This window comes from Stenotrophomonas ginsengisoli, from assembly GCF_001431485.1.
GTDB lineage: Bacteria > Pseudomonadota > Gammaproteobacteria > Xanthomonadales > Xanthomonadaceae > Stenotrophomonas > Stenotrophomonas ginsengisoli.
On record NZ_LDJM01000003.1, the window covers coordinates 1 to 81,661 of the forward strand.

At 64.9% G+C, this 81,661-nt stretch carries 70 protein-coding genes and 5 pseudogenes; 29 read left to right on the forward strand and 46 right to left on the reverse strand.

Going from position 1 to position 81,661, the window contains the following annotated elements; translation table 11 throughout:
• The 4 genes from ABB30_RS00500 to xerD all read right to left on the reverse strand — a co-directional run.
• Positions 1–1,498 (reverse strand): YadA family autotransporter adhesin (locus tag ABB30_RS00500; RefSeq protein WP_275452388.1); only part of this gene is annotated, 1,498 nt, incomplete at its 3' end.
• Positions 1,499–1,861: 363 nt separating this feature from the next.
• Entirely contained in the window at positions 1,862–5,740 is a 3,879-nt protein-coding gene (gene purL / locus ABB30_RS00505) for a phosphoribosylformylglycinamidine synthase (RefSeq protein WP_057636288.1), read from the reverse strand.
• 114 nt (positions 5,741–5,854) lie between these two features.
• Positions 5,855–6,637 carry a DsbC family protein gene (locus tag ABB30_RS00510; protein ID WP_057636289.1) on the reverse strand — a complete coding sequence of 261 codons (783 nt, stop codon included), beginning with the start codon at positions 6,635–6,637 and terminating at the stop codon, positions 5,855–5,857.
• A gap of 68 nt (positions 6,638–6,705) precedes the next feature.
• Positions 6,706–7,701: a site-specific tyrosine recombinase XerD gene (gene xerD / locus ABB30_RS00515; protein WP_057636290.1), complete on the reverse strand. Its 996-nt coding sequence runs from the start codon at positions 7,699–7,701 to the stop codon at positions 6,706–6,708.
• 55 nt (positions 7,702–7,756) lie between these two features.
• Here xerD and ABB30_RS00520 point away from each other — a divergent pair, with 55 nt between their 5' ends.
• On the forward strand, positions 7,757–8,215 hold the full coding sequence (locus ABB30_RS00520; protein WP_057636291.1) for an RDD family protein: 459 nt from the start codon (positions 7,757–7,759) through the stop codon (positions 8,213–8,215).
• A 2-nt stretch (positions 8,216–8,217) separates the two neighbouring features.
• Here the strand turns inward: ABB30_RS00520 and lptG are convergent, their stop codons facing one another.
• Both lptG and lptF read right to left on the reverse strand, forming a co-directional pair.
• The gene (lptG, locus tag ABB30_RS00525) at positions 8,218–9,324 is read right to left on the reverse strand and encodes an LPS export ABC transporter permease LptG (RefSeq protein ID WP_057636292.1); all 1,107 of its coding nucleotides are present in this window, start codon (positions 9,322–9,324) and stop codon (positions 8,218–8,220) included.
• A complete protein-coding gene (lptF, locus tag ABB30_RS00530) occupies positions 9,321–10,400 on the reverse strand; it encodes an LPS export ABC transporter permease LptF (protein WP_057636293.1) in 1,080 nt (359 codons plus the stop codon). The genes lptG and lptF overlap by 4 nt, the downstream gene beginning before the upstream one ends.
• A gap of 103 nt (positions 10,401–10,503) precedes the next feature.
• Here lptF and ABB30_RS00535 point away from each other — a divergent pair, with 103 nt between their 5' ends.
• The 5 genes from ABB30_RS00535 to ABB30_RS00555 all read left to right on the forward strand — a co-directional run bounded on the left by ABB30_RS00535 (position 10,504) and on the right by ABB30_RS00555 (position 16,506).
• Positions 10,504–11,982 (forward strand): leucyl aminopeptidase, encoded by a 1,479-nt coding sequence (locus tag ABB30_RS00535; RefSeq protein WP_057636294.1) that lies wholly within the window; start codon positions 10,504–10,506, stop codon positions 11,980–11,982.
• A gap of 80 nt (positions 11,983–12,062) precedes the next feature.
• Complete coding sequence (locus ABB30_RS00540) at positions 12,063–12,491, forward strand: DNA polymerase III subunit chi (RefSeq protein ID WP_057636348.1); 429 nt, start codon at positions 12,063–12,065, stop codon at positions 12,489–12,491.
• A 12-nt stretch (positions 12,492–12,503) separates the two neighbouring features.
• The gene (locus ABB30_RS00545; RefSeq protein ID WP_057636295.1) at positions 12,504–12,692 is read left to right on the forward strand and encodes a YqaE/Pmp3 family membrane protein; all 189 of its coding nucleotides are present in this window, start codon (positions 12,504–12,506) and stop codon (positions 12,690–12,692) included.
• Positions 12,693–12,725: 33 nt separating this feature from the next.
• Positions 12,726–15,566, forward strand: a complete 2,841-nt coding sequence (locus tag ABB30_RS00550; protein ID WP_057636296.1) for a valine--tRNA ligase — start codon at positions 12,726–12,728, stop codon at positions 15,564–15,566.
• Positions 15,567–15,681: 115 nt separating this feature from the next.
• Positions 15,682–16,506, forward strand: a complete 825-nt coding sequence (locus ABB30_RS00555; RefSeq protein ID WP_057636297.1) for a DMT family transporter — start codon at positions 15,682–15,684, stop codon at positions 16,504–16,506.
• A gap of 11 nt (positions 16,507–16,517) precedes the next feature.
• Here the strand turns inward: ABB30_RS00555 and rimI are convergent, their stop codons facing one another.
• From rimI to pssA, 3 genes are read right to left on the reverse strand one after another with little or no spacing between them, the layout of a single operon-like run.
• Entirely contained in the window at positions 16,518–17,012 is a 495-nt protein-coding gene (gene rimI / locus ABB30_RS00560) for a ribosomal protein S18-alanine N-acetyltransferase (RefSeq protein ID WP_057636298.1), read from the reverse strand.
• A gap of 4 nt (positions 17,013–17,016) precedes the next feature.
• Positions 17,017–17,499 (reverse strand): hypothetical protein, encoded by a 483-nt coding sequence (locus tag ABB30_RS00565; RefSeq protein ID WP_057636299.1) that lies wholly within the window; start codon positions 17,497–17,499, stop codon positions 17,017–17,019.
• A 1-nt stretch (position 17,500) separates the two neighbouring features.
• A complete protein-coding gene (pssA, locus tag ABB30_RS00570) occupies positions 17,501–18,268 on the reverse strand; it encodes a CDP-diacylglycerol--serine O-phosphatidyltransferase (protein ID WP_057636349.1) in 768 nt (255 codons plus the stop codon).
• Between the two features lie 72 nt (positions 18,269–18,340).
• On the opposite strand from pssA, the gene ABB30_RS00575 reads away from it, so the two are divergent.
• The 3 genes from ABB30_RS00575 (at position 18,341) to ABB30_RS00585 (ending at position 21,122) form a co-directional block, all read left to right on the forward strand.
• Entirely contained in the window at positions 18,341–18,721 is a 381-nt protein-coding gene (locus tag ABB30_RS00575; RefSeq protein WP_057636300.1) for a DUF4124 domain-containing protein, read from the forward strand.
• 130 nt (positions 18,722–18,851) lie between these two features.
• Entirely contained in the window at positions 18,852–20,546 is a 1,695-nt protein-coding gene (locus ABB30_RS00580; RefSeq protein WP_057636301.1) for a proline--tRNA ligase, read from the forward strand.
• Positions 20,547–20,711: 165 nt separating this feature from the next.
• Positions 20,712–21,122 carry an H-NS histone family protein gene (locus ABB30_RS00585; RefSeq protein WP_057636302.1) on the forward strand — a complete coding sequence of 137 codons (411 nt, stop codon included), beginning with the start codon at positions 20,712–20,714 and terminating at the stop codon, positions 21,120–21,122.
• Between the two features lie 66 nt (positions 21,123–21,188).
• On the opposite strand, the gene ABB30_RS00590 is transcribed toward ABB30_RS00585, so the two are convergent.
• Positions 21,189–22,448, reverse strand: a complete 1,260-nt coding sequence (locus ABB30_RS00590; RefSeq protein ID WP_057636303.1) for a threonine/serine exporter family protein — start codon at positions 22,446–22,448, stop codon at positions 21,189–21,191.
• 71 nt (positions 22,449–22,519) lie between these two features.
• Here ABB30_RS00590 and ABB30_RS00595 point away from each other — a divergent pair, with 71 nt between their 5' ends.
• Genes ABB30_RS00595 through ABB30_RS00610 form a run of 4 tightly spaced genes read left to right on the forward strand, consistent with a single transcriptional unit; the run spans position 22,520 to position 26,028 of the window.
• Positions 22,520–23,635 (forward strand): MlaE family ABC transporter permease, encoded by a 1,116-nt coding sequence (locus ABB30_RS00595; protein ID WP_245626380.1) that lies wholly within the window; start codon positions 22,520–22,522, stop codon positions 23,633–23,635.
• Between the two features lies 1 nt (position 23,636).
• Positions 23,637–24,464 (forward strand): ABC transporter ATP-binding protein, encoded by an 828-nt coding sequence (locus ABB30_RS00600; RefSeq protein ID WP_057636304.1) that lies wholly within the window; start codon positions 23,637–23,639, stop codon positions 24,462–24,464.
• Between the two features lie 2 nt (positions 24,465–24,466).
• A complete protein-coding gene (locus ABB30_RS00605; RefSeq protein ID WP_057636305.1) occupies positions 24,467–25,393 on the forward strand; it encodes an MlaD family protein in 927 nt (308 codons plus the stop codon).
• Positions 25,390–26,028, forward strand: coding sequence for an ABC-type transport auxiliary lipoprotein family protein (locus ABB30_RS00610; protein ID WP_057636306.1), 639 nt, complete (start codon positions 25,390–25,392; stop codon positions 26,026–26,028). The genes ABB30_RS00605 and ABB30_RS00610 overlap by 4 nt, the downstream gene beginning before the upstream one ends.
• Before the next feature lie 64 nt (positions 26,029–26,092).
• Here the strand turns inward: ABB30_RS00610 and ABB30_RS00615 are convergent, their stop codons facing one another.
• Entirely contained in the window at positions 26,093–26,725 is a 633-nt protein-coding gene (locus ABB30_RS00615) for a CoA transferase subunit B (protein WP_057636307.1), read from the reverse strand.
• A gap of 2 nt (positions 26,726–26,727) precedes the next feature.
• Positions 26,728–27,465: a CoA transferase subunit A gene (locus tag ABB30_RS00620; protein ID WP_057636308.1), complete on the reverse strand. Its 738-nt coding sequence runs from the start codon at positions 27,463–27,465 to the stop codon at positions 26,728–26,730.
• A 141-nt stretch (positions 27,466–27,606) separates the two neighbouring features.
• On the opposite strand from ABB30_RS00620, the gene ABB30_RS00625 reads away from it, so the two are divergent.
• The 3 genes from ABB30_RS00625 to ABB30_RS00635 are packed head-to-tail and all read left to right on the forward strand — an operon-like array spanning position 27,607 to position 31,593.
• Positions 27,607–28,953 (forward strand): phosphohexomutase domain-containing protein, encoded by a 1,347-nt coding sequence (locus ABB30_RS00625; RefSeq protein WP_057636309.1) that lies wholly within the window; start codon positions 27,607–27,609, stop codon positions 28,951–28,953.
• A gap of 15 nt (positions 28,954–28,968) precedes the next feature.
• Positions 28,969–30,372: a mannose-1-phosphate guanylyltransferase/mannose-6-phosphate isomerase gene (locus tag ABB30_RS00630; protein WP_057636310.1), complete on the forward strand. Its 1,404-nt coding sequence runs from the start codon at positions 28,969–28,971 to the stop codon at positions 30,370–30,372.
• A gap of 54 nt (positions 30,373–30,426) precedes the next feature.
• The gene (locus tag ABB30_RS00635) at positions 30,427–31,593 is read left to right on the forward strand and encodes a nucleotide sugar dehydrogenase (RefSeq protein WP_057636311.1); all 1,167 of its coding nucleotides are present in this window, start codon (positions 30,427–30,429) and stop codon (positions 31,591–31,593) included.
• 53 nt (positions 31,594–31,646) lie between these two features.
• Here ABB30_RS00635 and rfbD read toward each other — a convergent pair whose 3' ends face one another.
• Genes rfbD through rfbB form a run of 4 tightly spaced genes read right to left on the reverse strand, consistent with a single transcriptional unit; the run spans position 31,647 to position 35,055 of the window.
• Complete coding sequence (gene rfbD / locus ABB30_RS00640; protein WP_057636312.1) at positions 31,647–32,552, reverse strand: dTDP-4-dehydrorhamnose reductase; 906 nt, start codon at positions 32,550–32,552, stop codon at positions 31,647–31,649.
• Positions 32,549–33,106 carry a dTDP-4-dehydrorhamnose 3,5-epimerase gene (gene rfbC, locus ABB30_RS00645; protein ID WP_057636313.1) on the reverse strand — a complete coding sequence of 186 codons (558 nt, stop codon included), beginning with the start codon at positions 33,104–33,106 and terminating at the stop codon, positions 32,549–32,551. Before rfbC ends, rfbD begins: the two co-directional genes overlap by 4 nt.
• Positions 33,103–33,990, reverse strand: coding sequence for a glucose-1-phosphate thymidylyltransferase RfbA (gene rfbA / locus ABB30_RS00650; RefSeq protein ID WP_057636314.1), 888 nt, complete (start codon positions 33,988–33,990; stop codon positions 33,103–33,105). The genes rfbC and rfbA overlap by 4 nt, the downstream gene beginning before the upstream one ends.
• Before the next feature lie 9 nt (positions 33,991–33,999).
• A complete protein-coding gene (gene rfbB / locus ABB30_RS00655; RefSeq protein ID WP_057636315.1) occupies positions 34,000–35,055 on the reverse strand; it encodes a dTDP-glucose 4,6-dehydratase in 1,056 nt (351 codons plus the stop codon).
• A 251-nt stretch (positions 35,056–35,306) separates the two neighbouring features.
• Between rfbB and ABB30_RS00660 the strand changes: the two genes are divergently transcribed.
• From ABB30_RS00660 to ABB30_RS16015, 3 genes and pseudogenes are all read left to right on the forward strand, one after another.
• Complete coding sequence (locus ABB30_RS00660; protein ID WP_057636351.1) at positions 35,307–36,053, forward strand: electron transfer flavoprotein subunit beta/FixA family protein; 747 nt, start codon at positions 35,307–35,309, stop codon at positions 36,051–36,053.
• Complete coding sequence (locus ABB30_RS00665; RefSeq protein WP_057636316.1) at positions 36,053–36,991, forward strand: electron transfer flavoprotein subunit alpha/FixB family protein; 939 nt, start codon at positions 36,053–36,055, stop codon at positions 36,989–36,991. The genes ABB30_RS00660 and ABB30_RS00665 overlap by 1 nt, the downstream gene beginning before the upstream one ends.
• Before the next feature lie 165 nt (positions 36,992–37,156).
• A pseudogene (locus ABB30_RS16015) lies at positions 37,157–37,273 on the forward strand (transposase); the annotation flags it as partial.
• Between the two features lie 3 nt (positions 37,274–37,276).
• Here the strand turns inward: ABB30_RS16015 and ABB30_RS00670 are convergent.
• Positions 37,277–38,455: pseudogene (locus ABB30_RS00670) on the reverse strand (IS3 family transposase).
• 283 nt (positions 38,456–38,738) lie between these two features.
• Here ABB30_RS00670 and ABB30_RS15520 point away from each other — a divergent pair.
• Positions 38,739–39,254 (forward strand): annotated as a pseudogene (locus tag ABB30_RS15520) (IS3 family transposase); the annotation flags it as partial.
• A gap of 28 nt (positions 39,255–39,282) precedes the next feature.
• On the opposite strand, the gene ABB30_RS00680 reads toward ABB30_RS15520, so the two are convergent.
• The 16 genes and pseudogenes from ABB30_RS00680 to ABB30_RS00755 all read right to left on the reverse strand — a co-directional run bounded on the left by ABB30_RS00680 (position 39,283) and on the right by ABB30_RS00755 (position 57,733).
• The gene (locus ABB30_RS00680) at positions 39,283–41,541 is read right to left on the reverse strand and encodes an LTA synthase family protein (protein WP_161808801.1); all 2,259 of its coding nucleotides are present in this window, start codon (positions 41,539–41,541) and stop codon (positions 39,283–39,285) included.
• 646 nt (positions 41,542–42,187) lie between these two features.
• A pseudogene (locus ABB30_RS00685) lies at positions 42,188–42,559 on the reverse strand (transposase); the annotation flags it as partial.
• 200 nt (positions 42,560–42,759) lie between these two features.
• Positions 42,760–43,572, reverse strand: coding sequence for a class I SAM-dependent methyltransferase (locus ABB30_RS00690; protein ID WP_152980474.1), 813 nt, complete (start codon positions 43,570–43,572; stop codon positions 42,760–42,762).
• 87 nt (positions 43,573–43,659) lie between these two features.
• The gene (locus ABB30_RS00695; RefSeq protein WP_057636319.1) at positions 43,660–44,259 is read right to left on the reverse strand and encodes a D-glycero-alpha-D-manno-heptose-1,7-bisphosphate 7-phosphatase; all 600 of its coding nucleotides are present in this window, start codon (positions 44,257–44,259) and stop codon (positions 43,660–43,662) included.
• Complete coding sequence (locus tag ABB30_RS00700; RefSeq protein ID WP_057636320.1) at positions 44,256–44,954, reverse strand: sugar phosphate nucleotidyltransferase; 699 nt, start codon at positions 44,952–44,954, stop codon at positions 44,256–44,258. Before ABB30_RS00700 ends, ABB30_RS00695 begins: the two co-directional genes overlap by 4 nt.
• Position 44,955: 1 nt before the next feature.
• Complete coding sequence (locus ABB30_RS00705; protein ID WP_057636321.1) at positions 44,956–45,534, reverse strand: D-sedoheptulose-7-phosphate isomerase; 579 nt, start codon at positions 45,532–45,534, stop codon at positions 44,956–44,958.
• On the reverse strand, positions 45,531–46,559 hold the full coding sequence (locus ABB30_RS00710; RefSeq protein WP_057636322.1) for a GHMP family kinase ATP-binding protein: 1,029 nt from the start codon (positions 46,557–46,559) through the stop codon (positions 45,531–45,533). The genes ABB30_RS00705 and ABB30_RS00710 overlap by 4 nt, the downstream gene beginning before the upstream one ends.
• Positions 46,556–50,032 (reverse strand): glycosyltransferase, encoded by a 3,477-nt coding sequence (locus tag ABB30_RS00715; RefSeq protein ID WP_057636323.1) that lies wholly within the window; start codon positions 50,030–50,032, stop codon positions 46,556–46,558. The genes ABB30_RS00710 and ABB30_RS00715 overlap by 4 nt, the downstream gene beginning before the upstream one ends.
• Positions 50,029–51,387 carry an ABC transporter ATP-binding protein gene (locus ABB30_RS00720; protein WP_057636324.1) on the reverse strand — a complete coding sequence of 453 codons (1,359 nt, stop codon included), beginning with the start codon at positions 51,385–51,387 and terminating at the stop codon, positions 50,029–50,031. The genes ABB30_RS00715 and ABB30_RS00720 overlap by 4 nt, the downstream gene beginning before the upstream one ends.
• On the reverse strand, positions 51,377–52,171 hold the full coding sequence (locus ABB30_RS00725; RefSeq protein ID WP_057636325.1) for an ABC transporter permease: 795 nt from the start codon (positions 52,169–52,171) through the stop codon (positions 51,377–51,379). Before ABB30_RS00725 ends, ABB30_RS00720 begins: the two co-directional genes overlap by 11 nt.
• Position 52,172: 1 nt before the next feature.
• Complete coding sequence (locus ABB30_RS00730) at positions 52,173–53,345, reverse strand: cystathionine gamma-synthase (protein WP_425477363.1); 1,173 nt, start codon at positions 53,343–53,345, stop codon at positions 52,173–52,175.
• A gap of 43 nt (positions 53,346–53,388) precedes the next feature.
• Entirely contained in the window at positions 53,389–54,288 is a 900-nt protein-coding gene (gene galU, locus ABB30_RS00735) for a UTP--glucose-1-phosphate uridylyltransferase GalU (protein ID WP_057636353.1), read from the reverse strand.
• A gap of 89 nt (positions 54,289–54,377) precedes the next feature.
• Positions 54,378–55,754, reverse strand: coding sequence for a pyridoxal-phosphate dependent enzyme (locus ABB30_RS00740; RefSeq protein ID WP_057636326.1), 1,377 nt, complete (start codon positions 55,752–55,754; stop codon positions 54,378–54,380).
• Positions 55,755–55,924: 170 nt separating this feature from the next.
• A complete protein-coding gene (locus tag ABB30_RS00745) occupies positions 55,925–56,146 on the reverse strand; it encodes an HP1242/YdcH family protein (protein WP_057636354.1) in 222 nt (73 codons plus the stop codon).
• A 319-nt stretch (positions 56,147–56,465) separates the two neighbouring features.
• On the reverse strand, positions 56,466–57,353 hold the full coding sequence (locus tag ABB30_RS00750; RefSeq protein ID WP_057636327.1) for an OmpA family protein: 888 nt from the start codon (positions 57,351–57,353) through the stop codon (positions 56,466–56,468).
• Positions 57,350–57,733, reverse strand: coding sequence for a DUF4398 domain-containing protein (locus ABB30_RS00755; RefSeq protein ID WP_057636328.1), 384 nt, complete (start codon positions 57,731–57,733; stop codon positions 57,350–57,352). The genes ABB30_RS00750 and ABB30_RS00755 overlap by 4 nt, the downstream gene beginning before the upstream one ends.
• Positions 57,734–57,829: 96 nt before the next feature.
• Here ABB30_RS00755 and ABB30_RS00760 point away from each other — a divergent pair, with 96 nt between their 5' ends.
• Complete coding sequence (locus ABB30_RS00760; RefSeq protein WP_057636355.1) at positions 57,830–58,969, forward strand: PilT/PilU family type 4a pilus ATPase; 1,140 nt, start codon at positions 57,830–57,832, stop codon at positions 58,967–58,969.
• A 70-nt stretch (positions 58,970–59,039) separates the two neighbouring features.
• Here ABB30_RS00760 and maiA read toward each other — a convergent pair whose 3' ends face one another.
• A complete protein-coding gene (maiA, locus tag ABB30_RS00765) occupies positions 59,040–59,696 on the reverse strand; it encodes a maleylacetoacetate isomerase (RefSeq protein WP_057636329.1) in 657 nt (218 codons plus the stop codon).
• Positions 59,693–60,682 (reverse strand): fumarylacetoacetate hydrolase family protein, encoded by a 990-nt coding sequence (locus ABB30_RS00770; RefSeq protein ID WP_057636330.1) that lies wholly within the window; start codon positions 60,680–60,682, stop codon positions 59,693–59,695. Before ABB30_RS00770 ends, maiA begins: the two co-directional genes overlap by 4 nt.
• 353 nt (positions 60,683–61,035) lie before the next feature.
• Here ABB30_RS00770 and ABB30_RS00775 point away from each other — a divergent pair, with 353 nt between their 5' ends.
• Positions 61,036–62,493 (forward strand): DEAD/DEAH box helicase, encoded by a 1,458-nt coding sequence (locus ABB30_RS00775; protein WP_057636331.1) that lies wholly within the window; start codon positions 61,036–61,038, stop codon positions 62,491–62,493.
• Between the two features lie 91 nt (positions 62,494–62,584).
• Here ABB30_RS00775 and ABB30_RS16700 read toward each other — a convergent pair whose 3' ends face one another.
• From ABB30_RS16700 to ABB30_RS00805, 6 genes are all read right to left on the reverse strand, one after another.
• Positions 62,585–62,983 carry an XVIPCD domain-containing protein gene (locus ABB30_RS16700; protein ID WP_057636332.1) on the reverse strand — a complete coding sequence of 133 codons (399 nt, stop codon included), beginning with the start codon at positions 62,981–62,983 and terminating at the stop codon, positions 62,585–62,587.
• Entirely contained in the window at positions 62,875–63,909 is a 1,035-nt protein-coding gene (locus ABB30_RS00785) for a hypothetical protein (protein WP_245626384.1), read from the reverse strand. Before ABB30_RS00785 ends, ABB30_RS16700 begins: the two co-directional genes overlap by 109 nt.
• A gap of 12 nt (positions 63,910–63,921) precedes the next feature.
• The gene (locus tag ABB30_RS00790) at positions 63,922–64,761 is read right to left on the reverse strand and encodes a hypothetical protein (RefSeq protein ID WP_152980476.1); all 840 of its coding nucleotides are present in this window, start codon (positions 64,759–64,761) and stop codon (positions 63,922–63,924) included.
• Between the two features lie 205 nt (positions 64,762–64,966).
• Positions 64,967–65,836 carry a hypothetical protein gene (locus ABB30_RS00795; protein ID WP_057636334.1) on the reverse strand — a complete coding sequence of 290 codons (870 nt, stop codon included), beginning with the start codon at positions 65,834–65,836 and terminating at the stop codon, positions 64,967–64,969.
• Positions 65,837–65,986: 150 nt separating this feature from the next.
• Complete coding sequence (locus tag ABB30_RS00800) at positions 65,987–68,617, reverse strand: M14 family zinc carboxypeptidase (protein ID WP_057636335.1); 2,631 nt, start codon at positions 68,615–68,617, stop codon at positions 65,987–65,989.
• A gap of 56 nt (positions 68,618–68,673) precedes the next feature.
• Positions 68,674–71,331: a TonB-dependent receptor plug domain-containing protein gene (locus tag ABB30_RS00805; RefSeq protein ID WP_057636336.1), complete on the reverse strand. Its 2,658-nt coding sequence runs from the start codon at positions 71,329–71,331 to the stop codon at positions 68,674–68,676.
• 177 nt (positions 71,332–71,508) lie between these two features.
• Between ABB30_RS00805 and queD the strand changes: the two genes are divergently transcribed.
• The 3 genes from queD to ABB30_RS00820 all read left to right on the forward strand — a co-directional run bounded on the left by queD (position 71,509) and on the right by ABB30_RS00820 (position 72,818).
• Positions 71,509–71,871, forward strand: a complete 363-nt coding sequence (queD, locus tag ABB30_RS00810; RefSeq protein WP_057636357.1) for a 6-carboxytetrahydropterin synthase QueD — start codon at positions 71,509–71,511, stop codon at positions 71,869–71,871.
• A gap of 72 nt (positions 71,872–71,943) precedes the next feature.
• Positions 71,944–72,297, forward strand: coding sequence for a phasin family protein (locus tag ABB30_RS00815; RefSeq protein WP_057636337.1), 354 nt, complete (start codon positions 71,944–71,946; stop codon positions 72,295–72,297).
• 38 nt (positions 72,298–72,335) lie between these two features.
• Entirely contained in the window at positions 72,336–72,818 is a 483-nt protein-coding gene (locus tag ABB30_RS00820; RefSeq protein ID WP_057636338.1) for a GAF domain-containing protein, read from the forward strand.
• Positions 72,819–72,908: 90 nt separating this feature from the next.
• On the opposite strand, the gene ABB30_RS00825 is transcribed toward ABB30_RS00820, so the two are convergent.
• The 3 genes from ABB30_RS00825 to dinB all read right to left on the reverse strand — a co-directional run bounded on the left by ABB30_RS00825 (position 72,909) and on the right by dinB (position 75,439).
• On the reverse strand, positions 72,909–73,508 hold the full coding sequence (locus tag ABB30_RS00825) for a histidine phosphatase family protein (RefSeq protein ID WP_161808802.1): 600 nt from the start codon (positions 73,506–73,508) through the stop codon (positions 72,909–72,911).
• A 132-nt stretch (positions 73,509–73,640) separates the two neighbouring features.
• Positions 73,641–74,312: a phosphoglycolate phosphatase gene (gph, locus tag ABB30_RS00830; protein ID WP_057636340.1), complete on the reverse strand. Its 672-nt coding sequence runs from the start codon at positions 74,310–74,312 to the stop codon at positions 73,641–73,643.
• A 23-nt stretch (positions 74,313–74,335) separates the two neighbouring features.
• Positions 74,336–75,439 carry a DNA polymerase IV gene (dinB, locus tag ABB30_RS00835; RefSeq protein WP_275452389.1) on the reverse strand — a complete coding sequence of 368 codons (1,104 nt, stop codon included), beginning with the start codon at positions 75,437–75,439 and terminating at the stop codon, positions 74,336–74,338.
• A gap of 210 nt (positions 75,440–75,649) precedes the next feature.
• On the opposite strand from dinB, the gene fabA reads away from it, so the two are divergent.
• Both fabA and fabB read left to right on the forward strand, forming a co-directional pair.
• Positions 75,650–76,165, forward strand: coding sequence for a 3-hydroxyacyl-[acyl-carrier-protein] dehydratase FabA (fabA, locus tag ABB30_RS00840; protein WP_057636342.1), 516 nt, complete (start codon positions 75,650–75,652; stop codon positions 76,163–76,165).
• Positions 76,165–77,376, forward strand: a complete 1,212-nt coding sequence (gene fabB, locus ABB30_RS00845; RefSeq protein WP_057636343.1) for a beta-ketoacyl-ACP synthase I — start codon at positions 76,165–76,167, stop codon at positions 77,374–77,376. The genes fabA and fabB overlap by 1 nt, the downstream gene beginning before the upstream one ends.
• A gap of 60 nt (positions 77,377–77,436) precedes the next feature.
• Here the strand turns inward: fabB and ABB30_RS00850 are convergent, their stop codons facing one another.
• On the reverse strand, positions 77,437–77,784 hold the full coding sequence (locus ABB30_RS00850; protein ID WP_057636344.1) for an SH3 domain-containing protein: 348 nt from the start codon (positions 77,782–77,784) through the stop codon (positions 77,437–77,439).
• Between the two features lie 867 nt (positions 77,785–78,651).
• On the opposite strand from ABB30_RS00850, the gene ABB30_RS00855 reads away from it, so the two are divergent.
• Positions 78,652–79,554, forward strand: a complete 903-nt coding sequence (locus ABB30_RS00855; RefSeq protein WP_245626387.1) for a lysozyme inhibitor LprI family protein — start codon at positions 78,652–78,654, stop codon at positions 79,552–79,554.
• 44 nt (positions 79,555–79,598) lie between these two features.
• Positions 79,599–81,236 (forward strand): peptidoglycan-binding domain-containing protein, encoded by a 1,638-nt coding sequence (locus ABB30_RS00860; protein WP_057636346.1) that lies wholly within the window; start codon positions 79,599–79,601, stop codon positions 81,234–81,236.
• Between the two features lie 31 nt (positions 81,237–81,267).
• Here ABB30_RS00860 and ABB30_RS15525 read toward each other — a convergent pair.
• Positions 81,268–81,661, reverse strand: a pseudogene (locus ABB30_RS15525) (integrase core domain-containing protein); the annotation flags it as partial.

Below are 81,661 nucleotides of genomic sequence, written 5' to 3' on the forward strand. Positions count from 1 at the left end.
TTGGCTGGGATTGCTTGGCCGTGGGGTTGGCGGTGTCAGTGACATCAGCCACTGCATCAGCCACCACATCCAGCTGGTTCTTGTTGACCGCATCGGTACCGGCGCTACCGGCGGCGACGTTGGTGACCTGGCGTTCGGCACCGGCAGCACCAACGGACACGCTGTTGGCGCGATTGGCAACCGAGCCCTGGCCCAGGGCAACGCTGCCGGTGGCCGTGGCATAGGCATCCTGACCCAGCGCCGTGCTCTGCTGGCCGGTGGCCCAGGCATCGGCACCCAGCGCGGTGCCCTGGTCACCCAGCACCCAGGCGCCCGTACCAATGGCGGTGGCCGCTTCCGATTCGATACCGAACAGGCCAAAACCGGTTTCAGCACCGGCACCGATGGCCAGGCTGCCTTCACCTGCCGCCGATGCCATCGAACCGATGGCCACATTGCCGGTGTTGTAGGCCGCGGCGTTGTAACCCACTGCCACGGCTTCGTCGGCCAGCGCATTGGCCACCGCACCGGAAGCCACCGACAGATCACCGGCAGCCTGCGCACCGACACCGGTGGCGGTGGAGGCAAAGCCGCTGGCATTGGCACTGGCACCCAGGGCGGTACCGCCCACACCGGCGCTGGTGGCACCGGTGGTCACCGGCACGCCGCCCACATTGATCAACGGGTTGCCGCTTTCATCCACGGCATTGCCGCCCACGGCCACGGCCGCCGGGCCGGTGGCCTCGGCGTTCTGGCCCACGGCCACCGCGTTCTGGCCGGTGGCCAGGGCGTTGTTGCCCACCGCCATGGCCCCGTCAGCCACGGCATTGGCACCGCCGCCCACGGCGATGGCGCCATTGCCGATCGCATTGGCTGCCTCACCGGCGGCCAGTGCATCCTCGCCATCCACATAGGCGCCGGCATCGCTGTTGGCGCTGCCGCTGGCCTGGAAGTACTTGCTGGCCTGGGCTGCCGAACCGGCTGCAGCAGCAACCGCATCGAGCTGGGCCTTGTTTACCGCATCGGTTGCGGCGGTGCCGGCAGCCACGTTGGTGATCTGGCGCTCACTGCCGGCCGCGCCGATGGACACCGTGTTGGCACGGGTGGCAATGGAACCGGCGCCCAGCGCCACGCTGCCTACCGCCCCGGCCTGGACCACCGTGCCGTGTCCCAGGGCAATGCTGCCTACAGCGCCCGCCTCGACCTTGCTGATGCCACCAATGGCAATTGAATCGGTGGCCAGTGCTTCGGCGGCGCCGTCGACCACGCAGGCATCGCTACGACCACCGGGGGTGCTGCAGTTGGCATTGCTGCCCACTTCGATGCTCTGTGCAAACGCAGAACCGGATGACAACCCCAAGGCCAGCACCACTGCCATGGACAGCGGGCGCAGCACCATCGAGCCAGCCTTGCGGTCATCGACCACACCGCCGCCCCCGGCATGCCCGCAGGCAAGTTCCGATGCGACTACCAGCTGCCCCAGTGCCTTGTTCCAAACCTTGCGATAAATCCGATTCATCGTCACAGCTCCTCAGATGGTGTCCGGCCGGATACGGGCTTTCCCGCTTACCTGACCGACCTTGGTTTTGAGCGTTCGGCGGACCCGCGTCCTGCGAGGGGCGTTCACGAATTGGATGACTAGGTGAATGCAACCGAAACGGTTTGCCGAGTCTGTCCTCTCATTCCGGGCGAGTCAAATAATTGACGGTGATAAGTGGATCGAATGCCGATTCACAAAAAACCTTGATGCCAATCACAGCCAAACCAGTTTTGCAGGCAAAAAAACGCCAACTTCGTCGTTCTTCCACACCATCGCCGAGAAAAGGCAAGAAAAAAGCCCGCCTTGCGGCGGGCTTTTGACACGTCAATTACGGGTGAAGACTCAGCCGCACCAACGGCGTGCATTGGCGAACATCCGCAGCCATGGCGAAGTCGTCCAGTCAGCCGGGGCCCAGCTGAAGTTGACTGCCCGGCTCCAACGCTCCGGATGCGGCATCAGGATGGTGACCCGGCCATCACTGGTGGTCAGCCCCGAGATGCCGTCCGGCGAGCCGTTCGGGTTGAGCGGATAGGTCTGGGTGACCTGGCCATTGCCATCGATGTAGCGCAGGGCCACGGTTGCGGCAGCCTGCTCGGCCTGCGAAGCGAACACCGCGCGGCCTTCACCGTGGGCCACGGCCACCGGGATGCGCGAGCCGGCCATGCCGGCCAGCAGGATCGACGGCGAATCGGCCACTTCCAGCAGCGCGGTACGGGCCTCGAACTGCTCGGACAGGTTGCGGCGGAAAGCCGGCCAGTGCTCGGCACCGGGGATGATGTCCTTGAGCTGGCTCATCATCTGGCAGCCATTGCACACACCCAGGGCAAAGGTATCGGGGCGGGCAAAGAAGGCGGCAAACATGGCACGCAGGGCCGGGCGCTCCAGGATCGAGGTGGCCCAGCCGCTGCCGGCACCGAGCACGTCGCCATAGCTGAAGCCACCGCAAGCGGCCAGGCCACGGAAATCAGCCAGGTCGACGCGGCCCTCGATCAGGTCGGACATGTGCACGTCGAAGGCATCAAAGCCGGCGGCAGTGAACATCTGGCCCATTTCGATCTGGCCGTTGACGCCCTGCTCGCGCAGGATCGCCACCTTCGGCCGGATGCCGCTGTCCTGCTGCGCCTGGGCCACGTTCTGGGCCGGATCAAAGCCCAGCTTCGGCTTCAGGCCCGGGGCGTTGAAGTCCGCCGCCACAGCGGCTTCAGCATCGGCACAGGCCGGGTTGTCGCGCATCTTCTGCATGGCATGAGTGACCGACCACCAGGCGCCGAACAGCTCGTCCCAGCGCCACTGCACCAGCGGCTTGCCCGCTGCCACCACCCGCACCGAGGGCGAATTGGTCGGCTTGGCGATGCGCTGGGCGCATTCGGTCAGGGCATGACGCTCGACCAGGTCGGCAAAGGCGGCGCGGTCTTCGTTGGCCACCTGCACCACCGCGCCGAGCTCCTCGTTGAACAGGCTGCGGAACGGATCATCACCCCAGGCATCCAGGTTGATTTCCAGGCCCTGGCGCGAGGCGAAGGCCATTTCGCACAGCGCGGCAAACGCGCCACCATCGCTGCGGTCGTGATAGGCGCGCAGCAGGCCATCGCGGCGGGCATCACGGATCAGTTCGAAGAAGGCGCGCAGGCGCTGGGCGTCATCGACATCGGGCACCGCCCCGGCGAAGGCCGGCAGGGTCGCATCCTCGGCATACACCTGGGCCAGGATCGAGCCGCCCAGACGCTGCTTGCCAGCCCCCAGGCCGATCAGCCACAGCTCGCTGTCGACCTCGCGGTCCAGCAGCGGGGTCAGCTGCTGGCGCGCATCACTTACCGGAGCAAAGGCGGAGATCACCAGCGACACCGGGCTGACCGATTTTTCGGTCTGGCCATCGGCCTGCCACTGGGCCTGCATGGACAACGAGTCCTTGCCCACCGGAATGGAGATGTCCAGCGCCGGGCACAGCTCCATGCCCACGGCCTTGACCGCGTCATACAGCAGGGCGTCCTCGCCCGGATGGCCACAGGCGGCCATCCAGTTGGCCGACAGCTTGACCGTCTCCAGCGATTCCACCGGGGCGGCGCACAGGTTGGTGATCGCCTCCCCAACCGCCATGCGCGCAGCGGCGGCCGAGTCGAGCAGGGCCAGCGGTGTGCGTTCGCCGATGGACATGGCCTCGCCGGCGTAGGTGTCAAAACCGGCCAGGGTGATGGCCACGTCCGACACCGGCACCTGCCACGGGCCGATCATCTGCTCGCGGGCGGTCAGGCCGCCGACGCTGCGGTCACCGATGGTGACCAGGAAGTTCTTGGCTGCCACCGTCGGGTGGGCCAGCACGCGCAGGCCGGCCTGGTGCAGGTCGATCCCGGCGGTGTCCAGCTGCGGCCAGCGCGGCGCGGCCGGGGTGATGGCATCACGGTGCATCTTCGGCGCCTTGCCGAACAGCACGTCCATCGGCAGGTCGATTGGCGCATCGGCCGGAATGTTGCCCGGGCTCGCACCATAGGCCACGACCAGACGCTCTTCGCTGGTGGCCACGCCGACGGCGGCAAACGGGCAGCGCTCACGGGCGCAGATGGCACGGAAATCTTCCAGACGCCCGGCCGGAATGCCCAGCACATAGCGCTCCTGGGATTCGTTGCACCACAGCTCCAGCGGCGACAGCGATGCATCATCGGTGGGCACGCGGGCCAGGTCGATCACCCCGCCCACGTCCGAATCATGCAGCAGCTCGGGGATCGCGTTGGACAGGCCACCGGCGCCGACATCGTGGAAGAACTTGATCGGGTTGTCGCTGCCCATGGCCACGCAGCGGTCGATCACTTCCTGGCAGCGGCGCTCCATTTCCGGGTTGTCGCGCTGCACGCTGGCAAAGTCCAGGTCCTCGGCCGATTCGCCCGAAGCCACCGACGAGGCGGCACCGCCGCCCAGGCCGATCAGCATCGCCGGGCCACCCAGCACGATGACCAGGTCGCCTTCGCCGAGCTTGATCTTGTCCACCTGGATGCGGTCGATCGCGCCCAGGCCACCGGCCAGCATGATCGGCTTGTCATAGGCACGGGTGATGCCATCTTCGGGCAGCTCGAAGCTGCGGAAGTAACCCAGCAGGTTCGGGCGGCCGAATTCGTTGTTGAACGCGGCGCCGCCAAGCGGGCCGTCGAGCATGATTTCCAGGGCCGGAGCCATGCGCGGGTTCAGCGCACGCGGCGCTTCCCAGGGCCGCGGCAGGGTCGGAATGCGCAGGTGGGAGACCGAAAAGCCGGTCAGGCCGGCCTTCGGCTTGCCGCCACGGCCGGTGGCACCTTCATCGCGGATTTCGCCGCCGGCACCGGTGGCTGCCCCCGGGAACGGGGCAATCGCGGTCGGGTGGTTGTGGGTCTCGACCTTGATCTGGAACGCGCTGGGGAGCACGTCCTCGGCACGGTAACGGCCATCGGCCGGATCCGGGCGGAAGCGTGCGGCCGGCAGGCCGGCAATCACCGCGGCGTTGTCGCTGTACGCGCTCAAGGTGTGCTGCGGGGTCGCCTGGTGGGTGTTCTTGATCATCTTGAACAAGGAGCGCTCCTGCTCCTTGCCATCGATGCTCCAGCTGGCATTGAAGATCTTGTGCCGGCAGTGTTCGGAGTTGGCCTGGGCGAACATCATCAGCTCCACATCCGACGGGTCGCGCCCCAGTTCGGTGTAGCGCTGGCGCAGGTAGGCGATCTCGTCCTCGGCCAGGGCCAGGCCCAGGCGGGCGTTGGCCGCTTCCAGCCCGGCAATGGCAATGCGCTGCAGCTGGCCACGGGCCGGGCTGGCAAACAGCGCGCCGGCAGCGGCAGTGTCGGCCAGCAGGGTCTGGGTCATCGGGTCATGCAGGACCTTCTCCACTGCCGCAGCCACGGCCGGGTTGGCCGGCCAGCCACTCAGCTCGATGCGCAGGCCGCGTTCGACCCGCTCGATGGCCTGGCCGGCGCCACGCACCAGTTCGGTGGCCTTGGACGACCACGGCGAACGGGTACCCAGACGCGGCACCACGATACGGCTGACGGTGCCGGCAGCGGCAGCCGGCGCCGCACTGCCGGCATCCAGCACCCGGCCGAGCACAGCCATGTCCAGCGCGGCCGGATCGGCTGCCTGGACAAAGTAGAGATGACGGGTACCGGCGATACGCAGATCGGCGGCGATGGACTGCAGGCGGGATTCGAGCCGTTCGCTGCGGAACGGGGAAAGGGCAGCTGCGCCCTCGAGGACGATCATGTCCGGCAAACCGTGTTGGGAAACGGCCCACTATTGTAAGCCATCACCGGCACCGAACCATCGACCGGAAGTACTGTCCGGGGCAAGCAAGCCTGCTGCCCCGGACGGGGTCGCTCAGCGCGCGGCCTGGCCCAGCCCTTCCAGGGTGGCCTTGAGCTGCGCCGGCGGCAGGTAGCCACCGAGCTGGCTGCCATCGGCAGCAAAGATGGCCGGGGTGCCGTTCACACCGAGCTTCTGGCCCAGCTCGTAATGCATGGCCACCGGGCTGGTGCAGCTGTTGGCCGGCACCGGCTGGCCGGCCTTGGCGTTGTTCATCGCCGTCTTGCGGTCATCGGCGCACCACACCGACACCATGTCCTTGAAGTCCTGGCTGCCCGGGCCCATGCGCGGGAAGGCCAGATATTCCACCCCGATGCCATTGCGGTTGAGCTCGGCAATGTCCTGGTGCAGCTTGCGGCAGTAGCCGCACTCGGTGTCGGTGAACACGGTCACGGTGTACTTGGCGTTGGGCGGCACGAAACTGATGCGCTGGTCAGCCGGCACCTGGGCCAACAGACCACGGCGGTAGGCCAGCAGGCCCTCGCTGGTGGCCAGGGCGCGTTTGGAGATGTCATACGGCTGGGCCTGCATCAGGAAACGGCCGTCATCGGACACATACAGCACCTGCCCGGACACCACCACCTCACGGAAACCGGCAAACGGCGCAGCGCCGATGTAGTCGGGATTGAAGTTCGGGTCCAGTTCGCCCAGCGAGGCCCGCACCCGGGCTTCGATGGCAGTGGCATCGGCGCTGCTGGCAACAGCAGCGCCGGCAGCGGCGACCGTGGGTGCCGGCGACTGGGCACAGGCGGTCAGGCTGAGGGCGGTAAGCAGGGTGGCAAGCAAGTAACGGGACATTGGTCATCCAACGTTGAGTGAGCGCGCCGATTCTCGCACACCCACGCACAACCACTGCGACCGCCGTCTCATCCGCGCGGATGGTGCTGGCGGTGCAGGTGCTTGAGGTGTTCGCGGGCGACCAGGGTGTAGATCTGGGTGGTGGACAGCGAACTGTGGCCCAGCAGCATCTGCAGCGCGCGCAGGTCCGCGCCGTGGTTGAGCAGGTGGGTGGCGAAGCTGTGGCGCAGGCTGTGCGGGCTGATCCGCTCCGGGTTGATCCCGGCCAGCGCCGCATAGCGCTTGACCAGGCCCCAGTACGCCTGCCGGCTCAGCGGCTGACGTTGCGTGGTGATGAACAGCGGCACATTGCCATTGCCGGCGGCGACCGCCTGCCCGGCGGCCAGCTGCGGCCGGCCCTGCTGCAGGTAACGCTCCAGCCAGTACAGCGATTCAGCCCCCAGCGGCACCAGACGCTCGCGGCTGCCCTTGCCGGTCACCCGCAACACGCCCTGGCGCAGGTTGAGCCCGGTCGCCGGCAGGCCGACCAGCTCACTCACACGCAGGCCGGCGGCATACATCAGCTCGAGCATGGCGCGGTCACGCAGGCCCTCGGCCGTGGCCACCTGCGGCGCGGCCAGCAGGTCGGCAACCTGCCCCTCGCCCACCGCCCGCGGCAGGCTGCGCCCGCGGCGCGGACTTTCCAGCAAGGCGGTCGGGTCATCGCTGCGCAGGCCCTGCCGCACCAGCCGGGCAAAGAACTGGCGCAGGGCCGAAAGCAGGCGCGCGGTGCTGCGTGGCGACCAGCCGTGCTGGCTGCGCCAGCCCAGGTAGGCCAGCACGCCATCACGCTGGAGCCTGGTCAGGCCGCCATCGGCGCCATTGCGCCAGCGCGCCAGCCCTTCCAGGTCGCGCCGGTAGCTGTCCAGGCTGGCCCGGGCCAGGCCCTGCTCGGCCCACACCGCATCCAGGAAGGCGGCAATTGCCTGGCCATCGGCCGGTCCCAGCTCCGGCAAGGCCAACATCAACTGGCGACGCTGGGCCGGGGTGCGGGCCACGTCCTGATGGTCTGCAACGGTATTCATTGCCACACAGGATACGGCGCTACCCAGCATCACGGCAGCACCGTATGCTCGGCCGATGACCCCAGCCAACCCGCCTCCCGCAGCCCTGCTCGTGCGCCGTCTGGCCGCGCTGTTCTATGACTTCTGGGTCTGTGTGGCCCTGTGGCTGCTGCTATCGGCCCTGTTCACCGTGGCCTTCAACCTCAGCGGCCACGCCGCGCGCGAGAACATCGCCCCGTTCAGTGCCTGGCAGTGGGGCCTGTGGGCCTGCTGCTGGCTGGCCACCGGAACCTACGCGGTGATCAGCTGGCGCCGCGGCGGGCAGACCCTGGGCATGCGGCCGTGGAAAGTACGGGTGGTCGATGCCGATGGCCAGCCGGCCACGACCAAGGCACTGTGGCGGCGCTTCGCCTGGGGCGGGCTGTCCTTGCTGCTGGGCGGCGTGGGTTTCTGGTGGGCCCTGGTCGATCACCAGCGCCTGACCTGGCACGACCGCGCCAGCGGCACCCGCCTGCTGCGGGTGCCCAGCGCCTGAACTCAGCCGACCTTGCGCCGGAAGATGAAGCCGGAAATGGCCAGCATCACCAGCGGCGGCAACGCATAGGCAATGCGGTAGTCAAAACGCAGCGCGCCGGCCATGCGGCTGAAGAACATCTGCAGCAACCAGAAGCCCAGCGCAAACAGGATGCCCAGGAACAGGCGCTTGCCCATGCCGCCGCTGCGCAGCGAACCGAAGGCAAACGGCACCGCGGCCAGACACAGGGCGAGCACGTTCAACGGATAGAACCAGCGGCCCCAGTAGTTGTCCTCGTAATCACGCGCATCCAGCCCATTGCGCTTGCGGTATTCGATGCTCGAGCGCAGTTCGGCAGTGGACAGGTTGCGCGGACGGGCCAGACCGGCAGCCAGCGCGGACGGATCCAGCTGTGAATCCCATGCCTGTTGCTCGACCACCTCACTGCTGGCCGAACGTTCGTCCAACCGGTCCCTGCGCACCTGGTGCAGCGACCAGGACTTGCCGTCGTGGCGGGCACTCTCGGCGTGGGTGACTTCGTTGATACGTCCATCGCTGGCCAGACGGTACAGCCGCACCTGGTTGAGTACCAACTCGGTGCCGCCGCCGGCAGACACCCGCTCTTCGCCACTCTGCGCGTTGAGGAAGGTGTCGCCCTCGCGTGCCCACAAGCCGGAATAACGGGCCATGGCCAGGTCGGTATTGGCGCGGGCACTGTTGCGCAGCAGGTCGGCCTTGGCCTGACCCCAGGGGCCGACCGTCTCGCCACTGATCACCATCAAGGCAGTGAGCAACGACAAGGCAATGGCCACCGACAGGGCCAGACGCCGGCGCGACAGGCCCAGCGCCCGCAAGGCGGTCAACTCGGAAGTGGCCGCCAGCTGGCCCAGGCCCATCAGCGAGCCGATCACCGCCGCCATCGGAAACAGGGTGTAGGCCCGGCGTGGAATGGTGTAAGCCACCCAGGCCACCGCGTGGCTCATGGTGTAGCTGCCCTTGCCGATCTGCTCGAACTCACCGGACAGGGACAACACCACGTCCAGCCCCAGCAGCACCGCCCAGGTGGCCAAGACCGTCAGCAGGACAGTCTTGCCGATATACACATCATGCAGTCGCGGCCGCAGGTTCATGCCTTGCCCTTGTTGCGGCCCAGCCGGCCATCACGGAAATACATCCACAGCGCCAGGGCCAGCAGTGGCAAGGTCAACCACCACAGGCCAGCAAAGGCCGGCAAGCTGCCCTTGGCCAGCCACTGGCTGCCGACGATCATCAGGTTCACCCCGAACAGGTAGGCCAGCACGGACAGCATCACCTTGCCGTAGCGCTGCTGACGCGGCGCGCTGCGCGAGAGCGGCACTGCCATCAGGGCAAAGGCCAGGGCCAGCAACGGCGGTGCCAGGCGTGCATGCAGCTGGGCCACCGCCGGCAGGCTGCCATCACCCAGCAGCGCCCAGGTGGAACGCAGCTCCGGGTCATTGGCCTCGCGCCCCTTTTCACGATCAGGCAAGGCCACTTCGTTGGCGGCAAAACGCATCAGCCGGTAATCCAGCTTGCCAGCCAGCGGCCCTTCGATCTGGTGGCCATCTTCCAGACGCAGGAAACGGCGACGCTCGCCTTCCAGATACATATGCCCCCCCTGGGCACTGACCACCTCGAAGCGATCATCCTTCTGACGCTGTACAAATACCTGCCCCAGGCCCTTGCCGTCCTCGCTCAGCGAAGACACATAGACAATGCCACCACCGGACAACGGGGTGAAACGGCCCGGTTCCAGGCCGGCCATCAGCACACTGCGGTTGGCTTCTTCCAGCTGGGTCTGGGCCGTGCGCTGGGCCCAGGGGCCCAACCACAGCGAGCAGGCACCGACCAGCGCCACCACCGGCAGCACCAGCATCAGCACCGGGCGCAGCAAGCGCCGGGGGCCGATACCGACAGCGGTCAGCACCGCCATTTCCGAATCGCGATAGAGCCTGCCTATGGCAAGAGCCAGACCGAGCATCAAGGCCATCGGCACGATCAGGGGCAGATAGGCAATGAATTGCAGGCCCAGCTGGCCCAGCAACAACCCGGCCGGGATCTGTCCGTCGGCAATGCGGCCCAGCAGATCGACCAGCACACCGCCAACGCTGACCACCAGGAGCACGAGCAGGGTCGCCAGAAAACTCTGGATGAAGTCACTCAGCAGGTAACGATCAAGCTTGGACATTGGGTCGGTGGTTTAAACTCTGTGGTTTGGTTCGCGGCGCCCCCGACCACACGGGCCGGGCACAAGCTCGCGATTGTACGGATTTGCCAACGGAATCTGATCAATGGCCCTTCAATTCACCCTGAACACTGTAGCCGCATCCACCGTCGACGCCGACTGCGTGGTGGTGGGCATTCACACCAATGGCGGCCTGACCCCCTCGGCCAGCGCCGTGGACAACGCCAGCAACGGCGCCCTGACCCGCCTGGTCCAGCGCGGCGACCTGACCGGCAAGGCCGGCAGCACCACTGTGCTGCACGATGTGGCCGGCGTCACCGCCCCGCGCGTGCTGGTGGTGGGCCTGGGCGATGCAGCCAAGCTGTCGGCGTCCAGCTACATCAAGGCCATCGGCGCAGCGGTCAAGGCCCTGAAGAGCGGTGCCGCCCAGCGCGTGGCCCTGACCCTGAGCGAACTGGCCGTGCCCGGCCGTGACAGCGCCTGGGCCATCCGCCAGGCGGTGATCGCCGCCGACCATGCGGCCTACCGCTACAGCGCCACCTTCGGCCACAAGAAGGCCGAGACCGGTGGCGTGGCCCAGATCGCCGTGAGCGGCGAGGATGCCGCCGCCCTGGCCACCGGCATCGCCATTGCCGCCGGCGTGGAATACGCCCGCGAGCTGGGCAACCTGCCGCCCAACATCTGCAACCCGGCCTACCTGGCCCAGCGCGCCACCGAATTTGCCGCCGCCCATGACGGCGCCGAGGCTGAAATCCTGGAAGAAGCGCAGATGGAAGCGCTGGGCATGGGCTCGCTGCTGGCCGTGGCCCGTGGCTCGGCCAACCGCCCGCGTCTGGTGGTGCTGAAGTGGAATGGCGCCACCGACAAGACCGCCAAGCCCTACGTGCTGGTCGGCAAGGGCATCACCTTCGACACCGGCGGCGTCAACCTGAAGACCCAGGGCGGCATCGAGGACATGAAGTTCGACATGTGCGGCGGCGCCAACGTCATCGGCACCTTCGTCGCCGCAGTGAAAGCCAAGATGGCGGTCAACCTGGTCGTGGTGGTGCCGGCGGTGGAAAACGCCATCGACGGCAATGCCTACCGTCCGTCGGACATCATCACCTCGATGTCGGGCAAGACCATCGAAGTGGGCAACACCGACGCCGAAGGCCGCCTGATCCTGTGCGACGCGCTGACCTATGCACAGCGCTTCGAGCCGGCCGCCCTGGTCGATGTGGCCACCCTGACCGGCGCCTGCATGGTGGCCCTGGGCCGCGTTGCCGCCGGCCTGATGACCCACGATGACAGCCTGGCCAATGAGCTGCTGGTGGCCGGCGAGAACGTGCACGACCGCGCCTGGCGCCTGCCGCTGTTCGAGGAATACCAGGGCCTGATCGACTCCACCTTCGCCGACGTCTACAACATAGGCGGCCGCTGGGGTGGCGCGATCACCGCCGGCTGCTTCCTGGCCCGCTTCACCGAAGGCCAGCGTTGGGCCCACCTGGACATCGCCGGCGTGGCTGATGAGGACGGCAAGTCCGGCATGGCCACCGGCCGCCCGGTCGGCCTGCTGACCCAGTGGCTGCTGGACCGCGCCGCCTAAAAGCAACACCGGGGTCAGAGTGCAGTTTTGCCTGCAAAAGGCACTCTGACCCCCTTCCCTTTCCCTCTTCTTCCCGTGACCTGATGCGCGCCGACTTCTACCTGATCGCCAAGCCGCGTTTTGCCGGCCAGCCCCTGCTGCTGGTGTGCGAGCTGTGCCGCAAGGCCAATGACGCCGGCCTGGCGACCCTGGTACTGGCGCGCGACAGCGCCCAAGCCGAGGAACTGGACGACCTGCTGTGGTCGTTCAACCCGGATGCCTTCATCCCGCACCAGATCGCCGGCAGCGACGAGGACGAGGAAGAAGCCGTGGTGCTGATTGCCGCCCCCGGACAGGAAGCCGGTGCGCCCCGGCCGCTGGTGATCAACCTGCGCGATGCGGCCTGGATGCAACCCTGCGACCGGGTGCTGGAAGTGGTGCCTGACGACTCGTCCGCGCGCGAACCGCTGCGCGAGCGCTGGCGCCAGTACAAGGCCGCCGGTTATGCGCTGTCCAAACATGACATGTAAGGACACCCGCCCATGCGCCTGTTGATTGCCATCGTGCTGCCGTGGTTTGCATTTTTCACCATCGGCCGCCCGTTTGCCGGCATCCTCTGCCTGATCCTGCAGATCACCCTGATCGGCTGGCTGCCCGGCGCCATCTGGGCCGCCTATGCTGTCAGCCAGTACCACACCGATAAAAAGATCGCCCAAGCGCTCAAGCGCTGAGACGACCCCCTCCTTACAAAGACTGTTGCGACCATGACCACCCTCGCCTCCAGCTACGATCCCAAATCCTTCGAAACCGCCCTGTACGAGGGTTGGGAGAAGGCCGGCCACTTCAAGCCGTCCGGCCAGGGCGAGCCCTACACCATCCTGCTGCCGCCGCCTAATGTGACCGGCACCCTGCACATGGGCCATGCCTTCCAGCAGACCCTGATGGACGGGTTGATCCGTTACCACCGCATGCGTGGCTACGACACCCTGTGGCAGGTGGGTACCGACCACGCCGGCATCGCCACCGAGATGGTGGTCAGCCGCAACCTGGCCCTGGAAGGCAAGGGTGAGACCCGAGATTCGCTGGGCCGCGACGGCTTCATCAACAAGGTCTGGGAGTGGAAGGCCCACTCCGGCAACGTGATCGAAGGCCAGATGCGCCGCCTGGGCACCTCGGCGGACTGGTCGCGCTCGACCTTCACCATGGACGCAGGCCCGAGCGAGGCGGTGATCGAGTCGTTCGTGCGCTGGTACGAACAGGGCCTGATCTACCGTGGCCAGCGTCTGGTCAACTGGGACCCGGTGCTGAAGACGGCCATTTCCGACCTGGAAGTGGAGAACGTGGAGGAAGACGGCTTCCTGTGGTCGATCCGCTACGCCCTGGCCGATGGCGCCACCTATGAGCACGTGGAAACCGACGCCGATGGCGTGGAAACCCTGCGCGAGGTGCGTGATTACCTGACCGTGGCCACCACCCGCCCGGAAACCCTGCTCGGCGATACCGCCGCGATGATCCACCCGGAAGACGCGCGCTATGCCCACCTGATCGGCAAGGAAGTGATCCTGCCGATCACCGGCCGCCGCGTTCCGGTGATTGCCGATGACTACGTGGACCGTGAGTTCGGCACCGGCGTGGTCAAGGTCACCCCGGCCCATGACTTCAACGACTACCAGGTCGGCGTGCGCCACAACCTGCCGCTGATCAACCTGTTCACCGTCACCGCCAGCCTCAACGAGAACGCCCCGGCCAAGTATCAGGGCATGGATCGCTACGAGGCGCGCAAGGTCATCCTGGCCGAGCTGGAAGAGGCCGGCCTGCTGGTCGAGGCCAAGCCGCACAAGCTGCAGGTGCCGCGTGGTGACCGTACCGGCCAGGTGATCGAGCCGTATCTGACCGACCAGTGGTTCGTGAAGATGGACGGCCTGGCCAAGCGTGGCCTGGAGCTGGTGGAGTCTGGCAAGATCCAGTTCGTCCCGGGCAACTGGATCAACACCTACCGTCACTGGATGGAAAACATCCAGGACTGGTGCATCTCGCGCCAGCTGTGGTGGGGCCACCGCATCCCGGCCTGGTTCGATGAAGCCGGCAAGATCTATGTCGGCCGCAACGAAGCCGAAGTGCGTGAAAAGAACAGCCTGGGCGCCGATGTGGCCCTGAACCAGGACAGCGACGTGCTGGAGACCTGGTTCTCCTCGCAGCTGTGGCCGTTCTCCACCCTGGGCTGGCCCAATGCCGAGGCGATGGTCGAACGCGGCTTCGAGCGCTACCTGCCGTCCAACGTGCTGGTCACCGGCTTCGACATCATCTTCTTCTGGGTGGCCCGCATGATCATGGCCACCGACAGCTTCACCGGGCAGATCCCGTTCAAGGACGTCTACATCACCGGCCTGATCCGCGACGGCCAGGGCCAGAAGATGTCCAAGTCCAAGGGCAACGTGCTCGATCCGCTGGACATCATCGACGGCATCTCGCTGGAAGATCTGGTGGCCAAGCGCACCCGCGGCCTGATGCAGCCCAAGATGGTGGAGAAGATCGAGAAGGCCACGCGCAAGGAATTCCCGGAGGGCATCATCGCCCACGGTGCCGATGCGCTGCGCTTCACCATTGCCGCGCTGGCCACCCACGGTCGTGACATCAAGTTCGACATGTCCCGCGCCGAGGGCTACAAGAACTTCTGCAACAAGCTGTGGAATGCCAGCCGCTTCGTGCTGATGAACACCGAGGGCGCCAGCTTCACCGGCACCCCGACCCCGCGCACCGATGCCGAGCGCTGGATCCTGTCGCGTCTGGACGCGGTGGCCACCGAAGCGGCCGGCCATTTCGCCGGCTACCGCTTCGACCTGCTGGCCCAGTGCCTGTACGAGTTTGTCTGGAACGAGGTCTGTGACTGGTTCCTGGAACTGAGCAAGCCGGCCCTGCAGGGCGACCTGAGCAGCGAACAGGCCCGTGCCGATGCCGATTCCACCCGCCACACCCTGCTGCACGTGCTTGAAGCCGTACAGCGCCTGCTGCATCCGCTGACCCCGTTCGTCACCGAGCAGCTGTGGAAGGAAATCGCCCCGCGCCTGGGCATCACCACCGAGACCCTGTCGCTGCGCCCCTACCCGGTCGCCGGTGAAGTGGCCGGTGACTTCGCCGGCGCCGAAGCCGACGTGGAATGGCTCAAGTCCATGGTCAGCGCCCTGCGCCGCGTACGCAGCGAGCTGGGCGTGTCGCCGTCCAAGCAGATCGGCCTGCTGCTGCAGGGCGGCGTGGCCGCCGACCGCGGCCGCATCGAGCGTTTCTCCTCGCAGCTGCGCTTTTTGCTCAAGCTCGAATCCATCACCTGGCTGGCCGATGGCGAAACCTGCCCGCCGGTGGCCCCGGCCGTGGTCGGCGAGCTGAAGCTGCTGGTGCCGCTGGAAGGTCTGGTCGACCTGGACGCCGAGCGCGTGCGCCTGGACAAGGAAATCGCCCGCGTCGCCGGCGAGAAGGACAAGAGCGAAGCCAAGCTGGCCAAGTTCACCGACAAGGTCCCGACCGCGGTGGTGGAACAGGAGCGCGTGCGCCTGGCCGACTGGAGCACCCAGCTGGCCGGCCTGCAGGAGCAGCGCGCCAAGCTGTAAGCCCATGCGGGCACCCGGCAGCCTGCCCCGCCCTGCGGCGGCAGGCTGCCTCCCCCTGTTGCCGACCGCCGGCGCCCATTACCCTTGCCTGCACAACCGCAGCACAGGCCGACGCATGTCACTCGGGGTTTTCTGTACGGTGCTGTTTGCCGCCATGCTGCATGCCAGCTGGAATGCGGTGGTCAAACAGGGCAGTGACAAGCTGCTGACCACGGTCCTGCTGACCAGCTTCGGCGCCCTGCTGTCGCTGCCCTGGTTGCCCCTGCTGCCGTTGCCGGCCGGTGCCAGCTGGCCATGGCTGGGCTTGTCCGTGGTACTGCAGGTGGCCTATTACCTGCTGATCGCCCGCACCTACCAGACCGGCGAGATGAGCCTGAGCTATCCGCTGATGCGCGGCGTGGCCCCGCTGTTGGTGGCCATGGCCGGCAGTGTGCTGTTTGCCCAATCCCTGCCTGCGGCCAGCTGGGTCGCCATCGGCCTGATCTGCGGCGGCATCCTGCTGCTTTCCATCGGCAAGCAACCGCGCGGCATGCTGCTGCCGCTGGGCATCGCCTGCCTGATCGCCACCTGTACCCTGGTCGACGCCCACGGCGTGGGCCTGTCCGGGACCGCGTTGGGCTACAGCCTGTGGCTGTTCGTGCTTTCTGCCCTGCCCCTGCTGTTGTGGGCGCTGCTGGCACGCCGGCCGCAATTGCATGCTCTGGCCAGGCAACAGTGGCAACAGGGACTGTTGGCCGGATTTGGCTTCACTGCCTCCTGTGCCATTGCCCTGTGGGCCATGACCCAGGCGCCAGTGGCGATGGTGTCCGCGCTGCGCGAAACCTCGATCCTGTTCGCCCTGCTCATTTCCACGATCTGGCTCAAGGAGCAGGTCAGCATCCAGCGCCTGCTCTCGGCCGGGCTGATCATCGGCGGCGTGGTGATGCTGCGGCTGGGCTAGCCAGAGCCCGCTTACAGCGGCGGCATGCAGGTGATGTCGTCGTCCAGCAGCTCGATGGCCATCACGATCGCATCCTCGCGCCCGTTGTTGGCGGCCGGGTAATAGCGCGGCCGACGGCCGATCTCGTTGAATCCTTCGCTCTGGTACAGGGCGATGGCAGCCGTGTTGGACGGGCGCACTTCCAGAAACACCCGCTGCGCCTTCTGCTTGCGGGCGCTGCCCAGCAGGGTACGCAGCATCAACCGGCCATGCCCGCGCGATTGCACCAGCGGGTCAACACAGACATTGAGCACATGGGCTTCGTCTGCAGCCACGCTGAGCACACCATAGCCGATGATCTGACTGCCCTGCTCCAGCACCCAGGCGCTGTAGCCGGAGGACAGGCAGTCGGCAAAGATGCCGCGCGACCACGGGAACGGATAGGCGCGCAGCTCGATGGCCATCACCGTGTCCAGGTCATCGGCACGCATGCAGCGCAAGGCCGGGGTATAGGCAGGATGCGGCATGGGGTCAGTGCGGGTTGCGTTGACGACGCAGGGCACGCAACTGCGGCCACAGCGCACGCTTGGACGCCGGGTTGGCGCGCAGTTCGTCCAGCGGCCAGCTGGCCATCAGGGCCTGGGTGGCCGGGTCATTCGGGTTCTGCCTGGAGGCACGCAACAGGGCCAGCATCAGCCGGTCCGGCATGCCGGCAATGCGGCCTGCGTTACGCCGCGGCGGTCGCGCCGCCGGGGTGCCGAGACTGGGAGCCGGCACCGGCGGTGACACCGGCAAGCGTCGCGGCGCACTTGCCGGCGCTTCGCTGTCGGCCATCGGCGCGGCACGGCGACGCTCGGCAGCCGGGGCCGGAGCAAGGTTTTCGAACGCCGGTACCGGACGTGCGGCAGGTGCCGGTGGCCAGGCAATGGTCGAGGCCTCGGCATACACCGTCAGCCCCATCGCCCCCAGCCAGGCATGCTGTTCGCTGCTCCACAGCACCGGCTCGTCACCCATCTCAGGCCGCCTCGGCCTTGCGCCGGTTGAGCACGGCCATCACCGGGCCGGACAGCGCGTACAGCACGCCGACAGCCAGCAGGGTGCGCGGCAGGTCCAGGGCCATGATCGCCAGGATCACCGGCACCAGCACCAGGGCCATGAACGGCACCCGGCCACCACGCGGGCCTTCGGCACCGCCCTTGAAGCTCCAGAAACGGATCCGGCTGACCATCAGCAACGCCGCCACGATGCTCACGGCCAGGGCGACATAGCGCAGCTGTTCGCCGCTCCAGCCCAGGTTGCCATCGGCAAAGGCCCAGACAAAGGACATCATCAGCCCGGCCGCGGCCGGGCTGGCCAGGCCGACGAACCAGCGCTTGTCCACGCTGCCGACCTGGGTGTTGAAACGGGCCAGGCGCAACGCGGCGCAGGCGGCATACAAAAAGGCCACTGCCCAGCCCAGACGGCCCACGACCACACCGTCCAAGGCCAGCGAGGACAGTGCCCAGTGGTACATCACCAGGGCCGGGGCCATGCCGAAGCTGACCAGGTCGGCCAGCGAGTCGTACTGCACACCGAATTCGGAACTGGTGCCGGTCAGGCGCGCAACCCGGCCGTCAAGCCCATCCATGACGGCGGCCACGAACACCGCGATGGCGGCATTGACGAAATCGCCATTGGCCGCGGCGATGATGGCGTAAAAACCGGCAAACAGCCCACCGGTGGTGATCAGGTTGGGCAACAGATAGATGCTGCGCGAACGCGGCGGGGTGTGAATTGGGTCCATGATCAAAGTGTAATCCCTTGCCAGCCTGCTGGGGCAGTGGTGCAATCGGGGGATCACGCCGGAGGAACCTGCATGCGCGCCCTGACCCTGACCCTTCCCCTGCTGCTGGTGGCCTCCCTGGCCCAGGCGCAGTCCAGCACCGTTTACCAGTGGAAGGACGCCAACGGCGTCACCCAGTATTCGGAGCGCCCGCCGACCGGCCGCTCGGCCGAATCGCGCCGCATCAGCCACCGCGGCGACATCGGCGAGGCCGTACCGGCCACGACCGCCAGCGAAGCACCGGCCTGCACCAGCGCACGCAGCAACCTGGCCCTGCTCAATGGCTCCGGCGCCATCGGCCGCGATACCAACGGCGATGGCGTCCCGGATACGGCCCTGACCGCAGAACAGCGCCAGACCGAAAAGCAGCAGGCCGAGAAGGACGTGGCCAACTTCTGCCCGTCCGCCGGCTGAAACCGGCAAGTTTCACCGCCAGACCCGGCAATGGCCCCGCCACAAGCGGGGCCATTGGTTTTGGGCTGATGTTTCCCGCCACCGCCGGTGCGGTGGCAAAATACCCCCACAGTCCAACCCAGACAGCCCCATGCGCCTTTCCCAGTTCCACCTCCGCACCACCAAGGAAACCCCCGCCGACGCCGAGCTGAGCAGCCACAAGCTGATGCTGCGTGCCGGCATGATCCGCAAGCTGGCCTCCGGCCTGTACAGCTGGTCGCCGCTGGGGCTGCGCGTGCTGCGCAAGGTTGAAACCATCGTGCGCGAGGAAATGAACCGTGCCGGCGCGGTGGAACTGCTGCTGCCCACCATCCAGCCCAAGGAGCTGTGGGAAGAAACCGGTCGCTGGGAAAAGTTTGGCGGCCAGCTGCTGAAAATCGCTGACCGCAAGGCACAGGAATATTGCTACAGCCCCACTGCCGAGGAAGCGATCACCGATTTTGCCCGCCAGGAACTGTCCAGCTACAAGCAGCTGCCGGTCAATTTCTACCAGATCCAGACCAAGTTCCGCGACGAGATCCGTCCGCGCTTCGGCGTCATGCGTGCACGCGAATTCCTGATGAAGGATGCCTATTCCTTCCATCTGGATGACGCCAGCCTGGTGGCCGAATACGAAAACATGAAGGCCGCCTACACCCGGATCTTTACCCGTCTGGGTCTGGAATTCCGCGCAGTGCAGGCCGATTCCGGCGCCATTGGCGGTGATGCCTCGCAGGAATTCCACGTCATTGCCGATTCCGGCGAAGACGCCCTGGCATTTTCCACTGCCTCCGATTACGCGGCCAACGTCGAAGCGGCCGTGGCCGCCGAACCGGCGCCGCGCCCGGCCGCCAGCCAGGCCATGGACAAGGTCGCCACCCCGACCCAGAAGACCTGCGAGGCCGTGGCCGGGCTGCTCGGCCTGGCCCTGGAGCGCACCGCCAAGTCGGTGGCGATCATGACCACCACCGGCCAGTTCGTGCTTGCCCTGGTGCGTGGCGACCATGACATCAACGACATCAAACTCGGCAAGCTGGAAGGCATGGCCGATTATCGTCTGGCCAGCGAAGCGGAAATTGCCACCCATCTGGGCGCCGAACCCGGTTTCCTCGGCCCGGTCAATCCGGTCCAGGCCATCCGCGTGATTGCCGACCGCGAGGTCGCCGCGCTGGCTGATTTTGTCGTGGGCGCCAATGAAAATGGCTTCCACCTGACCGGTGTGAACTGGGGCCGTGACCTGGCCGAGCCGGAAGTGGCCGATATCCGCAATGTGGTTGCCGGCGACCGTGCTGCCGACGGTGGCGAGCTGAAACTGGCCCGCGGCATCGAGGTCGGCCATGTGTTCCAGCTCGGCCGCAAGTATGCCGAAGCCCTCAAGGCCACCGTGCTGGACGAGAACGGCAAGGCCCAGGTCATGGCCATGGGCTGCTATGGCATCGGCGTATCGCGCATTGTGGCGGCGGCCATCGAACAGAATCACGATGAGGCCGGCATTATCTGGCCAGAATCGATGGCTCCGTGGCAGGTCGTGGTGTGCATGATCAACCCGAAGCAGGACGCGGCGGTGACCGAGGCGGCACAGCAGCTGGTAGCCGACCTGCAGGCCGCTGGTCTGGATGTGGCACTGGATGATCGCGGCCTGCGTCCGGGCTCGATGTTTGCCGATATCGAGCTGATCGGCATTCCGCACCGCGTGGTGGTTTCCGAGCGCGGCCTGGCCGCCGGCAGCTACGAATACCGCAGCCGTCGTGCCAGCGAAGCCGAAAATCTGGACCGCGCCAGCCTGATTGAACGCCTGCTTGGCTGATCGTTTTCCGGGAAAACAGTGACCGCCGTCTGAATATTCCGTCTCTTCACACCATATTGCCGGTATTGTCCGATTTAATCGGCTAGGCATTTAGTGATCAGACGGTTATTCTCACCGCGCTGCCACGGAATGGCACCACCATATTTCTCATCTCCTGGAGTAGCCATGAGTTTTGATATCAACAGCCTCAACGGTCTGAGTGCCCGCGAGCTGAAGACCCTGATCCGTACCGCCACCAAGCAGCATGAACTGGCTGCCAAGCGTCCGGCTGCCGGCACCGTTCGCGCACAGATCAACAAGATCCTGCGCGAGAGCGGCTATTCGATCAACGAACTGTTCGGCGAAGACGCACCGGTTCCGGCCAAGCGCGGCCGCAAGCCGGGCACCAAGGTTGCCGCAACCAAGAAGGCTGCCGCCAAGAAGGGCGCCAAGAAGGGCAAGAAGACCGGCGTGGTGGCTCCCAAGTACCGCGACCCGGCCGATGCCGCCAACCAGTGGACCGGTCGTGGCAAGCCGCCGCGCTGGATGGCCGCCTACCTGGCCAAGGGCAAGAAGAAGGAAGATTTCCTGATCTGATCGCCCACACGGTCAATAAAAACGCCGGCATTGCCGGCGTTTTTTATTATCCGCAAACCGGCGACTTTACAGATTCTGGTTTTTACGCGCCGGCAGCAGCAGGTTGCCGAACAGCAGCCCGGCCACCAGGGCCATGACCACGCTGAGCACGGTGATGAAGGCACTCTGCCCGGCCACCATGTCCTGGCGCTGGACCAGATCCATGACCCCGCGCAGGCTGGTGCTGCCGGGCACCAGGATGATGATGCCGGGCAGGCGCACGATCGCGCCCGGACGCTTGAGCACGCGGCCGAACAGGTTGCCGGCGGCGGTGAGGATCATCGCGGCCAGGAAGATGCCGGCCATCGCACCCCATGCCCTGCCGGCATAGGTGGAAACGGTGAAGCCGACAAACACCGCGGCAATCACCCATGGCCAGTCACGCAGGCTGGCCTTGAACACCATTGCAAAGGCCACCCCGGCCACGCCCAGTGAGGCCCACTCCACCCAGTCCGGCTGTGGCCGCAGCGCGCGCACGTCCGGCTCCATGCCCAGGGCGCTGGCCAGGTTGACTGCAATCACCGCCCCCACGGTCAGCTTGAGCACCGTGGTCAGGGCACCGGCAAAACGTGCGGTACCCGATACCCAGTGCTGGCTGGACAGCTCGTTGACCGCATTGGTCAGCACCAGACCGGGCAGCAGCACCACCAACGAGGCAATGATCACCGAGTTCAGATTCAGCGGGCCAATGAAGGCGGCCACCGCCACCGCCACAAAACCGGCCAGCAAGCCGGACAAGGCCTCGCTGGCTTCGCGGGTGGCGACCCGGCGATCGGCCCACAGGGTGAGCAGCCCACTGAGCAGGCCGATCACACCGGCCGTGGCGATATCCAGCCAGGGCAAGCGCCACAGCCCGGCCACGGCCGCCGAGGTCAGGCCGAAGGACAGGGCCAGGAACACCCCATCGCGCCGGCGCGGCGGGCGGTCCATCTGGCGCAGCGCGGTATGCCCCTGGGCAACACTCATGCGCCCGTTGGCCACCGCCTCGGCAATGCGGTCGGCCTCGGCCAGCTTGTGCAGGTCATTGTCGCCGGGCCCCAGGCGGATCACGCGGGTGATGTCCGATGAGCCGATCGCCTTGGTCGGATCGGAAAAGCTCAGGATCAACCCGGTCGGGTTGGACCAGGGCTCGCAATCGAGCACCAGTTGCTGGGACAGGGCCACCACCGCCGACTCCAACCGCTGCGCGGTGGTGCCATAACGGTGCAGGCGCGCGGCGATTTCGCAGACAAAGGCCACGCGCTGGGCGTAGGTGGCCTGGCTGACAGGAACGGTGCTGGCTGACATGGCGCGATTATCCCGCACACAGGGCTCATGCTTCACCTGTCTGGCGCACAAACTGCGGCTATGCTTGCACGGTGACCGAACCTGCCGCCCATCTGCCACCCCATGCTGAACTCGATGCCGCCGGCACGCTGCATCTGCGCGGGCGCTGGGTACTGGGCAATGCCGGCGACATGCAGCGCACCAGCGACGCCGTCGCCGCACCGATCCAACGGATCGACGCCCGCCAGGTCGGCGCGCTGGATTCGGCCGGCGTGCTGCAACTGCTGCATCTTCTTGATGCCCACGGCCTGCAGGCCAGCCAGCTGCTGGTGGCGCCCAACCACCAGGCCCTGCTGTGCACCATCGAGGAAGTGGCCGATGACCGCCCCAGCCGCGGCCGCAGTTATGGCCTGGATGCCGCATTGGCGCGTCTGGGCAAGGCCGTGCATGGCAGTGCGCAGGATGTGGTCGCCCTGGTCGGTTTTCTGGGCGAAAACCTGGTCAAGCTGGGTCGTCTGACACGGCAGCCCAGACGCTTCCGTCTCACCGCCACGGTCGCGCAGATGGAACAGGTGGGGCTGGATGCGGTCCCCTTGATTGCCTTGCTGTCGTTTCTGGTCGGCGCGGTGGTGGCCTTCCTCGGCTCGACCATCCTGCGCGACTTCGGCGCCGAGATCTTCGTTGTCGAGCTGGTCAACATTGCCTTCCTGCGCGAATTCGGCGTGCTGCTGACCGCCATCGTGCTGGCCGGGCGTACCGCCAGTGCCTTCACCGCGCAGATCGGGGCCATGCAGTCGCGCGAGGAAATCGATGCCATGCGTGCGCTGGGCCTGGATGTGATCGACCTGCTGGTCCTGCCACGGCTGATCGCCATGCTGGTGATGCTGCCGCTCCTGACCTTCATCGCGATGATCGCCGGCCTGGCCGGTGGCGTCACCGTAGGCGCCTATGCGCTGGACATCCCGCCACAGATGTACCTGGCGCGCATGCACGACACCATCGAACTGCGCCATCTGCTGGTCGGCCTGGCCAAGGCCCCGGTGTTTGCGGTGGTGATCGCCCTGATCGGTTGCCTGGAGGGGCTGAAGGTCACCGGTACCGCGCAGTCGGTCGGCGAGCGCACCACCGCCTCGGTGGTGCAGGCGATCTCGCTGGTGATCGTGATCGACGCGTTCGCGGCGATCTGGTTCATGCAGATGGACTGGTGAGATGAGCACGGGCGCATCCGCTGCTGACCTCCCGGCACCCGACGCCGGCACCGGCGAGCTGGTGGTCCGCGTGCGCGGGCTGGTCAACCGCTTCGGCGCGCAGACCGTGCACGACGGCCTGGACCTGGACGTGCGCCGCGGCGAGATCCTCGGCATCGTCGGCGGCTCGGGCACCGGCAAGTCGGTGCTGATGCGCAGCATCGTCGGCCTGCGCCAGCCCGATGCCGGACAGATCCAGGTGCTCGGGGTCAGTGTGCCCCCCGGCCCCGGCGATGACCCGCAGCATGTGCAGCGCAATACCGGCATCCTGTTCCAGGACGGGGCCCTGTTCTCCTCGCTGACCGTGGGCGAGAACGTGCAGGTGCCGCTGAAGGAACACCAGCCGGGGCTATCCGAGCGCTGGCTCTACGAGCTGGCCCTGCTCAAGGTGAAGCTGGCCGGGCTGCCGGCCGATGCCATCTACAAGCTGCCCTCGCAGTTGTCCGGCGGCATGCGCAAACGTGCCGGGCTGGCCCGCGCCCTGGCCCTGGATCCGCCCCTGCTGTTCCTGGACGAACCCACCGCCGGGCTGGACCCGATCGGTGCGGCCGCCTTCGATCAGCTGATCCTGACCCTGCAACAGGCCCTGGGCCTGACCGTGGTCATCATCACCCATGACCTGGATACGCTGTATGCGATCTGCAACCGGGTTGCCGTGCTGGCCGACAAGCGCGTGATCGCCTGTGCCCCGCTGCGCCAGATCGAGCAGCTCGACCACCCCTGGGTGCAGGACTATTTCCATGGCCCGCGTGCGCGTGCCGCGCAGCAGGCCGCGCAGAGGAAGGATTGATTATGGAAACCCGTGCCAATTACGTCTTGATCGGTGCCTTCACCCTGTTGATCAGCCTGGGCCTGCTCGGCTTCGGCCTGTGGGCAGCCAAGTTCTCCTCCGAGCGCCACTTCCAGCAGTACCGGGTGGTGTTCACCGAGGCGGTGACCGGCCTGAGCGTGGGCAGCCCGGTGCAGTACAACGGCATTGCGGTCGGCTCGATCACCGACCTGGACCTGGACCCGACCGACCCGCGCAAGGTCATCGCCCAGCTGCGCCTGAATGCCACCACCCCGGTCAAGACCGATACCCAGGCCAAACTGGCCATCAGCAGCCTGACCGGGCCGCCGATCATCCAGCTCACCGGTGGCAGCCCGCAGGCCGCCCGCCTGGTGGACAGCAGCAACGAGGCCGTGCCGCATATCGCCACTGCACCTTCGGCGCTGCAGAACATCTCCGACACCGCCAACCGCATCGTCGAGCGCATGGATGAAATCCTCTCCGATGCCAACGTGGCCAGCATCACCGCCACCCTGCAACATCTGGAAACCATCAGCGGCGGCATGGCCAGCCGTGACGAGGGCACCCAGGCCCTGCTGCTGAGCGCACGTGATGCCGCGCGCAAGCTGGAAACCACCCTGGACACCACCAATGGTGCGATCGGCCGCCTGGATCGCAACCTGGTGCAGCAGCTGCCGCCGATCCTGGACAAGCTGGACACCACCCTGACCAAGCTCGATGCCGCGGCCGGCAATGCCGAAGGCATCCTTGGCGAGAACCGCGCGGCGATCAACAGCTTCGCCAACGAGGGCCTGGGCCAGCTCGGCCCGACCCTGACCGAACTGCGTGGCCTGATCGGTGACCTGCGTCAGGTCAGCGAGCGGCTGGAGAACAACCCGACCGGCTACCTGCTCGGCCGCGAGTCCCCGAAGGAGTTTGAACCGCAATGAACACCCCTGCCCGCCTGCTGGCCCTGTCATTGCCGCTGCTGCTCGGCGCCTGCTCCCTGCTCGGCGGCGGCAAGCCGCGCCACATCACCATCTACACCCCGCTGCCGGCCAGCGACAGCCAGGCCAGCGCCCAGTGGCCGCAGGTGAGCTGGCAGCTGGGCATTGCCAAGCCCTCGGCCGAACGCATGCTCGACAGCCCGCGCATCGCCGTACGGCCGCAGCCGCAGGAGCTCCAGGTCTACCGCGGTGCGACCTGGTCGATGCCGGCCACCGACCTGCTGGAAACCAGTGTGCTGCGCGTGCTGGAAGATTCGGGCAAGGCCCCGGGCGTGGGCCGCCTGAGCAGTGGCCTGCGCGCCGATTACCGGCTGATGATGGACATCCGCCGCTTCGAAGCCGACTACGCCGGCCAAACCATGCCCACCGCGACCATCGAGGTCAGCGCCAAGCTGCTGCACAGCCAGAGCCAGAAGGTGGTGGCCAGCCAGACCTTCCGCCAGGCCATCCCCGCCGACGGCACCGAACTGGCCGTGGTGGTGCCCGCCTTCGAGCAGGCACTGGGCCGGATCAGCCGCGACATTGCCGGCTGGAGCCTTGCCAACGGGCAGCGCGCGCAGTCAACGGCAACCCCGTAAACCATCGAAAGAAACAAAAAATGCAGGCAATGCCTGCATTTTTTGTTGGCCACACGCTGCGATTTCAAGCCACCGAGAAGTCCACGCCGGTCAGGCCCTGCAGTTGTTCCTGGGTCATGCCCGGTGCCATTTCCAGCAGTACCAAGCCATCGGCAGTGACATCGAACACGGCCAGGTCAGTGATGATGCGGTTGACCACTCCCACACCGGTCAGCGGCAGGGTGCAGGCCGGCAGGATCTTGTGCTCCCCGTTCTTGGCGGTGTGTTCCATCAGTACGACCACGCGCTGTACGCCGGCCACCAGGTCCATGGCCCCACCCATGCCCTTGACCATCTTGCCCGGCACCATCCAGTTGGCGATATCGCCCTTGTCGGTGACCTGCATCGCGCCGAGGATGGCCAGGTTGATGTGGCCGCCACGGATCATCGCAAAGCTGTCATGGCTGCCGAAGTAGCTGGCGCCGGCACGCGCGGTGACGGTCTGCTTGCCGGCATTGATCAGATCAGCGTCCACCTCATCCTCGCCCGGGAACGGGCCGATGCCGAGCAGGCCGTTCTCGCTCTGCAACCAGACGTCCATGCCCTCGGGAATGTGGTTGGCCACCAGGGTCGGCAGGCCGATACCCAGATTGACGTAGGCACCATCGGTCAGTTCACGGGCCGCACGGGCGGCCATTTCGTCACGCGTCCACGCCATGATTATTTGCCCTCCGCACGCACGGTGCGCTGTTCGATCCGCTTTTCCGGGGTCGCGTTGACCACGATGCGGTGTACGTAGATACCCGGCAGGTGGACCTGATCCGGATCGATCGCTCCCACCTCGACCAGCTCCTCGACCTCGACCACGCAGACCTTGCCGGCCATCGCACAGGCCGGGTTGAAGTTGCGGGCGGTCTTGCGGAACACCAGGTTGCCGGCCTTGTCGGCCTTCCATGCCTTGACCAAGGAAACGTCGGCGCGCAGGGCAGTTTCCAGCACGTAGTGCTTGCCGTCGAACTGGCGGGTTTCCTTGCCCTCGGCCACGATGGTGCCGTAGCCGGTGGCGGTGAAGAAGGCCGGAATGCCGGCACCGCCGGCGCGCAGGCGCTCGGCCAGGGTGCCCTGCGGATTGAACTCCAGCTCCAGCTCACCGGACAGGTACTGGCGCTCGAACTCCTTGTTCTCGCCCACATAGGACGAAATCATCTTCCTGATCTGGCGGGTGGCCAGCAGCTGGCCCAGGCCGAAGCCATCCACACCGGCATTGTTGGAGATGGCGGTCAGGCCGGACACGCCGGTATCACGCAGGGCTGCAATCAAGGCCTCGGGGATGCCGCAGAGGCCGAAACCACCCACGGCCAGGGTCTGGCCATCGGCCACCAGGTCAGCCAGCGCGGTGGCAGCGTCAGGATAGAGCTTGCCCTTGCCCAGGGCAGGAGCGGCAGCAGCATCGGTCATGAGCCGTACTCGGTAAAGGGTTGTAGTGCGATTCTAGCCATGCCAGGCAAAGCCTGACGCTGTACTTTCGTCCACTCGTCCACGCCGTGGTAAAGCTTGCGCGGGCTACACTTGATCCCTGCGATCCCAAAGTGACTGTGCATGAATCACCCTGCGTTCAAGGCCTATGACATCCGAGGCCGCGTCCCGGACCAGCTCAACACCGACCTGGCCACCCGCATCGGCGTTGCCTTGGCTGCTCAGCTGGGCCCGGGCCCGGTGGTGCTGGGACGTGACGTCCGCCTTAGCAGCCCGCAACTGCAGCAGGCCTTGGCCGATGGCCTGCATGCTGCTGGACGTGAGGTGATCGACATTGGCCTGTGCGGAACAGAAGAGATCTATTTCCAGAGTGCCCACCTGCACGCTGCCGGTGGGGTGATGGTGACCGCCAGCCACAACCCGATGGATTACAACGGCATGAAGCTGGTGCGCGAAGGCGCCCGCCCGATCAGCGGCGATACCGGCCTGTTCGACATCCGCGACCAGGCGCTGACGATGTCGGCACCGGTGATCCCGGGCCCTGCCCCGATGCAGCTGCATACCGACAAGTCCGCCTACATCGCCCATTTGCTCGGGTATGTGGACATCAGCCGGCTCAAGCCGCTGAAGATCGTCACCAATGCCGGCAACGGCGGCGCCGGCTCGATCATTGACCTGCTCGCCCCCCACCTGCCGTTTGAATTCATTCGTCTGCAACACGAGCCGGACGGCAGCTTCCCCAGCGGCATCCCCAACCCGCTGCTGCCCGGGAACCGCCAGGCCACCGCCCAGGCGGTAATCGAGCACGGGGCGGATTTCGGCATCGCCTGGGACGGTGACTTTGACCGCTGCTTCTTCTTCGACCACACCGGCCGCTTCATCGAGGGCTACTACCTGGTCGGCCTGCTCGCGGTGACCCTGCTGGCCAAGGAGCCCGGCGGCAAGGTCATCCACGACCCACGCCTGACCTGGAACACCGTGGAGATGGTCACGGCCCTGGGCGGTGAACCGATCCAGAGCAAAACCGGGCATGCCTTCATCAAGGAGCGCATGCGTGCAGAGAACGCCATCTATGGCGGCGAGATGAGCGCACACCATTATTTCCGCGACTTTGCCTACTGTGACTCGGGCATGATCCCGTGGCTGTTGATCGCCAACCTGGTCAGCAGCAGCGGCCAATCCCTGGCTGAACTGGTGGAAGCACGCATGGCCGCCTATCCGTGCAGCGGCGAGATCAACTTCCGCGTCGATGATGCAGCCGCCTCCATCACCCGTGTCATGGACACCTTTGCCCCGCTGCAGCCGGTCGTTGACCGAACCGATGGCATCAGCGCCGATTTCGGTGACTGGCGCTTCAGCCTGCGCAGCTCCAATACCGAACCCTTGCTGCGCTTGAATGTCGAGGCCCGTGGCGATGCGGCCCTGATGCACGCACGCACGGCCCAGATCCAGCAATTGCTGGGCGCCTGAAACAGGAGAACTTCCATGCAGCCCATCCTCCCGGTCATCCTGTCCGGCGGCTCCGGCACCCGCCTCTGGCCACTTTCGCGCGAAGCCTATCCCAAACAGTTCCTGCCTTTGGCCGGTGACAAAACCATGCTCCAGGCTACCTGGGAGCGGGTCGCTGCCGTCGCCTCGCAGGCCCCGATCGTGGTCGCCAATGAGGCTCATCGCTTTGTCGCGGCCGAGCAGCTGCTGCAGGTCGGCGTGCAACCGCAGGCCATCCTGCTCGAACCGATCGGGCGCAATACGGCACCGGCCATTGCGGTGGCCGCGCTGGAAGCCATTGCCGACGGCAGCGACCCGCTGCTGCTGGTACTGGCCTCTGACCACGTGATCACCGACGAAGCCGCCTTCCATACCGCCGTGCAGGCCGCCGCACCGGCCGCCGCAGCCGGCAAGCTGGTGACCTTCGGCATCGTGCCCACCGGCCCGGAAACCGGCTACGGCTACATCAAGGCCAGCGGCAGCGACACCGTGCGCCCGGTCGAGCGTTTCGTCGAAAAGCCCGACCTGGCCACCGCCCAAGGCTATGTGGCCAGTGGCGACTACTACTGGAACAGCGGCATGTTCCTGCTGCGCGCCTCGCGCTATCTCGAGCAGCTGCAGCGCTTTGCCCCGGACATGGCCGACGGCTGCCGGCTGGCCTTCGCCGGAGCGGTACGCGATGCCGACTTCACCCGCCTGGACAAGGACGCCTTCTCCGCCATCCCCAGCGACTCGATCGACTATGCGGTGATGGAAAAAACCAGCGACGCGGTGGTCATCCCGTTGGATGCCGGCTGGAATGATGTCGGTTCGTGGTCGGCGCTGCGCGATGTCTCGCCGCGTGATGCCGATGGCAATGCCACCCGCGGTGATGTGATCGCCATCGACTGCCGCAACAGCTATGCCTATGGCGAGCGCCTGGTGGCCATGGTCGGGCTGGACAACATCATCGTGGTGGAAACCGACGATGCCGTGCTGGTCGCCGATGCCGACCGCGTGCAGCAGGTCAAGGACGTGGTGGCCCGGCTCAAGGCCGATGGCCGCCCGGAAGCCAGCTGGCACCGCAAGGTCTACCGCCCGTGGGGTGCCTACGATTCGATCGACCATGGGGAGCGTTTCCAGGTCAAGCGAATCACGGTCAAGCCCGGAGGGACGTTGAGCCTGCAGATGCACCACCACCGCGCCGAGCACTGGATCGTGGTCAGCGGCACCGCAGAAGTCACCCGTGGCGATGAGATCCTGCTGCTCACAGAGAACCAGAGCACCTACATTCCGCTGGGGGTGACCCACCGCCTGCGCAATCCGGGCAAGCTGCCTCTGGAACTGATCGAAGTGCAGTCCGGCAGCTACTTGGGCGAGGACGACATCGTCCGTTTCGAAGACACCTACGGCCGCGCCTGAGTCTTCAGGCCCGCCCCACGCGCACCCTGTGTGCGCACAGCCATGAGTTGAAGCATGAACATCGTCGTCGTTGGCACCGGATACGTCGGGCTCTCCAATGCCATCCTGCTGGCACAGCACAACCGTGTCACCGCGGTGGATATCGATGCCGGCAAGGTGGCACTGATCCAGCAGCGCACCTCGCCGATCGAGGATGCCGAGATCAGCCAGTACCTGGCGCACAAGCCGTTGCAGCTGCAGGCGACCACCGATACCGCGGCGGCTTGTGCCGATGCGGATCTGGTCATCATCGCCACCCCGACCGATTACGACGAGCAGACCAACTACTTCAACACCCGCAGTGTGGAGTCGGTGGCCGCCCAGGTCATGGCGATCAATCCTGTCGCCACCCTGCTGATCAAATCCACTGTCCCGGTCGGCTTCACCCGTGGCCTGCGCGAGCAGCTGGGCACGGACAACATCATCTTCGCCCCGGAATTCCTGCGCGAAGGCCGTGCCCTGTACGACAACCTGCACCCGAGCCGGATCATCATCGGCGAGCGTTCCGAACGCGCCGAAAAGATCGCCGCGCTGTTTCAGCAGGGTGCCGTGGATACCGATGTCCCGGTGCTGTTCACCGATTCCACCGAAGCCGAGGCGATCAAGCTGTTCGCCAACACCTATCTGGCCATGCGCGTGGCCTACTTCAACGAGCTGGATTCCTATGCCCAGACCCTGGGCCTGGATACACGGGCGATCATCGATGGCGTCGGCCTGGACCCTCGTATCGGCAAGCACTACAACAACCCTTCCTTTGGCTATGGCGGCTATTGCCTGCCCAAGGACACCAAGCAGCTGCTGGCCAATTACCGCGATGTGCCGCAGAACCTGATCGCCGCGATCGTCTCCTCCAATGCCACCCGCAAGGACTTCATCGCCGACCAGATCCTGCGCCGCCAACCAAAGGTAGTGGGCATCTACCGCCTGATCATGAAAGCCGGCTCGGACAACTTCCGCGCCTCTTCCATCCAGGGGGTGATGAAACGCCTGAAGGCCAAGGGCATCGAGGTGGTGGTGTACGAGCCCGTGCTGCAACAGGCGGACTTCTTCAACTCGCGCGTGATCAACGACCTGGCCCAGTTCAAGGCTGTCAGCGATGTGATCGTGGCCAACCGCATCACCGATGACATCAGCGATGTGGTGGACAAGGTCTACACCCGCGACCTGTTCGGCAAGGACTGAACAACGCAAAAGCCCCGGCAAAGCCGGGGCTTTCCGCTAACAGGCAACCGCCTTCAGGCCTTGCCTGTCACGCTCATCTGACCCAGTACCGCCGCCAGCTCCTGCTCCCAGTCCGGCAGGGTGATGGAAAAATCCTGCTGCAGCTTGCGGTTGTCCAGCACCGACCAGGCCGGGCGCTGGGCCGGCGTCGGATAATCAGCCGTACTGATCGCATCAATCTGCGGTTTGCTGGCCAACAGCCCCTGTGCATGGGCCTGGGCGAAGATGGCCTGGGCAAACCCATGCCAGCTGGTCTGCCCACTGGCGGTCAGATGCCAGATCCCCGATTGCAGTTCGCCGGACTGCAGCACCGCCAGAGTGGTGCGTGCGATCAAGGCCGCCGAGGTCGGGCTGCCGAACTGATCGGCGACCACGCCCAGCTGTTCACGCTCGGCACCAAGACGCAGCATCGTGCGCAGGAAGTTCTTGCCATGGCTGGCATACACCCAGGCCGTACGGAAGATCAGGTACGGCGCACCGGAAGCCACGATCGCTTCTTCACCTGCACGCTTGCTCTGCCCGTACACCCCCAGCGGGGCGGTCGCGGCATCCTCGCCGTAGGGCGTGCTGCCCTGACCATCGAATACGTAATCGGTGGAGTAATGCACCAGCGGCACACCCTGGGCAGCGCACCAGCCGGCAATCTGCGCAGGAGCTTCGGCATTGGCCCGCCAGGCGGCCTCGGCATCGTTCTCGGCCGCATCCACTGCGGTGTAGGCCGCAGCGTTGATGACCAGCGTTGGCTGCACACGCTCCAGCACCGATTTCACCGCCTGCGGCCGGTCAAAATCGGCCGCTTCGCATTGGCGGCCATCGATCATGCCGCTGCGGGTGGTTACCACCAGATCCGGCGAATCCCCGAACAACTTGCGGATCTCGGTACCGACCTGGCCATTGCCACCGAACAACAGGATGCTCATGGGGTGTACACCGGCAGGCGCTCTTCGGGGATATCGGCCAGGAATGGAGCCTTCTCATCCTTGCCCGAGAGCTGTGGCGCGGCTACCGGCCAGTCGATGGCGATGGACGCATCGTTCCAGGCCACATTGGCATCAAACTCCGGGCGGTACACATCGGTGCACAGATAACTGAAAAGTGCGCGCTCACTGAGCACCACAAAACCGTGGGCAAAGCCTTCCGGAATCCAGAACTGGCGCTTGTTGTCGGCCGACAGGATCACCGCCTCGTGGCGGCCAAAGGTCGGCGAGCCACGACGGATGTCCACCGCCACGTCATACACCTCACCTTCCAGCACGCTGACCAGCTTGCCCTGCGGATGCGGCCACTGGTAGTGCAGGCCGCGCAATACGCCCTGGGATGAAGAGGACACGTTGGATTGCACGAAACGGTCCGGCAGGCCCAGTTCACCGAAGCGCTGGGCATTCCAGGTTTCCATGAAGAAACCGCGTGCATCGCCGAACACGGCCGGCTCGAGCACCACACAACCCGGCAGTCCGGTCTGGATGACCTTCATACCGTTTCACCACGACGTACCAGTGCCTGCAGGTACTGGCCATAACCGTTCTTGCTCAGCGGCGCTGCCAGCGCAAGCACCTGCTCGGCATTGATCCAGCCATTGTTGAAGGCAATTTCTTCCGGGCAGCAGACCTGCAGGCCCTGACGAGTCTGGATGGTGCCGATGAAGTTGGAAGCCTCCAGCAGGGAAGCATGGGTGCCGGTGTCCAGCCAGGCATGGCCACGGCCAAGCTGCTCCAGATGCAGCTTGCCCTCCTCCAGATAACGGCGGTTGAGATCGGTGATTTCCAATTCGCCACGCGGCGACGGCTTGAGCTCGGCTGCGTAATCACTGGCCTTGCCGTCATAGAAGTACAGCCCGGTCACCGCATAGTTGGAGCGCGGCTTTTCCGGTTTTTCGACCAAGCCCACCACTCGGCCAGTCGCGTCGAATTCGGCCACGCCGTAACGCTCCGGGTCGTTGACCCAATAACCGAATACGGTGGCTCCATCCTCACGTGCATCAGCCTGGGCCAGCAGCTCGGTCAGACCATGTCCATGGAAGATGTTGTCTCCCAGCACCAGACAGCTCGGCTGCCCGGCCAGGAACTCGCGGCCGATCAGGTAGGCCTGGGCAAGGCCATCCGGGCTGGGCTGTACCGCGTACTGGATGTCCATGCCCCACTGCGAGCCATCACCCAGCAAGGCTTGGAACAACGCCTGTTCGTGCGGGGTATTGATGATCAACACCTCACGGATGCCCGCCAGCATCAGCACGCTGAGCGGGTAATAGATCATCGGCTTGTCATAGATCGGCAGCAGCTGCTTGCTGACGCCCTTGGTGATCGGATAGAGCCGGGTGCCGGAACCACCGGCCAGAATGATGCCCTTGCGCTTGCTCATGTCTACTCCTCAGGCCTCGGTGCCGATACGCTGCAGACGGTAGCTGCCGTCCAGCACGCCATTGACCCATTCCTGATTGCCCAGGTACCAATCCACGGTAAAGGCAATACCCTGCTCGAAGGTCCAGGCCGGTTGCCAGCCCAGCTCATCACGCAGCTTGGAGGCATCGATGGCATAACGGCGGTCGTGCCCCGGGCGGTCCGTTACATAGGTGATCTGGCTGGTACGCGGCTGGCCATCGGCACGCGGACGGCGCTCGTCCAACAGCGCGCAGATGGCCTGCACCACTTCGATGTTCTGCTTCTCGGCATTGCCGCCGACATTGTAGGTTTCGCCCACCTTGCCCTTGGCCAGTACGGTGCGGATCGCCTCGCAATGGTCAGTAACGAAAAGCCAGTCACGCACCTGCTTGCCATCGCCGTACACCGGCAGCGGCTCGCCGGCCAGGGCCTTGGCAATCACCAGCGGGATCAATTTCTCCGGGAAGTGATACGGACCGTAGTTGTTGGAGCAGTTGGTGGTCAGTACCGGCAGGCCATAGGTATGGTGAAAAGCACGGACCAGATGGTCCGAAGCGGCCTTGGAGGCCGAATAGGGGGAATTGGGCGCATACGGCGTGGTTTCGGTGAACTTGCCGGTCTCGCCCAGGGTTCCGTAGACCTCGTCGGTGGACACATGCAGGAAGCGGAAGGCCTGCGCCCTGTCTGCCGGCAAACCCTTCCAGTAATCACGTACGGCTTCGAGCAGGCCAAGCGTGCCGACCACATTGGTCTGGATGAAAGCGCCCGGACCATCAATGGAGCGGTCGACATGGCTTTCGGCAGCGAAATTGAGCACCGCCTCGGGCTGATGCTCGGCCAGCAGGCGCGCCACCAGTTCACGGTCACCGATGTCACCGTGCACGAACACGTGGTCCGGATTGCCTTCCAGCGATGCCAGGGTCTTCAGGTTGCCGGCGTAGGTCAGCGCATCCAGGTTGACCACACGCACACCGCGCGCAACCGCTTCCAGGACGAAATTGCCGCCGATGAAGCCGGCACCACCAGTCACTACCCAGGTTTTCATGTACTCACTCACTGTGAAGGCGCCCATTCCAAGGCGCAATGGATCAATAGGATAGCGGAGGGAGGCGCTGCGCACCGCACATCACGGACGCTGCCCCTCTATTTGTCCGGACATTTGATATCATCCGCGTGCAGGCCAATGCCAATTGTCTATCCATACGGTGTCGCATGGAACATGCGTGCAGGCTAGAATCAACCTCCTCCACCGGGCCCTGTAGCCCGGGCAACCCGCAAAGAAGGATGCCGTTCCTGATGAAAATCCTCGTCGCGTACAAGCGCGTTGTGGACTACAACGTCCGTATCCAGGTCAAGCCGGACAACTCCGGCGTGGTCACTGATGGCGTCAAGCTCTCGCCCAACCCGTTCGATGAAATCGCACTGGAAGAGGCCCTGCGCCTGCGCGATGCCGGTATCGCCAGCGAAGTGGTCGTGGCCACGATTGCCCCGGCCGATGCCCAGGCCCACCTGCGCAACGGCCTGGCCATGGGTGCCAACCGCGCCATCCACGTGGTCACCGATGCGGCGATCCAGCCGCTGACCGCTGCCCGCACCCTGCTCAAGCTTGTGGAAGCCGAACAGCCGGACATCGTGCTGCTGGGCAAGCAGGCCATTGATGACGACGCCAACCAGACCGGCCAGATGCTGGCCACACTCTGGGGCCGCCCGCAGGCCACCTTTGCCTCCAAGGTCGAGATTGCCGACGGCAAGGCCACGGTCACCCGTGAGGTGGACGCCGGCCTGGAAGTGCTGGAAGTGGACCTGCCGGCAGTGATCACCACCGACCTGCGCCTGAACGAGCCGCGCTTCATCAAGCTGCCCGACATCATGAAGGCCAAGTCCAAGCCGCTGGAGACCCTGCAGCTGGCCGATCTGGGCGTGGAAGCCGCCGATACCTTCACCACCACCCATTACGCCGCACCGGCCAAGCGCTCCAAGGGCGTGATGGTCAATGATGCCGCCGGGCTGGTTGCCGCACTGAAGCAGAAGGGGTTGTTGTAATGGCCAAGATTCTTGTCATTGCCGAACACTTGAACGGCCAGCTCAATGCTGCCGTGGCCAAGACCGTCACTGCCGCCGCTGCGGTGGGTGGCGAGATCGACGTTCTGGTACTGGCCGCCGACCCGGCAGCCGTTGCCGCCCAGGCCGCACAGATTGCCGGTGTCAGCCGCGTGCTGAGCATCGCCAATGCCGCCAACGACAACGCCATCGCCCAGGTGCTGGCGCCGCAGATCGCCAAGGCGGCGGCCGGTTACAGCCATGTGTTCGGCGCCTCCACCACCACCGGCAAGGATCTGATGCCGGCTGTGGCCGCCCTGCTGGGCGTCAACCAGGTTTCCGACCTGATGAGCGTGGTCGACGCCCACACCTTCACCCGCCCGATCTACGCCGGCAACGCCATCATCACCGTCAAGGCGCCGGCCGACCAGACCGTGGTGGCCACCGTGCGTGCGGCCTCCTGGGCCAGTGCAGCTGACGGTGGCAATGCCGCGATCGAAGCGATCAGCGTTGATGCCGTGCTGCCGACCCACACCCGCTTTGTGTCCCTGACCCAGGGCAAGAGCGACCGCCCGGACCTGCAGAGCGCCAAGCGTGTCGTCTCCGGTGGCCGTGGCGTCGGTTCGGCCGAGAACTTCGCGGTGATCTACAAGCTGGCCGACAAGCTCGGTGCCGGCGTGGGCGCCTCGCGCGCCGCGGTGGATGCCGGCTATGTGCCCAGCGACATGCAGGTCGGCCAGACCGGCAAGATCATTGCCCCGGAGCTGTACGTGGCCGTGGGCATCAGTGGCGCCATCCAGCATCTGACCGGTATCAAGGACGCCGGCACCATCGTGGCGATCAACAAGGACGCCGACGCCCCGATCTTCGAGATCGCTGATATCGGCCTGGTCGGGGATCTGTTTGCGATCCTGCCGGAGCTGGAGAAGGCATTGGGCTGAGTTACTGATGCCGGGACCGGACCATAGCGCCGCTGCGCTTGGTCCGGCTCCACTGCTGGCCTATTCTGCTTTTCATTGAGAGGGGAGCGGCCTAGCGGTAATCCACCCACAAATCAGCTGACCCCAGAAGTGGAATTTTCTCGTAGCCTTTTCTGAGGAGGTTCCATGAAAAAGCCCCCCTTCACCCATAGCCAGATCATTGCCGTGCTCAAGCAGGCCGAGGCCGGCACGCCTGTCCCAGAACTGTGCCGGGAGCACGGCATCAGTTTGGCGACGTTCTGGGTTCTACCCCGAAATCACGGACTGTTTGAAAAGAGCTGAAAACTTCTGATCCTGTTTGCCCCGTCGCCGCCGCATCCTGGGGTTGTGGCGGCGCTCGATGTATTCGAACACATCGGACCTGGCGGCATCGAGTGTGGGATACGTTGTGCGATAGGTCCGCTCGCGCTTGAGCAGGCCGAAGAAGCCCTCGCAGGCGGCATTGTGCCCCGAGGGCAGGCTACGCGCTCGCCACAATGCCCCACCGCACTCATTGAGCAGAGCAGGCCATTGGCGGCCAGGTAATCCTGGTAATCGCCGCTACGAAATTGGCTGCCGCGGTCGGAGTGCAGGATCAGCCGATGCTGCTCCTGCCGTTGCCAAACCGCCATCTGCACGGCCCTGATCACCATCTGCCTGTCCTGCCGATGATGCATCGACCAGCCCACAATCCGCTGATCAAACAGGTCCAGCACGACGCACAGATATAGCTTGGCCTGCTGGGTCTTGATCTCGGTGATGTCGGTCACCCACTTGGTTTCCGGCTCCAGGGCGCTGAAATCACGCTCCAGCAGGTTGCGTACGCCCGGCGGTGTCAGGGCCGGTTGAGCGCGCTGGCCACGCCGTTTCGGGCGTGGCAAGCCCTGCAGGCCGGCTGCCGCCATCAGCCGGGCAACCCGGTTCCGACTGGTCTTCAACCATTCATCGGCCAGATCTTCCTGCATGCGGCCAGCACCCAGCGTGCCCCGGCTGTCCTGATTCAGCGCATGGATACGGCCCAGAAAGCGCTCGTTATCGCATTGACGAGGGCTGGGCAGTCGTTTGCTCCAGTCGTAGTAACCGCTGGTTGACACCCGCAGGCAGCGGCACATAAGACGAATCGGAAACTCATCGCGGCAACGTTCGATCACCTGATACCTCAGGATGATCCCTTGGCAAAGAATGTCGCCGCTTCGCGCAAAAAATCCCGCTCCTTGGTGATCCGGGCCAACTCGCGTTTCAGCCGGGCAACCTCCTCATCACGCGGGCTTCCGGTACCAGCAAAGGCGGCTTTCCCAGCCGTCTGCGCCTCCCGCTTCCAGCGCGTCAGCAGGCTGTCGCGGATGCCCAGCTCACGCGCCACCTGGCGCAACTGACACCGGGCCGACTGGCTTGCTCCACCGCACCACGCTTGAACTCGGCACTGAACTTGCGACGCTTTGACATGAACACTCCTCATGGCCTGTATCGGCCTTCTTGTAAGTGTCCGTGAAATCGGGGGTGAACCCGGATGAACTCGGCCATCGACAGGCCTGGCTGGAACTGCACGGGATTGATGCTCATGACGCCACCTCGTCCGCTTCAGGTGGTGTCATGCTCCGCTACAGTCGACGCAGATCCTGCGACTGCTGGCTGAGCCTCGGGGCTAATCGGGTCGGTGAATCGCTTCTTCATGAGTTCTCGTTGTTCTTGCGAGGGTAGAGAACTCACCATCCAGATGGCTACAGGATTTGTCTCAGGTCACCCGAACGAAGCATGGGTGACGGATATCACCTACATCCGCACGTGGCAGGGTTGGCTGTATCTGGCGGTTGTTCTGGATCTATTCTCACGTAGGATTGTTGGTTGGGCTGTCAGACCAACGATTGATCGAGAACTTGTTCTGGATGCCGTGATGAAGGCTGTGCGCAGCCGACGTCCTCGCAAAACCCTGATCCACTCGGATCAAGGCTTGCAGTACGGAAGCGATGCATGGCGGCGTTTCTGCAAAGACAACCATCTTGAGCCCAGCATGAGCAGACGTGCCAATTGCAGGGACAACGCGGTCGCTGAATCCTTCTTCAGCAGTTTGAAAAAGGAACGGATCAAGAAGCGAGTCTACGCGAGTCGTGACATGGCGACCTCGGACATATCCGACTACATCGATGGGTTTTACAATCCAACTCGCCGCCACAGCCATCTAGCCGGGGTCAGTCCTGACGAGTTCGAGGCAGCGCATCGCCACCCTCGGTCAGGTGTCCACTAAATCCTGGGAACTCCAGACACAGGAGAAATCAGGACAGATTGGGCGTGCAGGACGGCGCGCTGAGCACCGCCGACCCCAGCTCGGCACCACCGGCATCTTCAAACCAAAGCTTCAGATTTTCCGTCGCCCATGGTCCCGTCGTGGACTCGCCCCCCGGACCACTGGCACTCCAGAGCTTGCGCCCGCCCCCTTCTTGCTCGATCAGTACACGTATGCCGCCGTCACCGGCAGCCGACGTACGCGACCACTGGACGCGCACCACACCCTGCTGCATGCCCTGCGCGGTGCACTCGCCGGATACAGCGGTGGCTGATACCATGGCCATGCCCTGCCCCTCCAGCACCACCTTCAAAGGCCCAGTAACAGTGGCTGACATCGCCTTGGCCTCGACCGGGGCTGCGCGTACTTGCATGTCTCCCAACACGTTGACCACCTTGCCGCCGCAGATCACCTGGACTGGCTGGCTTCCTGCCTGATTGATCACGCTGGGCGCCGGCCACAAGCCCGCAAGGATGTCACCGGACCCCACCACCGGGGTGGTCACCGCACCAATGCGCAGCTGTGGGCTGCCCTGGATACGTGCAACCCTCATCCAGGTCGCACTCAGGCCACTTGCCTTCTGCTTGTTGAACGGCACCCCCGCGACAGCATCCTTCGGGCCCCAGTCGCTGACCTCCAGCAGGCATTCACCGCTGCCGAACTGCATCGGCGTAGCCATGTACAACCACGCCCCACCCAACGCATTGAAGTTCGCGCGCGACTCGGAGAGCAGCACATTACGCAACGCCCGCTTGCGATCATAGAGCTCCACCGCCTCGGCGCAGGCCGTACCCTTGGCGGGTGCCTCGCCGCACAGCTGCCATTGGCCGTTGTCGCGGGTCAGGACGTTACCCAGGAAGCGGGAGCTGTCATGGGCCCGCTGGCTCACCATGTCGTCGGTCAGATACGGCAGCCGTCCCGGAATCACACCCAGCGCACGGGTGATGGCCACCGGAAGGAATTCCAAGGGCATGGTGCCGACATCCACCGCGCCCTTGCGGCCGTCGATGAAAAGCAGAGGCGTGCGCGACATGGCCACCAGCGTGTCGGCACCGTCAAAGGGCCGCCTGCTGGTATTGATGCCGGACATTGCATACGGCGCCTGGTCCGGCGGCATGGTCGGCGCGTGGTCGCCAAATGCCACGATCAGCGCATCAGGATCGTCCGCGCGCACGGCCTCTACCCAATCCATGAAGGCTTTGCTTGAGTAGGCCAGTGCATTGGCGTAGTTCTGCACCATGGAATTGGCCGGTGTGACCTGTACGAGAGGCGGCCGCCGCTCGTGGTTGAGCTGATAGGGATAGTGAGAACTGATGGTGACCAGATAGTTGAAATGGGGGGTGGAGCGATCCGTCCGCGCCAGTACTTCGCGGTTCTGCCTAAAGAAGCTGGCATCATTCAGGAACACGCCGTCAAGATCGTCGCGCACGAACGCCTGATAGGCATTGAACTGTGCAAAGCCCATGTACTTATAGGCGGTATCACGACCCCAAGAATCCTGGCGGTTAGTATGCGAGGCCAAGGTGTCATAGCCCAACTCGCGCAGCAGGCGCGGCAAGCATGGCAACACATCCTTCATGCGGTTCTGGAACACCGCATCCTCGGTGGCCGGCAGCCCACACAGCGCCTCAAATTCGGCATTGGCGGTGAGGTGACCGAAATGCGGCGTCATCACCGCCGAATTGCCCCCCTGCTCCAGCATCACGCGGAACCGAGGATCGAAGGGATCCCGGTCGAACTGGAAGGCCTTCAATGCCATGGGGTCCCAGAATGTTTCCAGCAGCACAAGGTGCACATTCCGTCGCGCTGCCAACTGCGTGCGCTCATCCAGGCGCAGCCCTGCCAGCACCTTGCGGCCCTTGAGCTCGAGCTCATATTTGCGCGCCCGCTGGTCCAACAGGAACTGCATGCCACCACGTCGTTGCAGATGGGTGACGTAGTCGCTGGCCGGCGCCGGCAGCACGGCATCGACGATGCGCGCTTCCCAGGGGGCACCGAAGTACAGGGCCAGAGGCAGCAGCAATGCGGCGATCGACCATGGCAAGCGGCGCAGGCGCGTCGGCCACACGCCGTACAGCAGCACCCCGGACAGCAGCAGCACCGTCACGACAGCGAGCAAGACTTGCCACGTCTTGAGCACGCTGGCGAGCACGCCCAAGGTAAAGATGTCGCTGAAGAAGACCGGCGAGCCCAGCGCGGACAACTTGAGAATGTGCGCCAGCTGGAAAAGCAGCAGCCAGATTGCCACCGCCGCCACCGTCTGGACACGACTGGGCCCCAGCGCCACGCACCAGCAACACGAACACGCCTGCAAACAGTGCATCCATCAGGATGCCCACAGGCCCCGGAGCGCCGTCTATCACCAGCCAGCGCAGCGCGCCGATGAGCAACGTACCGAAAAGTGCCAGGCCTAGCGCGAACGAGACCGTACAACGTGGCGCGGATGAGTGATCCTGCTTAGCTTCGTGGTTCAACTTTTCGCACTCTGGTCACAAAATTTCCAGGCTGAATGATAGCAAACCGCCTCACGGTGCCGCTGTGCGTTATTCATCGAATCAGAATGTCAAAGGCGGCCACGATGACACGGTCGGAGCAGGATCCCTCAGGAATAGGCGCGCGCGCTTTCCCTGCCCAGGATATGCATCAGTTCCCCGGTCTCTGGGGAAACCAGGATGTCCACGTTCTCCGGTTCAGGTGTCCATATGCGATCACCCATAGGAATTGCCGTTCGTGCCGATGGCCCTAGCATTTCCACGATGAATGCCCATCTCTTCCCTGGCAAGGGGTGGACCTGGAAGCCGACAGGTTCAAAGATCCGGCGTGCGGCGGTCACCGACCAGCATGTGACATGGCCACGGAAGTACGGATCCAGGCACTTAGGTTTCCCCACGTTTTCACGAGCGTAGACACATCTGCTCCAAGACGGCCTGTGGCGGTGATCTGAGATGTTCAAGGCAGCGCGATGCTGGTCCCAGTGGCCAGCCTCTGGCCAGTGCTTCGCGGCCGATACGCAGGGTGGAATACAGCTTTCGGGTGCTTTTGACCGGCCACAACCAGTGGGCGATATCCGCTGCTTCGCAGGCCATGCCGGCGAGCCAGCTGACGAAGCTGGCCAGGGTGCTGACCAACAGCAGGATCTGCAACCGACCGCCTTGGCGGGTCAGGCTGTCTTCCAGCGCCTGACCATAGCAGTGTGATTTCAGGTCCCGGAATGCCAGTTCGATCTGCATCCGGCGGGCATAGAGTTTCACCAATTGCCGAGGGCTGGCACTGCTCAGTTTCGGCGACCCTGGATCAATGCCTCAACGGCTTGCAGCAGCGCCCGCCGGCGCAGGGCGTGCATGCCGGGGAGTGAGTTGCCCAAGCACTTCTGCAATACTAGGCTGGCGCGCATGATCGTCAGTCCTTTTTTGGTTTAGTCACCTCCAAGGCTGCGTCATGCGCGCGTCTGTTTCTGCTATAATGATCACAAGTTGTTGATATCAATGGCAAAAACGTGGAGAAACCTCAGATCCAGGTACTCAGGGGCCTCGTTGCGCACATAGTCGGTAAGCCCAGTATTGAACAGGAACAACGACCCGGGTCCGGACACGTTGGCCATCGCCGCAGCAACGCCACTGGCCATCGCCGGGGTGAGATGCTCTAGGACTTCCACACAGATTCCGCATTGGAACGTCATCTGGACATCAGCGAGATCGGCACACAGATAATTGGCATTTCCGGTGCGATACTGCTGTGCCGGCGGGTACTTTTCCACCCCATAGAAACGCTGCGCGGAGTGCGGAAGATAATGGGAAACCGCATCCAGCAAATATCCGGGGCCAGTACCAATATCGATGAACCGTTCAACCGGCACAGTGCAGTAGAGCAGCACCTCTGCCAGGCGCGCCATTGATGAGCCATATGAGCGCTGGCGTGCCGATGCCAGCTCAGCTGCCCAGTACTGGGCATCGTATTCGCGGGCGACCAAGCCCTGGTCGATGCGGCCGAGCAGCACTGGATCAGCAAAAATGAAATCGCAGGTCGCGCAAGCGTGATACGCCACCCCATCGATCGTTGTGTATAACGGTGCAGCCCCATGGCACAGCGGACAAGGCGCCTGAATCAACGGCGGATCCGGCTGCCTGTCTTCTTCGAGATAGTCATCTACCTGCGATGCTTGATGTGCGCTTGGCACCCCCTCCGTGCCATCGATATCAGAGGTTTCACCGCTGCTGTCCGATGGCAAAAGCTCCCCCGCCAACGCGGGCGGATTCAAGGTATGCCCTGGTTCAGACACGTTTTGGCGATCTTGGTTCAGGCTGCGTCTCCCTGATGATACCGCGACACCGAGTCCCACACTGCACACTACGCCACACTAGCATCATCAAGCGCCCAGCAGGACCTCGCGCGCCTGGCTGAGATCGCGTACATAAGCCACCCCGGGCAGACGCGCGTCCGAGGGATCATCAATCTGGATGCAGCGCCCCACACCGGCGGCCAGCGCGGCCTGCATGTCCGATGCTTTATCGCCGATCATCACCGAACCGGCCAGATCGATGTCCAGATCTCGTGCGGCGGCCAGGATCATCCCCGGCGCTGGCTTGCGGCAAGCACACTGCGTCTGGTAAATACCCTGGCCGGCGGTGGGATGATGCGGACAGTAGTATACGCGCAGGATATCAATGCCTCGTGCGGACAACTGCCGCAACATCCACGCGGTGTAGTCAGCAAACTGCGCTTCAGTGTAAAGCCCACGCCCGATCCCCGCCTGGTTCGTCACCACCACGAGGCCGAAGCCGGCACTCTGGGCTGCCACACACAAGGCATCAATGCCCTCCACCCATTCAGTGGCCTCAGGCGTATGCACGTAGCCGAAATTGACGTTGATGACTCCATCGCGATCAAGCAGGAAGGCACGCCGCGAAGGAGGCAGACTGCCGGCACCACGCGGGTTAAGGATCGGCGTCGGTATCACAGTGCTCATTGCTGTGCACGAGAGAAGATATGCTGCGCCCGGGCGAAATCCTCGGGCACCCCGATATCGATGAACCCAGAGGTCTCAGCCATCGTCCCCACACACCCCCGCACCACCCACGGTTCGAGCACGTCCTGCTCGAAGGAGTAACGATCCGGCACAGGCAGTGCTTCCAGCCCTTGGCGGGTAAGGAAGTAGCTGCCCGCATTGATCAGGCCCGGACCGCCACCGCCTTTCTCACGGAACCTGCGCACCCGACCTCCCTCGACATCGACTGCGCCATAGCGCGCCACGTCGGGCACCGATGCCAGTGCAATGGCAATCGGAAGGCCCTTGGCGGCGCTCTCCAGCGCAACCGGCTCGTACTCCAGATAGGTATCACCATTGCACACATGCAGGCCATTGCCCGATGAGAGCCGCGCGGCCTGGGCGATCGCACCGCCCGTACCCAGCGGGACCGACTCACGCGAGTACACAACGTCCATGGCTCCCCACCGGGCGCCTACAGCCTGCTCCACGTGCTGCCCCAGATAGCCGATGGCAAGGATTACCCGCCGCATACCTGCCGCCTCGTAGCGGTCGAGCAGATAAGCCAGGAACGGTCGACCGGCCACGGGTGCCAATGGCTTCGGCAGATCGGGCACCGCCGCCCGCAGGCGCGTGCCCAACCCTCCGGCCAGTATCAGTACTTCGTCAGCGGCCATGTCAGCGCGGGAACATTTCGCTTTCGATCAACGCACACAGCAGATGACCGATGAACTCGTGTCCCTCCTGGACGCGCGGCGTCTCGTTGGAAGGCACCCGGAAACAGATATCGCAGCGATCCTTCATGTCGCCACCGTGCTCACCCGTGAATCCAATAACGCGCACGCCCTTGGCTTCACAGGCTTCGAGCGCGCGCATGATGTTCTTCGAACGGCCCGAGGTCGAAATCGCTACGAACACATCGCCTTCCTGACCGAGTGCTTCGATCTGCCGGGCGAAGGTGTAGTCGTAACCATAATCGTTACCGATGGCGGTCAGGATCGAGGTATCGGTGGTCAGCGCGATCGCAGGCAGGCCTGGGCGATCGTAGTAGAAGCGGCTGACCAGCTCACCCGCCCAGTGCTGCGCATCGGCGGCGCTGCCACCGTTGCCGGCGAAAAGGATCTTGCGACCGGCCTTCAGCGCGTCCACGCACAGTGCCACTGCCTGCTCGATCTGCGACGCCAACGCGGCATCCGCCGACATGCGCTGGAAGTTCTCGAGAGTCTTGCCGAACTCGGCCTTGATGAAGTCGTTCATCCGATTTTCCATGCCGTTGCACCTTGATGGGTGAAGTGTGTATCAAAAACGGTGCCGCCGGCGCCAGCAAGCGCGCGCACCAGGTCGACCCGGTGTGCCGGGTCGCAGAGGAACATCATGAAACCGCCGCCCCCCGCGCCCGACACCTTGGTCGCGCGCGCGCCGTGACGCATTGCCAGCGCTTCGATCTCATCGATCATCGGGTTGGAAATACTGCTGGCACTGAGCTTCTTCGCTTCCCAGCCGGACTGCATCACCTGCGCCAGCCGCTCGAAATCACCGCGCAGCAGCGCTTCCTTCATCTGGCTGGCTTCGACCTTCAACCGATGCATCGCATCGAGCGAACTGGCCTTGCCTTCCTTGATGTTGCGCGACTGCTCATCGATGATCTTGGCCGATGCGCGCGACACCCCGGTGAAATACAGCACCAGGCCTGCCTCGAGCTCAGACCAGATCCAGTCCTTGATCCGCAGCGGGTTCACGATGACGCGATCGGCGTCGTAGAACTCCATGAAGTTGAAGCCGCCAAATGCCGCCGCATACTGATCCTGCTTGCCGCCGGACAACTGCAGGTCGACGCGCTCGATGCGGTAAGCCAGCTGCGCAATCTCGTACTCGCCCAGCGGCAACGCGAAGTATTCGGCGAAGGCGGTGACCAGGGCGACGACCATCGTCGAGGACGAGCCCAAGCCGGAGCCCGGCGGCGCATCGGAATGGGCACGGATGCGGATGGCAGGACGTTCGCCCTGCAGGAAGTCATTGCAGACACGCAGGTAGACGCCCTTCATCAATTGCAGCGGGCCGGGGCCGGCCTCCACGGCCTGCGGCTCAACGCGCTCGCAGACGCCCGCATCGTGTGCATGGAATTCCACCAGGCCGTCAGGCGAAACATCAAGGGTCGCGTAGGCAAACTTGTCGATGGTCACGTTCATGACGAAGCCACCAAACTGATCGCAAAACGGCGAGACGTCGGTGCCGCCTCCTGCCAATCCCAAGCGCAGCGGGGCGCGTGAACGAACGATCATGCTTTCTTCTCTATGGCAAATGCGGATTCCAATGCGCGTCCGAGCGCATCACGCGAGAACTGTTGACGACAGTAGTTGGCTGCAGAGCGGGAACGCTGCAGCCACAGCGCGTCATCTTCCAGCAAGGACAACAAGCCCGCGGCAAGGTGGTCGGCCCCGTCGGCCACCGTGGCCACCGCGTCAAGGCCAATGAGACCCTGCGCGCCCACGCCGGTGGTGACCAGCGGGAGACCCTGCTGCATCGCTTCGACAACCTTGCCCTTGACGCCGGCGCCGTATCGCAGCGGCACGATGGCCACGCGCGCGGTACCGTAGCGCTGGGCCAGCTCCTCGTCACTGACGAAACCGGTCACCTCGACATGGTCGTCAGCCAGCGCACGAATGGCTTCAGTCGGATTGGAACCGACCAGCGACAGCTTCACGCCGGGGTGGCGCGCCCAGACCTGCGGCATCACGGACTCGACCAACCACTTCGCGGCGTCGACGTTCGGGCCGTGGGCGAAACCGGCAACGAACAGGATGCCGGCACGTTGCGTCGGCACGGCGGCGTCGTTGAAGTGGTCAAAGGCATACGGCAGGATCGCGCGCGCATCGACAGACGGCTCCAGTACGTAAACGTCCTGCGCCTCCTCGGCCGATGGATAGAGCACGCGGTCGACGGCCTTCCAGATGCGCCTTTCCAGCATCTCCATGGAACGCGCATCACCATCGCTGCCACCGTTACGCTGCGCTTCCATGTCCATGCGACGGAAATGCAGGTCGTGGCCGTAGTAGACGGTACGCACACCCGGATGTTTCTGCAGAGCATCAATGTAGTGCTCGGCAATATGCGGGCGCGACAGCATCACCGTGCGCACGTGCGGATTCTCCTGCAGGTACCGGGCAAAGCCCCCAACCCACTGGCCGCCGTACATCACTTCCACGCCACGGGCCTGCAGCGGCGGGGTGTAGATCGGATCGAAGTACAGGTTGTCGGCCCAGAACTTGACCACACAGCCACGGGCCAGCAGCGCATCGATGAAGGCGACCATGGTCCGAGAGCCGGCATCGCGATCGGGCTGCGGCACGTAGTGGTCGACGATCAGCACCGTTTCCTTCTGCCAGGCACGGTCCCGCGCCAGCACCACGTGTTCGCCGTTGGGTTCGTGCCGTGCCAGTTCATCCTGCCAGCGTTCGCACAGCTTCTTCTGGTTGGCGACCTGGTAGGCCTTGATGCCGCTGCCGGTATCGGTGCCGTGGGAGATGCCCTCGTAGTGCACGACTTCCGACGTCGGGCAGTAATAGAGCTGGTAACCCGCCTTGCGAACGCGGAACGCAAGATCGGAATCCTCGCAGTAGGCCGGCACGAACGCGGGATCGAAGCCACCCAGCTCACGCAGAAGCGAGCTGGGAATTAGCAGGCTGGCGCCACTGCAGTAGTCCACCGGGCGCAGGTAGTTGTACTGGCTGTCGGCCGGGTTATCCAGGCGACCGTAGTTCCAGGCCGAGCCATCACGCCAGATGATGCCACCGGCTTCCTGCAGGCGGCCATCGGGATAGACCAGCTTGGAACCGACCATGCCGCAGTCGGGCATGCGCTGGAACACATCCAGCATCTGGTCCATCCAGCCCGGGCGCACTTCGGTGTCGTTGTTGAGGAAATAGGTGTAGCGGCCGCGGGCCAGTTCCAGCGCCTGGTTGCAGGACAGAAGGAAGCCAAGGTTCTGGGGGTTGTGGTGGAAGCGCAGTCCAGGCACCAGCACCAGCTTCTCGATCTCGGGATCGCCAGAGGCATCCTCCAGCACCAGTACTTCATAGCTCACTGCCGGCGGATGCGCGGCGATCGAGCACAGGCAGGCCAGGGTATGCGGCAGGTTGCCGTAGGTGGGTATGACGATGCTGACTTCCGGCGATTCATGCACCGGGAAGGACAGGGTCTTCAGCACTTCGTCGGTATCTTCCACCACCGACTGCAGTGCAAGGCCGGCAGACGGTTCGACCTGGCCCTTGTCATGGCGCAGCAGCCAGCTACGCACCGGGCGCGCCAGCGGCGCCAGCAACGAATGGCGGGCCAGGCCGCTGGCACGCAACGAAGCGATGATGGCCGGCACGTCGCCACGCAGCAGGCGCGAAGCGAAACGCATCGGGCGGGTGATGCGCCAGGATTTGGAGGCGAGCACCTGGGCGAACGCTTCGTTCAGGCTTTCCAGCTGTTCGTCGTATTGGCGGATGACCTGCTGTACGGCCAACTCAGACGTGTGTTCCTGACCGGGCAGGACCGCGAGGCCAAAGCGCCGTTGCAGATCACGGCTAACTTCCGATCGACCGGCAACGGCCTCATGGGCCGTATGCAGAATGCGTCGCAGTTCGGCCGCTTCGTGATCCGCTGCTTCCCGATGGCGCTGCAAGTCAGCTTCAATGCCCGCCTTGTCGCTCTGCGAGCGCTCCAGCTGCGCCTGCAATTGCTCCAGCTGCGCCTGCGATTGCTCCAGCTGCGCCTGCGATTGCTCCAGCTGCGCCTGCAGCGCATCGTTGCGTGCACGCAGGTCGGCAGCAACGCCATGGCCGCCGCTGGTCTGGACGATCCGGTCCAGCTCCTGCGCCCAGCGCGTGCGTTCTTCGAACTCACCTTCCAGGCGGCGGTAATCGTTGCGGGACTTCTTCAAGTCCGATTCGAGCGAGCGCGCCCAACGAACTACATCCTCACGTTCTTTGTCCAGTCCTTGCGCCCAGCGGGCGATTTCATACTGCTGCGCGTACAGATCCTCATCCTCGGCGTAAAGCACAGAGGCAGGTGTTTCCGGCAACAACGATGCGTCGGCTGCAGCGACAGCCACAAAATAGACCACATCGGGGACGCTGGCGACGCGCCCCTCGACACCCGATCCGGTATCGGTCAGTGCCTGGTAGCTGCCTGTGCGCTCCACCTGCGACAGCGGCGTGATTGTCGAGCACACGGCCATACGATGACCACACAAGCGGAATGCCGGGAAATGACGCCCGATCAATGAGAGGAACTCGGCCTGATACAGCTCCTTCACATGGAAGTCGTTGTGGTAGCCGGCTCGATCAGAATAGACCTCCTTGTTCGGCGAGGACATAACCAGCACGCCGTCGGGCCGCAGCACACGACGGATCTCGGCCATCATTTCCTCCTGCTCCATCAGATGCTCGATGGTCTCGAAGGACACAACAACATCAACACAGTCGTCGGGCAAGGGAATGGCAGCAGCTGAACCCTGCATGTAAGTCAGGTTGGACAGCGCTGCGTACCGCGAAGCTGCATGATCCACCGCCTCCTGAGAAATATCCACGCCACACACCGAGCGCGCGCGGGAAGCAAGCATCGCGCTACCATAGCCTTCACCGCTGGCTACATCCAGCACATCCTTGCCTTGCACCATCGATAAGCACCACGCATAGCGGTGCAGGTGCTCCTGCCTGATCACGCCGTGCTCGGTCGGCACGAAACGCTCACCGGTAAACTCAATCATTGCAGCTCCTTGGAAACCTGAATGGACAACATCGGCAGGCCCACCAGGCCAAATCGCATCGTTTCGTCCATGGCACGGAATTCCAGCGCATCGTGGATCCAATGCTGCTGTGTATGGTCATGCTGGTCACCGGAAGCGACCGCCGCATCGATCATGTAGGAGCCGGAGGGCATGATCGGCATGCGGAACACGAAGGTGCCGACGATCTGCTCCCCTGCCTCGCCGGAAATCGGTGTATCACGGCAAGCGAAGTAGCTATTGTCGCCAAACAGTCGCTGCCCCAACCGATCCTTCACGTAGAACCCGACGATCAGGTTGTCCAACGCCTGCTGCAGCTCGACACGCACCTGCAAGCGGACCTGTTCGCCCCCCTCCAGGACGCCGACGCGCTGCCCCTGATGGTCAGTCATGCTGACATCAATGATACGTGCGCCGCGTGCACCGAATTCTTGGCCTACGTTGTCCGGATCGAATTCGAAGATCGCGATCCGATTGGAGATGCCGGCTTCAAGCAACGCATCGTGACGAAAATCCGGTGCATCGGAAGCAAACCTGCGCAATTTCTCCTCCACGACGATCTCGGCACCTCCTACTTCACGGCGGCCGACCACGTGCTGCTCGGTCATGTACGCCTCGACCACCTCCTGCGAGGTGCCGGACAGGCGCATGCGGCCGCTTTGCAACCAGACGGCGTTCTGGCACAGGTTGGTCACGGCGGCAGCATCATGACTTACGAACAGCAGCGTGCCGCTCTTCTGGAACTCACGCAGGAAACGCATGCACTTCTGTGAGAAGAACGCATCACCAACTGCCAGTGCCTCGTCAATAATCAGGATGTCCGCATCGACGTGGACGATCACCGCAAAGGCCAGGCGTACCGACATACCGCTGGAATAACTTCGCACCGGCTGGTCAATGAACTCACCAATATCAGCGAACGCAAGGATGCTGTCCAGACGTTGGTCGATCTGCGCCCGGCTAAGACCATAAATGGTGGCATTGAGATAGACGTTCTCGCGACCGGTAAATTCCGGATTGAAGCCACTACCCAGCTCCAGTAGCGCGGCGACACGCCCCTTCACCTTGATGCTGCCTTCGGTCGGACTCAGAGTGCCGGCAATCATCTGCAACAGTGTCGACTTGCCCGAACCGTTGCGGCCAACGATGCCCACGGTCTGGCCGCGATGGATTGAAAAGCTCACATCGCGTAGCGCCCAGAAATCCTTGTAGAAGGAGCGACGTTTGCCGGCCAATGCCTGCCACAGACGATGTGAAGGACGCTCATACATGTGATAGGACTTTCCGACCCCGTTAACCTCAATGACGGTCTCGGCCGAAGCAACTTCAGAGGACATCGGAAAACCCCACACGCAGTTTGTTGAACATTCGATGGCCGATGACGGCTACCACACAGGCGATAAGCGTGTAGATACCGAGCCCAGCCCAATCAGGCAGTCTCCCCCAGACCACCACTTCACGCACCTGATTGATGATGAAAGTCAGCGGATTGAGTTCAAACACGATGCGATAGCTGTCCGGTACGGATTCGACCGGAATGATCGCCGAGGAAAGGAAAAGCATTGCTGCTGCGATGACACCGGCAATCTGCCCGATATCACGTAGATAGACACCCAATGCCGCGGTGATCCAACCGATGCCGATCGTCAGAATGACCAGTGGCAACACCACCAGCGGCAGCAGCACGGCAGTGGGATGGATGCCCCCCTTCACGCACAGGTACAACAGCAGCAGCACCACCATGTTCATCGCAAGGTGGAACAACGCCGAAAAGGTCATACTCCAGACCAGAATATCCAACGGGAACACCACGCGTTTGACATAGCTGGTATTACTGATGATCAGCTGCGGCGCCCGGGTGAAGCATTCGGCAAAGAAACCATGGATGGTCAGGCCAGCGAACAGGATCAATGCAAAATCAGTGGTGGATCCCGTGGACCCTGGCCATCGCCCCTTCATAATGAAGCCGAAGGCCAGTGTGTACACCAGCAGCATAAGGAAAGGACTGATAAGCGACCAGAGCATTCCGAAGCTGGCACCACGATAGCGCCCCAGAATTTCCCGCCGGGTCAATTCGTAGACGAGGGAGCGATTACTGCCGAAAGCGGACAGGATTCCCATTTCAAATCACCGCACCGGCCAACGCCCCTTCAAGATCAGCCTTCAGATCCTCCAACGCCTCCACCCCCACACTCAACCGCACCAGGCCATCGGTGATACCCAGCGCATTGCGGCGCTCGACCGGGATGGAGGCGTGGGTCATCACTGCCGGGTGGTTGACCAGACTTTCCACGCCACCCAGCGATTCGGCCAGGGTGAACAGTTCGGTCTTTTCGCAGAAGCGCTTGGCGCCGTCGAAGCCGCCCTTGACCACGATCGAGACGATGCCGCCGAAGCCGGCCATCTGGCGCTTGGCCAGTTCATGCTGCGGGTGCGAAGCCAAACCGGGGTAAATCACCTTCTCCACCGCCGGGTGGGTTTCCAGCCACTGGGCCAGGGCCAGGGCATTGGCGCAATGCGCCTTCATGCGCAGCGGCAGGGTCTTCAGGCCACGCAGGGCCAGGAAGGAATCAAACGGGCCCTGCACGCCACCAATGGAGTTCTGCAGGAAGGCCATCTGCTCGACCAGCTCATTGTTGTCACCGACCACCACCATGCCGCCGACCATGTCCGAATGGCCATTGAGGTACTTGGTGGCCGAATGCAGGACCAGGTCAGCACCCAGTTCCAGCGGACGCTGCAGCATCGGAGAGGCAAAGGTGTTGTCGACCACCACGATCAGACCGTGCTTTTTGGCGATCGCGGCAATGGCTGCGATATCGACAATCTTCAGCATCGGGTTGGTCGGGGTTTCGATCCAGACCATCTTGGTGGCCGGGGTGATCGCCGCTTCGAAAGCAGCCAGGTCGGTCAGGTCGACGAAACTGAAATCCAGGTTGGCGGTGCGGCGGCGCACACGCTCGAACAGGCGGTAGCTGCCACCGTAAATGTCATCCATCGCCACCACGTGGCTGCCGGCATCGAGCAGCTCGATCACCGTGGAGGTGGCCGCCATGCCCGAAGCAAAGGCAAAACCACGCGTACCACCTTCCAGCGACGCCACGCAGCGCTCGTAGGCAAAGCGGGTGGGATTGTGGGTACGCGAATACTCAAACCCCTGATGCTCGCCCGGGCTGGACTGGGCATAGGTGCTGGTGGCGTAGATCGGTGGCATCACCGCACCGGTGCTCGGGTCCGGCGACTGCCCGCCATGGATGGCCAGGGTGGCCAGTTGCAGGGGATTGTTGCTGCTCATCATCAATTTCCTTTGTTCATCCATCGCCAGCGCAAGCGCCGGATCAGCGTGCACCGGCACGCAGGTCATCCAGCGCGGCCTGCATCACTGCAGCGGCACTGTCACGGAGTTTTTCGTTTTCCAGGGCAAAACGCACTGTCGCTTCGACAAAGCCCAGATGGCTGCCGCAGTCAAAACGCCGACCGGCAAAGCGGTAGGCGTTGACCACCGACTCCCCCATCAAGCGGGCAATGCCGTCGGTCAACTGGATTTCGCCACCGGCACCGGGACGGGTCTTGTCCAGGCAATCGAAAATGGCCGCATCCAGCACATAACGACCGACCACGGCCAGGGTACTGGGCGCCTCTTCCGGCTTGGGCTTTTCCACAATGGAGCGGATCTTCCCGGCCCGGTCATCGAAGTGCTCGACATCGACAATGCCGTAGCTGCCGGTCTTGTCGGCAGAAACATTCTCCACCGCGATCGCACTGCCCCCGTGGCTGGCCACATGGTCCACCATCTGGCCCAGCGCACCGCGGCCCTGCTTGTTCCACAGCAGGTCATCAGGAAGGATGACCGCGAACGGCTCATCGCCCACCACCGGGCGGGCGCACAGGACCGCATGCCCCAGCCCCAGGGCTTCGGGCTGGGTCACGAAAATGGTCCGGACATTGGCCGGCACCACATGACGCACCAGTTCCAGCAGTTCGGTCTTGCCGGCCGCTTCGAGCTTGTGCTCCAGCTCGTAGGCCTTGTCGAAGTAATCAGCCACCGCATGCTTGTAGCGGTTGGTGACAAAGATCAGGGTGTCACAGCCGGCCTCGATGGCTTCGTCCACGGCGTACTGGATCAGCGGTCGATCCACGATCGGCAGCATCTCCTTGGCCACCACCTTGGTCGCCGGCAGGAAGCGGGTACCCAGTCCTGCGACCGGGAAAACCGCCTTGCGCACTCGTACTGTCATGTCTGCCATCCAGATGAATTTGTCAAAATCCCTGCCTGCAAGCGTGACGCCACCATCCAGGGCGGCGTCAACGCGAGACAGGATGCCCGTTACTGCACGCGGCGGCGCAGGTAGTTGAGCAGGTCGATGCGGGTGATCAGGCCGATGAACTGGTCGCCATCGGTGACGATGGCCACCTGGCCACGGTCGAACACCGGCAGCAGGGCCTCGATCGGCGATTTGACATCCAGCTTTTCCAGCTTGCCGACCATCGCGGTGGAAACCGGGTCGCGGAAGCGCGATTCATCGCCATACACGTGCAGCAGTACATCGCTCTCATCGATGATGCCGACCAGGGCATTGCCGTCCATCACCGGCAGCTGGGACACGTCGTACAGCTTCATGCGCTGGTAGGCCACGGTCAGCAGGTCTTTCGGGCCGACCACCACGGTATCGCGCTGGGCAAACGGACGCACGATCAAATCGCGCAGGTCGCCGTGCTTTTCGCGCTCGATGAAGCCGTTGTCGATCATCCAGAAGTCGTTGTACATCTTGGACAGGTACTTGTTGCCGGTATCGCAGACCAGCACCAGGATCTTCTTCGGCTCGGTCTGCTCGCGGCACCAGCGCAGGGCGGCGGCCAGCTGGGTACCGGTGGAGGAACCGGCCAGGATGCCTTCCTTCTCCAGCAGCTCACGGGCGGTCAGGAAGCTTTCCTTGTCGCCGATGGCATAGGCCTTCTTGACCCGCGAGAAGTCGGAAATGCCCGGCAGGAAGTCCTCGCCGATGCCCTCGACCATCCAGCTGCCGGACTTGTCGTTGAGGGTGCCCTCATTGATGTACTCGGCCAGGATCGAGCCGACCGGGTCGGCCAGCACCATCTCGGTGTGCGGCGAATGCACGGCCAGGCAGCGCGACAGGCCGGTCATGGTGCCCGAGGAGCCACAGCCGAACACCACCGCGTCCAGCCCGCCAACTTCGGCCATCTGGGCCAGCATTTCCGGGCCGGTGCCGAATTCGTGCGCGGCCGGGTTGTCCGGGTTGCCGAACTGGTTGATGAAGTAGGCGCCCGGAGTCTGCGCGGCAATGGTCGCGGCCAGGTCCTGGTAGTAATCCGGGTGGCCCTTGGCCACGTCCGAACGGGTCAGCACCACTTCGGCGCCCATCGCCTTGAGGTTGAAGATCTTTTCCCGGCTCATCTTGTCCGGGACCACCAGAATCAGCTTGTAGCCCTTCTGCTGGGCCACCAGGGCCAGGCCCAGGCCGGTGTTGCCGGCAGTGCCTTCCACCAGGGTGGCACCGGGCTTGAGATCGCCACGCTTCTCGGCCGCCTCGATCATCGACATGCCGATGCGGTCCTTGATCGAACCACCCGGGTTGGCACTCTCCAGCTTCAGGTACAGCTCGCAACAACCGGTGTCCAGGTTGCGGGCCTTGATGATGGGGGTGTTACCGACGAGTTCCAGGACGGAGGAATGGATGGCCATGATGACTTCTTGGGCGCCGAACAGACGGCTGGACCCTCGATTATCGGCGTCTTGGCCGCAATTGTCATAGCCTGACTTCAGTGGCCAGCAAGGAAACGCCGGGTGGCCGGCCGCACCGGCGACAGCCGCCCCGGCGGCAAACCGGCCGGGGCGTGAGCGCAGCAACCCGCTCAATGGGTGGTCTTGTCCTCGAACATCCGCATCAGCCGTTGTTTCACCACCAGTTTTTCCCGTTTCATCTGCCCAAGGGTGGCGTCATTGACAGCCAGCACGCCCAGCTCGGCATCCATGCACTGTCGGTTGAGCTTGCGGTGGCGGTTGTAGAGCTGACGGAACTCTGCATCGTCGTGCAGCAATGAATCCACCGTTTCCTGCGGGTGCCCTTCAAACATGATCAACCTCCGTCTACGGATACAACAACGCCCCGGCCGACAGGCACGGGGCGTGGATGGACAAGCAGAAGCACGGCAATCCGGGGCTGGCCCCGCACCCAACCGATGATGGGACGCGACAAAACCGACGCACGCAACGATGTGACCATGCCGCCCTCCTGCGCTGTCCGGGCGGCACAAATGCAGCCCGGACAATCGACCCTACGCCGCTTGCGACGGGCCTGCAAGTGGCACCGCCCGGTTGGTTTGGTGAAACCGGGGAGGACATTCAGCCCGCCCACAGGATCGACAAAAAACCAACCAATTCAGCCGCTTGGATTTACGGAGCGATAACAATCTCGGCGGCACGGGCACGCGTGGCCGCGCTGGTCTTGCCGACCACCTGCAGGCGGCTGGCCGCCACGCCGGCCCGGGTGAGGGCATCGCGGATGGCTTCGGCACGGCGCTGGCCGATCCCGGCGGCGCGGTCATAGCCTTCGATGCGGACCCGCCCACGCTTGCCGGCAATGGCCAGATACTCGGCCACGGCCTTGAGCTGGTTGGCCGCCTCGGCGCTCAACTGCGCATTGCCGCTGCCGAAGGCACTGCTGCCCAGGCTCAGCACTTCACCGCGGGCTTCGAACTTGGAGTCCGGCAGGCGGTGACCGGACACCAGCTCGGCTTCCTCGCGGGCCAGGCGCGCCGCCGTGCGCTGGGCCTCGTTCAGGCGGGCGGCCTGGTTGCCCGAGGCGGTGGCCAGGGCCAGCTCGGCATCCTGCCGGGCCAGCAGCTCGGCTTCGGCGTTCTGGCGCAGCAATTCGGCTTCTTCGGCCTGCAGCTGGGCCTGACGGCGCAGGGCTTCGGCCTCGGCGCGGGCACGGGCAGCCTCGCGACGGCTGCCCTCGATCAGCAACTCGGCGCGCTGGCGGTCCAGTGCATTGACCTGGTGGCGGGCAGCGGCGGCACGCGCCGCGGCCTCGGCAATCTCGACCCGGCGCCCGGCCAGGTAGGCGGCCTGCTCCTGGTCACGCTTGCGTGCATCAAGCAGGGCCTGGATCGCCTGACGGGCCTGCAGCTGCTCCAGCGGCGCCTGGTCGGCGGTGGCCGGGTTGGCCTGCAAGGCGGCCAGACGCTGGCCCAGGGCGGCGGCCTGGGCGTCATCCTCGACCGCCAGCCCGGTGCCCGGCAGGGCCAGGGCGATCCCCAACATCAGTGCCATGCCCTTCATCGTGCGCCCTCCCCGCCCAGGCTGCGCTGCAGCTGGACGATCTCGGCACGGCGCTGCTGCAGGTCGGCATTGGCCACCGCCTCCTCGCTCAGCACCCGGGCCAGGTCGGCATCGGCGGCGGCGCGCTGGGCCAGCAGAGGGGCCTGCTTGCGCTGGCGGCGGTCCAGTGCAGCGGTCTGTGCGGCACTGAGGCCATCACGGGCGGTGCTGATCAGCTCAAAGGCATATTGGTCGGCATCTGCGTCGGTGGCGCGTTGCACCGCCACCGCAGCGGCGGCCAGATCCGCACTGGCATCCTGGGCCAGGGCGGGCATGCTGAGCGCCAAAGCGCAGGCGACCGCACACAGCGATCGGGACAAGTATGCGAAGCTAACAGTCATTGGGGAGCCGTGGCTGAAGTCCAGTCCCGGCCATTGTCGTCAAGCCTTGCCCGTGCATGCAACGGCAACAGGCAGTTCATTGGGGAACCATTGCGCATGGATATCGGCTATTTCCTGAAGCTGATGACCGAAAAGAACGCTTCGGACATGTTCTTGACCACCGGCGCGCCGGTGTACATCAAGATCGAGGGCAAGCTTTATCCGCTGGGCAGCACCGGCCTGCCGCCGGGCATGGTCAAGAAGATCGCCTACTCGCTGATGGACGAGGGCCAGGTACCGCAGTTCGAACGCGACCTGGAGCTCAACATGGCCATTGCGGTGGCCGAGGCGGGGCGTTTCCGCGTCAACGTGTTCAAGCAGCGCGGCGAAGTGGGCATGGTGATCCGTGCGATCAAGAGCCGCATCCCGAGCATCGAGGAGCTCAACCTGCCGCCGGTGCTCAAGGACGTGATCATGTCCCCGCGCGGGCTGGTGCTGGTGGTGGGGTCCACCGGTTCGGGCAAGTCCACGGCCCTGGCTTCGATGATCGACCACCGCAACACCACCTCCACCGGGCACATCCTCACCATCGAGGACCCGATCGAGTTCCTGCACAAGCACAAGCAGTCCATCGTCAACCAGCGCGAGGTCGGCCTGGACACCCATGCCTTCCACAACGCGCTGAAGAACGCGATGCGAGAGGCGCCGGACGTTATCCTGATCGGCGAAATCCTCGATGCCGAGACCATGGAAGCGGCCATCGCCTTCGCCGAAACAGGCCACCTGTGCCTGGCCACCCTGCACTCCAACAACGCCGACCAGGCGATCGAGCGCATCCTCAACTTCTTCCCGGAAAGTGCGCACAAGAATGTGCTGATGAACCTGGCCCTGAACCTGCGTTCGGTGGTCTCGCTGCGCCTGGTGCGCGGCGTGGACGGCCGCCGCCGCCCGGCCACCGAGGTCCTGCTCAACACCCCGATGATCCGCGACCTGCTGCGCCGCGGCGAGGTGCACGAGGTCAAGCCGGCAATGGAAGCCTCGCTGGAAGACGGCATGGAAACCTTCGACCAGTGCCTGTTCCGGATGACCAAGGAAGGCCTGATCGAGCTGGAATCGGCCCTCAATGCGGCCGACTCGCGTGATGGCCTGGCCCTGAAGTTCCGCCTGTCCGAGGGTGCCGATGCCGAGCACGACCCCTACGCCGACTACGACGCCCCGCAAGGCAATGGCGGGATGAAGTTCAGCAGCGGCTTCTGATCCAGCACTGGCGCAACAAACGACAGGCCCCGCATTGCGGGGCCTGTCTGTATCTGCATCACGGCAAGGCTCAGACCGCGTCGGGCTGGGCCTCGGGCGCGGCAGCAGCGAAGGCCGGCAGGGCCTGACAGGCCTGCTCCACCGCCAGCAGCTGCGGGTAGGCGCCCAGGTCCAGGTTGAAGCGCCGGGCGTTGTACAGCTGCGGGATCAGGCAGCAATCGGCCATGCCGGGCGTGTCGCCGTGGCAGAAGCGCCCCGGGCGGACCGCCAACAGCGCTTCCATCGCGGCAAAGCCCTCGGCCATCCAGTGCCGGGTCCATGCCAGGCGGGCGTCCTCGTCGGCCGCCAGCTCGCGACCCAGGTACTGCATCACCCGCAGGTTGCCCAGCGGATGCACATCGCAGGCGATCAGCTGGGCCAGTGCACGCACCCGCCCGCGGCCGGCCGCATCGGCCGGCAGCAGGGCCGGGGTGTGCGGGAAGGCCTCGTCCAGATATTCCAGGATCGCCAGCGACTGGGTCAGCACCACCCCGTCGTGTTCCAGCACCGGCACCAGCTGCTGCGGGTTGCGCGCCGCATGCGCGGCGCTGTGCTGCTCACCGCCATCGCGCACCAGGTGCACGGGGCGGTCCTGCCAGGCCAGGCCCTTCAAGCCCAGGCCGATGCGCACACGGTAGGCCGCACTGGAGCGCCAGTAGCCGTACAGCACCAGCGCAGGCGTGCTCATGCCTGCGGCACCTGGGTGATGCGCTGCACGATCGCACCGAACAGGCTGTGGCCGTCGGCATCGAGCATTTCGATGCGCACCACATCGCCAAAATCCATGAACGGCGTGCTCGGCTTGCCGTCGCGCAGGGTTTCCACCACGCGCTGCTCGGCAAAGCAGGAAGCGCCCTTGCTGGTGTCTTCATTGGCGATGGTGCCCGAACCAACAATGGTGCCGGCGGTCAGCGGCCGGGTCTTGGCGGCATGGGCCACCAGCTGGGCGAAGTTGAACTGCATGTCCACCCCGGCTTCCGGCGCGCCGAACCATTCACCGTTGATGTGGGTGAGCAGGGGCAGGTGCAGCTTGCTGTCACGCCAGGCAGCGCCCAGCTCGTCGGGGGTCACGAACACCGGGCTCAGGGCCGAACGCGGCTTGGACTGCAAAAAGCCGAAGCCCTTGGCCAGCTCGCCCGGAATCAGGTTGCGCAGGGAGACATCGTTGACCAGGCCGACCAGCTGGATATGGCCAGCGGCCTGTTCCGGGCTGGCGGCCATCGGCACGTCATCGGTGATGACCACGATTTCCGCTTCCAGGTCGATGCCGTACGCATTGCTGGGCACCTGTACCGGGTCGCGCGGGCCGTAGAAGCCGGCACTGGTGGCCTGGTACATCAGCGGGTCGCTGTAGAAGCTTTCCGGCACTTCGGCGCCACGGGCGCGGCGCACGCGCTCCACATGCGGCAGGTAGGCCGAGCCATCGACAAACTCATAGGCGCGCGGCAGCGGCGCGGCCAGGGCGGCCATGTCCAGGTCAAAAGCGCCGTCGGCGTCGCCGGCCTGCAGGCGGGCGTACAGCGCCTGCAGCTGCGGGGCAGCCTGCGCCCAGTTGTCCAGTGCCTGCTGCAGGGTCGCGGCAATGCTGCCGGCCGATACCGCGCGGGACAGGTCACGGCTGACCACAATCAGGCTGCCATCGCGCCCACCCTGCTTCAACGAACCCAGTTTCATTGCCCCTCCGGCACTGCTGATCAATAGGTTTCAAGTGTAACCACATGAACGGCAAAGCGCGCCGTGCACCGCAGCAGCAACCTGAACAGGCAGCGATACGCTACAATCGCCCCGTTTGCAACGGCCGTCCGTTTCCCTGCCGGGACCCGCCGGCGCCGTGGAGGCACTCCTCCAGCGCCCGCCCCCACTCCGACGCCGTTCGTCGTGCAAGCCAGTCGTGCGCATCCGCCCACCGCTGACTTTCGACCTCTCGCAGCGCGGTTCACGGGAACGCTTTCGAGACAACGCGGCCGCCAATGCGGCCCACGCCACGCCGACCGGCGCTGGCGTCACTGATCTTGCCTGGAATCATCATGTCCTTTGAATCACTGGGCCTTGCGCCCTTCCTGCTGCGTGCGCTTGAAGAGCAGGGCTACGAAAACCCCACCCCGATCCAGGAGCAGGCCATCCCGCTGGCTCTGGAAGGCAATGACCTGCTGGCCGGCGCCCAGACCGGCACCGGCAAGACGGCGGCCTTCGGCCTGCCGCTGCTGCAGCACCTGGGCACCAACCCGCAGGAAGTGCGCAGCGGCCCGCGCCGCCCGCGCGCCCTGATCCTGACCCCGACCCGCGAGCTGGCCACCCAGGTGCATGACAGCCTGCGCGGCTACTCCAAGTACCTGCGCATCCCCAGCGCGGTGATCTACGGCGGCGTGGGCATGGGCAACCAGATCGATGCCCTGCGCCGTGGCGTGGACCTGCTGGTGGCCTGCCCGGGCCGCCTGATCGACCACCTGGAGCGTCGTTCGATCGACCTGTCCGGGATCGAGATCCTGGTCCTGGACGAAGCCGACCGCATGCTGGACATGGGCTTTTTGCCGTCCATCAACCGCATCCTGGCCAAGCTGCCGCGCCAGAACCGCCAGACCCTGCTGTTCTCGGCCACCTTCGCCGAGCCGATCAAGGAACTGGCGCTGGAGTTCATGCGCCATCCCAAGCAGATCCAGGTGACCCCGCAGAACACCGTGGCCGAGACCATCGCCCACCGCGTGCACCCGGTGGATACCGCGCGCAAGCGTGACCTGCTGCTGCACCTGCTGGCCGAAGACTCGCGCGTGCAGACCCTGGTGTTTGCCAAGACCAAGCACGGCAGCGACAAGCTGGCCCTGTTCCTGGAAAAGAGCGGCATCAAGACCGCGGCGATCCACGGCAACAAGAGCCAGGGCCAGCGCCTGCGCGCCCTGGCCGACTTCAAGGCCGGCCGCGTCACCGTGCTGGTGGCCACCGACATTGCCGCCCGCGGCATCGACATCAACGAGCTGCCCAAGGTCATCAACTACGACCTGCCGATGGTGGCCGAGGATTACGTGCACCGCATCGGCCGTACCGGCCGCAACGGCGCCAGCGGCGAGGCGATCTCGCTGGTGGCCCAAGAAGATGCCAAGTACCTGCGCCAGATCGTGCGCCTGCTGGACAAGGACATGGACATCCGTGATGTCCCGGGCTTTGTGCCGCAGACCCCGATCCGCTGGGGCAACAGCGCCCCGGGCAAGGCCGAGCAGCCGGGCGGCCAGCGTCCGCCGCGTCGCGGCAACGGCGGCAATGGTCCGCGTCCGGCCGGTGCCGGCCGTGGCCGCAGCGATGGCGGCCGTCGTGCCGGCGCGGGTGCCGGCGAAGGCCAGGGCCAGCGTCGTGGTGGCGGCAACGGTGCCAATGCTGGCGCCCCACGCGGCGAACGCCGTGATGGTGCCCCGCGTGGTGATGGCCAGCGCACCGGCGCCCCGCGCCGTCGCAGCGGCGGTGGCAACCGCGGCCCGCGCGTCAGCGGCTGATCGCCTGCGCTGCACGCAGCGCTGACAGTGGAACAAGACAAAGGCCGGGCAATGCCCGGCCTTTGTTGTTGGCCGCCATGGCAAGGCAGACTCAGCCCAGCGCCATACCGCGCCCTGCAGGTTCTGCCTGGGCCACTTGCGCCACCATTTCTGCGGCCAACCCCTGCTCACGCTGATGTTCCAGCACCTGCAATTGCTGCACAGACTGCGCAAACGGGGTTTGTACGGCCAACGCCGTATCCATCCCGGCACGATGATGGGCGGGGTTGTCCGCATCGCCCTGCACCACAAATACCCGGCTGCCCGCCGGGGCGCTGTCGGTGGCCACGCTGAGCAACACCTGATCCACCCGCTGCAGGCCTTGCGATGCAGCCAGCAACGTCAGACTGCCAGCCATGCACTGGCTGTGCGTATCCCAGGGCTTTCCGGCCATGGCATCGAGCCTTTCAACCCCGGCCACGCATTGCCGGTACAGCGGCTGATGCAACATCCCGGGGGCAACCCGGCAGTCTGCAACTCGGCTTCATGACTGCCCGCCTGCGGCTGCACAGGCTCGGCATCGGCAACCAGCCACGGGCTGGCCATGATCGGCCGATGCTGGTTCGGGTCATCCGGGTGGAACTGCTCACGCAGTTGCTGCCGATCCATTCGCAACTGGCGCAGGTCATTGAGTGTTTCCAGCGTTTCCGGGCTGGTGACCGGGGAGGAAAAGTGCAGTTGCCGCTGCGCATCTTGCACTTGCATCCAACCTCCCGATTTTTCATCGAAGCGGTAATACCGCCCGTCCAGCGCAATACGATGCGGGTCGGTATTGGATTGCGCCCCCAATGCAACGTTGCGGGCCTTGCCCATGGCTTCCAGATAGGCATTTGCATCAAGCTGGTCATCGTTGTACTGGTGTGACACCGCAAGCGTTGTTGCGGCCAGCCGCGTCACTCCCTTAAAGCTGTTGTCACGCAGCATCGCCCAGACCTTCTCGGCCTCCTCATCGCCACCGTGCCGTCGCGCCGCTTCCAGCAGCTGGCGTGGGGTCCAGCCATCCGGGTTGATGCCGTACTGCCGGAATATCGGGTCATGGGAATCCTGTACGTCCTTGGCTGGCAGGTTCAGCGCCAGGTCGGGCCTGCCAGCTTCGAAATGCTTGAAACGCAGCGCAAAGTCCGCCCGCATCAGGTCAACCCCGAAACCGTGCCAGCCACGCTCGCCCAAGGCCACGCCGTCGGCACGGGCCTGGTTGTCGGCAAAGACGTTGGCCGTTGCCCCCGGCGCATTGTCGTTGCGCACCACCCCAAGAGCCAGCAGTGGATAGCCATCGTTGCCGGCCTTGTGTGACAGGTAGTTGAAGTACAGCTCGCGATTACCGCTTACAGCATAAAACCGCAGGATTTCGATGTCCTTGGCGTTCAATCCTTCCATGGTGCTTCCTGTTTATTGGTGTGGTGATACCAGGTGGTCAAAGAACAGCGCGCGCGCCTTGTCCTCGATCTGCTGCCAATCCTTCAGGCCGAGCCGTACGTAGGTGATGCGCACCAGCGTGCTGTGCTCGGGCAGCATGAATTGATGCGTGCATTCGGAATACGGCTCCTGCATATGCCGGTACATCAACCCATCTCGAAACACCACCCCAGTGCCGCCGACCTCGCGTGAGGTGCAGCGGATCAGCCGGTCCACCTCACCGGCCGCATCGCGGGTAATGAACCAGTCCTGGTGCCAATCCGCCTCCATCACCGGCGCACTCGCTCGTGTCCCCCTGCTGGCGTGATATTCGCGGATACGTGGCAGGTCGGCGTAGTAAGGCAGCAAGCCGTATACCGGCTCGCCGACGATGCGCCCTGCCAGCGACTCTGATGGATTGTCGACCTCAAAATCCAGAGGCGTGTAAGCATTGCGCATGGCCTGGCGCAGCTCGATCCTGTCGATGTAATCATAAGCAAAGCGGACCGTCCGCATGGACACATCCAACTTGAGGTTCATCCGCTCGCCCGGCGCAAACGGTTGCAGGCCCGGATACTGCAGCACCAGTGCGAAACGCCCATCAAACTCGGTACCCATCTGGCTGTAAAACAGGTGCTGCGGCATTTCCAGCAGGTAGGGCCCGACGCAGGCCTGCTTGAGCGGCGGCGGGTTCTGGAAAGGGTCCTGCGGGCCGATACTGCGCTGCCGGGTGCAACCCTGCTCATTGGTCTGGGTAGTCGGCACCGACGTCTGTGCCTGCGCCTTGCGCTCGCCACAGGCCAGCAACGGCAGCAACAGCGCCGCGCCGGCCATGGCCCACAACCGCATCCCTTGCTTCATCGCCCATCACCCGGTTTCCTGACCGGCGTCCATCCTCGGCCACGACCATGGACCCAGGCAAGTGGCGCCATCACACAACGGGAAAACGACAGCTTGTGGAGCCCAGACCTGCACCGCCCTGTGACCAATCCACACCGTGCCGCCTTGGCTGCAGTCGATCAGCCAAGCCCTAAGCCGCTTACAGCGAGCGTTGCTCTGGTAGCACCAAGTGGTCAAAGAACAGGGCGCGCGCCTTGGCCTCGATCTGCTGCCAATCCTTCAGGCCAAGCCGTACGTAGGTAATGCGCACCAGCGTGCTGTGGTCAGGCAGCATGAATTGATGCTCGCATTCGGAATAGGACTCCTGCATGTTTCGGTACATCAGCCCATCACGGAACACCACCCCGGTGCCGCCGACCTCACGCGAGGTGCAGCGGATCAACCGGTCCACCTCGCCGGCCGCATCGCGGGTAATGAACCAGTCCTGGTGCCAGTCCGCCTTCATCACCGGAGCATCGGCCCGTATGCCTTGGCTAGCGTTGTAGGCACGGATACGCGGCAGGTCGGCGTAGTAAGGCAGCAGGCCGTATACCGGCTCGCCAGCAATACGCCCCTCCAGCGTCCTTGACGGATCTGCCGGGTCGCCCCAGATCGGGATATAGGAATTGCGCATGGCCTGGCGCAGCTCGATGCGGTCGATATACCAGTAAGCAAAGGCCACCGTGCGCATGGACACGTCCAGCTTGAGGTTCATCCGCTCGCCCGGCGCAAACGGCTGCAGGCCCGGATACTGCAGCACCAAGCCGAAACTACCATCGAATTCGGCGCCCATCTGGCTGTAGAACAGGTGCTGCGGCATTTCCAGAAGATAAGGCCCGACGCAGGCCTGCTTGAGCGGTGGTGGGTTCTGGAAAGGGTCCTGCGGGCCGATACTGCGCTGCCGGGTGCAACCCTGCTCATTGGTCTGGGTGGTCGGCACCGACGCCTGTGCCTTGCGCTCGCCACAGGCCAGCAACGGCAGCAACAGCACAGCGCCGGCCATGACCCACAACCGCATCCCTTGCTTCATCGCCCATCACCCGGTTTTCTACCCAGCGCACATCCTCGGCCACGGCCTTTGACCTGAGCAAGTGACCGCATCACTAAAACAGACAAAGGCCGGGCAATGCCCGGCCTTTGTTGTTGCTGATCGCGGCCAGAGCCGCTCCCACACCGGGCCTTATTCGCCGCGCTGGCGCATCGGGTTGAGGTGGTTGCCGAACAGGGTGGCATTGAGCAGCAGGCGCTCGGTGCCGTACCAGTACTTGCGGTGTACCGGGTCATCGGCGAACAGCACCACGTTACCCTGCCCCGACGGCACCACCTGGGCAAAACTGGACCCGGCCACCCGGCGCAGGTTGTCGGCCGACAGATAGCCATTGACGCGGGGCTTGTCGTCGATGCGCACCACGTTGAGGTAGGCATTGGGGCTGGCCTCGAGCACCAGGCCGCTTTCCTTGTTCACGTGGATGGCGCGATGCTGCAGGCCGAAGGCCAGCGGGTGGCTCAGGTCAATGTCGGCGCTGAGGATGTTGCCGCTGACCCGGCGCAGGGCAAACACGTCCCGCTGGGTGCCGAAGTCCAGGCGTTCACTGGCCGCCTCGTCACCCGGTTTGATCTTGGCCGTGGCAATGCCCTGCTCCACTGCCCAGCGCGCGCCACTGCCCCAGGCCACCAGTGAACCACCGCCGGCCACCCAGGCCTTCAGCGCGCTCACCGCGGCCGGGCTGATGGCGGCGTAATTGCCGCCGGACAGCACGATGGAGGTATAGCGCGCTAGGTCAACGCGGCCCAGCTGGGCCGGTTCCAGCTTGCTGCTGGGCAGTCCCAGGTGCGTATCGAAGGCAAACCAGGCCGAACCGATTTCCGACGCACTCACGCCCTCGCCCATCACCAGGGCAATGCGCGGGGCACGCAGCGCGCGCATGTTGTCACTGCCCAGGTCCACGCCGCTGTTGCTGCGGCCACTGGCCAGAGCCTGCACCGTCACCCCGTGCTGCTGGCCCAGCTGCTGCAGGCGGGCATGCAATGCGGCCGCATCCAGCACCTGCCCGGCCACCGGCACCACCACCGCACCGTGGCCGAAGTCCTGTGCCTGCCCGGCCGCCGTGGCCTGGAACGGCGCAAACGAGGCACGCAGACGGATACCGGCCGCATGCAGGGCACCGACCACGTTGTAGGCACCAAAATCACGCAGGTCCAGCACGTAGGCATACGCGAACGCCCCGCCCACCACACCACCACTGCTGGCCGGCAACGCGGTGACACGGGCACCGGCCGACAGGGCCGAGCGGCTGGCGGCGTAGTTCAGGCCATAGGCCGGGGCCACCGCATAGGAAGTGCCGTTGTAGAACACATCGCCTTCCACCGGCGGGGTGAACTCGAAGATCGAATGGGCCAGGCGGAACTGCGGCTGGCGCACCGGCACCACCCAGGCGCTGCCGGGGACAAAGCGCTTGCCGTCGATGCTGACCTCGCGGGCCAGCTCGCGCACTTCGATGCGATGGTGCAGCAGGCGGGCCAGCAGCTCGCGGCTCAGGGTCGGATCATGGGCATCGCCAAACACCCAGTCCTTGGCCCCGTGGCTGGCGGCCTGTTTCAGGGCGCTGCGGTAGAACTCCTTTTGCAGGTCGAACAGGCGCGCCTTGTCCTCCACCGCACCACGCACACTGGCCAGGCCAATGGCCACCTGGTTGCGCACGGTGAAGTCGAAATGCAGGTCACCATTGACCGACTCCTGCACCAGCCCGCGCGAGGAGGCCTGCTCCACCGTCACCCCGACCGCGCCATGGAAATCGGGGTAGGTCGAGCCGAAGATCGGCGAGAAGTTGTCGAAGTTCTCGCCGGTGTAATACAGCGAGCCCAGCCCATCCAGGGCCTGGGCGTGGAAACGCGCCAGCCAGTGGTTGGCCTGGTAGCTGGACTTGGGCAGCAGCGGGCTTTCCATGCTCGCCGGCGAGGGCTCGAAGTAATAGGTCGAGTCCTTGCCCATCTCGTGGAAGTCGATCTGGATGTTGGGATACCAGCGGTGGAAGTGTTCGATCTTCGGCCAGCTGTCGGCCTGGCCCAGGGCCAGCCAGTCGCGGTTGAGATCGGTCAGGTAATGGTTGAAGCGCCCGCCCGGGAACGGCTCCACATGTTCGCGGTCGGCCGGATCGGCCGAGGCCGGGTTCGACCCCCAGGCGTTGTGCCAGTTGGCCGCGCGGTCGCGCCCGTCCGGGTTCTGTGCCGGGTCGATCACCACCACCGCCTGCTGCAGCCAGCGCACGGTTTCAGGGTCCTGGCTGGCGGCCAGGTAATACGCGGTCAGCAACGCGGCCTCGCCACTGGAGGTTTCATTGCCGTGCACGCTGTAGGCCAGCCAGGCCACGGCCGGCGCATCGGCGCCCGGCAGGCCGGCCGCCGGGTCCACCAGCTGCTGGCGCTGGGCGGCAATCTCGGGCAACCGCGCCAGGTTGCGTGGCGAGGAGATGGTCAGCAGCAGCAGTGCACGGCCTTCGTAGCTCTGGCCGATCTGTTCCACCTGCACCCGGTCTGACACCCGGGCCAGCTCCTGCAGGTAGGCCACCAGACGGTCATGGCGGGTGTAGCGGCTGCCGATGGCATGGCCGAGGAACTGCTGCGGGGTGGGAATGGCCGGGTCGAACTGGCCGGCGCCCGGGAAGTAGTAGCTGATCGGGTCAGCCTGGCTGGGGCGCAGGTCCTGGGCGAAGGACGGGGTGGCCAACAGGGCCAGGGCCAACACGGCCGGGGTGGCCGCGCGGGCCAGACGGTTGCACAAACTCACAAATATTCCCCTGGAATCTTGCATGGCGGCGCGGCCACGCAGGCAAAAGCCCCGGCGCTGGTGCGCCGGGGCCGGCTGGATCAGAAGCGGTAATCGAAACCGACGGTGATGTAGCGGCCGCGCAGGTCGTACTGGCCGAAGTCATACGGGGCGCGGATGCCCGGGTAGGACGCATCGAACGGCGGGGTGCGGTCACCGATGTTCTGCACCTTGGCGTACAGGTTGAGGTTCTCAAACCCGGTGTAGCCCAGGTACAGGTCCAGCTGGCTGTAGCTGGCCACGTCCTTCTGCAGGGCGGTGGCCGCGGTGCTGGCGCGCTGCTCGTAGCCGGCGGTGTAGTACCAGGTCAGGGCAGTGCGCCAGTTGCCGTAGGACCAGTCGGCGGTGGTGGTGGCCTTGGTGTCGGGCAGGGTCGAACCTCGGTTGGAGCCGGCGTAATCCACCAACGGGCCACCGATCACCTGCGGGCGCTTGTACTCGATCACATGGCTCAGCGCGGTGCTGATGCCGAAGCTGCCGTAGGCGGCGGTTTCCCAGCGCTGGCGGGCTTCGATGTCGATACCCGAAGTCTGCAGCTCGCTCAGGTTCTGGTAGCGGTTGTAGACGGCCTGCAGCTTGCCGTTGGCATCACGCAGCACGTTGGCCGGGTTGTTCTCGGCAATCAGGGTGGTGGTGTTGCCCGAGCCGATCACGTTGTCCACTTCGATGCGGTAGTAATCCACGCTCAGCGAACCGCCCTGCCACGGCGAGAACACCGCACCGGCATTGAAGGTCTGGGTCTTTTCCGGCTCCAGCTCGGTATTGCCGATGGTGAAGAAGGTCGGGCTGACGCGCAGGCCCGGCTGGTCCGGGTCATACGGGTCGATCACCCCGGAGGTGGTGTAGGAGATCATCGTGGAGGCGGCGTTTTCCGACAGGCTCGGGGCGCGGAAGCCCTTGGAGGCAGCCGCACGCAGCACCACCCAGTCGGCCGGCTGCCAACGGATGCCGACCTTGGGCGAGAAGGCATTGCCGAAGTCATCGTAATGGTCGAAACGGGCAGCGGCATCCACTTCCAGGCCCGGCGCCAGCGGCAGCACGATTTCGGCATAGGCGGCATGCACGTCGCGCACGCCGTGGGCCTCGGCGATGGCCGGGCGGATCTGCAGGCCGGCGTCGATCTGCCACGGGTTGTAGGAATCCAGGTTCTCGCGGCGGAACTCGTAGCCGGTGGCAAAGCCGACGCTGCCGTGCGGCAGTTCGCCGAGGATGCGGGTGGCCTTGGCATCGATGCCGAGCAGGCGCGATTCGGCCGGGCGAACGGTGGACAGGGCGATCGAATCGATCACCGACTGCGGCGTGGCCGACGGGTTGTGCAGGTTGTAGCTGCCGCTGGCCAGGGCGTCATACAGGCCCCAGCGGTTGGCAAAGCCACCAGCCACGGTCTCACGCTCGGAGCTGGCGGCGCGGTAGGCGGCCACTTCCCAGTCCCACGCGGCGGTGTTGCCGCGCAGACCGGCCAGGGCACGCCAGGCCTTGGAACGGTTGGTCTTCAGCGACTGGCCAAGGTTGAAGAAGGTGTACTCCAGCGACACGTCCTGGCCGTACGGGTTGTACGGGTTGGCCGCCGGCAGGATGGCATTGACCGCTTCGGCCAGGCCGGTGTCGGCGTTGAGGGCAAAACGGCCCGATTCCAGGGTGAAGTACGGGGTGGAGCCGAACCAGGAGGTACCCTCCATGTCGCTGTACAGCAGTTCGCCGAAGGCTTCCACGTTGTCACCCAGGCGCTTGGTGCCGGTGACATAGCCCTGCCAGCGCTTGGTCGAGGGAATCAGGGTGGAGGACTCGTTGAGGTTGAAGGCGCAGGTATCACCGTTGCGGCCGTCAATCGGCTTGCTGGCGGTGAGCACGGTGCCTTCCGGGCAGTTGCCGTTGGCATCCAGCAGCGGCACCGAAACCCCGCCGACCAGGAAACGGGCACCCTTGGCCGACCAGCCGCTGCGGCTGCCGCCGGGCAGGTGGCTGTAATCGCCATCGGCGGTCAGGTCACGATCGGCATGGTCCAGGCGCTCGCGGTTGTAGCCTTCCAGCGAGAACAGCACGTTCCAGCCATCGCTGGCCAGGTCGCCGAAGCCACCGACCACCTTGGCGCTCTGGGTGCCCATGTCACCCTCGCCGGAAACACCGGCGGTGCCACCCACTTCCAAACCCTGGAAATCCTGGCGGGTGATGATGTTGACCACGCCGGCCACCGCATCGGAGCCGTACACGGCGCTGGCGCCGTCCTTGAGCACCTCGATGCGCTCCACCGCCACCAACGGCAGGGCGTTGATGTTGACGAAGGTGTCCGACAGGCCGCCGTTGGGGAAGCCGTAGTTGGCCAGGCGGCGGCCGTTGAGCAGGATCAGGGTGTTCTTGCTGCTCAAGCCACGCAGGCCGATACCGGCCGCGCCGGAGGACCAGCCCGAGTTCTGGGTTTCGTTGGAACCACCACCGGTATTGGCCGAGATCGAGCGCAGCAGCTCGGCAGTGGTCTGCTTGCCGGAGGCGGCAATCTGCTCGCGGTCGATCACCTGCACCGGGTTGGCGGTTTCGGTATCGGTGCGCTTGATGTTCGAACCGGTGACCTGGACCGCGTCCAGGGTACGGCTGGCATCGCCCTGCTCCAGGCTCTCGGTGGTGGCGTGGGCAGCGGCAGGCAGGGCAAGGGCGGCGGCAATGGCGGCCACCAACAACGACGGCTTGGACGACTGGGACATGGGGGGAGAAAACCTGAATCTGTACATGGAGACGGGGTATTGAGCGTTGGTCCGACCGCGTCCGGCCAATTACATCGCTTCATACGGATATAACGAAAGATATATCTCTTCATCGCGATAGACAAGCATTTCATCTGAAACCAATGCCCCACCCAGCGCGCCGCTACAATGCACGGCATGGAAATCTTCAAAGAATTCGTGGCCGAATCGGCCCACCGCCTGCCCCATGTTCCGGCCGGCCACAAGTGCGGCAACCTGCACGGGCACTCCTTCCGCATCCGCATCGCGGTGCGTGGCGAGCCGGACCCGGCGACCGGCTGGATCATGGACTTTGGCGACATCAAGGCCGCTTTCGCGCCGATCTACGCCAAACTTGACCACAACTACCTCAACGACCTGCCCGGCCTGGACAACCCCACCAGCGAAAACCTGGCGATCTGGATCTGGCAGCAGCTCAAGCCGGCCCTGCCCTTGCTGAGCAGCGTGGAGATCTTCGAGACCTGCACTTCCGGCTGCCGCTACACCGGCCCGACGGCCTGATCAGCCCGAGGCACTTGCAGCCGGCCACGGGGGCGCTATGCTGCGACGCAACACAGCGCCAGGACGGTTCCCATGAGCAGTGACGCCAACGATCCCTTGCACGCCTCCACCCAGCAGTTCACCGGCCTGGCAATGCGCGCCAACCGGGTGCTGATGGAAACGGCCGAATCGGCACTGGGCCTGCAGCTGGGCCAGCTGCAGCACAGCGCCAGCGCCACCGGCCAGTTCCTGGATGCACTGAGCAAGGGCCAGGACCCAGCCCAATTGGTGCCGCAGGGCCTGCAGCTGGCCCAGGACAACCTGCAGCGGCTCGGCCAGACCGGCCACAACCTGATGGACCTGGGCCTGCGCTCGGGCCAGCAACTGGCCGAACTGGCCCGCACCGGCCTGGGCGCCACCCCGCCCTCGTCCGGCAAGCCCGGCTGAGCTGCCCAGCGGCTGCCCGCGCGGCTAGACTGGCAGGCATGTTTACCGCCAATTCCCTTACCGGCAGCAAGCCGGAACAGTACGCCCAGCTGCTCGAACAGGCCCGCGGCCTGATGTATGGCGAGGCCGACCGCATCGCCAATGCCGCCAACCTGTCGGCGCTGTTGTTCAATGCCCTGCCCGATCTGAACTGGGCCGGCTTCTACTTCTTCGACGGCACCGAGCTGGTGGTCGGCCCGTTCCAGGGCTTGCCGGCCTGTGTGCGCATTCCGCTGTCCAAGGGCGTGTGCGGGGCGGCGGCCAGCAGTGGCCAGACCCAGCGCGTGGATGACGTGCACGCCTTCCCCGGCCACATCGCCTGCGATGCTGCCTCGCGTTCGGAAATCGTGGTGCCGTTGCTGCGCGATGGCGCCCTGATCGGCGTGCTGGATATCGACAGCCCGCTGCCGTCGCGTTTTGATGCCGACGACCAGGCCGGGATCGAGGCCATCGCCGCCGCTTTCATTGCCAGCCTTGCCTGATCAGCCGCCGCCCTGACGGCGGTCGATCCAACGGCCCGGGTTGTCGACAACGACACCCGGGCCTTGTTCCTTGTAGATGGGGCAACCGGCTCAGGCCGGCACGGCGGCGCACTGACGCAGTTCCACCAGTTCGGCCCACGGCCCCTGCCCGCCACAGCGCACATCCAGACGCAGGCGGCTGCCCTCGCCGATGCGCAGGCCCCACAGGGCCTCGAACGGAATCCCGGCCAGCCGCCACAGCAGCCAGCGGATCGGCCCCGGCTGGGCCACCAGCAAGCTGATGCCTTCCTGCTGGCGGGCGCCATCGAGCAGGCGCTGCAGGGCGATCTCCAGACGCGCATCGCGTGCCTGCCAGGATTCACCGCCCGGCGGAATACCCTCGTGCGGCGGGTCGAAGAAGGCCGCCAGGGCATCGGCGTCGAGCACATCGATGGGCATGCCGTCCCAGTCACCGAAATCCACCTCACGCCAATCGGCATCCACGCTGACCGCCAAACCGGCACCGGCCACCAAGGCCTGGGCACTCTGCGCGCAGGCCAGGCCCGGGGCCGACACCACGCTGCTCCAGCCGATGCCGCAATGGGCACGGCACAACGCATCCAGCGCACCGGGCAGCGGTTCCACCGCCTTGCGACCGTCCAGATAACCCGCACGCCCGGTGGCGGCATGGCACAGCAGATCGATGATCACCGGTTGCCCCGCGGCAGCACGCACGCCAGGCCAGAGATTTCCAACTGCAACATCACAAGTACCGGTGAAGAAAAATAACCCGGGCATTCTATCGCGTCGGCCCGGCCGGCTGAGACCTTGTGCTCGCCGCCGTCAGCCGACGGCAGGCGCCGGCAGCAGCAGGGGCAGCAACTGGCGCAGGTCATCCACCACCGCCAGCGACGGCACCGCCTGCAGATCCAGCTGGCGCGGGTAGCCATAACTCACCAAAGCCACCGGCATCTGCGCGGCCATGGCCGCGGCGTGGTCGGTGGCCGAATCGCCAACCATCAGGCACTGCGCCACCGGCACCCCGAGCCCGGCCGCGCTGGCCAGCAGCGGCGCCGGATGCGGCTTGCGCTGCGGCAGCGAGCCACCACCGATGATGCCCGCAATGAAACCGGCAATGCCCAGGTGCTGCAGCAGCGGCGGCACCAGATCGGCCGGTTTGTTGGTGCAGATGGCCATCGGCAGGCCCGCCTGCTGCAAGGCCTGCAGCGTTTCCAGCACACCGGGATACAGGCGCGGGCTGCGCAGCAGGCAGGCGTGGTAGCCGGCCATGAACAGCGGCATCGCCCGTTGCAGCGGCTCGGCACTGCCGTGGTGGGCCAGTGCGGTGGTCACCAGTGCCCCCACCCCGTCACCGATCCAGCCACGCACCAGGGCCTCACTCACCCGCGGCAGCTGCAGGGCATCAAACAGGCGGTTGACCGCCTCGGCAATATCGGCGGCGCTGTCCACCAGGGTGCCGTCCAGATCAAAGATCACCGCGTCGATGGCCATCATCGCCTCCTGCAAAAACCATCAGTCTAGTCCTGATCACCCGACGCCCCGGGCGGGCCACTGGCAAACAGCTCGCCCTGCACGGCCGCGCCGGCATCGTCGTGGAATCCGGACAAGCCCACCCCGACCAGCCGGTACAGGGTGTCGGCCGGCAGGTTGACCCGCTCGCACAGGGCCAGGGCAATGTCGGTGAGCGCCTGCTGCGAGGCCGGCGCCACTTCCGGGGTGAAGCTGCGGGTGAGGATGCGGAAATCGGCCGTCTTCAACTTCAGCACCACCGTATGCGGCACCCGCTCTGTCCTGCTGCGCGCCGCCCAGGTGCGTGCGGCCTGGGCGATGATCGCCGGGCCCAGCGCCGACAGCGGCAGGTCCTCGCCAAAGGTGTCCTCGCTGGAGATCGACTGCACCGGCGAGAACGCCACCACCGGGCGCTCGTCGATGCCGCGCGCACGTTCGTACAGGCGTGCGCCCCAGCTGCCGAACTCGGCCTGCAGCTGGGCCAACGGCAGCTCACGCAGCTGCCCCACCGTCTCCACCCCCAGGCTGCCCAGGCGCGTCTGCATCACCTTGCCCACGCCGGGAATGCGCGCCACCGGCAGGCCGGTGAGAAAGGCCTCCACCCGCGCCGGGGTGACCACGAACTGGCCGTTGGGCTTGCGCCAGTCCGAGGCGACCTTGGCGATGAACTTGTTCGGCGCGATCCCGGCCGAGGCGGTCAGGCCGGTGATCTGGAATATCTGCTCGCGGATGGTACGGGCAATCTCGGTGGCAATGCCGTCGCAGCTGGGGCTGTGGCTGACATCCAGGTAGGCCTCGTCCAGCGACAGCGGCTCTACCAGCGGCGTGTGCTGCTGGAAGATCGCGCGGATCTGTTGCGACACCGCCTTGTAGCGGGCGAAATCGGGCGGCACGAACACCGCCTGCGGGCACAAACGCTCGGCGCGCAGGGCCGGCATGGCCGAGCGCACGCCATACTTGCGCGCCTCGTAACTGGCCGCGCACACCACCGAACGCGCCCCACGCCAGGCCACCACCACCGGCTGGCCGCGCAATGCCGGGGCATCGCGCTGCTCCACCGAAGCGTAGAAGGCGTCCATGTCCACGTGGATGATCTTGCGCTGCTTGCTCACGGCCGAATCCGGAAATGTCGCCAACATGTTGCCTCAATACGGCAAATGCACACTTGTCCTCACAATTGTCGCCCAACGTTGCGCCGCAAACATCGTGCAAACAGCCGCGAACGGCGGCGAACATACGCCACCGTCCAATTGAAACGATTGATTGAAACGCACACCTGACGCATGCTCGGGGGCTGAACCAACCGTCTGGATTGACCCCCGATGACCCGTTTGCATGCGTTCAATCGCGAACACCTCCTGGCCAGTGCGCGTGGCGAGCTGTTTGGCCCGGAAAAGGGCCGCCTGCCCACCGACCCGATGCTGATGATGGATCGCATCACCGACATCCGCGATGAGGGCGGTGCCTACGGCAAGGGCTACATCCGCGCCGAGCTGGATGTGCGCCCGGACCTGTGGTTCTTCGGCTGCCATTTTATCGGTGATCCGGTCATGCCGGGCTGCCTGGGCCTGGATGCCATGTGGCAGCTGACCGGCTTCTGGCTGACCTGGATCGGCGCCGAAGGCCGTGGCCGCGCCCTGGGCTGCGGCGAGGTCAAGTTCACCGGCCAGGTCCTGCCCAGCGCCAAGCTGGTGCAGTACGAGCTGGAAATCTCCCGCGTGATCAACCGCAAGCTGGTGATGGCCCAGGCCGATGCCCGCATGCTGGTGGACGGCCGCGAGATCTACACCGCCAAGGACCTGAAGGTCGGCCTGTTCACCTCGACGGAGAACTTCTGATGCGTCGCGTCGTCATTACCGGCATGGGCATCACCTCGTGCCTGGGCAACGATCTGGATACCGTATCGGCCAATCTGCGTGAGCAGCGCGCCGGCATCACCCGCCTGGAAGACCACGCCGAGATCGGCATGCGCAGCCAGGTCGGCGGCCGTGTCGATATCGACCTGGACGCGCAGATCGACCGCAAGCTCAAGCGCTTCATGAGCGAGGCCGCGGCCTACGCCTACATCGCCACCCGCGATGCCATTGCCAACGCCGGCCTGACCGAAGAGCAGGTGTCCAACCCGCGTACCGGCCTGATCGCCGGCTCCGGCGGCGGCTCCTCGGCCTGGCAGGTGGAATCGGCCGCGCTGATGCGCGAGCGCGGCGTGCGCAAGGTCGGCCCGTACATGGTGCCGCGCACGATGGGCTCCACCGTGTCGGCCAACCTGGCCACCGCGTTCTCGATCAAGGGCGTGAGCTACTCGCTCTCCGCCGCCTGCGCCACTTCGGCCCACTGCATCGGCGCCGGTGCCGACCTGATCCGCCACGGCGCCCAGGACATCGTGCTGGCCGGCGGCGGTGAGGACCTGCACTGGACCACCAGCTGCCTGTTCGACGCCATGGGCGCACTGTCCACCAGCTACAACGACACCCCGGCCACCGCCTCGCGCCCGTATGACGCCAACCGCGACGGTTTCGTCATCGCCGGTGGCGGCGGCATGCTGGTGCTGGAAGAGTACGAGCACGCCGTGGCCCGTGGCGCCACCATCCATGCCGAGCTGCTCGGTTATGGCGTCACCAGCGATGGTGCCGACATGGTCGCCCCGTCCGGCGAAGGCGCCGTGCGCTGCATGCGCCAGGCCCTGGAACAGGCAGGCAACCCGACCGTGCAGTACCTCAACACCCACGGCACCTCCACCCCGCTGGGTGATGTGACCGAGCTGGGCGCGGTGCGTGAAGTGTTCGGCGACAACGTGCCGGACATCTCCTCGACCAAGGCACTGTCGGGCCATTCGCTGGGCGCCGCTTCCGTGCACGAGGCGATCTTCTGCCTGTTGATGATGCGCGACGGTTTCGTTGCCGGCTCGGCCAACATCGAGACCCTGGACGAGCGCGCTGCCGCCTTCCCGATCCTGCGCGAAAGCCGCGACGCCAAGCTGGACGTGGTCATGTCCAACAGCTTCGGCTTCGGCGGCACCAACGCCACCCTGGTGCTCGGCCGCCTGTAAGGCAGCCACCACCGGCGTTGCATAGAGCCCGGCATTGCCGGGCTTTTTTGTGTTCCGCGTTCACTCCAGGCTGCTGCCCGGCTCCACCGCCACCCGCAGATGCTCTTCGGATTCAGCCAGACGCACCCGCCCGCTCTCGGTTGCCGCACTCAGGTAACGCGCCGAAGCCCAGCCCCGGTGCTCGCCCGCACTGACCCGGCACCAGCTGCGATCGGCCAGGCAAGTGCCCAGCTCCACCTCGGTACCCACCGGTAACACCGCCACCCGCCGTGCCCGCACATCCGGCGCATCACGCACATTCACCCCCGCACTCACCGTCACCGCCGGCGCATCACGCCGCGGCTGGCACAGCAGGACAATGGCAACAATCGCCGCACAGGCGGCAAGGCGGGTAAACAGCCCGGGCATGGCAGTGGCATCACGTGCAAAGACCCTGCAAGCATCCTCCTGCCTGCAAAACTGTCAACTGAATCCCGCCACCGACAAGCAGTGCCTCTGCCGCTGCCGCTGCCTCTGCCGCTGCCGCTGCCTCTGCCTCTGCCTCTGCCTCTGCCGTTGCCGTTGCCGTTGCCGTTGCCGTTGCCGTTGGATCTTGATCTTCCTGCCCGAGCCGTAGAGCGTGCCGAGCATCGCAGCGGATCAAAGGAACAGGCGCGAGGTGTTTGAGCGCAGCGAGTTCTCGCGCCGCTTTGAGCCGCGAGAAGCACAGGGCACCGCTGTGGCCGCAGGCCGCAGCGGCACGCGGCCCGGCGAGAAGCCGTTTGACTCGCACCGTTGGTGCTCGCCCTTCGGGCCGGCTTCGCCGTTAGTCGCTTCGCTCCTTGGGTTCCTTTTGGTGCGTCAGGATCTCTTCAACAGACGGATGTCTGTTCAAAGTGATCCGCACGCAAAGCGTGTGGAAGCCCTTACCTGCCTTAAGCCCAGTAAGCCAACCTGACCCCGTTGATCAGCCACCTGACCACATCAGACTCCCTCTCAACTCCAACCACTCAAGGAAGGCTGTGACCCATATCACTGAAGTTCGGCGAACTGACATGCAACATCGATCATCGGTAAAGAACGTGACCAGCCCAGATCGCCCAAGGAAGGAAAGGTATGTCGAATTTATTACGTATGCACAGATGCTGTGTCGGGTTCGCAACGGCACTGCTGCTTCTGGCCACGTGCCCGGGTATTCCCGCACATGCGGCGCCGCAACAGGTACGCCAGTTGCCGAGCGGCGCCCAGCTGCTGGCCGGCGATGTGCGTCACCTGAGCCCGCAGTATGGGCACTGCATGGCCACGGCCACGGCACTTGACGCCCGCCGGCGCTGTGTCGACGCCGAGCTCAAACTGCATGACCACGCCCTCAACGCAGCCTATGCTGCAGCACGCTCGACGATGTCCAGCGGCGACCGGAAAATCCTGCGCGATCTGCAACGGCAATGGCTGGGCCAGCGTGACAGCCGTTGCCCGCAACCAGGTGATGCCGCGGGCCGGCTGGACGCGCAGCAGTGCCGCACGCACATGACCCTGCTGCGCGCCCGACAACTGCAGGGCAGCGGTGCAGCAGCACTGATTGCCGAAGCCAAAGTGCCCCCGGTGCAAGCGCAGCCGGCCACCTACACCGCCGATGCCGCGCCCGATGACCGGGGCAGGATCATCCTGCAGCCGGGCCTGGGCATGATCTCGCCCCACTTGCAGGTGATTTTCAAGGTGACCGATTGCAGTGATAGCGGCAACGTGAGCACCTGCCAGGTCCAGACCATGGAGGTGACCCGGGGCGCTTACCAGGTGGCCGTTACCAGCGTGCAGCCGCGGCTGACCCGCGCCGGCGACGGTGCGTACGGTACGGACGCCGTGCTGTTGAACGTTACCGACCTCAATGGCGATGGCGTACCGGACCTGCAGGTATGGCAGGACAACAGCGGTGTCTACAACGTGCCCGTCTACGCGTTCTATTTGTTCGATGTCGAAGGCAACCGTTATGTGCGCGCCAACACATTGGAAGCGGCCATTGGTGGACGCGACATTGACCATATCGACAATGGCAGGTTTGTCCTGCGCGCCAAGGTCAGCCCGTGCGAGCGCGAAGACAAGGTAATCCAGCTGCGCGGAACCGAATTACGCGTGTTGCTGGAACGCCGTTACAACACCTGCAACGGCGATCGCCCGACCGAATCGGAGCTGCTGGAATAGCACCCGCATTGCATTGAATCGCCCTGTACAAGGAGTACTGAGAGATGAGTGACGGCTACGGAAAGAGTGGAGTCGGCTTCGGCCTAACCCGTGATCAGTCGGTCGAGATGATCGTGCGGACCTGCATCGACAATGGCATTACCGACCACCGACAGATTGCGTATGTGCTGGCGACCGCAGAGCACGAATCGCACAATTTCACAGCACCCGAGGAAAACTGGGGCAGGAAGCAGGCCGTGGATCTTCGTTACTTTGGTGGCGAAGAATATTACGGCCGTGGTTTTGTCCACCTCACCCACGTCAACAACTACGAGAGGCTGGGCCAGTCGCTGGGTATAGGCCGGGAGCTTGCCGAGCATCCGGAACGCGCGGCGGAAGCGGAAATCGCCACCCGAGTGCTGGTTGTCGGCATGCGCGACGGCATGTTTGGCGTGCGCCTGTCTGACAATATCAATGCCGACCGTGTTGATTACCGGCAGGCGCGTGCCTCGGTCAACGGCGGCGAGCTGAGCAACGGCAGCACGCATCCCGACAGCATCGCTACCCTAGCAACAGGGTGGGAATCGCAAGTGGCAGGCCTTGTCCGACGCGTTCAGCAACCGGATTTCCAGATGCCGATACCGACCAGCCAAGCGGACACTGCTGCAATGGACTTGCAGCGCGGGGACGCGAACCAGCACGTGCTGGAGGCTCAGCAGTACCTGCAGCGGCTGGGCATGCGCAACAATGCCAACTCCGAAATCCGACCTGACGGCGATTTCGGCCAGTCCACAGAGGAGGCCGTGCGCCGTTTCCAGACCGAGCGCGGTATCAGCCCAGCCAATGGCCATATTGACGAGGCGTTGATGCAGCGCTTGCGCTCGGACACGCTCACTCTCGACCCGGAATTCAAGCGCAGAACGGTCACCGATCTGACCGGCCCACTGGCCGATGGCAACCTGCAGCCCGGCGAGCGAGGGGAGCCTGTATTCGAGATGCGTCGTCAGCTTGAGGCACTGGGTTACCTGACAGAGCCCAACCCCCGCCAGGAGCGCGCCGCGCGCAGCTTTGATGCAGAGATGCAGGCCGCGATGCGCGAGTTCCAGCAGGATCAAGGCTTGCCGCTGCGCCCGGGCGGCATCATTGATGAAGATGCGCGACGCCAGCTTAACGATGCTGCCGTGGCGCGGGAACATGCGCCCACCACCGAATTCGACCGTGTCGAGAACTGGCCGCCACAGCGCCCACCCTATACACGTGCCGAATTCCAGCCGGACCAGGTGCAGGCACGGCAGCAGGCCGCAGCCAATCCTGCAGCGCTGGCTCCCGAAGCCATGGAACGAGTACCTGCACAGCAGCGCAGTGCCGTCGAGTCGCTGTCGCCGAACGATGTCGCGCTGTTCGAGCGCATACGCGGCGGCACACCAAGCGCTATTGGCGATGAGCACGTCCTGCAGGCGGTGCTGGAGTCCAAACGCAACGGCATCCAGAATGCCGAGCATGTGGATCGGGTAATGACGGCAGGGGATCGACTGTGGGTTGCCGGCTTGGTTCCCGGCGAACGCGCCAGCGTCGATACCACGCAGCCTGCTCGCACGATCTATGACACGGCTCGCGAGTTGTCCCACGACAATGCGCAGCGCGAGCAACAATCGGCCATCGATACGCGCCAGCACGAAAATCGAGGCCCCTCGCTGGCCTGAGACGATGGACATGACGGCGTAAGCTCCCCCGTCAAGCAGACACTTCAAAAGTAGAACCTTCGACGTACTGGTTGCGGTACTCGACCGGACTCATGCCGCCAAGTGAATCGTGAGGTCGCTCTTCGTTGTAATTGATCATCCACCAGTAGGTGGCTTCTCGTACATCGTCCAGACGGGCGTAGAGATTTCGGTCGAGCACTTCTTCGCGGAAAGTGCGATTGAAACGTTCGATGAAGGCGTTCTGATTGGGTTTGCCTGGCTGGATGTACTGCAGCGCTACCCCATTGGCCCTGAGCCAGCTGGTGAATACTTCCCCCAGAAATTCCGGCCCGTTGTCCGACCGTACAACTTGCGGCAAGCCATGGGTACGCTTTAGCTGCTCAAACACACGCACCAGCCGCTGTGAGTTGAGTGAGGTATCCACT

Coding starts and splice junctions, on each gene's coding strand:
- purL (WP_057636288.1), bottom strand. CDS start 5,740: ATGATCGTCCTCGAGGGCGCAGCTGCCCTTTCCCCGTTCCGCAGCGAA.
- ABB30_RS00510 (WP_057636289.1), bottom strand. CDS start 6,637: ATGTCCCGTTACTTGCTTGCCACCCTGCTTACCGCCCTCAGCCTGACC.
- xerD (WP_057636290.1), bottom strand. CDS start 7,701: ATGAATACCGTTGCAGACCATCAGGACGTGGCCCGCACCCCGGCCCAG.
- ABB30_RS00520 (WP_057636291.1), top strand. CDS start 7,757: ATGACCCCAGCCAACCCGCCTCCCGCAGCCCTGCTCGTGCGCCGTCTG.
- lptG (WP_057636292.1), bottom strand. CDS start 9,324: ATGAACCTGCGGCCGCGACTGCATGATGTGTATATCGGCAAGACTGTC.
- lptF (WP_057636293.1), bottom strand. CDS start 10,400: ATGTCCAAGCTTGATCGTTACCTGCTGAGTGACTTCATCCAGAGTTTT.
- ABB30_RS00535 (WP_057636294.1), top strand. CDS start 10,504: ATGGCCCTTCAATTCACCCTGAACACTGTAGCCGCATCCACCGTCGAC.
- ABB30_RS00545 (WP_057636295.1), top strand. CDS start 12,504: ATGCGCCTGTTGATTGCCATCGTGCTGCCGTGGTTTGCATTTTTCACC.
- ABB30_RS00550 (WP_057636296.1), top strand. CDS start 12,726: ATGACCACCCTCGCCTCCAGCTACGATCCCAAATCCTTCGAAACCGCC.
- ABB30_RS00555 (WP_057636297.1), top strand. CDS start 15,682: ATGTCACTCGGGGTTTTCTGTACGGTGCTGTTTGCCGCCATGCTGCAT.
- rimI (WP_057636298.1), bottom strand. CDS start 17,012: ATGCCGCATCCTGCCTATACCCCGGCCTTGCGCTGCATGCGTGCCGAT.
- ABB30_RS00565 (WP_057636299.1), bottom strand. CDS start 17,499: ATGGGTGACGAGCCGGTGCTGTGGAGCAGCGAACAGCATGCCTGGCTG.
- pssA (WP_057636349.1), bottom strand. CDS start 18,268: ATGGACCCAATTCACACCCCGCCGCGTTCGCGCAGCATCTATCTGTTG.
- ABB30_RS00575 (WP_057636300.1), top strand. CDS start 18,341: ATGCGCGCCCTGACCCTGACCCTTCCCCTGCTGCTGGTGGCCTCCCTG.
- ABB30_RS00580 (WP_057636301.1), top strand. CDS start 18,852: ATGCGCCTTTCCCAGTTCCACCTCCGCACCACCAAGGAAACCCCCGCC.
- ABB30_RS00585 (WP_057636302.1), top strand. CDS start 20,712: ATGAGTTTTGATATCAACAGCCTCAACGGTCTGAGTGCCCGCGAGCTG.
- ABB30_RS00590 (WP_057636303.1), bottom strand. CDS start 22,448: ATGTCAGCCAGCACCGTTCCTGTCAGCCAGGCCACCTACGCCCAGCGC.
- ABB30_RS00600 (WP_057636304.1), top strand. CDS start 23,637: ATGAGCACGGGCGCATCCGCTGCTGACCTCCCGGCACCCGACGCCGGC.
- ABB30_RS00605 (WP_057636305.1), top strand. CDS start 24,467: ATGGAAACCCGTGCCAATTACGTCTTGATCGGTGCCTTCACCCTGTTG.
- ABB30_RS00610 (WP_057636306.1), top strand. CDS start 25,390: ATGAACACCCCTGCCCGCCTGCTGGCCCTGTCATTGCCGCTGCTGCTC.
- ABB30_RS00615 (WP_057636307.1), bottom strand. CDS start 26,725: ATGGCGTGGACGCGTGACGAAATGGCCGCCCGTGCGGCCCGTGAACTG.
- ABB30_RS00620 (WP_057636308.1), bottom strand. CDS start 27,465: ATGACCGATGCTGCTGCCGCTCCTGCCCTGGGCAAGGGCAAGCTCTAT.
- ABB30_RS00625 (WP_057636309.1), top strand. CDS start 27,607: ATGAATCACCCTGCGTTCAAGGCCTATGACATCCGAGGCCGCGTCCCG.
- ABB30_RS00630 (WP_057636310.1), top strand. CDS start 28,969: ATGCAGCCCATCCTCCCGGTCATCCTGTCCGGCGGCTCCGGCACCCGC.
- ABB30_RS00635 (WP_057636311.1), top strand. CDS start 30,427: ATGAACATCGTCGTCGTTGGCACCGGATACGTCGGGCTCTCCAATGCC.
- rfbD (WP_057636312.1), bottom strand. CDS start 32,552: ATGAGCATCCTGTTGTTCGGTGGCAATGGCCAGGTCGGTACCGAGATC.
- rfbC (WP_057636313.1), bottom strand. CDS start 33,106: ATGAAGGTCATCCAGACCGGACTGCCGGGTTGTGTGGTGCTCGAGCCG.
- rfbA (WP_057636314.1), bottom strand. CDS start 33,990: ATGAGCAAGCGCAAGGGCATCATTCTGGCCGGTGGTTCCGGCACCCGG.
- rfbB (WP_057636315.1), bottom strand. CDS start 35,055: ATGAAAACCTGGGTAGTGACTGGTGGTGCCGGCTTCATCGGCGGCAAT.
- ABB30_RS00660 (WP_057636351.1), top strand. CDS start 35,307: ATGAAAATCCTCGTCGCGTACAAGCGCGTTGTGGACTACAACGTCCGT.
- ABB30_RS00665 (WP_057636316.1), top strand. CDS start 36,053: ATGGCCAAGATTCTTGTCATTGCCGAACACTTGAACGGCCAGCTCAAT.
- ABB30_RS00695 (WP_057636319.1), bottom strand. CDS start 44,259: ATGAGCACTGTGATACCGACGCCGATCCTTAACCCGCGTGGTGCCGGC.
- ABB30_RS00700 (WP_057636320.1), bottom strand. CDS start 44,954: ATGGCCGCTGACGAAGTACTGATACTGGCCGGAGGGTTGGGCACGCGC.
- ABB30_RS00705 (WP_057636321.1), bottom strand. CDS start 45,534: ATGAACGACTTCATCAAGGCCGAGTTCGGCAAGACTCTCGAGAACTTC.
- ABB30_RS00710 (WP_057636322.1), bottom strand. CDS start 46,559: ATGATCGTTCGTTCACGCGCCCCGCTGCGCTTGGGATTGGCAGGAGGC.
- ABB30_RS00715 (WP_057636323.1), bottom strand. CDS start 50,032: ATGATTGAGTTTACCGGTGAGCGTTTCGTGCCGACCGAGCACGGCGTG.
- ABB30_RS00720 (WP_057636324.1), bottom strand. CDS start 51,387: ATGTCCTCTGAAGTTGCTTCGGCCGAGACCGTCATTGAGGTTAACGGG.
- ABB30_RS00725 (WP_057636325.1), bottom strand. CDS start 52,171: ATGGGAATCCTGTCCGCTTTCGGCAGTAATCGCTCCCTCGTCTACGAA.
- ABB30_RS00730 (WP_425477363.1), bottom strand. CDS start 53,345: ATGAGCAGCAACAATCCCCTGCAACTGGCCACCCTGGCCATCCATGGC.
- galU (WP_057636353.1), bottom strand. CDS start 54,288: ATGACAGTACGAGTGCGCAAGGCGGTTTTCCCGGTCGCAGGACTGGGT.
- ABB30_RS00740 (WP_057636326.1), bottom strand. CDS start 55,754: ATGGCCATCCATTCCTCCGTCCTGGAACTCGTCGGTAACACCCCCATC.
- ABB30_RS00745 (WP_057636354.1), bottom strand. CDS start 56,146: ATGTTTGAAGGGCACCCGCAGGAAACGGTGGATTCATTGCTGCACGAC.
- ABB30_RS00750 (WP_057636327.1), bottom strand. CDS start 57,353: ATGAAGGGCATGGCACTGATGTTGGGGATCGCCCTGGCCCTGCCGGGC.
- ABB30_RS00755 (WP_057636328.1), bottom strand. CDS start 57,733: ATGACTGTTAGCTTCGCATACTTGTCCCGATCGCTGTGTGCGGTCGCC.
- ABB30_RS00760 (WP_057636355.1), top strand. CDS start 57,830: ATGGATATCGGCTATTTCCTGAAGCTGATGACCGAAAAGAACGCTTCG.
- maiA (WP_057636329.1), bottom strand. CDS start 59,696: ATGAGCACGCCTGCGCTGGTGCTGTACGGCTACTGGCGCTCCAGTGCG.
- ABB30_RS00770 (WP_057636330.1), bottom strand. CDS start 60,682: ATGAAACTGGGTTCGTTGAAGCAGGGTGGGCGCGATGGCAGCCTGATT.
- ABB30_RS00775 (WP_057636331.1), top strand. CDS start 61,036: ATGTCCTTTGAATCACTGGGCCTTGCGCCCTTCCTGCTGCGTGCGCTT.
- ABB30_RS16700 (WP_057636332.1), bottom strand. CDS start 62,983: ATGTTGCATCAGCCGCTGTACCGGCAATGCGTGGCCGGGGTTGAAAGG.
- ABB30_RS00785 (WP_245626384.1), bottom strand. CDS start 63,909: ATGGAAGGATTGAACGCCAAGGACATCGAAATCCTGCGGTTTTATGCT.
- ABB30_RS00790 (WP_152980476.1), bottom strand. CDS start 64,761: ATGGCCGGCGCGGCGCTGTTGCTGCCGTTGCTGGCCTGTGGCGAGCGC.
- ABB30_RS00795 (WP_057636334.1), bottom strand. CDS start 65,836: ATGAAGCAAGGGATGCGGTTGTGGGTCATGGCCGGCGCTGTGCTGTTG.
- ABB30_RS00800 (WP_057636335.1), bottom strand. CDS start 68,617: ATGCAAGATTCCAGGGGAATATTTGTGAGTTTGTGCAACCGTCTGGCC.
- ABB30_RS00805 (WP_057636336.1), bottom strand. CDS start 71,331: ATGTCCCAGTCGTCCAAGCCGTCGTTGTTGGTGGCCGCCATTGCCGCC.
- queD (WP_057636357.1), top strand. CDS start 71,509: ATGGAAATCTTCAAAGAATTCGTGGCCGAATCGGCCCACCGCCTGCCC.
- ABB30_RS00815 (WP_057636337.1), top strand. CDS start 71,944: ATGAGCAGTGACGCCAACGATCCCTTGCACGCCTCCACCCAGCAGTTC.
- ABB30_RS00820 (WP_057636338.1), top strand. CDS start 72,336: ATGTTTACCGCCAATTCCCTTACCGGCAGCAAGCCGGAACAGTACGCC.
- gph (WP_057636340.1), bottom strand. CDS start 74,312: ATGATGGCCATCGACGCGGTGATCTTTGATCTGGACGGCACCCTGGTG.
- fabA (WP_057636342.1), top strand. CDS start 75,650: ATGACCCGTTTGCATGCGTTCAATCGCGAACACCTCCTGGCCAGTGCG.
- fabB (WP_057636343.1), top strand. CDS start 76,165: ATGCGTCGCGTCGTCATTACCGGCATGGGCATCACCTCGTGCCTGGGC.
- ABB30_RS00850 (WP_057636344.1), bottom strand. CDS start 77,784: ATGCCCGGGCTGTTTACCCGCCTTGCCGCCTGTGCGGCGATTGTTGCC.
- ABB30_RS00855 (WP_245626387.1), top strand. CDS start 78,652: ATGGCCACGGCCACGGCACTTGACGCCCGCCGGCGCTGTGTCGACGCC.
- ABB30_RS00860 (WP_057636346.1), top strand. CDS start 79,599: ATGAGTGACGGCTACGGAAAGAGTGGAGTCGGCTTCGGCCTAACCCGT.